Source organism: Pseudomonas sp. B6(2017) (assembly GCF_002112765.1).
In the GTDB taxonomy this organism is placed as follows: domain Bacteria; phylum Pseudomonadota; class Gammaproteobacteria; order Pseudomonadales; family Pseudomonadaceae; genus Aquipseudomonas; species Aquipseudomonas piscis.
On record NZ_NEIQ01000008.1, the window covers coordinates 224,824 to 324,524 of the forward strand.

92 protein-coding genes, 4 tRNA genes and 1 pseudogene (1 of these 97 running past the window's edge) are annotated in these 99,701 nt (G+C 61.8%); 52 read left to right on the plus strand and 45 right to left on the minus strand.

What is annotated here, in order from left to right; all coding sequences use genetic code 11:
* The 3 genes in view from CAG11_RS15805 to CAG11_RS15815 are tightly spaced (each overlapping or abutting the next) and all read left to right on the plus strand, a layout consistent with a single transcriptional unit that may run on beyond the window.
* On the plus strand, nt 1-946 hold the 3' portion of the coding sequence (locus CAG11_RS15805) for a type I secretion system permease/ATPase (RefSeq protein WP_085597012.1). 839 nt of this gene lie to the left of the window's left edge; the window shows 946 of its 1,785 coding nt (coding positions 840-1,785); the start codon falls outside the window, past its left edge; the stop codon is at nt 944-946.
* On the plus strand, nt 943-2,283 hold the full coding sequence (locus tag CAG11_RS15810) for an HlyD family type I secretion periplasmic adaptor subunit (RefSeq protein WP_085597013.1): 1,341 nt from the start codon (nt 943-945) through the stop codon (nt 2,281-2,283). The genes CAG11_RS15805 and CAG11_RS15810 overlap by 4 nt, the downstream gene beginning before the upstream one ends.
* Nucleotides 2,280-3,614: a TolC family outer membrane protein gene (locus tag CAG11_RS15815; RefSeq protein ID WP_085597014.1), complete on the plus strand. Its 1,335-nt coding sequence runs from the start codon at nt 2,280-2,282 to the stop codon at nt 3,612-3,614. Before CAG11_RS15810 ends, CAG11_RS15815 begins: the two co-directional genes overlap by 4 nt.
* Before the next feature lie 141 nt (nt 3,615-3,755).
* Here CAG11_RS15815 and CAG11_RS15820 read toward each other — a convergent pair whose 3' ends face one another.
* From CAG11_RS15820 to CAG11_RS15860, 9 genes are all read right to left on the minus strand, one after another.
* Nucleotides 3,756-5,735, minus strand: a complete 1,980-nt coding sequence (locus CAG11_RS15820; RefSeq protein ID WP_085597015.1) for a hypothetical protein — start codon at nt 5,733-5,735, stop codon at nt 3,756-3,758.
* Nucleotides 5,732-6,562, minus strand: coding sequence for a glycosyltransferase family 2 protein (locus CAG11_RS15825; protein WP_085597016.1), 831 nt, complete (start codon nt 6,560-6,562; stop codon nt 5,732-5,734). Before CAG11_RS15825 ends, CAG11_RS15820 begins: the two co-directional genes overlap by 4 nt.
* Before the next feature lie 5 nt (nt 6,563-6,567).
* Entirely contained in the window at nt 6,568-6,924 is a 357-nt protein-coding gene (locus CAG11_RS15830; protein ID WP_085597017.1) for a multidrug efflux SMR transporter, read from the minus strand.
* Complete coding sequence (locus CAG11_RS15835; protein ID WP_085597018.1) at nt 6,921-7,754, minus strand: sugar phosphate isomerase/epimerase; 834 nt, start codon at nt 7,752-7,754, stop codon at nt 6,921-6,923. Before CAG11_RS15835 ends, CAG11_RS15830 begins: the two co-directional genes overlap by 4 nt.
* Entirely contained in the window at nt 7,751-8,545 is a 795-nt protein-coding gene (locus CAG11_RS15840) for an NAD(P)-dependent oxidoreductase (RefSeq protein ID WP_085597019.1), read from the minus strand. Before CAG11_RS15840 ends, CAG11_RS15835 begins: the two co-directional genes overlap by 4 nt.
* A gap of 2 nt (nt 8,546-8,547) precedes the next feature.
* Nucleotides 8,548-9,687, minus strand: coding sequence for an FAD-binding oxidoreductase (locus CAG11_RS15845; protein WP_085597020.1), 1,140 nt, complete (start codon nt 9,685-9,687; stop codon nt 8,548-8,550).
* A complete protein-coding gene (locus CAG11_RS15850) occupies nt 9,684-10,709 on the minus strand; it encodes a glycosyltransferase (protein WP_085597021.1) in 1,026 nt (341 codons plus the stop codon). Before CAG11_RS15850 ends, CAG11_RS15845 begins: the two co-directional genes overlap by 4 nt.
* 358 nt (nt 10,710-11,067) lie before the next feature.
* On the minus strand, nt 11,068-12,147 hold the full coding sequence (gene trmA / locus CAG11_RS15855; RefSeq protein WP_085597022.1) for a tRNA (uridine(54)-C5)-methyltransferase TrmA: 1,080 nt from the start codon (nt 12,145-12,147) through the stop codon (nt 11,068-11,070).
* Nucleotides 12,144-13,436 carry an NCS2 family permease gene (locus tag CAG11_RS15860; RefSeq protein ID WP_085597023.1) on the minus strand — a complete coding sequence of 431 codons (1,293 nt, stop codon included), beginning with the start codon at nt 13,434-13,436 and terminating at the stop codon, nt 12,144-12,146. The genes trmA and CAG11_RS15860 overlap by 4 nt, the downstream gene beginning before the upstream one ends.
* Before the next feature lie 207 nt (nt 13,437-13,643).
* Here CAG11_RS15860 and CAG11_RS15865 point away from each other — a divergent pair, with 207 nt between their 5' ends.
* The gene (locus CAG11_RS15865) at nt 13,644-14,093 is read left to right on the plus strand and encodes a DUF4879 domain-containing protein (RefSeq protein WP_085597024.1); all 450 of its coding nucleotides are present in this window, start codon (nt 13,644-13,646) and stop codon (nt 14,091-14,093) included.
* Nucleotides 14,094-14,119: 26 nt separating this feature from the next.
* Here the strand turns inward: CAG11_RS15865 and CAG11_RS15870 are convergent, their stop codons facing one another.
* On the minus strand, nt 14,120-15,364 hold the full coding sequence (locus CAG11_RS15870) for an MFS transporter (protein ID WP_085597025.1): 1,245 nt from the start codon (nt 15,362-15,364) through the stop codon (nt 14,120-14,122).
* 513 nt (nt 15,365-15,877) lie between these two features.
* On the opposite strand from CAG11_RS15870, the gene CAG11_RS15875 reads away from it, so the two are divergent.
* The 3 genes from CAG11_RS15875 (at nt 15,878) to CAG11_RS15885 (ending at nt 18,579) form a co-directional block, all read left to right on the plus strand.
* Nucleotides 15,878-17,308, plus strand: coding sequence for a cytochrome ubiquinol oxidase subunit I (locus CAG11_RS15875; protein ID WP_085597026.1), 1,431 nt, complete (start codon nt 15,878-15,880; stop codon nt 17,306-17,308).
* Between the two features lie 3 nt (nt 17,309-17,311).
* Nucleotides 17,312-18,319 (plus strand): cytochrome d ubiquinol oxidase subunit II, encoded by a 1,008-nt coding sequence (cydB, locus tag CAG11_RS15880; RefSeq protein WP_022641127.1) that lies wholly within the window; start codon nt 17,312-17,314, stop codon nt 18,317-18,319.
* Between the two features lie 92 nt (nt 18,320-18,411).
* Nucleotides 18,412-18,579: a DUF2474 domain-containing protein gene (locus CAG11_RS15885; protein ID WP_083456947.1), complete on the plus strand. Its 168-nt coding sequence runs from the start codon at nt 18,412-18,414 to the stop codon at nt 18,577-18,579.
* Between the two features lie 199 nt (nt 18,580-18,778).
* On the opposite strand, the gene CAG11_RS15890 is transcribed toward CAG11_RS15885, so the two are convergent.
* Entirely contained in the window at nt 18,779-19,903 is a 1,125-nt protein-coding gene (locus tag CAG11_RS15890) for a methyltransferase (RefSeq protein WP_085597027.1), read from the minus strand.
* A 219-nt stretch (nt 19,904-20,122) separates the two neighbouring features.
* Between CAG11_RS15890 and CAG11_RS15895 the strand changes: the two genes are divergently transcribed.
* The gene (locus CAG11_RS15895) at nt 20,123-20,899 is read left to right on the plus strand and encodes a ferredoxin--NADP reductase (RefSeq protein WP_085597028.1); all 777 of its coding nucleotides are present in this window, start codon (nt 20,123-20,125) and stop codon (nt 20,897-20,899) included.
* 54 nt (nt 20,900-20,953) lie between these two features.
* Here CAG11_RS15895 and mscL read toward each other — a convergent pair whose 3' ends face one another.
* Nucleotides 20,954-21,367 (minus strand): large-conductance mechanosensitive channel protein MscL, encoded by a 414-nt coding sequence (gene mscL, locus CAG11_RS15900; protein ID WP_022641123.1) that lies wholly within the window; start codon nt 21,365-21,367, stop codon nt 20,954-20,956.
* A gap of 288 nt (nt 21,368-21,655) precedes the next feature.
* On the opposite strand from mscL, the gene katB reads away from it, so the two are divergent.
* From katB to CAG11_RS33195, 4 genes are all read left to right on the plus strand, one after another.
* Entirely contained in the window at nt 21,656-23,197 is a 1,542-nt protein-coding gene (gene katB, locus CAG11_RS15905; protein ID WP_085597029.1) for a catalase KatB, read from the plus strand.
* Between the two features lie 182 nt (nt 23,198-23,379).
* The gene (locus tag CAG11_RS15910; protein WP_085597030.1) at nt 23,380-23,928 is read left to right on the plus strand and encodes an ankyrin repeat domain-containing protein; all 549 of its coding nucleotides are present in this window, start codon (nt 23,380-23,382) and stop codon (nt 23,926-23,928) included.
* 45 nt (nt 23,929-23,973) lie between these two features.
* A complete protein-coding gene (gene radA / locus CAG11_RS15915) occupies nt 23,974-25,341 on the plus strand; it encodes a DNA repair protein RadA (RefSeq protein ID WP_022641120.1) in 1,368 nt (455 codons plus the stop codon).
* A gap of 31 nt (nt 25,342-25,372) precedes the next feature.
* Nucleotides 25,373-26,101, plus strand: a complete 729-nt coding sequence (locus tag CAG11_RS33195) for a hypothetical protein (RefSeq protein WP_143494608.1) — start codon at nt 25,373-25,375, stop codon at nt 26,099-26,101.
* Nucleotides 26,102-26,115: 14 nt separating this feature from the next.
* Here the strand turns inward: CAG11_RS33195 and CAG11_RS15920 are convergent, their stop codons facing one another.
* Entirely contained in the window at nt 26,116-26,484 is a 369-nt protein-coding gene (locus tag CAG11_RS15920; protein ID WP_022641118.1) for a PilZ domain-containing protein, read from the minus strand.
* Nucleotides 26,485-26,736: 252 nt separating this feature from the next.
* Here CAG11_RS15920 and CAG11_RS15925 point away from each other — a divergent pair, with 252 nt between their 5' ends.
* The 3 genes from CAG11_RS15925 to yjiA all read left to right on the plus strand — a co-directional run bounded on the left by CAG11_RS15925 (nt 26,737) and on the right by yjiA (nt 30,105).
* A complete protein-coding gene (locus tag CAG11_RS15925; RefSeq protein WP_053134681.1) occupies nt 26,737-28,803 on the plus strand; it encodes a carbon starvation CstA family protein in 2,067 nt (688 codons plus the stop codon).
* A 16-nt stretch (nt 28,804-28,819) separates the two neighbouring features.
* Nucleotides 28,820-29,017, plus strand: coding sequence for a YbdD/YjiX family protein (locus tag CAG11_RS15930; RefSeq protein WP_007937254.1), 198 nt, complete (start codon nt 28,820-28,822; stop codon nt 29,015-29,017).
* 101 nt (nt 29,018-29,118) lie between these two features.
* Nucleotides 29,119-30,105 (plus strand): GTPase, encoded by a 987-nt coding sequence (yjiA, locus tag CAG11_RS15935; protein ID WP_371857901.1) that lies wholly within the window; start codon nt 29,119-29,121, stop codon nt 30,103-30,105.
* On the opposite strand, the gene CAG11_RS15940 is transcribed toward yjiA, so the two are convergent.
* From CAG11_RS15940 to CAG11_RS15970, 7 genes are all read right to left on the minus strand, one after another.
* Nucleotides 30,041-30,817, minus strand: a complete 777-nt coding sequence (locus CAG11_RS15940; protein ID WP_085597032.1) for a GntR family transcriptional regulator — start codon at nt 30,815-30,817, stop codon at nt 30,041-30,043. The genes yjiA and CAG11_RS15940 overlap by 65 nt on opposite strands.
* A 36-nt stretch (nt 30,818-30,853) precedes the next feature.
* Complete coding sequence (locus CAG11_RS15945; protein ID WP_085597033.1) at nt 30,854-31,567, minus strand: FadR/GntR family transcriptional regulator; 714 nt, start codon at nt 31,565-31,567, stop codon at nt 30,854-30,856.
* Between the two features lie 75 nt (nt 31,568-31,642).
* Nucleotides 31,643-32,953, minus strand: coding sequence for a C4-dicarboxylate transporter DctA (locus CAG11_RS15950; protein WP_022641113.1), 1,311 nt, complete (start codon nt 32,951-32,953; stop codon nt 31,643-31,645).
* Nucleotides 32,954-33,307: 354 nt separating this feature from the next.
* A complete protein-coding gene (gene glyA / locus CAG11_RS15955; RefSeq protein WP_022641112.1) occupies nt 33,308-34,561 on the minus strand; it encodes a serine hydroxymethyltransferase in 1,254 nt (417 codons plus the stop codon).
* A gap of 172 nt (nt 34,562-34,733) precedes the next feature.
* Nucleotides 34,734-38,582: an EAL domain-containing protein gene (locus tag CAG11_RS15960; protein ID WP_085597034.1), complete on the minus strand. Its 3,849-nt coding sequence runs from the start codon at nt 38,580-38,582 to the stop codon at nt 34,734-34,736.
* A gap of 112 nt (nt 38,583-38,694) precedes the next feature.
* Nucleotides 38,695-39,306, minus strand: coding sequence for a LysE family translocator (locus CAG11_RS15965; RefSeq protein WP_085597035.1), 612 nt, complete (start codon nt 39,304-39,306; stop codon nt 38,695-38,697).
* A 48-nt stretch (nt 39,307-39,354) separates the two neighbouring features.
* Entirely contained in the window at nt 39,355-39,993 is a 639-nt protein-coding gene (locus CAG11_RS15970; RefSeq protein WP_085597036.1) for an alanyl-tRNA editing protein, read from the minus strand.
* 328 nt (nt 39,994-40,321) lie between these two features.
* Between CAG11_RS15970 and ettA the strand changes: the two genes are divergently transcribed.
* On the plus strand, nt 40,322-41,986 hold the full coding sequence (ettA, locus tag CAG11_RS15980) for an energy-dependent translational throttle protein EttA (protein ID WP_031320563.1): 1,665 nt from the start codon (nt 40,322-40,324) through the stop codon (nt 41,984-41,986).
* A gap of 291 nt (nt 41,987-42,277) precedes the next feature.
* Complete coding sequence (gene gdhA, locus CAG11_RS15985; protein WP_085597038.1) at nt 42,278-43,615, plus strand: NADP-specific glutamate dehydrogenase; 1,338 nt, start codon at nt 42,278-42,280, stop codon at nt 43,613-43,615.
* Between the two features lie 6 nt (nt 43,616-43,621).
* On the opposite strand, the gene CAG11_RS15990 is transcribed toward gdhA, so the two are convergent.
* From CAG11_RS15990 to CAG11_RS16005, 4 genes are all read right to left on the minus strand, one after another.
* Complete coding sequence (locus CAG11_RS15990) at nt 43,622-44,104, minus strand: GreA/GreB family elongation factor (RefSeq protein WP_085597039.1); 483 nt, start codon at nt 44,102-44,104, stop codon at nt 43,622-43,624.
* 69 nt (nt 44,105-44,173) lie between these two features.
* Complete coding sequence (locus tag CAG11_RS15995; RefSeq protein WP_085597040.1) at nt 44,174-44,530, minus strand: hypothetical protein; 357 nt, start codon at nt 44,528-44,530, stop codon at nt 44,174-44,176.
* 99 nt (nt 44,531-44,629) lie between these two features.
* Nucleotides 44,630-46,483: a DUF4105 domain-containing protein gene (locus tag CAG11_RS16000; protein ID WP_085597041.1), complete on the minus strand. Its 1,854-nt coding sequence runs from the start codon at nt 46,481-46,483 to the stop codon at nt 44,630-44,632.
* A gap of 92 nt (nt 46,484-46,575) precedes the next feature.
* Nucleotides 46,576-47,064 (minus strand): DUF3015 domain-containing protein, encoded by a 489-nt coding sequence (locus tag CAG11_RS16005; RefSeq protein WP_022641102.1) that lies wholly within the window; start codon nt 47,062-47,064, stop codon nt 46,576-46,578.
* A 278-nt stretch (nt 47,065-47,342) separates the two neighbouring features.
* On the opposite strand from CAG11_RS16005, the gene CAG11_RS16010 reads away from it, so the two are divergent.
* Together CAG11_RS16010 and CAG11_RS16015 are read left to right on the plus strand one after the other, a co-directional pair.
* Nucleotides 47,343-49,781, plus strand: coding sequence for a Lon protease family protein (locus tag CAG11_RS16010; protein WP_053134664.1), 2,439 nt, complete (start codon nt 47,343-47,345; stop codon nt 49,779-49,781).
* Between the two features lie 214 nt (nt 49,782-49,995).
* The gene (locus tag CAG11_RS16015; protein WP_031320562.1) at nt 49,996-50,337 is read left to right on the plus strand and encodes a hypothetical protein; all 342 of its coding nucleotides are present in this window, start codon (nt 49,996-49,998) and stop codon (nt 50,335-50,337) included.
* A gap of 21 nt (nt 50,338-50,358) precedes the next feature.
* Here the strand turns inward: CAG11_RS16015 and CAG11_RS16020 are convergent, their stop codons facing one another.
* Nucleotides 50,359-52,191, minus strand: coding sequence for a hypothetical protein (locus CAG11_RS16020; protein ID WP_085597042.1), 1,833 nt, complete (start codon nt 52,189-52,191; stop codon nt 50,359-50,361).
* Nucleotides 52,192-52,343: 152 nt separating this feature from the next.
* Between CAG11_RS16020 and CAG11_RS16025 the strand changes: the two genes are divergently transcribed.
* The 3 genes from CAG11_RS16025 to CAG11_RS16035 all read left to right on the plus strand — a co-directional run bounded on the left by CAG11_RS16025 (nt 52,344) and on the right by CAG11_RS16035 (nt 54,014).
* Nucleotides 52,344-52,832, plus strand: a complete 489-nt coding sequence (locus tag CAG11_RS16025) for a TIGR00645 family protein (RefSeq protein WP_031320561.1) — start codon at nt 52,344-52,346, stop codon at nt 52,830-52,832.
* A 132-nt stretch (nt 52,833-52,964) separates the two neighbouring features.
* Nucleotides 52,965-53,270: a DUF6482 family protein gene (locus CAG11_RS16030; RefSeq protein ID WP_022641097.1), complete on the plus strand. Its 306-nt coding sequence runs from the start codon at nt 52,965-52,967 to the stop codon at nt 53,268-53,270.
* Between the two features lie 126 nt (nt 53,271-53,396).
* Nucleotides 53,397-54,014, plus strand: a complete 618-nt coding sequence (locus CAG11_RS16035) for an FKBP-type peptidyl-prolyl cis-trans isomerase (RefSeq protein ID WP_022641096.1) — start codon at nt 53,397-53,399, stop codon at nt 54,012-54,014.
* 87 nt (nt 54,015-54,101) lie between these two features.
* On the opposite strand, the gene CAG11_RS16040 is transcribed toward CAG11_RS16035, so the two are convergent.
* From CAG11_RS16040 to CAG11_RS16050, 3 genes are all read right to left on the minus strand, one after another.
* Nucleotides 54,102-54,371 carry a hypothetical protein gene (locus CAG11_RS16040; protein WP_022641095.1) on the minus strand — a complete coding sequence of 90 codons (270 nt, stop codon included), beginning with the start codon at nt 54,369-54,371 and terminating at the stop codon, nt 54,102-54,104.
* Between the two features lie 194 nt (nt 54,372-54,565).
* Nucleotides 54,566-54,907, minus strand: a complete 342-nt coding sequence (locus CAG11_RS16045) for a zinc ribbon domain-containing protein YjdM (protein WP_022641094.1) — start codon at nt 54,905-54,907, stop codon at nt 54,566-54,568.
* 120 nt (nt 54,908-55,027) lie between these two features.
* Nucleotides 55,028-55,996, minus strand: coding sequence for a polyprenyl synthetase family protein (locus CAG11_RS16050; protein ID WP_053134658.1), 969 nt, complete (start codon nt 55,994-55,996; stop codon nt 55,028-55,030).
* A 380-nt stretch (nt 55,997-56,376) separates the two neighbouring features.
* On the opposite strand from CAG11_RS16050, the gene rplU reads away from it, so the two are divergent.
* The 5 genes from rplU (at nt 56,377) to CAG11_RS16075 (ending at nt 60,184) form a co-directional block, all read left to right on the plus strand.
* The gene (gene rplU / locus CAG11_RS16055) at nt 56,377-56,688 is read left to right on the plus strand and encodes a 50S ribosomal protein L21 (RefSeq protein ID WP_003228361.1); all 312 of its coding nucleotides are present in this window, start codon (nt 56,377-56,379) and stop codon (nt 56,686-56,688) included.
* Nucleotides 56,689-56,723: 35 nt separating this feature from the next.
* Entirely contained in the window at nt 56,724-56,981 is a 258-nt protein-coding gene (rpmA, locus tag CAG11_RS16060) for a 50S ribosomal protein L27 (RefSeq protein ID WP_003228360.1), read from the plus strand.
* A gap of 193 nt (nt 56,982-57,174) precedes the next feature.
* Complete coding sequence (cgtA, locus tag CAG11_RS16065) at nt 57,175-58,398, plus strand: Obg family GTPase CgtA (protein WP_031320559.1); 1,224 nt, start codon at nt 57,175-57,177, stop codon at nt 58,396-58,398.
* A 185-nt stretch (nt 58,399-58,583) separates the two neighbouring features.
* A complete protein-coding gene (gene proB / locus CAG11_RS16070; RefSeq protein WP_085597043.1) occupies nt 58,584-59,702 on the plus strand; it encodes a glutamate 5-kinase in 1,119 nt (372 codons plus the stop codon).
* A 20-nt stretch (nt 59,703-59,722) separates the two neighbouring features.
* Entirely contained in the window at nt 59,723-60,184 is a 462-nt protein-coding gene (locus CAG11_RS16075; RefSeq protein ID WP_022641089.1) for a CreA family protein, read from the plus strand.
* A 111-nt stretch (nt 60,185-60,295) separates the two neighbouring features.
* Here the strand turns inward: CAG11_RS16075 and rpsT are convergent, their stop codons facing one another.
* Nucleotides 60,296-60,574, minus strand: coding sequence for a 30S ribosomal protein S20 (gene rpsT / locus CAG11_RS16080; RefSeq protein WP_009050949.1), 279 nt, complete (start codon nt 60,572-60,574; stop codon nt 60,296-60,298).
* A 251-nt stretch (nt 60,575-60,825) separates the two neighbouring features.
* Between rpsT and murJ the strand changes: the two genes are divergently transcribed.
* The 6 genes from murJ (at nt 60,826) to ispH (ending at nt 68,304) form a co-directional block, all read left to right on the plus strand.
* Nucleotides 60,826-62,364, plus strand: a complete 1,539-nt coding sequence (murJ, locus tag CAG11_RS16090; RefSeq protein ID WP_085597044.1) for a murein biosynthesis integral membrane protein MurJ — start codon at nt 60,826-60,828, stop codon at nt 62,362-62,364.
* A 129-nt stretch (nt 62,365-62,493) separates the two neighbouring features.
* A complete protein-coding gene (gene ribF / locus CAG11_RS16095; RefSeq protein ID WP_022641088.1) occupies nt 62,494-63,438 on the plus strand; it encodes a bifunctional riboflavin kinase/FAD synthetase in 945 nt (314 codons plus the stop codon).
* Nucleotides 63,439-63,451: 13 nt separating this feature from the next.
* Entirely contained in the window at nt 63,452-66,283 is a 2,832-nt protein-coding gene (gene ileS, locus CAG11_RS16100) for an isoleucine--tRNA ligase (protein WP_085597045.1), read from the plus strand.
* Entirely contained in the window at nt 66,276-66,788 is a 513-nt protein-coding gene (gene lspA / locus CAG11_RS16105) for a signal peptidase II (protein WP_053134643.1), read from the plus strand. The genes ileS and lspA overlap by 8 nt, the downstream gene beginning before the upstream one ends.
* Complete coding sequence (gene fkpB, locus CAG11_RS16110) at nt 66,781-67,233, plus strand: FKBP-type peptidyl-prolyl cis-trans isomerase (protein WP_053134640.1); 453 nt, start codon at nt 66,781-66,783, stop codon at nt 67,231-67,233. The genes lspA and fkpB overlap by 8 nt, the downstream gene beginning before the upstream one ends.
* A 123-nt stretch (nt 67,234-67,356) precedes the next feature.
* Nucleotides 67,357-68,304 carry a 4-hydroxy-3-methylbut-2-enyl diphosphate reductase gene (gene ispH / locus CAG11_RS16115; protein WP_085597046.1) on the plus strand — a complete coding sequence of 316 codons (948 nt, stop codon included), beginning with the start codon at nt 67,357-67,359 and terminating at the stop codon, nt 68,302-68,304.
* On the opposite strand, the gene CAG11_RS16120 is transcribed toward ispH, so the two are convergent.
* Complete coding sequence (locus CAG11_RS16120; protein WP_022641083.1) at nt 68,305-68,829, minus strand: GspH/FimT family protein; 525 nt, start codon at nt 68,827-68,829, stop codon at nt 68,305-68,307.
* 276 nt (nt 68,830-69,105) lie between these two features.
* Here CAG11_RS16120 and pilV point away from each other — a divergent pair, with 276 nt between their 5' ends.
* The 6 genes from pilV to thiO are packed head-to-tail and all read left to right on the plus strand — an operon-like array spanning nt 69,106 to nt 72,649.
* The gene (gene pilV, locus CAG11_RS16125; protein WP_085597047.1) at nt 69,106-69,549 is read left to right on the plus strand and encodes a type IV pilus modification protein PilV; all 444 of its coding nucleotides are present in this window, start codon (nt 69,106-69,108) and stop codon (nt 69,547-69,549) included.
* Complete coding sequence (locus tag CAG11_RS16130) at nt 69,546-70,256, plus strand: PilW family protein (RefSeq protein WP_085597048.1); 711 nt, start codon at nt 69,546-69,548, stop codon at nt 70,254-70,256. Before pilV ends, CAG11_RS16130 begins: the two co-directional genes overlap by 4 nt.
* Complete coding sequence (locus tag CAG11_RS16135) at nt 70,256-70,729, plus strand: PilX N-terminal domain-containing pilus assembly protein (protein ID WP_256578621.1); 474 nt, start codon at nt 70,256-70,258, stop codon at nt 70,727-70,729. The genes CAG11_RS16130 and CAG11_RS16135 overlap by 1 nt, the downstream gene beginning before the upstream one ends.
* Complete coding sequence (locus CAG11_RS16140; RefSeq protein ID WP_085597049.1) at nt 70,716-71,063, plus strand: hypothetical protein; 348 nt, start codon at nt 70,716-70,718, stop codon at nt 71,061-71,063. Before CAG11_RS16135 ends, CAG11_RS16140 begins: the two co-directional genes overlap by 14 nt.
* A 15-nt stretch (nt 71,064-71,078) precedes the next feature.
* Complete coding sequence (locus tag CAG11_RS16145; RefSeq protein WP_085597050.1) at nt 71,079-71,480, plus strand: type IV pilin protein; 402 nt, start codon at nt 71,079-71,081, stop codon at nt 71,478-71,480.
* 56 nt (nt 71,481-71,536) lie between these two features.
* Nucleotides 71,537-72,649 carry a glycine oxidase ThiO gene (gene thiO, locus CAG11_RS16150; protein ID WP_085597051.1) on the plus strand — a complete coding sequence of 371 codons (1,113 nt, stop codon included), beginning with the start codon at nt 71,537-71,539 and terminating at the stop codon, nt 72,647-72,649.
* Here the strand turns inward: thiO and CAG11_RS16155 are convergent.
* From CAG11_RS16155 to CAG11_RS16165, 3 genes are all read right to left on the minus strand, one after another.
* A complete protein-coding gene (locus tag CAG11_RS16155; RefSeq protein WP_085597052.1) occupies nt 72,646-73,977 on the minus strand; it encodes a sigma-54 dependent transcriptional regulator in 1,332 nt (443 codons plus the stop codon). The genes thiO and CAG11_RS16155 overlap by 4 nt on opposite strands.
* Nucleotides 73,978-74,246: 269 nt before the next feature.
* Nucleotides 74,247-74,480, minus strand: a complete 234-nt coding sequence (locus CAG11_RS16160; protein WP_085597053.1) for a PP0621 family protein — start codon at nt 74,478-74,480, stop codon at nt 74,247-74,249.
* A 125-nt stretch (nt 74,481-74,605) separates the two neighbouring features.
* Nucleotides 74,606-75,628: an outer membrane protein assembly factor BamD gene (locus CAG11_RS16165; RefSeq protein WP_085597054.1), complete on the minus strand. Its 1,023-nt coding sequence runs from the start codon at nt 75,626-75,628 to the stop codon at nt 74,606-74,608.
* A 150-nt stretch (nt 75,629-75,778) separates the two neighbouring features.
* Here CAG11_RS16165 and rluD point away from each other — a divergent pair, with 150 nt between their 5' ends.
* The 7 genes from rluD (at nt 75,779) to CAG11_RS16200 (ending at nt 80,866) form a co-directional block, all read left to right on the plus strand.
* Nucleotides 75,779-76,741, plus strand: a complete 963-nt coding sequence (rluD, locus tag CAG11_RS16170) for a 23S rRNA pseudouridine(1911/1915/1917) synthase RluD (protein ID WP_031320555.1) — start codon at nt 75,779-75,781, stop codon at nt 76,739-76,741.
* Nucleotides 76,738-77,463 (plus strand): peptidoglycan editing factor PgeF, encoded by a 726-nt coding sequence (pgeF, locus tag CAG11_RS16175; protein WP_085597055.1) that lies wholly within the window; start codon nt 76,738-76,740, stop codon nt 77,461-77,463. The genes rluD and pgeF overlap by 4 nt, the downstream gene beginning before the upstream one ends.
* A gap of 130 nt (nt 77,464-77,593) precedes the next feature.
* On the plus strand, nt 77,594-80,158 hold the full coding sequence (clpB, locus tag CAG11_RS16180) for an ATP-dependent chaperone ClpB (RefSeq protein ID WP_053134614.1): 2,565 nt from the start codon (nt 77,594-77,596) through the stop codon (nt 80,156-80,158).
* Nucleotides 80,159-80,453: 295 nt separating this feature from the next.
* Nucleotides 80,454-80,529: transfer RNA gene (locus CAG11_RS16185), tRNA-Asn, on the plus strand.
* Nucleotides 80,530-80,538: 9 nt separating this feature from the next.
* Nucleotides 80,539-80,615: transfer RNA gene (locus CAG11_RS16190), tRNA-Pro, on the plus strand.
* 5 nt (nt 80,616-80,620) lie between these two features.
* Nucleotides 80,621-80,696 (plus strand) — tRNA-Lys (locus CAG11_RS16195).
* Nucleotides 80,697-80,789: 93 nt separating this feature from the next.
* Nucleotides 80,790-80,866, plus strand: a tRNA-Pro gene (locus tag CAG11_RS16200).
* 108 nt (nt 80,867-80,974) lie between these two features.
* On the opposite strand, the gene CAG11_RS16205 is transcribed toward CAG11_RS16200, so the two are convergent.
* The gene (locus tag CAG11_RS16205; protein ID WP_085597056.1) at nt 80,975-84,607 is read right to left on the minus strand and encodes an ATP-binding protein; all 3,633 of its coding nucleotides are present in this window, start codon (nt 84,605-84,607) and stop codon (nt 80,975-80,977) included.
* A 105-nt stretch (nt 84,608-84,712) separates the two neighbouring features.
* Nucleotides 84,713-85,903 carry an EAL domain-containing protein gene (locus tag CAG11_RS16210; protein ID WP_085597057.1) on the minus strand — a complete coding sequence of 397 codons (1,191 nt, stop codon included), beginning with the start codon at nt 85,901-85,903 and terminating at the stop codon, nt 84,713-84,715.
* Nucleotides 85,904-86,228: 325 nt separating this feature from the next.
* Between CAG11_RS16210 and CAG11_RS16215 the strand changes: the two genes are divergently transcribed.
* Nucleotides 86,229-86,858: a response regulator transcription factor gene (locus tag CAG11_RS16215; RefSeq protein WP_085597058.1), complete on the plus strand. Its 630-nt coding sequence runs from the start codon at nt 86,229-86,231 to the stop codon at nt 86,856-86,858.
* A 99-nt stretch (nt 86,859-86,957) separates the two neighbouring features.
* Here CAG11_RS16215 and CAG11_RS16220 read toward each other — a convergent pair whose 3' ends face one another.
* The 3 genes from CAG11_RS16220 to CAG11_RS16230 all read right to left on the minus strand — a co-directional run bounded on the left by CAG11_RS16220 (nt 86,958) and on the right by CAG11_RS16230 (nt 89,309).
* Nucleotides 86,958-88,256 carry an NAD(P)/FAD-dependent oxidoreductase gene (locus CAG11_RS16220; RefSeq protein WP_085597059.1) on the minus strand — a complete coding sequence of 433 codons (1,299 nt, stop codon included), beginning with the start codon at nt 88,254-88,256 and terminating at the stop codon, nt 86,958-86,960.
* Between the two features lie 60 nt (nt 88,257-88,316).
* Nucleotides 88,317-88,490 (minus strand): DUF3094 family protein, encoded by a 174-nt coding sequence (locus tag CAG11_RS16225; protein WP_022641066.1) that lies wholly within the window; start codon nt 88,488-88,490, stop codon nt 88,317-88,319.
* Nucleotides 88,491-88,679: 189 nt separating this feature from the next.
* Entirely contained in the window at nt 88,680-89,309 is a 630-nt protein-coding gene (locus CAG11_RS16230; protein ID WP_085597060.1) for a DUF1780 domain-containing protein, read from the minus strand.
* A 150-nt stretch (nt 89,310-89,459) separates the two neighbouring features.
* On the opposite strand from CAG11_RS16230, the gene CAG11_RS16235 reads away from it, so the two are divergent.
* From CAG11_RS16235 to CAG11_RS16245, 3 genes are all read left to right on the plus strand, one after another.
* The gene (locus CAG11_RS16235; RefSeq protein WP_031320553.1) at nt 89,460-89,927 is read left to right on the plus strand and encodes a hypothetical protein; all 468 of its coding nucleotides are present in this window, start codon (nt 89,460-89,462) and stop codon (nt 89,925-89,927) included.
* Nucleotides 89,924-90,613: an energy-coupling factor ABC transporter permease gene (locus CAG11_RS16240; RefSeq protein WP_085597061.1), complete on the plus strand. Its 690-nt coding sequence runs from the start codon at nt 89,924-89,926 to the stop codon at nt 90,611-90,613. The genes CAG11_RS16235 and CAG11_RS16240 overlap by 4 nt, the downstream gene beginning before the upstream one ends.
* A 63-nt stretch (nt 90,614-90,676) precedes the next feature.
* Nucleotides 90,677-90,892: a hypothetical protein gene (locus tag CAG11_RS16245; RefSeq protein ID WP_022641062.1), complete on the plus strand. Its 216-nt coding sequence runs from the start codon at nt 90,677-90,679 to the stop codon at nt 90,890-90,892.
* A 19-nt stretch (nt 90,893-90,911) separates the two neighbouring features.
* Here the strand turns inward: CAG11_RS16245 and yacG are convergent, their stop codons facing one another.
* Genes yacG through CAG11_RS16265 form a run of 4 tightly spaced genes read right to left on the minus strand, consistent with a single transcriptional unit; the run spans nt 90,912 to nt 93,824 of the window.
* A complete protein-coding gene (yacG, locus tag CAG11_RS16250) occupies nt 90,912-91,115 on the minus strand; it encodes a DNA gyrase inhibitor YacG (protein WP_085597062.1) in 204 nt (67 codons plus the stop codon).
* Nucleotides 91,112-91,735: a dephospho-CoA kinase gene (gene coaE, locus CAG11_RS16255; RefSeq protein ID WP_085597063.1), complete on the minus strand. Its 624-nt coding sequence runs from the start codon at nt 91,733-91,735 to the stop codon at nt 91,112-91,114. The genes yacG and coaE overlap by 4 nt, the downstream gene beginning before the upstream one ends.
* Nucleotides 91,732-92,604, minus strand: coding sequence for an A24 family peptidase (locus tag CAG11_RS16260; protein WP_085597064.1), 873 nt, complete (start codon nt 92,602-92,604; stop codon nt 91,732-91,734). The genes coaE and CAG11_RS16260 overlap by 4 nt, the downstream gene beginning before the upstream one ends.
* Before the next feature lie 2 nt (nt 92,605-92,606).
* Entirely contained in the window at nt 92,607-93,824 is a 1,218-nt protein-coding gene (locus CAG11_RS16265) for a type II secretion system F family protein (protein WP_085597065.1), read from the minus strand.
* Between the two features lie 287 nt (nt 93,825-94,111).
* On the opposite strand from CAG11_RS16265, the gene CAG11_RS16270 reads away from it, so the two are divergent.
* The gene (locus CAG11_RS16270) at nt 94,112-94,528 is read left to right on the plus strand and encodes a pilin (RefSeq protein ID WP_085597066.1); all 417 of its coding nucleotides are present in this window, start codon (nt 94,112-94,114) and stop codon (nt 94,526-94,528) included.
* 215 nt (nt 94,529-94,743) lie between these two features.
* A complete protein-coding gene (locus CAG11_RS16275; protein ID WP_022641055.1) occupies nt 94,744-95,100 on the plus strand; it encodes a BON domain-containing protein in 357 nt (118 codons plus the stop codon).
* A 199-nt stretch (nt 95,101-95,299) separates the two neighbouring features.
* On the opposite strand, the gene CAG11_RS16280 is transcribed toward CAG11_RS16275, so the two are convergent.
* The 3 genes and pseudogenes from CAG11_RS16280 to CAG11_RS16290 form a co-directional block, all read right to left on the minus strand.
* Nucleotides 95,300-98,218: a DUF748 domain-containing protein gene (locus CAG11_RS16280; protein ID WP_085597067.1), complete on the minus strand. Its 2,919-nt coding sequence runs from the start codon at nt 98,216-98,218 to the stop codon at nt 95,300-95,302.
* A gap of 104 nt (nt 98,219-98,322) precedes the next feature.
* Nucleotides 98,323-99,339 carry a class I SAM-dependent rRNA methyltransferase gene (locus tag CAG11_RS16285; protein WP_085597068.1) on the minus strand — a complete coding sequence of 339 codons (1,017 nt, stop codon included), beginning with the start codon at nt 99,337-99,339 and terminating at the stop codon, nt 98,323-98,325.
* Nucleotides 99,340-99,534: 195 nt separating this feature from the next.
* Nucleotides 99,535-99,701: pseudogene (locus CAG11_RS16290) on the minus strand (acetyl-CoA C-acetyltransferase); the annotation flags it as partial.

A 99,701-nucleotide genomic window follows, 5' to 3' on the forward strand; every position in this document is an offset into this window, starting at 1 on the left:
CCTGATGGGGCGGGTGCTCAGTCCCATCGACCAACTGATCGCAGTCTGGAAGCAGTGGAGCTCGGCGCGCCTGGCCTATGAGCGCTTGTCGGAACTGTTGCAGGCCCACCCTTCGCGGCCGCTGCGCATGAGCTTGCCCACGCCCAAGGGCGAGTTGAGCGTCGAGCAACTGAGCGCCTGCGCTCCTGGAAGCCGCCGGCCGGCCCTGGCCAATCTTGGTTTCAGCCTGGCGGCTGGCCAGGTCCTGGGGGTGATCGGGCCGTCCGGTTGTGGCAAGTCGACCCTGGCGCGGCTGCTGGTGGGGGCCTGGACCCCGCTGGCGGGCAAGGTGCGCCTCGATGGCGCGGACCTCGCCCAGTGGGACAAGCAGCAGCTGGGTCCGCATATCGGCTACCTGCCCCAGGACATCCAACTGTTCGCCGGCAGCATCGCCGAGAACATCGCGCGCTTCGGCCAGGTGGATTCGGACCTGGTGCTGCAAGCCGCGCAACTGGCCGGGGTGCATGGGTTGATCCTGCAATTGCCCCAGGGCTACGACACCCGGCTCGGGGAGGGCGGGGCCGGGCTGTCCGGCGGCCAGCGCCAGCGCATCGGCCTGGCCCGGGCCCTGTATGGCTTGCCGGCGCTGATCGTGCTCGACGAACCCAACTCCAACCTGGATGAGGCCGGCGAGCAGGCGTTGCTGCAGGCCATTGCCCAGCTCAAGCAGTTGCAGCGGACGCTGGTGCTGATCACTCACAAACCCAACGTGCTGAGCCTGACCGACCAACTGATGATCCTGCGTGAGGGCCAGTTGCAAGCCTTCGGGCCGACGGCGCGGGTGCTGGAGGCCAGCACCAAGGTCAAGGCCGCGCCACCGCCGGCGGCGCCGGCGAGCAACCCGGTGGCCAGCTTGAACATGAATTACCGCCTGGGCGTGGCCGGGGCAGAAGGTAAAAAGGCATGAAGGCATCTTTATCCACAGGCGCCACCGAGGGGACCGCGGCCCGCAATGTGCTGGTCCTGGATGACCGGCGCTATTCCCGGCTCGGGTGGTTCCTGGTGCTGGCGGGGTTCGCCGGTTTTCTCGGCTGGGCCGCCTTGGCCCCGCTGGACAAGGGCGTGGCGGTATCGGGCAAGGTCATGGTCTCGGGGCATCGCAAGACGGTGCAGCACCAGGGCGGGGGGATCATCGAGCGGATCGAGGTCAAGGAGGGTCAACGGGTCAGCGCCGGGCAGGTGCTGCTGCGGCTCAACGAAACCCCGCTGCGCACCCAGGTACAGTCGCTGCGCAGCCAGTACCTCGGGTCCCTGGCCAGTGAGGCGCGACTCGACGCCGAACGCAACGGCGCACACGAAATTCTCTTCGATCCGCAGTTGCAGGCCCTGGCGCAAGAGCCGGACGTGGCAGCCAGCCTGGCGCTGCAACGGCAGCTGTTCGAGAGCCGGCGCCAGGCCTTGGCCATGGAGCAGCAGGGGATGGCCGAGAGCATCGCCGGCTCCGAGGCGCAGTTGCGCGGGACCCGGGATTTCCAGGCCAGCAAGATCCAGCAGCGCCAGGCGCTGAACCAGCAACTGCAGGGGCTGCGGGAGTTGGCCCGGGACGGCTACATCCCGCGTAACCGCCTGCTGGACAGCGAACGTTTATACGCCCAGGTCGAGGGCTCGATCGCCGAGGACTTCGGTCGCATCGGCCAGTTGCAGCGCCAGGTTCTCGAACTGCGCCTGCGCATCCGCCAGTCAGCCGAGGATTTCCAGAAAGACCTGCGCAGCCAGCTGGCCGAGACCCGTATCCGTACCGACGATTTGCGCAACCGCCTGGCTGCCGCCGAGTTCGAACTGGCCAACAGCCAGGTGCGGGCCCCGGCCGCCGGGGTGGTGGTGGGCCTTGAGGTGTACACCGAGGGTGGGGTGATCAAGCCCGGCCAGCCGCTGATGGATATCGTGCCCCAGGACGAGCCCTTGCTGGTGGAAGCCCGGGTGCCGGTGCAACTGGTCGACAAGGTCCACCCGGGCCTGGCAGTGGAGTTGATGTTCCCGGCATTCAACCAGAGCACCACGCCGAGGGTGGCAGGGGAGGTGACTTTGGTCTCCGCCGATCGCCAGGTCGATGAGCGTACCGATGAGCCCTACTACAGCCTGCGGGCGGTGGTCAGCCCCCAGGGCATGCAGCAGTTGCAAGGCTTGCAGATTCGCCCGGGCATGCCGGTGGAAGCCTTTGTCCGCACCGGTGAGCGCTCGATGCTCAACTACCTGTTCAAGCCGCTGCTGGACCGGACCCACATGGCGTTGGTGGAAGAATGATCCGGTGCCGCTACCTGTTGCTGCTGTGCCTGCTGTTCGCTCCCGGTGCCCGGGCCTTGGGCCTGCTGGCAGCCTACGACCTGGCCTTGCGCAACGACCCGACCTTCCAGGCGGCGATCAAGGAGCGTGACGCCGGGGAGGAGAACCGCGCCATCGGGCGTGCCGGGCTGCTACCGAACCTGTCCTGGAGCTACAACAATTCGCGTAATCGCTCGCAGGTGACCCAGGAAACCCTGCGTGGCGATCTCACCAGCAATCGCGATTACCGCAGCTACGCCTCGACCCTGACCTTGCAGCAACCCTTGCTGGATTACGAAGCCTACGCACGGTTTCGCCAGGGCGCGGCCCAGGCGCTGTTCGCCGACGAGCGTTTTCGTAGCAAGAGCCAAGAACTGGCGGTGCGCCTGTTGGAGGCCTACAGCCAGGCCTTGCTGGCCCAGGAGCGCATCGAGCTGAGCCAGGCGCAGAAGCGGGCCTATGCCGAGCGCCTGCAACTCAACCAGCGGTTGCTCAAGGATGGCGAAGGCACTCGCACCGATGTGCTGGAGACCCAGGCCCGGCTGAGCCTGGCCCTGGCCGAAGAGATCGAGGCCCAGGACCAGCAGGATGCCGCCCTGCGTGAGTTGCAGGCGATAGTCGGGGAGCCGGTGCAGATCGACGAACTGGACCCGCTGACCCGGCAATTCACGATCCAGCCATTGCAACCCAATCGCTTCGATAGCTGGCGGGACTTGGCCATGGCCAACAATCCGCTGCTGGCGTCCCAGCAGCAGGCCCTGCGAGCCGCCGAATACGAGGTGGAGCGCAAGCGCGCCGGGCATCTGCCCAAGGTCAGCCTGTACGCCAGCAGCCGCCAGACCAGCTCCGACTCGGAGAGCTCCTACAACCAGAAATACGACACCAATACCATCGGCATCCAGGTCAGCCTGCCGCTGTTCGCCGGTGGTTCGGTGACGGCCTCGACTCGTCAGGCGGCCAGCCAGTTGTCCCAGGCGCAGTACGAATTGGACGCCCAGACCGCCACTACCCTCAACGAGTTGCGCAAGCAGTTCAACCTCAATATCAGCGCCGCAGCCAGGGTCCGGGCCTACGAGATGGCGGTGGACTCGGCCCAGGCACTGGTGGCCGCGACCCAGAAAAGCGTGCATGGCGGCGAGCGGGTCAACCTCGATGTGCTGGATGCCGAGCAGCAGCTGTTCGGCGCCCGCCGTGACCTGGCCGATGCCCGGCACGCCTATCTGCTGGCGCGTATCCAGCTCAAGTACCAGTCCGGACTGCTCAACGAGCAGGACCTTGCGCAACTGGCCGGCTACTTCCACCCCCTGGGCTGACCAGGGCCTTCAACAATCGCACCGCCCTACCCTCACTGCGGCCATGCGCAGCCTTCGGCAGCGGCACGGAAGCTTGGCCAAAATGACAACGGCCGTCATGAGGACGGCCGTTGGCGGTTTACTGCCTTATGATGCCAGCTCTCACTGGCATGCAGGTTTCATGACGCTGATTGGTTTTGGATAACCTACGGACTCTGCGTTCAGAGGGGTGCCATTCATGCGAATGTTCAGAAAACCGTTGGCGGCTAGTTGCTCTGTCAGCAGGCGGTAGCTGCCATCTGCAAACTTCAGTGTACTCCCGGGAACCAGCAGAAGCCTGTTTGCTTGCGTGTCATCGAGGAAGAAGCCAGGCCAGTTCCTGGCAATACCGTTTTGCCATGTGTTGTCTGTCAGATTGTGGGAGGTGACGAGAGCCAGACTGTCGTTACCCACATAAGCATCCCCGGGTGGTCCCATGAAAATCTGGGCTGGCGCTTGGGCACCGGAGATCAAGATATAACCCTGGAGTTGCGAATCATCAGTTCTTTGTTGTGGCTTGATCAGGACGGCAAACCCAATGACTTTGTTTCCTTCGTCAAGAAGACTGATGATCTTGCTTCTGGAAAACTGTCTGCGTGCGGGTGCCGGTAGCACTCCAGAAAATTGATAAATCTCACTCGTACAGGATAGTGGTACCTTCGACAAACTGATGGTGTTTATTTTTTTTGGTTTTTTCTTGCCCATGTATATCTCGTGCAGAGATGGGATTTTTGACCACGGGCCAAGTTTCTCCTCTCTGAGATAGTTTACTGTCTGGGGGAGAGAGTTTACCCAGTACCAATCCTCTTTGGCCGAGGGCCAGATAGCGTCAGCGGGCTGGACGAGAGGAGATATTCCAACAGATATGGCTGCTACAGCCTTGTTGAGTTCAATGTCAAATGAGTAGCTGTTCTTAAAGGTCAAAGCAGGATAGAGACCTACTGCGCCAATTAATGTCACACCTGCCAGTTTAAAAATATTTCCAAGTTTTTTATCTCTTAGAGAGTAAATCAGCAGGCAGATGATCAGTGCATAGGACAGTAATGAATAGGCGATATAGCGAGAACTAGACAGGGTTGCTTTGTACGAGTCGGGTCCTACTCGTACTGTCATGAGGATGGCTGCGGCCACTCCCGAAAGCAGGATGAAAACGCTCAAGATTCCGGCAAACAGTTTCTCGTCATCGGTAGTGCGGACTTCAGAGATTTTGAAACGAGCGACTATCAACCCGATCATGCAGTAGCAAGCAAGGCAGGCTGTGAAAACGAAAACCATAGCTCCGATTGCCAGAGCGGCTTTTTCGCCGATAATCCCCAAGAAGGGAAACAATATAGACGCAAAGTAGCCAAATAGAGCTTTTGAAACGCTAGCCAGCCCATCTATCGAGATTAACGATGCAAGGTTATCCAACTCCCCTCCAGGTTTGTAGAAGTAAGAGTGGATCATAGTCGCGGCCAGTGGCATCAATCCGGTGATGAACCGTATGGAGCCTTTGTACATCATCAAGTGTATGAGAATGAACAGAAGGGAGAATATTGGCCCAGATCCGTGAAAGGTAACGGCAATGCAGGAAATGGCCGTCACGATAGACAAATTGCAAGTCGAACTCTCTCGTAAGGACCGGATCAATGCCCATAGCAATACGATGTAACTGAGCCTGGATATTGCCAGCACTGCCTGAAAGGGAATCGTCAGGACCTGCTGGTCAGCAAGAGTCGTTGCCAATAGGGCAATAGCCCCTCCACCCAGGATAATGCCGTAGCTCGGAGCATGGACCTTTTTTGCCCAGATCAGAAAGCGCTGGGTGCAGAACAGAGCAAACGCTGCGATTGCAGCAAATGATACTATAGAAAGAATTACCTGATTGGCGCTACCGACATGATAGTCGATCCAGGCAAGAAGCATGACAACCGAGTGCGGATGGGCACCAAAGAAATTCAGTAAGTAATCAATGAACGACAGTTCATTGAAGTTGAGCAGCATGACACGATTCCAGACCGCCCATCCATCGACCAGAGGTGAGATTGACGTGTACTGAGCAGCAATGAAGATGTTTGTTGCTATAATCAGTAAAATAATCAAGTAATAGGGTTTATCCTTCATTTCAGTTGCTTCTCTTCAGGGTTGTATTTTTTCAGGCAACTGGAAAACAGGGTTTTCAAAACATCAAGGTTTCCCCTGAAAGCGGTAATTTTTGTCGGTACCTCGTCAACGGGGTACTTCCTGATGGCAGGAAGCTCTACGCATTTATATCCTAGTTTTGGTGCGCGATAGGACAAGTAGGCGAGCAGTTCGTATTTTGAAAAAATATCTCGGAAAATAGAAATTTCTGGATCTAGCAACATCTTTCTGCTGTAGGCCCGGAATCCTTGGGTGGTATCTGTCCACTTGAACCCAGAGGCCAGACTCAGGCAGGGCGCGTGAATGAAGCGAATCGCGAAGTCTCTAGATTTCGGTGTGTTTTCTGCAATGCCTCCGCTGATGAACCGAGAGGCTTGAACAAAATCCACTCCATCTTTCAGAGCGGAAATGAACCTGGGTATTGCTTCAGGATCGTCCTTGTTATTTCCATCGATGGTAACGATACCTTCATATCCCTGTTCCAGTGCGAAAGCGTAGGCGCAGCGAAGCTGGGCACTGAGCTTCCCAGGGCCTTTCTTCTCGATCAAGCCGCTGACACCGATTTGCTTCAAGGCCTCGAGTTCCAGCGATCCGTCCTTACTTCCGCCATCTACGATGATGATGTCAGCTATTTCTGAGATTTTCTGATCCTGCATTTTGCTCAAAAGATCTTTAATTCGTTGGCCTTCGTTAATAACAGGAATAACTACACACCAAGGATGTTGCCGGCCCTGCCACAGCAGAACCTCCATTGCAGGAACTTGCCAGGCTTCACGGCCTTCGATTGAAGTAACGGATGTCGTGTTCATAAAATTCAAACTACTCGATAAGTAATGAGTACAACCCCAGCGATTACCAGCAAGATGCCTGCGCCCGTACTCCAATGAAAAGGTTCTCGAAAGATCAAAACTGAAAAAAGGGCAACAGTAGCAACTGCTCCGGCAGTCAATACAGGATGGGCTACATTCAACGGTAAGCGGCTCAATGCGGCCGCATACAATAGGAACGCACCGCCGTAAAGTCCAAGTCCCAGCCAGAAGGGCCAGTTGGTCAGTGCAGACAAAGGGTCGGATATGGAGGGGAATTTGCGAGGGGGCATCATCGCCATTTTTACCAAAACACTTGCAGAGGCGTTAGCGGCGATACCTAGCAGTAATATCAGCCACTTCATTTCAGGTCCCCTTCAATCGAACGGTAGTATTGAGCCGCGCAGGAAAGCGCACGTTCGATGGATATGAGGTGAGGTTCCTCTTTGGTGGCTACCATCTCAATGGAAACCAGATGACCGGGCAGGTGCTTTGCTATCGCAGAAGCTATTGACTGGTGGTCGGAACCGCAATCGCCGAGGGGCAACAGCTCAGGTTCGCTTGCATGAACATGTCCGATCAGATGAGCGTATTCACCGAGTATGGCCTCGGCGTTTTCACCATTGATGAGCACCGCCCCGGTATCGAGTTGCATTTTTATAGAAGGGTGAGCAACGCCTTGTACTACCCGTGCCGTTTCTGCGCTGGTAGTCATGAAGTTGGCACCGTAGCAAGTCGGATTGGGTTCCAGGCAAATAAAAACACCGTGTTTTTGAGCGATGTCTCCCAGGCGCCTGAAAAAAACTACAGCAATGCTCATGGCCTGTTCATCGTCCAGTCCTGAGCGGTCCCGGTTTTTGGGCGAGCCAAACACAAGGCGTGTGGCTCCGAGACCTGCCGCGATGCGGCAAACTGCATCAAGATGATTGAGTAGAGCATCCTGAGAACTGCTTGTTCCAAACACATTCAGGCCTGTTGTACCGAACAGCAGTGCCTGCATGCCGGTGATGGCTATTCCGCGTTCAAGCCACCATTGCTTGACCTTTGCTATGTCTTGCGGAGTAGCAGAGGCAGGGTCGGGGAAATATTTACCAGGGGCAATGTCGATAGCGTCGATGCTGTACTGTGTCAGCTGATTTGCAATGACATGGTCTTCAGAAACATCCCAGGCGATATTTGAAATGGCGAGTCTCATGATGTCACTCCTGACTCGCTCTTTTGGGCCATCGTTTCCGACTGGGCATACGCGCGAATTGCCTGGATAGTTTCGCGTTTGCTGTACTGATGTCGACCTTGCACCCCGAATACGGAAGCATGGCAGGTTTGCATGTCGTAACGAGCAGGCGAGTTGGCCAACTCCTGATCAAATATTTTTCCAAATCCATCAAGAGCAACATCGGCCACACTGATTGGAGCCGCGGTAAGGTGAACCAGTTTAAGGCCTGCCTGCAAGGCAGTCTGGATGTCATACCAGAGGTTTACCATTGGATAGAATTGAAAGACACCACGGCTTTCAATTGCACTCAGGTTATTCTCGTTCAGGAAGTCAAATATCACGTTCTTGCGTAGCCCAGGGCCGACCAATCCGGGCAGACGGATGATCAAGTGTTTGGAAAAATTCTCTTCCACGAATTTTTCTAGAAGTCGGCGATGCAGGCCGTAAGCATGCAATCCCTCTTCATCGACAGTTGTGGACTCGTCCACCTCGATTGGACTCTTGAAGACATCGACGGTACTGATCAGGATGAAGGTCTTGCATTTGATCGTGCGCAGATGATCTATCAATGCATCAATTTTTTTTCGATCTTCCTCAGGTTCGCGGTTGGCAATCCACTTCTGAGCCGGAGCACCCGCACAAACCACGAGATCGAAATCATTACCTTCGATATCTTGAATGTTGATTGAGCGATAAAGAGCGTCAAAGTCTGTCTGCTTGAGGAGAGTACTTCCCACATAACCGGAAAATCCAATTAATGCCTTTGTCATCGTTACTCCTTCGAACCCTTGAAGTCTTCTGTATCGAGTTTCTCGAGTACGTCATAAATGTTGTCGATCTTGCCTCCCAGGACTGAGTAGCAGCCTGGCAGTTCAGAATGCTGTTCGAAAAGGATCGGACGCCCATCATCCCCTTCGTTTTTCACCAGAATGGTTTTAACTTCAAATAGCGAGTCGATGTATTTTGAGTTAAGAATAGACGGAAGATACCGACCAACATCTCTCAACATGCGATCTACTCGAGTTTCGCGAGCATAGCTGTTCAATTTTTGGTATGGGTCAACCCCAGGTTCGTCCTGCCAACTGAAGTGAGGAGTGTATCGGACATGGGAGAGAGTATGCAGGCCGCGGGCGGGGAACGGCATCATGGAAAAAAATGGCCCGTCCATGACAGTCACGGCAATATTTTCCAATGCCTCTGGAACCTTGATGAGGGCCATTTCGGTAAGTTCCTGCTTAAGTCCGCTCCGTGTGCCCGGATAATCTCCTAGGAACTGATTAAGGCCACTGTAGGTACAGTTGAAAATATAACGACACTCGAATGCATCCAGATGCCCGTCGTCTTTTTTTACCGCGACGCTCATATGGCCCCCAGGGGTTTTGGAGATGGCTGTCGCACGAGATTTGAAGTGTACCTCGACTCCGCTCTGCAGGAGTTCCTGCTTGGACCATTGCGAAAGTATTGTGGTGTCGAAGGCATATTCCTTGGTAACAAAAACTTCTTCAATAAGCCGAGGTTCGAATAAAGATTTCAGTTCAGTATTCGCTGGAGTTATTTCCGCACCTATTTCATTGCAGAAACGCTCGAACTGCTTTCCGGTAACCTTGGAATTTCGCCGGGCAATGGCGTACAGCTTGGTGAAATCCTGCTTGATGGCTTGAGGCCAATCACGCACGAATCTGGGTAAGTTGACACGGCTGCGAAACGCCGTTGTGAAACTCCTCGGGTAATGGTATCCGTTATGTACGCGCGCCTGATTGTTGTATGAGGCGCGGACCAGCAGGTCCGCTTCTCTTTCAAGTAGGACTACCCGGCGTAGACCTCGTTGTTTTGCGAGATAGATTGCTATTGCGGTTCCGTAGAAACCACCGCCAATCACCACAGCATCTATTATGGTTTTCCCCTGCGTCATATGCTGATCCGCTCGGAGACTCCAGAGCCGTTACTAGGGGGAAAGGCGACTTCTTCAATATTCAGTTTTTCACGGCGAGTCATGCGAGCACTCGTGAACTCTTGAGCCACGTGATAGGTCGGTCCTTCATTGGTAAGGCTTGCCATGTGTAGTATGTATTCGCCCAGAACCAGCAGGACCAGAGAAATAAGAAAAAACATGCCGGAATGTTGTAGCGACATACTGACCCAGCCTGGTGCTACATCGCTCTTGAAAAGCCCGATCGCTACGACGTATAGCGAGTAGATCAAGTTTGAGGCAGCACCGAAGAGAGACAGTGAAGTCACTAACCTCATAGGCGCTTGTGTTGTCGAGACAAGCAGGCGCATGCCTCTGTCAATGCTTTCCCCCAACCGTTTTGTATTCTCTGCAAGCGGCTTTGAGCTATATTCCATATTGACGCGTGAGAAGCCACCTGTGGCAGGAAGGTGTCGATAGGCGATGGCGGGTTGAGGGTGTTGAAGAATGAAGTTTATTACTCGCTTGCTGAGTAATCTGTATTGAGGCGCTTCGTTGGCCAGGTGGATGCCGTTAAAAGACTTATATAGGTGATTGAAAATTCCGCATGCCGCCCGATAAGCAAAGCTTTGCCGTGCTTTTTGCTTGTTTTTGGCAAATACTACATCTGCCCCGTCGAGTGCCTTGTCAAGCATTTCAGGAAGAAAACCGATATCTTCTACAAGAGGATCGATTACCGCCACAAAGTCACCCAGCGCATTCTCAAGTCCGACCCAGGATGCAGTATCGGTATTAACTTCCTTGGTCAGTGCATAGATTTGAAGGTTTGGCAGGCCCGCCTGGGCAGTTAAATCCTTCAAGACTCCGATGCTATCATCGTCAGAGGCATTATCGACGATAATCAACTCATAATCACTGACAAGCGAGGTCAGTTGCAACTCTGCATTTCGGAGAATGCTTTCAAGTCGGCTACCTTGATTACGGACGATATATACGACCGACAAGAAAGTAGGAAACAATGCCATTTGTGGTTTTCCTCCCGGCCCCGCGCGTCATGGCGAGAGTTGGCTTCATAGGTAAAGGGCAGATATTAAGCTGCTTAGAGAAACTAGTCATCATTAAGGGGCGGATTTCCCCCGACCCTAGGAATTTTCAGGTCCCTGGAAACTGCCGTCCGCTATCGTTCCAGTGTTCAGGGGCTGCCTTTTTAGGCCCGTGGCACCTTAGGGCATCGCCATGGGGCGAGGGAGACTTCAAGGGAGCGCTATACAGGGTGCTAGTACGTCAACTCTTGACGGGATGATGAAGCCGCAGGACTGCGATAAGCCGATAGCCAGAAATGAAAACGGCCGTCACGAGGACGGCCGTTGGTTGGGCAGCGGATCAGCGCCGGGTCAGCAGGACCCCGGATTCCATGTGGTGGGTCCAGGGGAACTGGTCGAACAGGGCGCAGCGCTCGATGCGGTGGGTGTCGTGCAACTGGGCGATGTTGGCCGCCAGGGTTTCCGGATTGCAGGAGATGTACAGGATGTTGTCGAAGCGTCGGGTCAGTTCGCAGGTGTCCGGGTCCATGCCGGCCCGTGGCGGGTCGACGAACACGCTGCCGAACTCGTAGCTCTTCAGGTCCACGCCTTGCAGGCGACGGAACGGCCGTACTTCATTGAGCGCTTCGGTCAACTCCTCGGCGGACAGGCGCACCAGGGTGACGTTGTCCACGGCGTTTTCGCTGAGGTTGCTCAGGGCGGCGTTGACCGAGGTCTTGCTGATCTCGGTGGCCAGCACCTTGCGCACCCGGGTGGCCAGGGGCAGGGTGAAGTTGCCGTTGCCGCAGTACAGCTCCAGCAGGTCATCCTGGCGTTCGCCCAGGGCGGCATAGGCCCAGTCGAGCATCTTCTGGTTCACCGTGCCGTTGGGCTGGGTGAAGGCGCCTTCGGGCTGGCGGTAGCTGAAGCTGCGACCGCCCACTTCCAGGCGTTCCACCACGTAGTCCTGGCCGATGACTTCACGCTTGCCCTTGGAGCGGCCGATCACGCTGACTTTCAGCTCGGCGGCCAATTGGCTCGCGGCCTGGTGCCAGTGCTCGTCCAGCGGGCGGTGGTAGCACAGGGTGATCATCGCATCGCCGGCCAGGGTGGTGAGGAACTCCACCTGGAACAGCTTGTGGCTCAGGGCGTGGCTGGCTTGCCAGGCGGCCTTGAGCTGCGGCATCAACTGGTTGATGCGCTGGCTGGCGATGGGGAACTGCTCGATCAGGATCGGCGTACGCTTGTCCTCCTGGGAGAACATCGCGTAGTGGCGCTCGCCGGCTTCGCGCCACAGGCGGAACTCGGCGCGCAGGCGGAAGTTCTGCAGCGGCGAATCGAAGACCTGGGGCTCGGGTGCGTCGAAGGGCGCCAGCAGGCCACGCAAGCGCGTGACCTTTTCCTGCAACTGGGTGTTGTAGCTTGCGGCGTCGAAAGTCATGCGGGGTAACCCAGCTTGATCACGAACAGGATCGACAGGATCACCAGGGGCGCGTTCAGCTCACGGGCACGGCCCGACAGCAGCTTGATCACGGTCCAGGCAATGAAACCGAAGGCGATGCCATTGGCGATGGAATAGGTGAACGGCATGGCCAGGGCGGTGATCACTACGGGAGCGGCGACGGTGATGTCTTCCCAGTCGATTTCCGCCAGGCCCGAGGTCATCAGCACGGCGACGAACAGCAGTGCCGGTGCGGTGGCGAAGGCTGGAACGCTGGCCGCCAGTGGCGAGAAGAACAGTGCCAGCAGGAACATGATCGCCACCACGATGGCGGTCAGGCCGGTGCGGCCGCCAGCGCTCACGCCTGCTGCGGATTCGATGTAGCTGGTGGTGGTCGAGGTGCCCAGCAGGGAACCGGCCATGGCCGCGGTGCTGTCGGCGATCAGGGCCCGGCCCATCTTCGGCATGTGGCCGTCCTTGCCCATCAGGCCGGCGCGCTTGGCCACGCCGATCAGGGTGCCGGAGTTGTCGAACAGGTCGACGAACAGGAAGGCGAAAATCACGCTTACCAGGCCGATGTCCAGGGCGCCCTTGATGTCCAGTTGCAGGAAGGTCGGGGCCAGGGACGGAGGCATCGAGGTCACGCCGCCGAACGGAGTAACGCCCAATAGGATGGACACCACGGTCACCGCGAGGATGCCGATCAGCACCGCGCCACGCACTTTCAGGGCTTCCAGGGCGACGATCAGGGCAAAACCCAGGGCCGCGAGGATAGGGGCCGGTTTGCTCAGGTCGCCCAGGTCGACCAGGGTCGACTCGTTGCCCACAACGATCTGCGCGTTATGCAGGGCGATCAGCGCCAGGAACAGGCCGATACCGGCGGCAATCGCCGAGCGCAGGGGCAGGGGGATGCTGTTGATGATCCATTCGCGGATGCGGAAGATCGACAGCAGGAAGAACAGCACCGCCGAGATGAACACCGCACCCAGCGCCACTTGCCAGGTATGGCCCATGTGCAGGACCACGGTGTAGGTGAAGAAGGCGTTCAGGCCCATGCCGGGTGCCAGGGCGATCGGGTAGTTGGCGATCACGCCCATGACGGTGGAGCCGATGGCCGCCGCCAGGCAGGTGGCAACGAACACCGCGCCTTTGTCCATGCCGGTCTCGCCGAGGATGCTCGGGTTGACGAAAAGAATGTAGGCCATGGCCAGGAAGGTGGTAACGCCCGCAAGTATCTCGGTGCGCACGTTGGTGTTGTGTGCCTTGAGTTGAAACAGCCTTTCCAGCATGTCTGCTCCCCGTGGCGCCGCCGGGCGCCGTGAATGTATCGACTCCAACAGCAAAGCACAGACTGCCTGATGCGCCTGTGGATTTGCCTTGGGTCGGGAAAAGCCGCGCATCATACCAGCAGCGTGGGCCAATGGCTGCGATCGTCGTCGATGTTTTGCCGGGCGGGCAAGTAGCGCATACTGCGCCCTGATTTCGAGGGGGGATTTATGCGCAGTACAGTGAAAATGACCGCCTTGGCGCTGCTGGGAACTGCGGCCTGCTGGTTCGCCGCCTCGGCCCCGGCCGGTTCCGCCGCGCCCTTGAGCCAGGTGGAAATCCTCAAGGTGCTGTCGTCGTCCTGCGGGCTGGAGGATGTCTCCGACGGTCGTGAGCGGACCCAGTGCGACCACAGCGGGCCGGGCATCAAGGTCTATGTGCTGGAGATCGGCTACGGCCGCGAGCCCTACGTGACCCTGGACGGCTTCGAGGTCGATGGCACCCGGACCCCGGTATGCGAAGACGGCTCCAGCTACGAACCCTGCGCCCCTGGCGGGATCACCGCCGGCTACCTCTATATCTTCGACCTGGCCGACAAGAAGGAAGGCACCTTCCGCTTCAGCAACACTTCGATCAATGCGCCGGGCAACAGCATGAGCGCAGAAATCTACATCAAGTAGGCCGCCGGCGGTCCCGGTTCGGCCAGCTAGCCAGCCCGGGTTTGCTCCATTTGTGGTTCGTGCATCCGGTCACGCTGGGCCAGGGTCGGGAACAGCTTGATCCAGGTCCCGGTCACCAGCAGCGTGCCGACTCCGCCCAGCACCACCGCCGGCACCGTGCCGAACCAGTGGGCAGTGAGCCCGGATTCGAACTCCCCCAGTTGGTTCGAGGCGCCGATGAACAGGCCGTTCACCGCGCTGACCCGGCCGCGCATCTCATCCGGGGTTTCCAGCTGCACGAAGGAGGCGCGGATCACCATGCTGATCATGTCCGCCGCCCCCAGTACCACCAGCACGGCCAGGGAGAACCAGAACGAGGTGGACAGGCCGAAGGCGATGGTCGCCACGCCGAACACCCCGACGGCGGTGAACATCACCCGCCCGACCTTGCGCTCGACGCTGAAGCGCGCCAGCCACAGCGACATCAGCAGGGCGCCCACTGCTGGCGCCGAGCGCAGCAGGCCCAGGCCCCAGGGGCCGGTGAGCAGGATGTCCTTGGCGAATACCGGCAACAGCGCGGTGGCGCCGCCGAGCAGTACGGCGAACAGGTCCAGGGAGATGGCGCCGAGGATGTCCGGCCGGCTGCGGATGAAGCGGATGCCCGCCAGCAGCGAGTCCAGGGTGGCCTTGCCCTTGTTCAGGGCGGCCTGGCGGGCTGGCAGGTTGAGCATCAGCAGGCAGGCGATCAGGTACAGCACCACGGTCGGACCGTAGACCCAGACACTGCCGAAGGCGTAGAGCAAGCCGCCCAGGGCCGGGGCGACGATGGTCGCCGATTGCTGGGCCGACTGGGCCGCGGCCACCGCCCGGGGAAACAGTGCGGCGGGCACGATGCTCGGCAGCAGGGCCTGGGTGGTGGGCATCTCGAAGGAGCGCGCGGCCCCGAGCAGGAACGCCAGGATGAAGATCAGCTCCCGGCTGACGCTGTCGGTCAGGCTGCCGATGGCCAGGGACAGGGCGATCGAGGCTTGCAGCGACTGGCAGATGGCGGCCACGCGGCGTCGGTCGTAGCGGTCGGCCACATGTCCGGTATGCAGCATGAACAGCACCCGTGGGGCGAACTCCACCAGCCCCACCAGGCCCAGGTCCAGGACGTTGCCGGTCAGTTGATAGAGGTTCCAGCCGATGGCCACCGTGAGCATCTGGAAACCGCTGGCGGTGAAGATCCGGGCTATCCAGAAAGCGATGAACGGGCGGTGGTGGCGGAGCAGCAAGGGTTCTGGGCTGGGCATCGGCAGGTAGATCTGAGCGGGGAGGGGGACGAGGTTATCACCAAGATGTAACCAATGGTTGCAGTCCAGGAAAAATCGTTAGCCGCGCATCTATCTCGTTTCTGGCTCCTTTTTTCGATGCGAGGCCCTGTCGCCGCGACCGCAGGTTCCCGGCTGACCGGGCGGACGCCGAAGGCCCAGGGGGCCTTGTCGCAGCTTCGCAGGCTCAGCAGCGGCTACAGGTTCGATGTGTGCTGGAGAAGTGCTGGGAAACCCCGGTTTTGACAAGGTGAGGCAAGCTGTCACGCGGCAAATAACCACAGAGTTGCCCGGCAAAATTAGGACTACTCTTTTAACGTTGATTGATCCAGATCAAGGCCTTTTTCGAGGGTTGGTGTGGTGGCCGCAAGGCCAGGATCCCTGCGTAGCGATGGTTTAAAAGAACGAATCCGAATTCGCCGCACTCCATATCCGTGGGGGCAGTGGGTGCAGGCCTCTGGCCGGCAGCCGGTATTACCTGACAGAGGAAAGCTTATGTTCGGTTTAGAGGCTCTTGATCTCGCCCGAATCCAGTTCGCATTCACCATCTCGTTCCACATCCTGTTCCCGGCGATCACCATCGGCCTGGCGAGCTACCTGGCGGTACTCGAGGGCCTGTGGCTCAAGACCCACGACGATACCTACCGCGATCTCTACCACTTCTGGTCGAAGATCTTCGCCGTCAATTTCGGCATGGGCGTGGTGTCCGGCCTGGTGATGGCCTATCAGTTCGGCACCAACTGGAGCCGGTTCTCCGACTTCGCCGGTTCGGTCACCGGTCCGTTGCTGACCTACGAGGTGCTCACCGCATTCTTCCTGGAGGCCGGTTTCCTCGGGGTGATGCTGTTCGGCTGGAACAAGGTCGGGCGCAAGCTGCACTTCTTCTCCACGGTGATGGTGGCCATCGGTACCCTGATCTCGACCTTCTGGATCCTCTCGTCCAACAGCTGGATGCAGACTCCTCAGGGCTATGAAATCGTCAACGGCCAGGTGATCCCGGTGGATTGGCTGGCAGTGATCTTCAACCCGTCCTTCCCCTATCGCCTGGCGCACATGGCGGTCGCCGCGTTCGTGGCCACGGCGTTCTTCGTCGGCTCGTCGGCGGCCTGGCACCTGCTGCGCGGGCGGGACAACCCGGCGATCCGGCGCATGCTTTCCATGGCCATGTGGATGGCCCTGATCGTGGCCCCGGTACAGGCAGTGATCGGTGACTTCCACGGTCTCAACACCCTCAAGCACCAGCCGGCGAAGATCGCCGCCATCGAAGGTCACTGGGAGAACGTCGGTAACGAGCCGACTCCGCTGATCCTCTTCGGCTGGCCGGACATGAAGGCCGAGAAAACCAAGTTCGCCGTGGAAATCCCCTACCTGGGCAGCCTGATCCTCACCCACTCCCTGGACAAGCAGGTGCCGGCGCTCAAGGAGTTCCCGCCCGAGGACCGGCCCAACTCGACCATCGTCTTCTGGTCGTTCCGGATCATGGTCGGCCTGGGCATACTGATGATCTTCACCGGGCTGTGGAGCCTCTGGCTGCGCAAGCGGGACAGCCTCTACACCTCGCGGCCGTTCCTGTACCTGGCGTTGTGGATGGGGCCGTCCGGGCTGATCGCGATCCTCGCGGGCTGGTTCACCACCGAGATCGGTCGCCAGCCGTGGGTGGTCTACGGGCTGATGCGCACCGCCGATGCTTCTTCCGGGCATAGCCTGGTGCAGATGAGCATCACCCTGGCGTTGTTCGTGGTGGTGTACTTCGCGCTGTTCGGCGTGGGCATCGGCTACATGATGCGCCTGGTGCGCAAGGGACCGGTGACCAACGAAGGCGCCGAGACCAGCCATGGTGGCCCCGGCCGCAAACGCACGCCGGCCCGTCCGCTTTCCGCGGCCGACGATGACGACCACAGCACCAGCCTGAACAAGGGGAATTGAGTCATGGGTATCGATCTTCCGCTGCTCTGGGCCGTGATTATCATCTTCGGCATCATGATGTACGTGGTCATGGACGGGTTCGACCTGGGGATCGGGATTCTCTTCCCGTTCGTCAAGGACAGCCGCGACCGTGACGTAATGATGAACACCGTCGCCCCGGTCTGGGACGGCAACGAGACCTGGCTGGTACTGGGCGGGGCGGCGCTGTTCGGCGCCTTCCCGCTGGCCTACTCGGTGGTGCTTTCGGCACTCTACATGCCGCTGATCCTGATGCTGGTGGGGCTGATCTTCCGTGGCGTGGCCTTCGAGTTCCGCTTCAAGGCCAAGGAAGCCAAGCGCCATATCTGGGACAAGGCCTTCATCGGCGGTTCCGCGGCGGCCACCTTCTTCCAGGGCGTGGCCCTGGGGGCCTTCATCGATGGCCTGCCGGTGGTCAACCGCCAGTTCGCCGGCGGCTCGATGGACTGGCTGACGCCTTTCACCTTGTTCTGCGGCCTGGCGCTGGTGGTGGCCTATGCCTTGCTCGGTTGCACCTGGCTGATCATGAAGACCGAAGGCAAGTTGCAGTTGCAGATGCATGACCTGGCGCGGCCCCTGGCCTTCGTCCTGCTGGCGGTGATCGGCGTGGTCAGTATCTGGACGCCCCTGGCCCATGCCGAGATCGCCGCGCGCTGGTTCACCCTGCCGAACCTGTTCTGGTTCCTGCCGGTGCCGATCCTGGTGCTGGTGACCCTGTACGGGCTGCTCCGGGCCGTGGCGCGCAACGCTCACTACACGCCGTTCCTTTTGACCCTGGTACTGATCTTCCTCGGCTACAGCGGCCTGGGCATCAGCCTGTGGCCGAACATCGTGCCGCCGTCGATCTCCATCTGGGACGCCGCCGCACCGCCGCAGAGCCAGGGCTTCATGTTGGTGGGCACCTTGTTCATCATTCCGTTCATCCTGGGATACACCTTCTGGAGCTACTACGTGTTCCGCGGCAAGGTCACCCATGAGGACGGCTACCACTAGTCAGGCCTCGCTCCTCCAGAGGAGCGCAGCCTGCTCGCGACGGCGCCCTTGCAGGCGCCATCGCCCCCCCCTTGCGAAAGGAGCATTCGATGATGGCTGGTAAACATTCATTGCAGGAAATCGAACAGGCGGAAAAGAAGCCGCTCTGGCAGCGCCTGGGCTGGCTGGCCATGATCTGGGGCGGTAGCGTCCTGGCCCTGTTCCTGGTGGCCAGCCTGATGCGCATGTTCATGAACGCCGCGGGCCTGACCACGCACTGATCTTCATTACCGCTCATCCCATCCCGTGTCGTGCGGCGCGGTTTATAACCCTCCATTGGAGGGTTTTTTTTGACCTGGGCTTGCTACGTCTTTTCTTTGCAGGTGCAGCCGTTGGGCTCGTGATGAGCGACAACGCGGTACTTGGCATTTCGCGGGGGACTCACCGCGAGCAAGCTTGCGCCTACGGGGCAGGGTGGGGTTACTTGCGGGCCTTGAGGATGACGAACTTGGGCGTCGCCGCCACCTGCTCAACACCGCGGAACAGGCGGGCCAGCTTGCTGTGATATCCCAGGTGGCGGTTGCCGACGATATACAGCGCACCGCCCACCACCAGGGCTTCCCGGGCCTGCTGGAACATGCGCCAGGCGAGGAAGTCGCCCACCACCTGCTGCTGGTGGAACGGTGGGTTGCACAGCACCACGTCCAGGGATTGCGGCTCCTGGCCGGCCAGGCCGTCGCCGGGGCGGATCACGGCTTCGCGCTCGCCAAGCAGCGCCTGCCAGTTTTCCCGGGCCGACTGCACCGCCATGAACGACTCGTCAACCAGGGTGTAGCGGGCCTGTGGATTGTCCAGGGCGCTGGCGATGGCCAGGATACCGTTGCCGCAGCCCAGATCCGCGACCCGGGCATTGCCGAGGTTCTGCGGCAGGTGCGGGAGGAAGGCGCGGGTACCGATATCCAGGCCTTCGCGGCAGAACACGTTGGCGTGGTTGAGCAGCTCGACAGCAGGCTTGTCCAGGCGATAGCGGGTCGGGTAGGGCGAGGCCAACGGCGGCCTGGCCTCGGCGGTGGCGATCAGCAGGCGGGCTTTCTTCACCGCCAGCGACGCCTGGACCGGGCCGATGTAGCGCTCCAGCAGGTCGCCGGCGGCCCGGGGCAGATGCTTGACCATGGCCGCAGCCACCACTTGGGCCCCGGGAGCCAGCTGGCCTTGCAGGCGGATCAGTTGCTCCTCCAGCAGGGCCAGGGTTTTGGGGACACGGACCAGCACTCGGTCGAAGGGGCCCTCCAGTGGTTCGCTGGCCGGCAGCACCTGCACGGCATCGAAGGGCAGGCCATTGCGTGCCAGGTTTTTTTCCAGGGCCAGGGCGCCGAGGTAGGAGTCGCCGCTGCTGGTGACCTGGACCTTGCCCAGCAGGCTCGCGGCCAGGGCCCCGAAGCTGTCGTTGAGCACCAGGACCCGGGTCTCGCTGCTCGGTTGCTGTTCGGCCAGGTGGCTGAGCAGGTACTCGTCCGCGGCGTCGAAGGCTTGCAGCGGCTCGTTCTGCTGTTCGGGCTGGCGGATCAGGTCGAGCTGGGCGAAGGGGCTGGCAAGCAGGGGCATGGGCGGACTCTAGGTAATAGGTGGGCCTGTCGGCGCGGGACCGTGGCGGACAGGAGCCTTGGGGCAGCGCTGTTGCAATGCGCGGGTGGGCTTGTACAAATGCGGCGATTTTACGTTTTTTCGCCGGGGATTGCCCGCCGTCTATGCCACTACAAACCACCGGTGTTTGTGCACGACGCTTTGCGGGACACTAGGAACATCGGTTTTGTGGAGTTCGTCATGACTGCCAGTGAAGAAAAGTACACCCGCCAGACCCTGCTCGATGTCCAGCCGCTGACCCCCAGCCTGTTCACCCTGCGCACCACCCGGGACCCGGGCTTTCGCTTCCGTTCCGGCCAGTTCGCCCGCCTCGGGGTGACCCGGGCCGACGGCAGTACGGTGTGGCGTGCCTATTCCATGGTGTCTTCGCCGTTCGACGAGTTCCTCGAGTTCTTTTCCATCGTCGTGCCCGACGGCGAGTTCACCAGCGAGTTGAGCCGCCTGCGTGAAGGCGACAGCCTGCTGGTGGATCGCCAGGCCTTCGGTTACCTGACCCTGGACCGTTTCGTCGATGGGCGCGACCTCTGGTTGTTATCCACAGGTACCGGCATTGCGCCATTTCTGTCGATCCTCCAGGACTTCGAGGTGTGGGAGAGATTCCAGCGCATCATCCTGGTCTACAGCGTGCGCGAAGCCAGGGAACTGGCCTACCAGCAATTGCTCGCCGAATTGCCCCAGCGTGAATACCTGGCCGAAGTTGCCCACAAGCTGCAGTTCATCAGCACCGTTACCCGCGAACAGCATCCGGGCAGCCTCAACGGGCGCATTACCCAGCTGATCGAGAACGGTGAGTTGGAGCGTGCGGCGGGCCTGGAACTGAGTCCTGAACACTCGCGGGTGATGCTCTGCGGCAACCCGCAGATGATCGACGACACCCGGGCCCTGCTCAAGCAGCGGGGCCTGAACCTGAGCCTGAGCCGACGCCCGGGACAGGTGGCAGTGGAAACCTATTGGTAGGGGAAAAGCCCCGTGGCCGCTGCTTCGCGCGGCCACGGGTCGCTACGGCGTGCCTCAGGACTTGTCGTTCTGGGCCTTGAGCAGGTCGCGGATCTCGGTCAGCAGCACTTCTTCCTTGGTCGGAACCGGCGGCTCCGCTGGTGCCACGGCTTCTTCGCGCTTGAGGCGGTTGATCACCTTCACGCCCATGAAGATGGCGAAGGCGATGATGATGAAGTCGATGATGCTCTGGATGAACTTGCCATAGGCCAGGACCACCGCTGGCGTGTCGCCCACGGCCGCCTTGAGGGTGATGGCCAGGTCGGCGAAATCCACGCCGCCGATCAGCATGCCGATTGGCGGCATGACCACGTCACCGACGAAAGACGAGACGATCTTGCCGAATGCGGCGCCGATGATGATACCGACGGCCATGTCGACCACATTACCTTTGACCGCGAAGGCCTTGAACTCACTTAACACGCCCATAGGTTATTTCCTTGTTGCAGATGAGGTTGGTTAAAGCAGTGTAAGTCAGCAAAAAGCATTTTGCCGACTCAACTTTCTACAGCTCGCGGCGTATGACCGATATATCGGCGAAGAGTTTAATCAAAGTGCCATCATTTTTCGCGCGCGATATACCTCGTCATTGCCGCTATAACCACAACATTCTGTCAATCAAGCGCTTGCGGGCTTTCTATTTAGCTTTCAAATGTTTAGCCACTAGCCTCTAGCAGGCGTATCGAGATACGCCTTATATAACTAGAGGAATCCGACATGACTGTTTCCATTGGCCTGGGGAATCTTTCCCCGCGCGGCGTACTGGGCGTGCTCGCCGCCAGTATGCTGTCCCTTTCCGTACAGGCCGCCACACTGACCCGCGACAACGGCGCGGCGGTAGGCGACAACCAGAACTCGCAGACCGCAGGCGCCACTGGACCGGTGTTGCTGCAGGATGTGCAACTGATCCAGAAGCTCCAGCGTTTCGACCGCGAGCGTATTCCCGAGCGGGTGGTGCATGCCCGCGGCACCGGCGCCCACGGCACCTTCACCGTCACCGACAACCTCACCGACCTGACCCGGGCCAAGGTGTTCGCCGCTGGCGAGGTGACCCCGGTATTCGTGCGTTTCTCGGCGGTGGTGCATGGCAACCATTCCCCGGAAACCCTGCGCGATCCACGGGGTTTCGCCACCAAGTTCTACACCGCGGACGGCAATTGGGACCTGGTGGGCAACAACTTCCCGACCTTTTTCATCCGTGACGCCATCAAGTTCCCGGACATGGTCCATGCCTTCAAGCCCGACCCGCGTACCAACCTGGACGATGATTCGCGGCGTTTCGATTTCTTCTCCCATGTTCCCGAAGCCACCCGCACTTTGACCGAGCTGTATTCCAACTCCGGGACCCCGGCCAGTTATCGGGAAATGGACGGGAATGGCGTGCACGCCTACAAGTTGATCAACGCCAAGGGCGAAGTGCACTACGTGAAGTTCCACTGGAAGAGTTTGCAGGGTGTGAAGAATCTCGATCCGCAACAAGTGGTCGAGGTCCAGGGGCGCGATTACAGCCATATGACCCATGACTTGGTATCCCACATTAATAAAGGGGACTTTCCCAAGTGGGACTTGTATGTCCAGGTATTGAAGCCCGAAGACCTGGCCAAGTTCGAGTTCGATCCGCTGGACGCCACCAAGATCTGGCCCGGCATTCCCGAGCGCAAGGTCGGGCAGATGGTGTTGAACCGCAATCCGGGCAATGTCTTCCAGGAAACCGAGCAGGTGGCCATGGCTCCGGCCAACCTGGTGCCGGGTATCGAGCCCTCCGAGGACCGCCTGCTGCAAGGCCGGGTGTTCTCCTATGCCGACACCCAGATGTACCGCCTGGGGGCCAACGCCCTGCAACTGCCGATCAATGCGCCGAAAGTTGCGGTGAACAATGGCAACCAGGATGGCGCCATGAACCCGGGGCACACCCAGAGCGGGGTCAACTACCAGCCGAGCCGGCTTGAGCCACGCGAAGAGCCCGCGGCGGCGCGCTACAGCCAGCAGGCGTTGGCGGGCAGCACCCAGCAGGCGAAGATCCAGCGTGAGCAGAACTTCAAGCAGGCCGGCGACCTGTACCGCTCCTACAGCAAGAAGGAGCGCCAGGACCTGATCGAGAGCTTCGGCCAGTCCCTGGCCGACACTGACGACCAGAGCAAGCACATCATGCTGTCGTTCCTCTACAAGGCCGACCCCGAGTACGGCGCTGGCGTGGCCAAGGTGGCCAAGGGCGACCTGGCCCGGGTCAAGGCCCTGGCCGCCAAACTGGCAGATTGACTTCGACCCGCGTCACGCTCTCGGGCGTGACGCACCTTTTCCTTGTAGGAGCGAGGCTTGTCCGCGATGGGCCGCACAGCGGCCCCAATACCGATTCTGCCTGGAGCCCTGTTTCCCGGGCTGGAGGCATCGGTGGCAAGCCTCGCGCTTACGGAGTTTCTTGAAACAAAGGGAGTCGCACCATGCGCCTGTTCATTTCACTGCTGCTGGCCGCCTGCTCCCTGGGGGCTCATGCGGAGCAAGCGGGCGTTGCCGACCCGGTTGCGGTCAAGGCCCAGCTGGCCAACTACTATTTCGATGCCGCCCGCCGCGGCGATATCCAGATCCTCGACACCTTCATCGAGGCCGGCTACGCCCTCGATACCCGCGACGAAAAGGGCTATACCGCGCTGATCCTGGCCGCCTATCACGGCCACGGGACGGCGGTGGAGCACCTGCTGGCCGCCGGCGCCAATGCTTGCGCCCAGGATGAGCGCGGTAATACCGCGTTGATGGGGGCGATCTTCAAGGGCGAGGTACGGATAGCCCGGCGCCTGATGGCGGCCGATTGCAGCCCTGACCAGCGCAATGCCGCTGGCCAGGCGGCGGCCATGTACGCCGGCCTGTTCAAGCGTACCGAGTTGCTCCAGGCCCTGGCGGCCAAGGGCGCCGATCTTGAGGCCGAGGACCCGCTGGGCAATAGCGCCACGCGCCTGGCCAGCGGGCAGATCCGCACCGCCGCGCCGCGCTGATCGGCGCCAGCTGAGCTATCATCGCGGTTTTTGCCGGGGGTTCAGATGGCCAAGGCCAAGCGCATGTACGGCTGCACCGAGTGCGGCTCCACCTTTCCCAAATGGGCCGGGCAATGCGGTGAATGCGGCGCCTGGAACACCCTGGTCGAGACCATGATCGAAAGCGGCGGTGCCGCGGCGCCCGCCGGGCGTACCGGCTGGGCCGGGCAGCAGGCGCAGATCAAGACCCTGGCCGAGGTCAGCGTCGAGGAGATCCCGCGTTTCTCCACCGCTTCCGGCGAGCTCGACCGGGTGCTCGGCGGCGGCCTGGTGGATGGCTCGGTGGTGCTGATCGGCGGTGATCCGGGGATCGGCAAGTCGACCATCCTGCTGCAGACCTTGTGCAACATCGCCACGCGCATGCCGGCGTTGTACGTCACCGGCGAGGAGTCCCAGCAGCAGGTAGCGATGCGCGCCCGTCGCCTGGGCCTGCCCCAGGACCAACTGCGGGTAATGACCGAGACCTGCATCGAGACCATCATCGCCACGGCCCGGGTAGAGAAGCCCAAGGTGATGGTGATCGACTCCATCCAGACCATCTTCACCGAACAACTGCAATCGGCCCCAGGCGGTGTGTCCCAGGTTCGCGAGAGCGCCGCCTTGCTGGTGCGCTACGCCAAGCAGAGCGGCACGGCGATCTTCCTGGTCGGCCACGTGACCAAGGAAGGCGCCCTGGCCGGCCCGCGGGTACTGGAGCACATGGTAGACACCGTGCTGTATTTCGAGGGTGAGTCCGATGGTCGCCTGCGCCTGCTACGGGCGGTGAAGAATCGCTTCGGCGCGGTCAACGAGCTTGGCGTGTTCGGCATGACCGACCGTGGGCTGAAGGAGGTCTCCAACCCGTCGGCGATCTTCCTCACCCGGGCCCAGGAGGAAGTGCCGGGCAGCGTGGTCATGGCCACCTGGGAAGGCACCCGGCCGATGCTGGTGGAGGTCCAGGCGCTGGTGGATGACAGCCACCTGGCCAACCCGCGCCGGGTCACCCTGGGCCTGGATCAGAACCGCTTGTCCATGCTGCTGGCGGTCCTGCACCGCCACGGCGGCATCCCGACCCACGACCAGGATGTGTTCCTCAACGTGGTGGGTGGGGTCAAGGTGCTGGAGACCGCCTCCGACCTGGCGTTGATGGCGGCGGTGATGTCGAGCCTGCGCAACCGGCCGTTGCCCCATGACCTGCTGGTGTTCGGCGAGGTGGGCCTGTCCGGCGAGGTGCGCCCGGTGCCCAGTGGCCAGGAACGCTTGAAGGAAGCGGCCAAGCATGGCTTCAAGCGGGCCATCGTGCCCAAGGGCAACGCGCCGAAGGAGCCGCCGGCAGGGCTGAAGATCATCGCCGTGACCCGCCTGGAGCAGGCACTGGATGCACTTTTCGAATAACTCGGGCTGTTACTGAAGGGACGCACACGACATGGGCATGACAAACATGAAGGACTGGTTGCTGGGGTTCGGCTTGCTCTGCGGCTGCAGCCTGGCCCTGGCCCAGCAGGCCGAGGCGCCGCCGGGCTACTGGATCGCGCAACAACTTCCGGTGGGGGATGGCACGACGCTGCAGGTGCTGGAAGACCAACGCATCACCCAGGAGGTCCATGACGAAAACTGGGGCAGCGGCATGGACGCGGACAATCTCCCAGAGGCCGCGGACGGCCAGCCGGCGGAGCCGTTGGAAGCCCAGGCGCGCCTGGTCTCGGACAGTGGCCAGGTGCTGGCGCAGCGGGCCCTGGGTTATCCCCTGGCCAATGTGAAGAAGGCCCCGCTCAGCGGCCTGCCATCGCCGACCTTCTTTTTGTCCATCGACCAGACCGCCCCCCTGGGCAGCTACAGCGGTCCGCTCACCGAGGTGCTGGTGCCGGCGCAGAACCGCCTGGACCCGGTGCCATGCCAGGACGAGAGCGGCGAGAAACGGCCACTGATGTTCAGCCATACCGGCAAGGCGGCCTGGCAGATAGTGCCCGCCAGCGGGGGCGGGACCGAAACCATCCAGCAGGTGTCGTCGGCCTCGACCATGGTGGACGATGAGTTCATCACGACCTATCGCACCTTCCGCTATGTCGATGGACAGTGGACGGCGGTTTCCCGACAACAGCCGGGCTACTGGGACATGGAGCACGATTTCCCCGAGCCCGCGCTGTTTCCCTGACTCCCTGCGGCAGGTCAGATATCGATCAGCGCGCCCAGTTCCCGCTCCAGCTCCTCGGGGTCGCCCAGGTTCAGCTCGATCAGGCGCCGCAGGTGCTCGATGGACTCCAGGCCGATATGCAGGCAGACGAAACCCAGCTGGCCGTTGTTGTCATGGGCCAATTGCACATCCATGCGCACGTCGGCGTCCTGGCCCAGGTGGATATCGGCTTCGAAGGGGCGCTTGGGATCTCCCAGCCAGGGGGCGGGGCGCTCGATCAGCAAGCCCTTGAGGGACAGGTCCAGCAGTTGCACCGGCCAGCGGTGGGTGCCCTGGCTGAGTTCGGTCTTGGCATCGAAGGCGATACGTTTGAAGCGTCGGCGGTCGTCGTGTTGCTCGCTCATGGACTGGCCCTCTGCGTGGTGCACTGACTATAGACCCCGGCACCGGCCCGCCGCTACAACCCATGTCGCGCCTTGCGAAGCAGTCGCCGTAAGCGCTGCCCGGGAGACATTCGCCGCCAGTGCGAAGCAGGCCCGCGAAGCTGCCACGGTGCGGGAAAGAATGCTCTAGACCAACGTGGGGGCTGGCCTTTGGGTGGAGTAGCGCTACACTCGCAAGCGCTATCTTTCTGTCCACCTGGCTGGAATATAAAAATGAAAAACAATAATAGCCCGCTACGCCACCTGCCCTGGCTGGTGCTGGCAATCGTAGGAGCATGCGCCCTTGGCGTAGTTGCATTGCGTCGAGGGGAGGCGATCAACGCCTTGTGGATCGTGGTCGCGGCAGTGGCCATCTACCTGGTGGCGTACCGGTACTACAGCCTGTTCATCGCCAACAACGTGATGCAGCTGGATTCGACCCGCGCCACCCCCGCCGTACTCAACAATGACGGTCTGGACTATGTGCCGACCAACAAGCACATCCTGTTCGGCCACCACTTCGCGGCCATCGCTGGCGCAGGTCCCCTGGTGGGCCCGGTCCTGGCGGCGCAGATGGGCTACCTGCCCGGTACCCTGTGGCTGATCGCCGGCGTGGTCCTGGCCGGCGCGGTACAGGACTTCATGGTGCTGTTCCTGTCCACCCGGCGTAACGGCCGCTCCCTGGGCGACATGGTCCGCGAGGAGATGGGGCGCATTCCCGGGACCATCGCCCTGTTCGGCTGCTTCCTGATCATGATCATCATCCTCGCGGTGCTGGCGCTGATCGTGGTCAAGGCCCTGGCCGAGAGCCCATGGGGCATCTTCACGGTGATGGCGACCATCCCGATCGCGGTGTTCATGGGCGTGTACATGCGCTACATCCGCCCGGGCCGCATCGGCGAGATCTCGCTGATCGGCGTGATCCTGCTGCTCGCTTCCATCTGGCTGGGTGGCCAGGTGGCGGCCGATCCAGTCTGGAGCAAGATGTTCACCTTCACCGGCGTGCAGATCACCTGGATGCTGATCGGCTACGGTTTCGTCGCTGCGGTGCTGCCGGTCTGGCTGATCCTGGCGCCACGGGACTACCTGTCGACCTTCCTCAAGATCGGCACCATCATCGCCCTGGCGATCGGCATCCTGATCACCATGCCCGAACTGAAGATGCCGGCCCTGACCCAGTTCACCGACGGCACCGGCCCGGTGTGGAAAGGCGGCCTGTTCCCGTTCCTGTTCATCACCATCGCCTGTGGCGCGGTATCCGGCTTCCATGCGCTGATCTCCTCGGGGACCACGCCCAAGCTGCTGGATAACGAAACCAACGCTCGCTACATCGGCTACGGCGGCATGCTCATGGAGTCCTTCGTGGCGATCATGGCCATGGTCGCGGCCTCGGTGATCGAGCCTGGCGTGTACTTCGCCATGAACAGCCCGGCCGCCATCGTCGGTGGTGACGTGGTCGCGGTCGCCCAGACCGTCAGCAGCTGGGGCTTCGTCATCAGCCCCGAGCAACTGCAGGCAGTGGCCAAGGACATCGGCGAGAACACTATCCTGGCCCGTGCCGGTGGTGCCCCGACCCTGGCGGTGGGGATCGCGCAGATCCTCCATCACGTGCTGCCGGGCGAGAACACCATGGCGTTCTGGTACCACTTTGCGATCCTGTTCGAAGCGCTGTTCATCCTTACCGCAGTGGATGCCGGTACCCGGGCCGGGCGCTTCATGCTCCAGGACCTGCTGGGCTCCTTCGTCCCCGCGCTCAAGCGCACCGAATCCTGGGGCGCCAACCTGATCGCCACCGCCGGTTGCGTGGCCCTCTGGGGCTACCTGCTGTACCAGGGCGTGATCGATCCGCTGGGTGGTATCAACACCCTGTGGCCGCTGTTCGGCATCTCCAACCAGATGCTGGCCGGTATCGCCCTGATGCTCGGCACCGTGATCCTGATCAAGATGAAGCGCCAGCGCTACATCTGGGTCACCCTGCTGCCGGCTGTGTGGCTGCTGATCTGCACCACCACCGCGGGCTTCATCAAGCTGTTCGACGCCAACCCGGCGATCGGCTTCCTGTCCCTGGCCAAGAAGTACAGCGATGCCCTGGCCAACGGCCAGATCCTCGCCCCGGCCAAGGACATCACGCAGATGCAGCACGTGATCTTCAACGCCTATACCAACGCGGCCCTGACCGGCCTGTTCCTGCTGGTGGTATTCAGTGTCCTGTTCTACGCGCTCAAGGTCGGTGTCGCCGCCTGGGGCAGCAAGGAGCGCACGGACAAGGAATCGCCATACCAAGCGGTACCGGACGCCTGACCCGAGGATTGCAACGATGTTCAATGACCTGAGTCGCCTCGGTAAATACCTCGGTCAGGCCGCGCGCCTGATGGTCGGCATGCCCGACTACGACAACTATGTCGAACACATGCAAACCAAGCACCCGGACAAGCCGGTGATGTCGTACGAGGCGTTCTTCCGGGAACGCCAGGAGGCACGCTACGGCGGCAAGGGCGGTCCGAAGTGCTGTTGAGGCACTGCGTTTAGGCAATACCCCGGCAGGAGCCGGCGGGCCCGACGATGGCGTTCCAAGGAGCGCTCTCGCCAGGTTCGCCGGCTCCTGCGTTTTCAGGCATGGGAGACCCTGTTTTGCACAATCCTGTTCCCGTCACCGTTCTCAGCGGTTTTCTCGGCGCCGGCAAGACCACCTTGTTGCGCCATCTGCTCAAGGCCGAGCACGGTTTGAAGATCGCCGTGATCGAAAACGAATTCAGCGACGCCGGTATCGACAGCCAGTTGCTGGGCACCGAGCCGGTTCAAGTCATGACCCTGTCCAATGGTTGTGTCTGCTGCACCATCCACACCGACCTGAGCAAGGCCCTGTACTTGCTGTTGGAGCGCCTGGACAGCGGCGAGATCGCCTTCGACCGGCTGGTGATCGAGTGCACTGGCCTGGCGGATCCGGCGCCGGTGGCGCAGACCTTCTTCATCGATGAAGAGCTGCGCGAGCGCTATATCCTCGATGGCATCATCACCCTGGTGGATGCCAAACACGCCGAGTTCCACCTGAGCCAGACCATCGCCCAGGCGCAGATCGGCTTTGCCGACCGCTTGCTGGTGAGCAAGCGCGACCTGGTGGACCAGGACAGCTTCGAGGCCCTCTGCCAGCGCCTGACACGGATCAACCGCCGGGCGCCGATCCATGTGGTTGATCACGGCAGTATCGAGCTGGCGCAACTGCTGGATGTGCGCGGCTTCAATCTCAATGCCGACCTGGGTGGGGGCATCAGCCTGCGTCCGGTGAGCAAGGCGCCATCGGTGGATCGCATCGCCAGCCTGGTGTTGCGCACCGAGCAGGCGCTGGACCTTGCGCGCCTGAGCGAATTCATGAATGAGCTGCTGGAAGAGCACGGCCAGCAGTTGCTGCGCTACAAGGGCGTGCTGAACGTCATCGACGAACCCCGGCGCATGGTGTTCCAGGGGGTGCTCAAGCTCTACGGCTTCGACTGGGACAGCGAGTGGGCTGCAGACGAAGTTCGCGAGAGTGTGATGGTGTTCATCGCCGATGACCTGCCGGAAGAGAAGATTCGCCAGGGCTTCGCGCGGATGCTGGCCGGCTGACACGGCGCTGCGCAGCCTGCTCCTCCAGGCCCCTGAGCAAGCGCAGTTGCAGGTGTTCCAGGTGCTGTTGCATCAACGCCTCGGCCACCGTGGTGTCGGCTTCCTGCAACGCCTCGACGATGGCGGCGTGTTCCTGCCAGGCGCAATGCTGCAAGGCCTGGCCCGCCAGTTGGGCGATGGCCAGGGAGGTCAGGGGCACCAGGCTGCCGAGGAAGTTGGCCAGGGGCGCATTGCCGGCCAGTTGTGCCAGTTGCAGGTGGAACTCCCCTGACAGGCGGATGGCCGGGCCATGCCAGCCGCGTTCGATGGCCTCGCGCTCGCGGGAAACCAGTTGGTGCAAGGGCTGCAAGCGCTTGCGTGGCTGCTGGCAGGCCAGGCGCACCAGGGCGATTTCCGCCAGGCGCCGGGCGTGGAGGATCTGCCGGGTCTGCTCCAGGTCCGGTGCCGCCACCTGGGGCCGGTGGTTGGGTCGCAGGATCACTACCTGCTGGTGGAACAGGCGCGCCAGTACCTGACGCACGATACTGCGGCTGACGCCAAAGGCCTGGCCCAGGCTGTCCTCGGTGAAGCGGCTGCCGGGGGCGATGCGCTGCTCGAGGATGGCATCGAAGATCTGCGGGTAGACATCGTCCACCAACAGCTTCTTCGCACCACGTCGACGCAGGTTGGCTACCGGGGTGAAGCGAGGGTTTTCCAAGGCGTGGCTGACCATGGCCGGTCTCCGGTCCAGTTGCTGATACGGGATGGGTTACCGGGCGTCCGGGCCCAGGTGGTCGTCCGGGATGTTCAGTTCGATGCCCATGCGCTGGCCCTCCTGGAGGATGTGCCGGCGCATCTCGGCGCTGGCCTGGGCGCTGTTGCGATTGCGGATCGCCCGGACCACCGCTTCGTTTTCCTCCAGGCGTTCGGCCAGGTGCTCGGGAGACTCGCGCAGGATCCGCGCGCTCTGCCTGAGGGCGTTGCTGGTCTGCTGCACCACGTTCTGGAAGATCGGGTTGCTGGTCAGGGTGAACAGTTCTTCATGGAAAGCGATGTAGGCATTGGCCCCGGCTTCGGCGTCGCTGGCTTCCAGGGCTTCGCGCATGTCCATCAGGGTCAGGCGTAGCTGGCCGATCTCCCGGCTGCTGATGGATTGCGCCACCAGGCCGACGATGAAGGGCTCCAGGGTATAGCGCAGCTGCAATACATCCTCCAGGCTGGCGCCGGCCAGCGTGGCTTCCGGGCCCTGGAGCTCGTCCAGGGGAGCATCGAGCACCAGCACGCCCTTGCCGGGCATGGAACGCACCAGGCCCAGGGTTTCCAGGACGATCACCGCTTCACGCAGGCTGGGCCGGCTGATCCCCAGCTGTTCGGCCAGTTCACGCTGTCCGGGCAGCATATCGCCGGAGCGCCACTGGCCGCGGGCCAGGGCGGCCCGCAGCTTCTCTACCACTGAGTTCACAACCGTTGACGAGCTGATCACTGTCGACTCCATGTAAGGGGCGCGCGTTGTCGCGCGCTGATTGCTGTGCCTGGCGCGGGCCGGCACAAGGATGGATCAGAATTCCTGCTGGCTCCCGCTCGCAGCCTTGCGGGCCTGGAAACCATAGCCTTGCTGGCCGCTGAGCACCTTGTCGGCTCGCTGGAGATCGATGTCCTGTTCCCAGCGGGCGATGGCGACCGTGGCCACGCAATTGCCGATCAGGTTGGTCAGGGCCCGGCCGATGCCCATGAACCAGTCCACCGCCAGCACCAGTACCAGGCCCACCACCGGGATCGCCGGGATCGCGGTCAGGGTCGCCGCCAGGATCACCAGGGCCGAGCCGGGAATGCCATGGGCGCCCTTGGAGGTGATCAGCGATACCAGCAGGATGGTCAGCAGGTCCGCCATGGACAGCGGCGTGCCGGTGGCGTTGGCGATGAAGACGATGGCCAGGGTCAGGTAGATGGAGAAACCGTCGAGGTTGAACGAGTAACCGGTAGGAATCACCAGGCCCACGGTGGAACTGCCGATCCCCAAGTGTTCCAGCTTACGCATGATCTGTGGCAGTACCGCGTCCGATGACGCAGTGCCAAGGACGATCAGCAGCTCCTCGCGCAGGTACTTGAGGAAAGGCAGCATGCGCAGGCCCGACAGGCGCATCACCAGGCCCAGGATCAGCGCGACGAAAGCGCTGCAGGTCAGGTAGAACAAGCCCACCAGGCTGCCCAGGTGCTGTAGCGAGTCCAGGCCGTACTTGCTGGTGGTGAAGGCAATGGCGCCGAACACGCCGATGGGTGCCAGGCGGACGATCATGCCCATGATGCGGAAGATCACGTGGCTCAGTTCGTTGATCAGGCGCGAGATCCCCGAGGCGGCTTCGCCCACCAGGTTCAGCGCGCTGCCGAACAGCACCGAGAACAGCAGCACCTGGAGGATGTTGTTCTCGGCGAAGGCACCGAGCACCGAGGAGGGGATCAGGTCCATGAGGAACTGGGTGGTGGTGTGCATATGCTCGCTGCGCTGGGCGATATCGCCCATGTCGGCGGGAGACAGCTGCTCCAGGTGGATGTTGGCGCCGCTGCCGATGCCGGTGCTGAAGGCCATGACCAGGCCTATCACCAGGGCCAGGGTGGTGAGTATTTCGAAGTAGATCACTGATTTCAGGCCGATGCGGCCGACCTTCTTCAGGTCGCCGGCGCCGGAGATACCGCTGACCACCACGCAGAACACGATGAGGCCGATGAGCATCTTGATCAGCTTGATGAAGGCATCGCCCAGGGGTTTGAGTTGCGAGGAGTATTCGGGGAGGGTGAGGCCGCACACGATGCCGAGCAACAGCCCGAGCACCACTTGGAGGAAGATCGAACGCGAGCACCATTTGAGCATGGGAGGAGTCCTGGTCGGTGTCCGGCCTGCCGTGCATTCGAGACGCAGCGGGTGGCGGACTTAATTATTGTGGTCTTACCGGTTTGTCCAGTGCAGGCGCAGTCTACGCTCGGTTTTTTTGGGTTTACAAGAGGGATCGGGAAAGTTGGCTTTACCGGTCTGACCAGTGGCCTTGCACCGTCTACCCGGACTTTCGGCCTGGTGGCTTTCAGGAGCCATGCAAGGTCCATTGCAGAGCCTTGGAGGTTTTTTGCGGGGCGCGTCGCCGCCTGCATTAGCCGCTAGAGGGAGTTTTCTGCGGGCATGAAAAAGCCCGGCGCCAGGCCGGGCTTTTCTGTTGCGGTGCGGTGCTGATTAAGCGCCGTACACCGGCAGCTTCTTGCAGATGGCCTTGACCTTCTCACGTACGGCGTCGATCACCGCTTCGTTGTTCAGGTCAGCCAGGATGTCGCAGATCCAGCCGGCCAGTTCGCGGCACTCGGCTTCCTTGAAGCCACGGGTGGTCACGGCTGGAGTACCGAAGCGCAGGCCGGAGGTGACGAACGGCGAGCGTGGGTCGTTTGGCACGGAGTTCTTGTTCACGGTGATGAAGGCCTTGCCCAGGGCGGCGTCGGCATCTTTACCGGAGATGTCCTGCTTGATCAGCGACAGCAGGAACAGGTGGTTTTCAGTACCGCCGGAAACCACGTCGAAACCGCGCTCGATGAACACGCTGGCCATGGCCTGGGCGTTCTTCACCACTTGCTGCTGGTAGGTCTTGAACTCAGGCTGCAGGGCTTCCTTGAAGCAGATGGCCTTGGCGGCGATCACGTGCTCCAGCGGGCCACCCTGGGCGCCAGGGAATACGGCGGAGTTCAGCTTCTTCTCGATGTCGGCGTTGGCGCGAGCCAGGATCAGGCCGCCACGTGGACCGCGCAGGGTCTTGTGGGTAGTGGTGGTCACCACGTCGGCGAACGGCACTGGGTTCGGGTACACGCCAGCGGCTACCAGGCCGGCCACGTGGGCCATGTCGACGAACAGGTAGGCACCGACCTTGTCGGCGATTTCGCGAAAGCGTGGGAAGTCCAGGATCTGCGAGTAGGCGGAGAAGCCGGCGACGATCATCTTCGGCTTGTGCTCGACCGCCAGGCGCTCGACTTCGTCGTAGTCGATCAGGCCGTTGGCGTCGATGCCGTACTGCACGGCGTTGTACAGCTTGCCGGAGGAAGAAACCGCAGCACCGTGGGTCAGGTGGCCGCCGTGGGCCAGGCTCATGCCCAGGATGGTGTCGCCGCCTTGCAGCAGGGCCAGGTAGACCGCGGCGTTGGCCTGGGAACCGGCGTGTGGCTGGACGTTGGCGTAGTCGGCACCGAACAGCTCCTTGGCTCTGTCGATCGCAAGCTGCTCGACCACGTCGACGTACTCGCAACCACCGTAGTAGCGCTTGCCTGGGTAGCCTTCGGCGTATTTGTTGGTCAGTACCGAGCCTTGAGCTTCCATCACCGCTGGGCTGGTGTAGTTTTCCGAAGCGATCAGCTCAATGTGCTCTTCCTGGCGCTGAGCTTCTTGCTCCATGGCGGCAAAGAGATCTGCGTCGTACTTGGCAATAGTCAAATCACGGCTGAACATGGCGGTCCTCAAGGATCGGGGGGCAGAAAAGGCAGGCATTCTAACCCAATGGGTTTTGGATGGCATATGAAAGGACATCATGTCGCACAGAAGCCGCATTCAAGTGACGAGCTGCAAGCTGCAAGCGGATCGCTTTCCCTTGCGATTGGCTGCTTGTAGCTTGCCGCTGCCGCTAGTCGAACATGAACAAGGCGTCGTTGCTGAATTGCGCTTCGAAGCGGTTGGCCGGCATCGGCCGTCCGAACAGGTAGCCCTGGACTTCGTCGCAGCCGTGCTCGCGCAGGAAGTCCAGCTGTTCGTGGGTCTCTACCCCTTCGGCGATCACCGCCAGGTTCAGGCTGTGGGCCATGGCGATGATGGCGCGGGCGATCTGCGCGTCCTGTTCGCCGGACGGCAGGCCGTCGACGAAGGTGCGGTCGATCTTCAGTACGTCGATGGGGAACTGCTTGAGGTAGTTCAGCGATGAATAGCCTGTGCCGAAGTCGTCTACCGCGATACTCAGGCCCAGGTTCTTCAGGCCGTCGAGGATCTGCATCGCCTCGCTGACCTCGCGCATCAGGATGCTCTCGGTCAGTTCCAGCTCCAGGCACGCCGGCGGCAGGCCGGTGTCCCGGAGAATGGTGGCAATGCGCATGCCCAACTGGCCGTCGGAGAATTGCCGGGCCGAAATGTTCACCGAAACCTTCGGTACCCGTACCTTGGCCACATGCCAGGCCTTGAGCTGGCGACAGGCTTCGCTGATCACCCAGTCGCCGACGTCCACCACCAGCCCCAGCTCCTCCAGCACCGGAATGAAGTCGCCCGGTGGCACCAGGCCACGGCGTGGATGGCGCCAGCGCAGCAGGGCCTCGGCACCGGTCAGGCGCTTGCCGTCGCCGCTGAACTGCGGTTGGTAGTAGAGCACGAACTCCTGCTGCTCCAGGGCATGGCGCAGGTCGCTTTCCAGTTCCAGGCGTTCCAGGGCGCTGGCGTTCATGTCCGCCTGGTAGAACTGGAAGTTGTTCTTGCCGCGTTCCTTGGCGTGGTACATCGCGGTGTCGGCGTTCTTCATCAGCTGGCTCAGTTCGTTACCGTCCTGGGGGCTCAGGGCGATGCCGATGCTGGCGGTGACGAAGAACTCCCGGCCTTCGAGGACGAAGGGTTTGACCAGGCTGGCGAGGATCTGCTCGGCGACGTGGATCGCCCGGTTCAGGGCGATTTCCCGGCTGGCGCGCGGTTGCAGCAGCAGGGTGAACTCGTCGCCGCCCATGCGCGCCACGGTGTCGTCATCGTCGACGCAACCCAGCAGGCGGACGGCCATCTCCTTGAGCATGCGGTCGCCGGCGGCGTGGCCCAGGGAGTCGTTGATCGGCTTGAAGCGATCGAGGTCGAGGAACATCAGCACCACCCAGGACTTCTGCCGCTCCGCCGATTGCAGCGCGGTATGCAGGCGGTCCTGGAACAGCGTGCGGTTGGGCAGGTGGGTCAGGGCATCGTAGTAGGCCAGGCGGTGGATCCGCTGTTCGCTGGCCTTGCGTTCGCTGATGTCGCTGAAGAAGCACACGTAGCTGGCCAGGTCGCCTTCGTCGTCGAGCACGGCGGTGATCCCGACCCAGGCCGGATAGTGCTCGCCATCACGGCGCTTGAGCCAGACTTCGCCTTCCCAGGTGCTGTGCTGGTTCAGCTGCTTGATCACGTAGCGCAGGTGGGCTTCTTGCTGTTCGTCCACGGTGAGCATGTTCGGCAGTTGGTCCAGCACCTGGGATACGGCGTAGCCGCTGACCCGGCTGAAAGCCTCGTTGGCCTGGACGATGTAGCCCGCCGGGTCGGTGATGAGAATCGCCGAGGTCGAGTGCTCGAATACCGTGGCCGCCATGCGCAGGTCTTTTTCCGCCCGGCGTTGCTGGCTGATATCGCGGCCGACCCCGAGCACGCCTTCGAAGGCGCCGTGTTCGTCCCAGACCAGCACCAGGCGCAGTTCGATGGGGATCTTGCGGCCATCGGCCCGCAGGCAGTCGAACAGGAACAGCTGGGTCTGCACCTGGCTGCGCAGTTGTGCCAGTTGCTCGGGTTTGTCCAGGGCCTTGCTGACCCGGTCCATCAGCACGTAGATGCCGGTCAGCTGCTGCGGGTTGGCGATGGTCGACTGCCAGCCGTTCTGGAACACCCATTCCACGTCGTAGCCGAGCACCGACTGCACCGATGGGCTGACGTAGTTCAGCGAGAGCTTGTTGTCGGTGGAGAAGATCACGTCGCTGATGCTCTCGGCGAGCATGCGGTAGCGCTGTTCGCTGTCGCGCAGGGATTCGCTCGCCTCGATCTGGTCGGTGATGTCCTTGGCCACGCCGATGATGCGTGTCACCTGGTCATAACGGTCCCGGGCCAGGGCCTGTTCGCGGATCTCGAAGCGCCGCCATTGGCCGCTGCGATGGCGGAACCGCAACTGGCACTGCAGCAGCTGGGCATAACCGGAATGTCGCTGGTCCTGGCGCAGTTGGTGATAGAGGTCGGCATCCTCGGGGTTGAGCAGGATCTCCCAGAAGTACTCGCCCATCTGTTGCAGTTCGGTCCTGTTGTAGCCCAGGGTCTGTCCCAGATGGTGGTTGCTGAAGATCATTCGCTGGCTGATCACGTCCTGCACGTACAGGTGATCGGGCACGGTCCGCACCACGTCCGACCAGAAGCCCTCGCGCTCCAGCAACGACAGTTCGATCAGCTTGCGGCTGGTGATGTCGCTGATGCTGAGGATCACCGCCCTGAAGTCGTCGGGCTGTTCCGGCAGGCGCATCACCAGCCACAGGTGCTGATCGTTGCCTTGGGCGTCGCTGAGCTTGATCTCCAGTTCCAGCTGCTTGTGCTGGTTGACCAGGGCCTCGAGCAACTGGCCGCCGATGGCGCTGCCGGGATTCGGGCTGCCTTCGATCAGCAATTGCCAGGCCTCGTCGCCGGAGTGGACGTTGAGCAGGCTCAGGGCGACCTGGTTGACTTCGGTGATGCGCAGTTCCTGGAGCAATTGGCGGTATTGCTCCGCATGACCGTCCTGCCAGCGCTTGAGCTGGTTGAGCGAATGCAGGTGGTGTTTCTCCAACAGGCCTGGCAGGCCGGAGATGTCCAGCACGCAGAGGGCCACGCCGGTGCCCTCGAAAATGTCCTGGTAGCGGCGCCGGCCCTCGTGCAGTTGGCGCTGGCGCCGACGGATGTTGAGCAGGGCGATCACCGGCAGCAAGGAGAAGGCCAGCCCCAGCAGGCACTTGCCGATGAAGGCCGGCAGCAGTTCCTCGAGTACCGCACGCTGGTCGAACAAACCGCGCAATTGCCAGTCGCTGTTGCCCAGGGGCAACAGCAGCACGCTGCTGGCCATTTCGTCGGGGTCGAGCATGCCGGGGGTCGGGGTGCTGCGCTCGTCACGCTTGATCACCTGGCGGCTCAGGCGGTTCTCGATCACCCAGCTCGGCTTGAAGCCGTCTTCGCTCTGGCGCACCAGGCTCTGCAGGAAGCTTGGCGCCATGCGCAGGATCCAGTAGCCACGGGTCGAGCCACTGGCCTGGTGCAGCAGCACGTGCACCACCGAGCCGTCGGCGGGGTTGCTGTAATAGAAGCGCTGCGAGCGGCTGCGCTGCACCAGTTCGGCGAGCCAGACGGCATCCTGGCTGCCCTCGGCGGTATCGCTGATGATTTCGCCCTGGGCATCGAGCAGCGCGAAGCTGCGCACATCCGGCAGGGAACGCTGGAGTTTCTCCAGCAGTTGCTGTTGTTGCTGGTTGTTCTGGGGGGCTTCGACGATCGGCAGCAGGTTGAGGGCGATCTGCGCATTGAGCGCCAGGTTCAGGCTCAGGTGGTCGGCGAGGTCGGCGCTGTAGTCGATGGCATGCTGGCGTTGGTCTTGGCGAGCCTGTTGCAGTTGGTCGAGCAACTGCCAGAACAGCAGGGCCAGGAGCAGCAGCACCAGGGTCGCCAGTGCGCCTTTGAGAGTGCCGCGCAAAGGAGGGGCCGACACAGGGGCTTTAGCGCGCGCTGGCTGTGGCGAAGTAACGTTGGACAAGCTGTGATCCTGCGGTTTGGCTGGGCTGGCGCGACGTGCACTATAAGCCGGACGCCCGAAGGGCGGCTAGCATGCCTTGAGTTGTGGCAAAGTGCCAGACCCACCTGGCCGACTATAGAGTCAGCCTGCTATCGAGCTGCAAATCCGCCAGTCGCCAGAGAATGGCTAGCGCGAAGCAGCAGATCACCACCGAGGCCGTGCGGTTGATGGCGTGGGGCGTCAACCAGGCGTGGCCGCTGCGCTTGATCCGGGCGCCGAACAGCACCCAGGCGCAACCCACCGGGATCACCACCGCGGTGAACTGTGCGACGAAATGCAGGTACAGCTCGAAATCGGCGAAGGTCTGCAGCGGGACAATGAACGACACCACCAGCAAGCCCTTGGGATTGATCAGGGTCAGCAGGAAAAAATGCCCTCGGGACACCAGGCTCTCCGGTGAACCTGGCAGGCCGCCGCCGGGCCTGCGCCAGAGCAGGTACGAGGTCCTGGCCAGGTAGCCGACCGAGACCAGTTGCATCAACTGCAGGCACCAGGGGGCGCCATTGCCGATATGACCCAGCAGGTAACCCCAGAAGGATATCTGCAACAGGTAGGCCAGGCATTCCAGCAGGCTCAAGGGCCAGGCGCGCCTGAAGCCGTTGAGTGCCCCCGAGCGCAACAACAGGGTGTTGGTCGGCCCCGGCATCAGCAGCAACAGTCCGAGTGCGGACATGATGTTCAGCATGCAAGCGGTTTCCTCAGAGTCCACCGGGCCACGAACGACTGGCGGCGGCTAATCCACCAGGTAGATCTCGACGCGCTCCTTGTGCGCCCCGATGTTGTTGCGCTTGAGGCGAATCCGCCCGACTTCGCCAGTCCTGCGCAGGTGCGTACCGCCGCAGGGCACCTGGGAAAAGCCCTCGATGAGCCAGCAACGGCGCAGATGCTCGGTATCGGTAAAGCGACTTTCGATCGGCAGGTCGGCCGCCACCAGCCGTTCGACCTCGGCGAGGATCTCGGGAAAGTACTGGCTGATGTTGCCGTCCATGGTGAAGTCGATACGTGCCTTGGCCTGGCCTATATGGGCGCCGATCTTATCCAGCCCGGGGAATTTCTTGTAGAACAGCTCTAGGACGATTTCGGCGGCGAAGTGCAGCCGCATCAGGGCATAGCGCCGTGGCCAGTCGATTTGCACATTGACCAGGTCGCCCACGGCGAAGTCCGGCGCCAAGGCCAGCCGATAGACGATGCGCTCGCCGACGACCGTGGCCTGGGTGACCTGGATGCGATCGATGGTGCCCTGGTCCGACTCCTGGCCGCCGGACTCGGCGAAGAAGATCGTTGGGCTGATCATGACGTCGGATCCTTCGACACTCAGCACGCGAGCATCCAGGGAGGTGAGGTAGGGAGTACTCCAGAAGGCACGTTCCATAGGGCTTGCCTGTCTTGTTCCATGGAGAGGGGCGAAAGGTAGCCTAGAAGCATTGGAGAGCGCTTTCGAGGAAAACTGACCACCGGCCGGGCAGTGGCTCGATGGCAGGCTCATGCCCGAGCTTGCCCATGGCCTTGTTTCTATAAGCTCTTGGGCTATTGGCAGGGGCCTTGTGCCACAGGGGCTGCATCAAGAAAAAGCGCGGCTGAAGCTCCCGGCGGTCTGCCCGCCGTCGCTCAGTTAGGTTAACCTTGAAGGTTGGGAGTGCTGTGTATCGCACCACGAGGCTTAGCAGGCCTGTTTTCACCTTTTTCACGAGGTCCATATTTTGGCTCAATACGTTTTCACCATGCATCGGCTGGGCAAGGTCGTTCCGCCGAAGCGGGAAATCCTGAAAAACATCTCCCTGTCCTTCTTCCCCGGAGCCAAGATCGGCGTACTGGGCCTCAACGGTTCGGGTAAGTCCACGCTGCTGAAGATCATGGCTGGCGTCGATACCGAATTCGAAGGTGAAGCACGGCCGATGCCGGAGCTGAACATCGGCTACCTGCCCCAGGAGCCACAGCTGGACCCGTCCAAGACCGTGCGTGAAGTGGTCGAGGAAGCGGTCAGCGTGATCAAGGACGCCCAGGCCCGCCTGGACGAGGTCTACGCTGCCTACGCCGACCCTGATGCCGACTTCGACAAGCTGGCCGCCGAACAGGCCAAGCTGGAGGCCATCCTGCAGGCCAGCGACGGCCACAACCTGGAACGCCAGCTGGAAGTCGCCGCCGATGCCCTGCGCCTGCCAGCCTGGGACGCCCGCGTCGAGCACCTGTCCGGGGGTGAAAAACGCCGCGTGGCCCTGTGCCGCCTGCTGCTGTCGGCCCCCGACATGCTGCTGCTCGACGAACCGACCAACCACCTGGATGCCGACTCGGTGGCCTGGCTGGAGCACTTCCTGCACGACTTCCCGGGCACCGTGGTAGCCATTACCCACGACCGTTACTTCCTCGACAACGTCGCTGGCTGGATCCTGGAACTGGACCGTGGCGCGGGCATCCCGTACGAAGGCAACTACTCCGGCTGGCTGGAGGCCAAGTCGGCGCGCCTGGCCCAGGAATCCAAGCAGCAGTCGGCCCACGAGAAGGCCATGAAGGAAGAGCTGGAGTGGGTGCGCAAAGGCGCCAAGGCCCGCCAGTCCAAGTCCAAGGCCCGTCTGCAGCGTTTCGAGGAAATGCAGTCCCAGGAATTCCAGAAGCGCAGCGAGACCAACGAGATCTACATCCCGGCCGGTCCGCGCCTGGGCGACAAGGTCATCGAGTTCAAGAACGTCACCAAGGGTTATGGCGATCGCGTGCTGATCGACAACCTGTCGTTCTCCATGCCCAAGGGCGCCATCGTCGGCGTGATCGGCGGCAACGGCGCCGGTAAGTCGACCCTGTTCCGCATGCTGATGGGCAAGGAGACTCCGGACTCGGGCAGCATCGAGATCGGCGAAACCGTGCAGCTGGCCTGCGTGGACCAGAGCCGTGAGGACCTGGATGGCAGCAAGACCGTGTTCCAGCAGATCTCCGACGGTTCCGACCAGATCCGCATCGGCAACTACGAGATCCCGTCGCGCACCTATGTCGGCCGTTTCAACTTCAAGGGCGGCGACCAGCAGAAGTTCGTCAAGGACCTCTCCGGTGGTGAACGTGGCCGCCTGCACCTGGCCCTGACCCTGAAGGAGGGCGGCAACGTCCTGCTGCTCGACGAACCGTCCAACGACCTCGACGTCGAGACCCTGCGTTCCCTGGAGGAAGCCCTGCTGGACTTCCCTGGCGCCGCCATCGTGATTTCCCACGATCGCTGGTTCCTGGACCGCGTGGCCACCCACATCCTGGCCTACGAGGACGATTCCCAGGCAGTATTCTTCGAAGGCAACTACACCGAGTACGAAGCCGACCGCAAGAAGCGCCTGGGCGAAGCCGCGGCGCAACCGCACCGTGTACGGCACAAGAAGCTGGCCTGATCGGCTCGCTGCTGGAGAAAAACGGAGCCCACTGGGCTCCGTTTTTTTATGCCTGGAGAATGTATCGGCGGGGTAATTTCCCGGCTGTGGAGCACGTTCAAAGTGAGTGCAAAGCTGCGGCGTTTTGTCACCAATCCAGTGCGTACGAAGCCCGCAGATCGGGTCGATTTATATTTTTTGCACCATTTAAATTCATAACTGCGACATTTTGCTCTGTCCCAGTGCAGATTGAATTGCTAAAGTCCCTGGCAAATCTCCCCCTTAACGACAATAAATCCGCCGAGACTTTCCATGATCGAATCCGTCGAAGACTTCCTCGCCCGCCTGAAAAAGCGCGATCCGGACCAGCCAGAATTCCACCAGGCGGTGGAGGAGGTACTGCGTAGCCTATGGCCGTTTCTCGAAGCCAACCCGCATTACCTGGAGTCCGGGATTCTGGAGCGGATTTGCGAGCCGGAACGTGCCGTGGTGTTTCGTGTGTCCTGGGTCGACGACCAGGGCAAGGTTCGGGTCAACCGTGGTTTCCGCATCCAGATGAACAGCGCCATAGGTCCCTACAAGGGCGGCCTGCGCTTCCATCCGTCGGTGAACATGGGCGTGCTGAAGTTCCTGGCTTTCGAGCAGACCTTCAAGAACTCCCTCACTTCCCTGCCCATGGGCGGCGGCAAGGGCGGCTCGGACTTCAACCCCAAGGGCAAGAGCGATGCCGAAGTCATGCGCTTCTGCCAGGCCTTCATGAGCGAGCTGTACCGGCACATCGGTGCGGACGTGGACGTGCCGGCCGGGGATATCGGTGTCGGTGCCCGGGAAATCGGCTTCCTGTTCGGCCAGTACAAACGCCTGAGCAACCAGTTCACCTCGGTGCTCACCGGCAAGGGCATGAGTTACGGCGGTAGCCTGATTCGCCCGGAAGCCACGGGCTTTGGCTGCGTGTACTTCGCCGAGGAAATGCTCAAGCGGCGTGACGACCGGGTCGAAGGCAAGCGCGTGGCGATCTCCGGCTCCGGCAACGTGGCGCAATACGCCGCCCGCAAGGTAATGGACCTGGGCGGCAAGGTGATCTCGTTGTCGGACTCCGAAGGCACCCTGTACTGCGAGCCCGGCTTGAGCGAAGAACAATGGCAAGCGGTGCTGGAGCTCAAGAACGTCCAGCGTGGGCGCATCAGCGAACTGGCCAGCCGCTTCGGCCTGGAGTTCCGTGCCGGCAAGACGCCATGGGACCTGCCTTGCGATATCGCATTGCCTTGCGCCACCCAGAACGAGCTGGACGCCGAGGCGGCCCGCACGCTGCTGCGCAATGGCTGCATCTGTGTCGCCGAGGGCGCCAACATGCCCACTACCCTGGAGGCTGTGGATATCTTCATCGACGCTGGCATCCTGTTCGCCCCGGGCAAGGCCTCCAACGCCGGTGGGGTGGCGGTGAGCGGGCTGGAAATGTCGCAGAACGCCATGCGCCTGCTGTGGACCGCCGGCGAAGTGGACAGCAAGCTGCACGCCATCATGCAGTCGATCCACCATGCCTGCGTGCATTACGGCGAAGAAAACGGCCGGATCAACTACGTCAAGGGCGCCAACATCGCCGGGTTCGTCAAGGTGGCCGATGCCATGCTGGCCCAGGGCGTTGTCTGAATCGGTTCAGGCCGGTTCGATGCCGATGACCTCGATCAAGCGGTCGCCCGCCGGCCGCTGCCACCAGACCTCGTCCCCGAGACGCGCGCCCAGCAAGGCGCGACCCAGGGGCGAGGCCCAGTTCACCAGGCCCCTGGCGACATCGGCCTGGTCCTCGCCGACCAGTTGCACACTCTTTTGGTCGCCTGTTTCATCCACATAAGTCACCCGGCTGCCAATCTGTACCCGGTCGGTGGCGCTCGCCTGTACCACCTGGGCGCTGTGCAGGCGCTGGGTGAAGTAGCGCAGGTCCCGTTCCAGCTCCGCCAGGCGCTGGGGATCGCCGGCATCTTGCAGCCCGCGCTGCTGGTGCTGTAGCTGCGCAACCTTGTCCTGGAGCTCCACCAGCCCCTGTGGCGTAACGTAGTTGGGCTGGCTGCTGACCTGGCGCTCCACCGGTTGTGCGGCTTGGGCGGCGGCCTGGTCTTCGTTGACGAAAGCACGACTCATGGCGGTTCTCCCTGGTTGGGGTTGGCCATGGTGGCAGGTCCCAGGCCTGGAGCGTTGCCTGAAAGCGACCTATTGCGAACGATAGGCCCGGGCGGCATCGCGATCCTTCTCCTGCTGCCAGGCCCGCTCACGCTCATCCCAGTGGCGCTGGCGATACTGTTCGCGGTCCTGGTTCTCCAGCATGGCCTGGCACTGGCGAAAGCCGTCGCTCCAGCCCTCGGCGTATTGCGCATCCTTGAGATAGCGGGGGACGTCCTTGCGAAACTCTCCACTGATGGAGCCGGCTGCCTGTCGGCCGCTGACACAGCCGTCGTCGAATCCATCGGCAAAGGCCGGCGGATAGCCTTGCTTGAGCAAATACTCGTGGTTCGACTCACAACCACCGATCAGGGCCAGTGCCAGCAATGCCCAAGCGTAACGCCACATCGAGGAGCTCCCAGACTTCACATGAGTGAAGTCTAGAAGGGCATTTGTCGGCGACGCGTGAAAACCTTGTCGCTAGGAGCTTGACGCTAGCAGCTGCCGTTAATAGTGGTACCACTTGAGTTCGAGCATGACTTCATTGACCGGGCTGGCCAGCTGGCTGAACTCGCGCTGGGCGCTCAGGCGCAGGCCCAGGTTGCGTGACAATTCCCATTGCTGGTTGAGGCTCAGGCTGCGGCGGACTTCGCCGTTGGTGAAGTAGTCGCCCTTGGCTTCGAGGCTGAAGTTACCCAGGGGGTTTTTCCAGAGGATGCCGGAATCGAAGCCGGCTGCCGGAGCGATGAAGCCGGCGAAGTCGGCATTGTGTTCCACCCGTACCGTGCCCAGGACAAAGCCCAGGGTGTTTTCGCCCAATTGCCAGGTACCACCGGCACCACCGTTGACGTGGCTGACCAGGGTTTCATCGTCGTGCTTGCCAGGTACCCGTTCCAGGCCACCGGTGACTTGCCAGGACCATGGCTGCAGCAACTCGTTGCGTGGGGTCAGGGAGCGGATGGTCGCCAGGTCCAGCTGTTGCAGCTGCCAGTGATTGCCTTCGTACTGGCGCAGTTTCATCTGCAGGATCTCGATCTGCGCTCCGAGGGGGAAACCTTCGGCGTTGTCGTTGAGATCGTGATAAGCCATGCGCAGGCCGTATTCGGCGAAAGCCTTGTCGTCCCGCGTGCCGACGCCGAGCTGCCAGGTGCGGGACTGGTGGCCGTCCTCAGGCAGACCCGGACGCTGGATCTGCAACTCCGGCGCCGGGTTCTGGTTGATGGCCTTGAGCAGCTCGAAGCTGCGCTGCGAACGTTCGGTGTCGCGCTCCTGGCCGTTGGCCCGATAGCGTTCCAGGCGGTAGGCCGCGTCGACGATCAGGGCCTGGCGGTCCCGGGGCATGGCCTTGAAGCCGGGGTCTTGCAGTTGTTTCTGGTCGGCGCTGACCTTGAGTACCCACTGCTGTTCTTCATGGCTCAAGGGCTGGGCGCGGCTGAGCAGCTCGCGCTCGCGGGACGGACGGTAGTCGATGCGCTCCACCAGCCCGGCGTCCTTGACAGCCTTGACCGTGTCGGTGGGGATCGCGGTGAGCGGGAACTGGCCGGTCAGGCGCAGGCTCGGGCGGGCGACCTGGAGCAGTTCCAGCAAGCGGTAGGAGCAGTTCTCGTCGAAGAAGAAGTAGTCGAACTTGATCTGCTTCAGTTCCCAGACATGCTCCACCATGCGCTCGGTTTCTTCCTGGGTCAGGTTCAGTCGGTACTCCCACAGGTCGCGATTTTCCAGGCTGCGGTATTCCGCCAGCTTCTCCTGGTAGGGGACCAGGGCGAACAGCCCGGGATAACCGCCCATCAGGCCTTTCCAGGCATAGAGGATGCTGTTGTCCGAACCTTCGATATAGGCGCCGAAGTTGATCGCGTAGCTGAGCAGGGCCGTGTGGTTGCTCTGCACGTCTGCCTGGTCGATACGCAGCAGGGTGTGGCCGAACATCGACGAAGGGCTGTTGAGGTAGGCCGCCGGGAAGATCATCACCGTGCTGTGGGGGGCGACGTCCTTGAACCATTGGCTGAACTCGTTGCACTGGACCGCAGGCAGGTCGTTGAGCCCCAGCTGCGCCTTGAGCCAGCGGGTGCGGGCCGGGTAGACGCACTGGGCATGGCGTTCGCCGGTGCTGGCTGGAGCATAGAGAGCATCGAGGGTCGCACTCAGCTCGGCATCGGGATGATGGGCGCCGTCGGCGGCGAGGAAGAAGCGCGGATCGCTGACATAGCTGCGCCAGCCGCCGAGCTTGGCGGTCTCGTAGTGGCCGATGGAGATCCAGAAGGGGTCGTTGGCCAGTTGCTGCAAACGTTGTGAGTCAATGTGGGGCGCGGCGTACAGCGGGGCGCAGGCACAGAGCGCCAGGTAGGCAAGGCGTTTGAGCATGGTGGGCAACTTGAGTCGGAAATACAAAAGCCCGGAAGGGGCAGGATCAGAAAGAAAAACCCGCTCCCCGAAAGGAGCGGGCGGGGGCCGGCTTAGGCTGGAGTGGCGTACTTGGCCAGGCGAGCATCGCCTTTGAGTACGGCCAGGGTGTTGGTATGCACGTCTTCGGCGGTCACGTCGGCCTTGCTGAAGATCTGCTGGAAGTGTTCATGGGTAACCGCGGCGAAGTGCGCACGGTCTTCTGGAGCTACACCCAGGACCACGGCGTAGGTGGTCAGGGCTTCGCCCTGGCCCTTGGCCATGTCTTCGGACAGCTCGTTCATCATGCCGTTCATGGCGAACCAGGATTTGCCGCCGTAGGTCAGGGCGGCGTTGGTGGAGCAGCCGTTGGTGCCGGAGGTCATGCCGAAGGTGGCGTTGCCGGAGGTACCGTTAGTGGTGGAAGCCAGGAAGTGGGCAGGAGTGCCGCGCTGGCCTTTGAACAGCATGTTGCCCCAACCGCAGTCCGGGCCACCTGGCGCTTGGGCCATGGCGTTCAGGGAGACGGCGGTGAAGAGAGTACCGAGAAGAATCCGTTTCATAGCGTTGTTCTCTTTGTGCATACCAATAATGGACAGGGAGGTTGGTCCGTGCCGGCACCAGGGGACCGGTTATTTATCCGGTCGCGCAGTTTGGAGTTTAGGCAGATTCCATCGGTTCCGTAAGTATTTGCAACGCAATACCGGAAATGCCGGGTGGCCCCTGGCATGGGGGGACAGGCTGCGGTCCGTCCCTGTTCGGCCATCAGGCGCGCCTTGCCAGCCGGGCCTGGCCAGCGCCAGAATGCCGCCATCCGCCCCGCCTGATGTAAGGAAGTCCGATGCCTGATCCTGTTGCCGCCAGCCTGCGTCTCGCGCCTGAGGCCTTGACCCGTCCGTTCTCCGCTGAGCAGTTCAGCTTCTCGACCACCAATGATCTGGAGCCCTTTCGCGGTGTGCTTGGCCAGGAACGCGCAGTCGAGGCCCTGCAATTCGGCGTGGCCATGCCCCGCCCCGGTTACAACGTATTCGTCATGGGCGAGCCGGGCACCGGGCGCTTTTCCTTCGTCAAGCGCTACCTGAAGGCCGAGGGCAAGCGCCTGCAGACGCCATCGGACTGGGTCTACGTCAATAATTTCGACGAGCCGCGCGAGCCGCGGGCACTGGAACTGGCAGCAGGGGCCGCGGGCAGCTTCATCGCCGATATCAACGGTTTGATCGACAACCTGCTGGCAACCTTTCCAGCGGTCTTCGAACACCCGTCCTACCAGCAGAGGAAGAGCGCCATCGACCGCGCCTTCAACCAGCGCTATGACCGTGCCCTGGATGTGATCGAGCGCCTGGCCCTGGAGAAGGACGTGGCGCTGTATCGCGATAGCAGCAATATCGCCTTCACCCCGATGTACGAAGGCAAGGCGTTGGACGAGGCCGAGTTCGCCCAGTTGCCGGAGGCCGATCGCGAACGTTTCCACGAGGACATTTCTGCCCTTGAAGAGCGCCTCAACGAAGAGTTGGCGAGCCTGCCGCAGTGGAAGCGCGAGTCGAGCAACCAGCTGCGCCAGCTCAACGAGGAAACCATCACCCTGGCCCTGCAGCCGTTGCTGGCGCCATTGTCTGAGAAGTACGCGGAGAACGCCGGGGTCTGTGGCTACCTGCAGGCCATGCAGGTCTACCTGCTGAAAACAGTGGTCGAGCAACTGGTGGATGACAGCAAGACCGACGCCGTGGCGCGCAAGCTGCTGGAGGAGCAGTACTGCCCGAGCCTGGTGGTCGGCCATCCCGCCAGCGGCGGTGCCCCGGTGGTGTTCGAGCCCCATCCGACCTACGACAACCTGTTCGGGCGGATCGAGTACAGCACCGACCAGGGCGCGCTCTACACCACCTACCGGCAATTGCGCCCCGGCGCCCTGCACCGGGCCAATGGCGGCTTCCTGATCCTGGAAGCCGAGAAGATGCTCAGCGAGCCCTTCGTCTGGGACGCGCTCAAGCGCGCCTTGCAGTCGCGCAAGCTGAAGATGGAGTCGCCGCTGGGGGAAATGGGCCGCCTGGCCACCGTGACCCTGACGCCGCAGATGATCCCGCTGCAGGTCAAGGTGATCATCATCGGTGCTCGCCAGCTGTACTACACGCTGCAGGACCTGGATCCGGACTTCCAGGAAATGTTCCGCGTGCTGGTGGACTTCGACGAAGACATCCCGATGGTGGACGAGAGCCTCGAGCAGTTCGCCCAGTTGCTCAAGACCCGTACCTCGGAGGAGGGCATGGCGCCTCTGACCGCGGATGCGGTGGCGCGCCTGGCTACCTACAGCGCGCGCCTGGCCGAGCACCAGGGGCGCTTGTCGGCGCGGATCGGCGACCTGTTCCAGCTGGTCAGCGAGGCCGATTTCATCCGCCACCTGGCCTCGGACGAAATGACCGATGCGGGGCATATCGAGCGGGCGCTCAAGGCCAAGGCCACCCGTACCGGCCGGGTCTCGGCGCGGATTCTCGACGACATGCTGGCCGGCATCATCCTCATCGACACCGATGGCGCGGCCGTGGGCAAGTGCAACGGCCTGACCGTACTGGAGGTGGGTGATTCGGCTTTCGGCGTGCCGGCGCGGATTTCCGCCACGGTCTACCCCGGCGGCAGCGGCATCGTCGACATCGAGCGCGAGGTCAACCTCGGGCAGCCGATCCACTCCAAGGGGGTGATGATCCTGACCGGCTACCTGGGCAGCCGGTATGCCCAGGAATTCCCCCTGGCGATTTCGGCAAGCATCGCCCTGGAGCAGTCCTACGGTTATGTGGATGGCGATAGTGCTTCGCTGGGCGAGGCCTGCACGCTGATCTCGGCGTTGTCGAGGACGCCGCTCAAGCAGTGCTTCGCCATCACCGGTTCGATCAACCAGTTCGGGGAAGTGCAGGCGGTCGGCGGGGTCAACGAGAAGATCGAAGGCTTCTTCCGCCTGTGCGAAGCCCGTGGGCTGACCGGTGAGCAGGGCGCGATCATTCCCCAGGCCAACGTCGCCACCCTGATGCTCGACGAGAAGGTCCTGCAGGCAGTGCGTGATGGGATGTTCCATGTGTATGCAGTGCGCCAGGCCGACGAGGCCCTGAGCCTGCTGGTGGGCGAACCTGCCGGCGAACCGGATGCCGATGGCCAGTTTCCGGAGGGCAGCGTGAACGCCCGGGTGGTTGAGCGCTTGCGGGTGATCGCCGAGATGATCAGCGAGGAAGACCTGAAGGAGGCGGAGAAGGAGTCGGCGCAGGAGGCGTTGGCAGAAGCCAAGCCGGCCTGATGACGGACGATGGCGAGGGCATTGGCTCTCGCCATCGGCGTCGATGCGCTGACGCCAATTTTTCAAAGTAGACCATTCGGCGCCTGTTGGATCGGTCAACTTTGTTTATCGGGCTTTTCTTCTATTCTCAGGGCAAGGAGAACGACAACCGTCGCTGGATCGAAACAGCCTTCGACCGAAGGCTGAATAGTGGATCTACCCGAGGGTCGCCGCCATGTCGCGCAACCTTTGCCTCACTCGCCAATGCCTTGGCCTCGTCACCCGTATCGAATGCTGCGTCCGCCCACTGGCGGGAGACAACGGTATGTGGACCCTGCTCTTCGCCGCCGGAATGGCCGGTGAACAACCTTCGGCAATCAAGTCCCAGGGACCGTTCTGCGGTCCGGTGGTGGCCGAGTCCATCCTCGATTCCATCGTTGAAAGCCTGACTACTCATGGCTACCAGTTGGCGGACGATCCGCAGATCTGGTGCCTGCACCTGCAGGCCCAGTTGCGTCAGATCAACGGGGAACGGGGGCGCAACAGTGGCGACTTCCAGTTCCATCCCGAGCACTGAAAGCCGGGCCTCGATGCCCGGCTATGGCGCGGCAGGCGCGGATTCGACCTTGTCGAGCTTGACCTCGAAGCCGTATTCCACGGTGTTCAGCTCCGTGCGGTTGTAGCTTTCCAGCTGGCTCGGTTGGCCGTAGAAGTAATGCACGTCATATAACGCCGGGCCGCCATGCGGCGCGCTGTGGGAGACGGCGAGGATCTCCTTGAGGTACTGGCCGCTCGCATCCTTGGCATAGAAGCGCCAGGCATCCGAGGCAAAGAGCTGCTGGTCGACGATCAATGCATTGCCCTTGAGCTCCAAGCCCTTGGGCAACTGCTGCGCAGTGAGGGTCTGCTTCTCGATATTGGCCAGGAACAATGGGATCGAGCCGACCGCATAGGCGGGGGTTTCCGGGAACAGGTTCAGGTCATAGGTAATCAAGCCGCGCAAGGCGTCGATCTCGAATGCTTCGTCCGGCAACTCGATGGGCTCGCCACGCTGCCCCTGGGCGTTCTGGGTAAAGAAAGTCAGTGGTGTGTCGCCTGTACTGAACTGCCCGCCCAGCAGCTCGTCGTTGAAGGTCCGCGGATGGCTGAACTCGATGCGTGCATCACTGGCGTCCTCCACCGACTGGCTGATGGTCACTGACTTCTTCAGCGACTCCTCGTCGATCTGCGCTCCCTTGAGGTAGCTGGCCGCCTGGTCGTCATAGACCACCACCGGTATTGGTAGTGCCTGGATGGTCTTGTCGGTGGTGTTGCGTTCGAAACTCAATACCGGCAGGTCAAGATCCTTGCGTGTGACCTGTGCCTTGGAGAAATCCAGTACCGCGACCTCCAGCTTGTCCACCATGCCGTTGAAGTAGACCTTGGCGTAGCGTCGGGTGTGCTTGCGGTCGAAGGCTTGCTGTTCATCTTCCAGTTGCTTTTCGAAGGCATCGCTCCATGTGCTCTGCTTTTGCATTGCGGCCAGTTGGCGCCGGTAGAAGGCGATCTGCTCGGCGTCCTCGTTGATCGATCCGGAACGCGAGAGGACCTGGCCGCTGCTGTCCCGAGCCTGCACCATCAGGGTATTGACCGAAACGTCACTGGCCTCCTCGAGTACTGGAGCGTTGTTGTTCATCTCGATCTCGGCGACGTTTTTCTCCAGGGCCAGCAGGGTCAGGCTGATGTTGCCGTCCTTGCGAGGCTTGCCGATGTCGGCCTTGGCCAGCTCGAAAGTCAGCACTCGCTGGGGCGCCATGACCTCGAGCTTGCCTTGCAGGGAGACCGGTTGCGGCTGGCTCTTGTTGTCGATTTCCAGGCCTTCGACGAAGGGGTAGGCGACGGTCAGGTCATCCGGGTTGGTCATGTTCGAGCTGGAAGGACTCAGCTGGATACCTGGGTCGGTTTCCGACCATTCAGGCTGGAAGTCCACGACTTTCTTGTTGCTCAGGGTGACCGATTGCCATTCCAGGCCATGGGGAAAAGGGAAGTGCCCGGGGATGCTGAAGTTGAAGGGAAAGATCGGTTGCAGGTCGGTCAGGTAGTCCGAGTTCGAACGCTTGCGCAGCACGAACAGGCCGTTGACATAGGTATCCACCAGGGCCTGCGGGGTTGGGTAATGCTTGAGCACGGCGAGACTGTCATCGCCGTACTCGGTCTCGATGGGCTTGGTGGCGAGCTTGAGCTGGGCTCGCTCCAGCAACAGCAGCGAACCGCCAAGGTCGGCGAAGGCATCCTTGAGCTTGGGGTCCTGGATGGCCGCAAGGGACTTTTCCAGTTGCGCGGCTTCGTCCTTGAGGTTGGCCTCTTGCTTTTCATCGCTGGGCGAACAGCCGCCGCTACTCAGCAGGGCCAGACCAAGGCCGAGGCTCGCCAAAGGCAATCGCAAATCCATTTTCCAGTTTTCCTGTCCAGGGTCGGTGGGCGGTTGGAGTGGCTTCGACACTAGCAGAAAAAACGCCCGGAAAAACCCGTGGACCTGTGGTTTATGGGGTTTTGGGGCGCTGATATACTCGCCGCCGTTTTCACACCGGCTGCGAGATTCCAATGGAACGTTTTATCGAAAATACAATGTATGCATCACGCTGGCTGCTGGCGCCGATCTACTTCGGTCTGTCACTGGGCCTGCTGGCGCTGGCATTGAAGTTCTTCCAGGAAGTTTTCCACGTCATTCCCAACGTGTTCGCCATGGCTGAGTCCGAGCTGATCCTGGTCCTGTTGTCGTTGATCGACATGGCACTGGTGGGCGGCTTGCTGGTGATGGTGATGATCTCTGGCTACGAGAACTTCGTATCGCAACTGGATATCGACGAAAACAAGGAAAAGCTCAGCTGGCTGGGCAAGATGGATTCCTCGTCGCTGAAGATGAAAGTGGCGGCATCCATCGTGGCGATTTCCTCGATCCACCTGCTGCGGGTGTTCATGGATGCCAAGAACACTCCTACGGAGTACCTGCTGTGGTACGTGGTAATCCACATGACCTTCGTGGTCTCGGCGTTTGCCATGGGCTACCTGGACAAGCTGACCAAGCACTGAAGAACTCTTGATTGCCTGTAAGCCGCCCGGCCGTTGTGAAACGGACGGGCGGTGTCGTTTGTGGCTTGTGCTTTTCCTGGTCGCGGCATATCCCTTTAGGTGTCACGGGCCTGGAATGCATGAGGTGCGCTCATGAACCTGCAGGAAATGAATGCCTATGCCATCGCCGGAAAACTCGACGAACTGAACCTGATCTCCCTGGAAGGCGGGATCTACCTGCTCGAGGCGCGCATGCGCGGGACGGCCTATCCACTGAGCGATGCCCACGGGCAGACGTTCCACCTGCGCTCGGTGGAGCATGCTCGCGAGGTGCTGCAAGCTTTTCCCGACTTGCCATTCAACCTGATCCATACCTCGGTGCATGATGAGATGTGCGGCTTGTCCGGTACTGTCGAGGACAATCTGAAAGTTCCCATCGTCCTGCACTCCGGTGGTTGAGTCCGGGCGGCGATGATCCGCGCCGGCCTTCTGTGCTAGTCTGCTCGCCCTTTTGGTTCCGGGCGCTCCGGAATGCGCTGTGTCTGCACGGCCTTTCCCGAGCCGTCCGCACAGCGGAGCAGCGTCATGTCCGAAGTAAACCTGTCTACCGACGAAACCCGCGTCAGCTACGGCATTGGCCGTCAGCTGGGCGACCAACTGCGTGACAACCCACCACCAGGTGTGAGCCTGGAAGCGATCCTGGCTGGCCTGACCGATGCGTTTTCCGGCAAGCCAAGCCGTGTGGGCCAGGAAGAAATGTCCGCCAGTTTCAAGGTCATCCGCGAAATCATGCAGGCTGAAGCCGCTGCCAAGGCTGAAGCCGCAGCAGGCGCTGGCCTGGCTTTCCTGGCTGAAAATGCCAAGCGCGAAGGCATCACCACCCTGGCCTCCGGCCTGCAATTCGAAGTGCTGACCCAGGGTGAAGGCGCCAAGCCGAGCCGTGAAGACAGCGTGCGTACCCATTACCACGGCACCCTGATCGACGGTACCGTATTCGACAGCTCCTACGAGCGTGGCCAACCTGCCGAGTTCCCGGTGGGTGGTGTGATCGCGGGCTGGACTGAAGCGCTGCAGCTGATGAACGCCGGTAGCAAATGGCGTCTGTACGTGCCGAGCGAACTGGCTTACGGCGCACAAGGCGTAGGTAGCATCCCGCCGCATAGCGTTCTGGTGTTCGACGTCGAGCTGCTGGACGTTCTGTAATTCCCCGAGGAGCCGACCTGCGAGCGATGGCGGCTTGGCCGCGGATGGTTCATCGCCAGCAGGCAGGCTCCTTTATCGGCTTGGGTTTCATACGCGGATTCTTGCACTCAGGCCTTGGCTTTCGGCGCCGGTCGGCCGCAAGGCTCTGGCGTAGCAGAACAAAAACAGGTTACGCACCAACTCCTTGAGTACCAGCGGCTCGCTGGAGCTCAAACCATTGAGGTCCAGGTCTCCCTGGTCCTGCAGCTCGTTCAGGGCTTCCTCTTCCAGTACTGCACAGACTTCCCCGGTTTCCCGATGCAGGATTCGCAGGTAGGGATGTGGACGGTCCAGCCAGGCATCGATCAAATAAGTCATGGTTCTCATCTCCTTGAATTGGGGGTTCAATGAGAATAATTCTTATTCAATGAATAGCAAGTACCTATTGGCGGTTTCTGCTTTTTTCTGCCCAAGAGTTGCTGTCGCGCAAAGACCATGGCCTTTCGCTTGCTACGTCACGGGGGAGGAGGCGGGGCGGGGCCCTCTCGCGCCGGGCGCGAGAGGGAAGGGATTCAGACTTTACGGACGAACTCGGACTTGAGTTTCATCGGACCGATACCGTCGATCTTGCAGTCGATGTCATGGTCGCCATCGCACAGGCGGATGTTCTTGACCTTGGTGCCGACCTTGACTACCAGCGAGGTGCCCTTGACCTTGAGGTCCTTGATCACGGTGATGGTGTCGCCGTCTTGCAACACGTTGCCCACCGAATCCTTCTTCACAGTTTCAGCGGATACGGTTTCGGCTTCGCCGCCGGCGGACCACTCATGGGCGCACTCGGGGCAGATCAGCTGGATGCCGTCCTCATAGGTGTATTCGGAATTGCATTTTGGGCAGGGTGGCAAAGTGCTCACTTAAGCTCCTCAAGGTCAGGATGGCTAAAGGCGCACATTGTACAGGGTTTTGCCGGGCAGGGGGCGAGCAGGGCTGTGGCGCGGAGCCGGCCCCTGCTGCAGGCAGGGGCCGGGAGCCTGTCAGTGGGTACGGGCGACGGCGAACTCGCTCAGTTCCACCAGGGCGTCGCGATACTCGCTTGCCGGCAGGGCTTCCAGGCAGGCGATGGCGCGAGCGACGTAGTCGCGAGCCAGTTGCGCGGTGTAGTCCAGGGAGCCCGAGGCTTCGACGGCATTGCGGATGCTTTCCAAGTCCTCGATCCCGCCTTTCTGGATCGCCTGGCGAACCAGGGCGGCCTGTTCCGGGGTGCCTTCGCGCATGGTGTAGATCAGCGGCAGCGTAGGCTTGCCTTCCGCCAGGTCGTCGCCCACGTTCTTGCCCAGGGTCTCGGCGTCACCGCGATAGTCCAGCAGGTCGTCGACCAGTTGGAAGGCCACGCCCAGGTGGTCACCGAAGGTTCGCAAGGCCTCGGCCTGTTCCGGTGTGGCACCGGCCAGGGCCGCGGCACTGTGGGTCGAGGCTTCGAAGAGCATCGCAGTCTTGCCGCGGATGACTTCCATGTAGGTTTCTTCGGTGGTGCTGGCATCGCGCACCTTGGACAGCTGCAGGACTTCGCCTTCGGCGATGACCCGGGTAGCCTGGGACAGGATGCGCATGACCGGCATCGAACCCAGTTCGACCATCATCTCGAAGGAGCGCGAATACAGGAAGTCACCCACCAATACGCTGGGCGCATTGCCCCACATGGCATTGGCGGTGGAGCGGCCACGGCGCATGCCGGACATGTCGACCACATCGTCATGCAGCAGGGTAGCGGTGTGCAGGAACTCGATGGTGGCGGCCAGCAGGCGCAGCTCTTCGCCTTCGCGGCCCAGGGCCTTGCCGCACAGCAGCACCAGCAAGGGGCGCAGGCGCTTGCCGCCGGCTGACGTAATGTAGTCACCGATTTTCGAGACCAGCGGTACGCGGGACGTCAGTTGCTTCTTGATGATGCCGTCGACGGCGTTAAAATCTTCCGCCACCGCGCGGTAGAAAGCTTGGGGTTGCATCAGTGACAGGTGCTCCAGAAGGGATGCGCGGCATGCTAGGACCCGCGTCCCCAGGTGTCAAGGCGCCTTCCCGGGTAGCCAAAGCCCCGGCGGGCGTTAATTTGTCAGGGTAGAACACTAGGTTAATGGTCATGGTTTGCCATGAAAACCTGACCACAGGCAGTTGTTCCTCCCGTCCGCGGGGCCCCGTGATTCCGCCTCGCGCCGCCTCAGCGGCACTTGCAAGGCAATTGTGCCTTGCGTACAATCGCGCACCCTGAACTTCCTGGGCAGCACCTGCCTTACGCAATTGCACAGGGCCGTTCCAGCCCCAAGCAGCCATGCCAGCCAATACCTCTTCCTATTAAGAGCTGGGTGAGCAGGATTATCGGAGAAATACCATGTACGCAGTAATCGTTACCGGCGGTAAGCAATACAAGGTCGCTGAAGGTGAATACCTGAAGATCGAAAAACTGGAAGTCGCCACTGGCGAATCCGTGACTTTTGACCGCGTTCTGTTGGTCGCCAATGGCGACGACGTGAACATCGGCGCACCTGTTGTTGCTGGCGCAACCGTCAAGGCTGAAGTGATCTCCCAAGGTCGTCACGATAAAGTCCGCATCATCAAGTTCCGTCGCCGTAAGCACCACATGAAGCGTATGGGCCACCGCCAGTGGTTCACCGAGATCAAAATCACCGGTATTCAGGCTTAATTTCAGCCTAATTCCTCACTAGGAGAATTGAACTCATGGCACACAAAAAAGCTGGTGGTAGTACCCGTAACGGTCGCGACTCAGAAGCCAAACGCCTTGGCGTGAAGATGTATGGCGGCCAGGTCATCAAGGCCGGCAACATCATCGTGCGTCAGCGCGGCACCCAATTCCACGCTGGCTACGGCGTTGGCATGGGTAAAGATCACACCCTGTTCGCGAAAATCGAAGGCGTGATCAAGTTTGAAGTAAAAGGCGCCTTCGGTCGTCGTTACGTGAGCGTCGTCGCAGCTTAATTGCGCGATCGCTGGAAAAGCCCTGTCTCGCGACGGGGCTTTTTCGTTTGTGGGATGAGTCTCTTGCAAAGCTGTTTGTACGGGCTGCCAGCGTTGGAATTTCGGTCGTTGATTGAGGCCGCTGCGCTCATTTTTGCAAGAGTCTTATGTCTTGGTTTTTTCAGCTCGCCCATGCGGCGAGAGGCGTTTGATCATGAAGTTTGTTGATGAAGTTTCGATCCGAGTAAAGGCTGGCGACGGCGGCAATGGTTGCATGAGTTTCCGTCGCGAAAAGTTCATCGAGAACGGTGGTCCCAACGGTGGTGATGGTGGTGATGGCGGCTCGATCTTCATGGTCGCCGACGAGAACCTCAATACCCTGGTGGACTATCGCTACACCCGTCATTTCGATGCCGAGCGTGGCTCCAATGGCGGCAGCACCGATTGCACTGGCAAGAAAGGTGAGGACCTGGAGTTGCGGGTTCCGGTTGGTACCACTGTGATTGATGCTGGCACCCAGGAGGTCATTGGCGACCTGACCAAGGCGGGCCAGCGCCTGATGGTGGTGCAGGGTGGTTGGCACGGCCTGGGTAACACTCGCTTCAAGTCCAGTACCAACCGTGCGCCGCGCCAGACTACGCCGGGCAAGCCGGGCGAGCAGCGTGACCTCAAGTTGGAGTTGAAGGTGCTGGCGGACGTTGGCCTGCTGGGCTTGCCGAATGCCGGCAAGAGCACCTTCATCCGTTCGGTTTCCGCAGCCAAGCCGAAAGTCGCCGACTATCCGTTCACGACCCTGGTGCCGAACCTGGGCGTGGTCAGCGTCGATCGCTGGAAGAGCTTCGTGATCGCCGACATTCCTGGTCTGATCGAAGGGGCTTCCGATGGTGCCGGCCTGGGGATTCGCTTCCTCAAGCACTTGGCGCGTACGCGGATCCTGCTGCATCTGGTGGACATGGCGCCTCTGGATGAGAGCAGCCCTGCAGATGCTGCTGAGGTGATCGTCAACGAGCTGATGAAGTTCAGTCCGTCCCTGGCTGAGCGCGAGCGCTGGCTGGTGCTGAACAAGAGCGACATGCTTCTCGAGGAGGAGCAGGAGGAGCGGGTCAAGGAGGTTGTCGAGCGTCTGGAGTGGACCGGTCCTGTGTATGTGATCTCGGCCATCTCCAAAGAGGGTACCGAGCGCCTGAGCCGCGACATCATGCGGTACCTGGAGGATCGTGCCGATCGCCTGGCGGCTGACCCGGCCTTTGCCGATGAGCTGGCCGAGCTGGATCAGCGCATCGAAGATGAGGCGCGTGCCCAGCTGCAGGCCCTGGATGACCAGCGGGCCCTGCGCCGCACTGGCGTGAAGAGCGTCCACGACATCGGCGACGATGACTGGGACGAGGAAGATGTGGATGACGAGGATGGCCCGGAAATCATCTACGTTCGCGACTGATTCATCGTTGGCGGGCTTGCCCGCGAAGACGGTTTATCTGGCTTGGTGCGGTGTTATCATCGCTGCCGGGCCAGCTTTCAATGCGCCGCTCACCTGAGCGGCGTTTTGGTGTCTGCACGGCGTAAATACGAATAACCCCATGAGTGGCGCTCGGTCGCGCCGCTCGCTGGCAAAGGTTGAATGAGATGCGGAGCAAGGTGACGGGTGCACAGCGCTGGGTCGTGAAGATCGGTAGCGCGTTGCTGACGGCGGACGGCAAAGGGCTGGATCGTGCGGCAATGGGAATATGGGTCGAGCAGATGGTGGCCTTGCATGAGGCTGGTGTCGAATTGGTGCTGGTATCTTCCGGTGCTGTTGCTGCTGGCATGAGCCGCCTGGGCTGGACCGCACGACCGAGTGCGATGCATGAGCTGCAGGCGGCGGCGGCCATTGGCCAGATGGGGCTGGTGCAGGCCTGGGAGTCGAGCTTCGCCGAGCATGGCCGGCATACCGCGCAAATCCTCCTGACCCATGACGACCTGTCGGACCGCAAGCGTTACCTCAATGCGCGCAGTACCCTGCGGGCATTGGTCGAGCTCAAGGTGATCCCGGTGATCAACGAGAACGACACCGTGGTCACCGATGAAATCCGTTTTGGCGATAACGATACCCTGGCGGCGCTGGTGGCCAATCTGGTGGAGGCTGACCTGCTGGTGATCCTGACCGATCGCGATGGCATGTTCGATGCCGACCCGCGCAGCAATCCAGACGCCCAGCTGATCTACGAGGCGCGAGCCGATGATCCGGCCCTGGATGCGGTGGCTGGCGGTACTGGCGGTGCCCTGGGGCGTGGCGGTATGCAGACCAAGCTGCGTGCGGCGCGTCTGGCGGCGCGTTCCGGGGCGCACACCATCATCGTCGGTGGGCGCCTGGAACGGGTGCTGGATCGGCTGAAGGCGGGCGAGCGCATTGGTACCTTGCTGTCTCCGGAGCGCGGCATGTTGGCTGCGCGCAAGCAGTGGCTGGCCGGTCATTTGCAAACCCGTGGCACCCTGGTGCTGGACGAGGGCGCAGTGTCCGCTCTGTCCGAAGGGCGCAAGAGCTTGTTGCCGGTGGGGGTCAAGCAGGTCCAGGGCGGCTTCCGGCGCGGCGAGATGGTGGTCTGCGTGGCGCCTGACGGGCGCGAGATCGCCCGCGGCTTGGCCAACTACAGCGCCTTGGAGGCGCAGAAGATCATCGGCCAGCCTTCCGATGCGATTGTCGGTGTGCTGGGCTACATGGCTGAGCCGGAGCTGGTTCATCGTGACAATCTGATTCTGGTTTGAGTGGCATAAGGAAAAAACGCATGCGCATGGCAAAGGGATTGTTGGGTTTGTTCTTGGTGATGCCGTTCATGGTGTCGGCCGAGGAAATTGGCCAGGTGTCCACGGTTTTCAAGTTCGTCGGGCCGAATGATCGGATCGTGGTCGAGGCGTTCGATGATCCCAAGGTCGATGGCGTCACTTGTTATCTGTCGCGAGCCAAGACGGGTGGTCTCAAGGGTGGCCTGGGTTTGGCCGAGGATCGGGCCGAGGCCTCGATTGCCTGCCGCCAGGTCGGGCCGATCGCCTTCAAGGGTGATCTGAAGGATGGCGAGGAAGTATTCAAGGAGCGCACCTCGCTGGTGTTCAAGACCATGCAGGTGGTGCGATTTCTCGACAAGAAGCGCAATACCCTGGTGTACCTGGTCTATAGCGACCGGTTGATCGAGGGTAGTCCGCAGAATGCGGTGACGGCGATTCCGATCCTGCCGTGGTCGCATCAGTGATCTGATCGCTGGTGGGTCGGCCCGGTGAATGCTGGGTTGGCTCGCTGGGCGGGGTAAATCGCAGGCAATAAAAAACCGACCCTTGGGTCGGTTTTTCAACAAGCGTGTCGCTTAGGCTGCAGCAGCGAGCTTCAGAGCCTTGATGTGGCCATTCAGGCGGCCTTTATGGCGAGCAGCTTTGTTCTTGTGGATGATGCCTTTATCGGCCATGCGGTCGATAACTGGCACGGCCAGAACGTAAGCGGCTTGCGCTTTTTCGGCGTCTTTTGCGTCGATGGCTTTAACTACATTCTTGATGTAGGTACGAACCATGGAACGCAGGCTGGCGTTGTGGCTGCGACGCTTCTCAGCCTGTTTTGCACGTTTTTTGGCGGAAGGTGAGTTGGCCACCGTCGAGCTCCTCGAAAGACTTTTTGGGAAATAGCAAACAAAATAGGCCGCGAATCATGCCGATGAGTTGGTGTGTTGTCAAGGGCAGCTGATGCGTTCCGCTGAGTGGTCGATCTGTAGAGGCGGGATATTTATTTCCGGCGCTTGACCTGTAAACTCGCGAGCTTTGGCTCTGTGCTGTTGCGGCGCGGAGTATCGCACAAGTGGGCGCCTTTTCGCCCACTGTTTATCTACAAGGCACAAACCTTTTCATGAATCTGCTCAAGTCGTTGGCCGCCGTCAGCTCTATCACGATGCTTTCCCGCGTGCTGGGCTTCGTGCGCGACACCATCATCGCGCGCACCTTCGGTGCCGGCATGGCCACGGACGCCTTCTTCATCGCCTTCAAGCTGCCCAACCTGCTGCGACGGATCTTCGCCGAGGGAGCGTTCTCCCAGGCTTTCGTACCGATCCTGGCGGAATACAAGACCCAGCAGGGCGAAGAGGCGACGCGCACCTTCATCGCCTACGTATCCGGCTTGCTGACCCTGGTGCTGGCTTTGGTCACGGCCCTGGGAATGATCGCTGCGCCCTGGGTCATCTGGGCCACGGCGCCGGGGTTCGTCGATTCCCCGGAAAAGTTCGCCCTGACTGCGGACCTGTTGCGGGTGACCTTTCCTTATATATTGCTGATCTCCCTCTCATCCCTGGCCGGAGCCATCCTCAATACCTGGAACCGCTTCTCGGTACCGGCCTTCGTGCCGACCCTGCTCAATGTCAGCATGATCATCTTCGCGGTGTTCCTCACGCCGTATTTCGATCCGCCGGTGATGGCCCTGGGCTGGGCGGTACTGGCCGGTGGCCTGGCACAGTTGTTGTACCAGCTGCCGCACCTGAAGAAGATCGGCATGCTCGTGCTGCCACGCCTCAACCTGCGCGATACCGGGGTCTGGCGAGTGTTGAAGCAGATGCTGCCGGCGATCCTCGGGGTGTCCGTGAGCCAGATCTCGCTGATCATCAACACGATCTTCGCCTCGTTCCTGGTGGCTGGCTCGGTCTCCTGGATGTACTACGCCGACCGGCTCATGGAGCTGCCGTCCGGAGTGCTGGGCGTGGCGCTGGGGACCATCCTGTTGCCGACCCTGGCCAAGACCTACGCCAGCAAGGATCGTCATGAGTATTCGCGAATTCTCGATTGGGGGCTGCGCCTGTGCTTCATCCTGGTGCTGCCTTGCTCCCTGGCGCTGGGGATCCTGGCCGAGCCGTTGACGGTATCGTTGTTCCAGTACGGTGAGTTCAGCGCCTTCGACGCATCCATGACCCAGCGGGCGCTGGTGGCTTACGCAATCGGTTTGCTGGGCATCATCATGATCAAGGTGCTGGCTCCGGGCTTCTATGCCCAGCAGAACATCCGGACCCCGGTGAAAATCGCCATCTTCACCCTGGTGGTCACCCAGTTGTTGAACCTGGCGCTGATCGGCCCCCTGAAGCATGCCGGGCTGGCCCTGGCCATCAGTGGCGGGGCTTGCATCAACGCCGGCCTGCTGTTCTACCAGCTGCGCAAGCAGCGGATGTTCCAGCCGCAGCCAGGGTGGGGGATGTTCATCCTCAAGTTGCTGGTTGCCGTGGTGGTCATGTCGGCGGTGCTGCTGGGTGCGATGCACTACATGCCAGCCTGGGACGAGGGGCATATGCTCCAGCGTTTCCTGCGCCTGGGGGCACTGGTGGTAGCCGGCGTGGTGGCCTATTTCGGCATGCTGGCCCTGCAGGGCTTCCGCCTGCGGGATTTCAATCGCAAGGCCCTGGGCTGACGAGGATCCGATCGTCGCAGCAGGGTGGACACAGGTTTTGTCGGTTCGATCACTTTGGGTTGCGGTGCTGCCTGTCGTCAGCCGCCCGGTGTGGTTATAATCGGCCACTTTATGAGCAAGAAGCGCGTTATGCAGCTGGTTCGAGGCCTTCACAATCTGCGCCCCCAGCATCGGGGCTGCGTCGCCACTATTGGCAACTTTGACGGTGTTCACCGTGGTCACCAGGCTATCCTGGACCGGCTGCGTGAGCGTGCGCTCGAGTTGGGCGTACCCAGCTGCGTGGTGATTTTCGAACCGCAGCCGCGTGAGTTCTTTTCTCCCGAAACCGCTCCAGCGCGCCTGACCCGCCTGCGGGACAAGCTGCAATTGCTGGCGCAAGCCGGGGTCGACCGGGTTTTGTGCCTGGCGTTCAACCAGCGCCTGAGCAAGCTCAGCGCCAGCGAGTTCGTCGAGCGAATACTGGTGGATGGCCTGGGTGTGCGGCACCTGGAGGTCGGTGACGACTTCCGCTTCGGTTGCGACCGGGTCGGCGACTTCGAGTTCCTGCAGCAGGCCGGTGCGACCCACGGATTCACCGTAGAAGCGGCCCGCACTGTGGAAATGGATGGGTTGCGCATCAGCAGCACCCAGGTCCGCAATGCCCTGGCCGCTGCCGATTTCGATCTTGCCGAGCGTCTGCTCGGTCGCCCCTTCCGGATTGCCGGTCGGGTCCTGCATGGGCAGAAGCTGGCGCGCCAGCTGGGCACCCCTACTGCCAACGTGCAGTTGAAACGTCGTCGCGTACCGCTTTCCGGGGTTTACCTGGTCAGTGTCGATATCGATGGCCAGGCCTGGCCCGGAGTCGCCAACATCGGCGTCCGGCCCACGGTCGCAGGTGATGGCAAGGCCCACCTGGAGATTCACCTTCTAGATTTTGCCGGTGACCTGTACGACCGGCGTTTGACGGTGGTTTTCCACCAAAAGCTGCGTGAAGAGCAGCGTTTCGCCTCCCTGGAGGCGTTGAAGACGGCGATCAATGCGGATGTTGCCGCCGCCCGTGCCCAAGTTGCACGTATCCATAGCGCCAATCGCTAATGAAGAGCCTTAAATGACCGACTATAAAGCCACGTTAAACCTTCCGGACACCGCCTTCCCAATGAAGGCCGGCCTGCCTCAGCGCGAACCACAGATTCTGCAGCGTTGGGACAGCATTGGCCTGTACGGAAAGTTGCGCGAGATTGGCAAGGATCGTCCCAAGTTCGTTCTGCACGACGGTCCTCCCTATGCCAATGGCAAGATCCACATCGGTCACGCGCTGAACAAGATTCTCAAGGACATGATCGTTCGTTCCAAGACCCTGTCCGGCTTCGACGCGCCCTACGTACCGGGCTGGGACTGCCACGGCCTGCCGATCGAGCACAAGATCGAGGTGACCCACGGCAAGAACCTGACCTCGGACCAGACTCGCGAGCTGTGCCGTGCCTACGCTTCCGAGCAGATCGAAGGCCAGAAGACCGAGTTCATTCGCCTGGGCGTGCTGGGTGACTGGGACAATCCCTACAAGACCATGAACTTTGCCAACGAGGCCGGAGAAATCCGTGCCCTGGCGGAGATGGTCAAGGGTGGCTTCGTGTTCAAGGGCCTCAAGCCGGTTAACTGGTGCTTCGATTGCGGTTCGGCCCTGGCCGAGGCGGAAGTCGAGTACCAGGACAAGAAGTCCGCCACCATCGACGTGGCCTTCCCGGTCGCCGACGAGGACAAGCTGGCTGCCGCCTTTGGCCTGGCCAAGCTGGCCAAACCCGCAGCCATCGTGATCTGGACCACCACCCCGTGGACCATCCCGGCCAACCAGGCCCTGAACATCCATCCGGAGTTCAACTACGCTCTGGTGGATACCGGCGAGCGCCTGTTGGTCCTGGCCGAGGAGCTGGTGGAGTCCTGCCTGGCCCGTTACGGCCTGGAAGGTTCGGTGATCGCCACGGCCCCCGGTTCCGCCCTGGAGCTGATCAATTTCCGCCATCCGTTCTACGATCGCCTGTCGCCGGTATACCTGGCCGACTACGTGGAACTGGGCGCCGGTACCGGCGTGGTTCACTCCGCGCCGGCCTACGGTGAAGACGACTTCGTGACCTGCAAGCGCTACGGCATGGTCAACGACGACATCCTCAACCCGGTCCAGAGCAATGGTGTGTACGCGCCTTCCCTGGAGTTCTTCGGTGGCCAGTTCATCTGGAAGGCCAACCCGGCCATCGTCGATAAGCTGAGCGAAGTCGGTGCGCTGCTGCACACCGAAACCATCAGCCACAGCTACATGCATTGCTGGCGTCACAAGACTCCGCTGATCTATCGCGCCACCGCGCAATGGTTCGTCGGCATGGACAAGCAGCCGGTGGCCGGCGACACCCTGCGCCAGCGTGCCCTGCAGGCTATCGAGAACACCCAGTTCGTGCCGGCCTGGGGCCAGGCGCGCCTGCATTCGATGATCGCCAACCGTCCGGACTGGTGCATCTCCCGCCAGCGCAACTGGGGCGTGCCGATCCCGTTTTTCCTGCACAAGGAAAGCGGCGAGTTGCACCCGCGCACCGTCGAGCTGATGGAAGAAGTGGCCAAGCGCGTCGAGCAGGAAGGCATCGAGGCCTGGTTCAAGCTGGATGCCGCCGAGCTGCTCGGCGATGAAGCCGGCCAGTACGACAAGATCGCCGACACCCTGGACGTCTGGTTCGATTCCGGCACCACTCACTGGCATGTGCTGCGTGGCTCCCACGATATCGGCCACGCCACTGGCCCGCGTGCCGATCTGTACCTGGAAGGTTCCGACCAGCACCGTGGCTGGTTCCACTCTTCCCTGCTCACAGGTTGCGCCATCGACGGCCACGCGCCGTACCGCGAACTGCTGACCCACGGTTTCACCGTGGACGAGAGCGGGCGCAAGATGTCCAAGTCGCTGGGCAATACCATCGAGCCGGAGAAGGTCAACAACACCCTGGGTGCCGACATCATGCGCCTGTGGGTCTCGGCCACTGATTATTCCGGCGAGATGGCGGTGTCCGACCAGATCCTGCAGCGTAGTGCCGACGCCTACCGGCGGATCCGCAATACCGCGCGTTTCCTGCTCTCCAACCTGAGCGGCTTCAACCCCGCCACCGATCTGCTGCCGGCCGAAGACATGCTGGCCCTGGATCGATGGGCCGTGGATCGCACCTTGCTGCTGCAGCGCGAGCTGGAGCTGCACTACGGCGAATACCGCTTCTGGAACGTCTACTCCAAGGTGCACAACTTCTGCGTGCAGGAGCTGGGCGGTTTCTACCTGGACATCATCAAGGACCGCCAGTACACCACCGGCGCCGACAGCAAGGCCCGTCGTTCCTGCCAGACCGCGCTGTTCCACATCAGCGAGGCGCTGGTGCGCTGGATCGCGCCGATCCTGGCCTTCACCGCCGACGAGCTGTGGCAGTACCTACCGGGCGAGCGCAACGAGTCGGTGATGCTCAACACCTGGTACGAGGGGCTGAGCGAGCTGCCAGAAGGCTTCGAGCTGGATCGCGCCTACTGGGAGCGGATCATGGCGGTCAAGGTCGCGGTCAACAAGGAACTGGAGAACCAGCGTGCCGCCAAGGCGGTGGGCGGCAACCTGCAGGCCGAAGTGACGCTGTACGCCGAGGACGCGCTGTCGGCCGACCTGGCCAAGCTGAGCAATGAGCTGCGCTTCGTGCTGATCACCTCCACCGCCAGTGTTGCGCCCCTGGCGCAGGCTCCGGCGGACGCGGTAGCCACCGAGGTCAGCGGTCTCAAGCTGAAAGTGGTCAAGTCGAGCTTCGCCAAGTGCGCCCGTTGCTGGCACTGCCGCGAAGACGTCGGCGTCCACCCTGAGCATCCGGAGATCTGCGGTCGCTGCGTAGATAACATCAGCGGTGAAGGCGAGGTCCGTCACTATGCCTAATGCCGCAGGCCGTTTCGGTCGTCTGGGCTGGCTGTTGCTGAGCGTGCTGGTCCTGGTCATCGACCAGGTCAGCAAGCTGCACTTCGAAAACTCGCTGACCATGTACCAGCAGATCGTGGTGATTCCCGACTACTTCAGCTGGACCCTGGCCTACAACACCGGTGCCGCCTTCAGTTTCCTGGCCGATGGTTCGGGCTGGCAGCGCTGGCTGTTCGCCCTGATCGCCATCGTGGTCAGCGCGGTGCTGGTGGTCTGGCTCAAGCGCCTGGGGCGTAACGAAACCTGGCTGGCCATCGCCCTGGCCCTGGTGCTCGGCGGTGCCCTGGGCAACCTGTATGACCGCATCGTCCTGGGTCATGTGATCGATTTCATCCTGGTGCACTGGCAGAACCGCTGGTACTTCCCGGCATTCAACTTCGCCGACAGCGCTATTACCGTCGGTGCCGTGATGCTGGCCCTGGATATGTTCAAGAGTAAGAAAACCGGAGAAACCGTTCATGACTGAACAGGTATTGGCTGGACAACGTATCGGCCAGAACACCGAAGTCACCTTGCATTTCGCATTGCGCCTGGAGAACGGTGACACGGTGGACAGTACTTTCGACAAGGCCCCGGCGACCTTCAAGGTTGGCGATGGCAACCTGCTCCCAGGGTTCGAGGCGGCGCTGTTCGGCTTCAAGGCAGGGGACAAGCGTAACCTGACCATCGAGCCGGAAAACGCCTTTGGCCAGCCAAACCCGCAGAACGTGCAGGTGATTCCCCGTTCGCAGTTCCAGGACATGGAGCTGTCGGAGGGGTTGCTGGTGATTTTCAACGATGCGGCGAACACCGAATTGCCCGGCGTGGTCAAAAGCTTCGATGACGCCCAGGTCACCGTTGATTTCAACCATCCGCTGGCCGGCAAGACCCTGACCTTCGATGTCGAGATCATCGACGTCAAGGCGCTTTAACCGCATCACGGGCGAGCTCGCCCCCGCAAGAACCTCGGTGTTCTTGGGGGGGCGGGCTTGCTTGCGATCAACCGCGAAGCGGTTGCCATGATTATTCCTTGCGCGCAAGACACGAGGCACAGCATGCAAATCAAACTCGCCAACCCCCGTGGCTTCTGCGCCGGTGTGGACCGGGCGATCGAAATCGTCAATCGCGCCCTGGAGGTCTTCGGGCCCCCGATCTATGTCCGGCACGAAGTGGTGCATAACAAGTTCGTCGTCGAGGACCTGCGTAATCGCGGGGCGATCTTCGTCGAGGAGCTAGAGCAGGTGCCGGACGATGTCATCGTCATCTTCAGTGCCCACGGCGTATCCCAGGCTGTACGCAGCGAAGCGGCCGGTCGCGGCCTCAAGGTATTCGACGCCACCTGCCCGTTGGTGACCAAGGTGCATATCGAAGTCGCGCGCTATAGCCGTGATGGTCGGGAATGCATCCTCATCGGCCACGCTGGTCATCCGGAGGTCGAAGGCACCATGGGCCAGTACGACGCCAGCAACGGCGGCGCCATCTATTTGGTGGAAGATGAGGACGACGTCGCCAGGCTGCAGGTACAGAACCCCGAGCGACTGGCCTTCGTGACCCAGACCACCTTGTCCATGGACGACACCAGCCGGGTGATCGACGCCTTGCGTGCTCGTTTCCCGGCCATTGGCGGGCCACGCAAGGACGATATCTGCTACGCCACGCAAAATCGCCAGGACGCCGTCAAGCAACTGGCCGACGAGTGCGACGTGGTGTTGGTAGTGGGTAGCCCCAACAGCTCCAACTCCAATCGCCTGCGTGAGCTGGCCGAGCGCATGTCCACCCCGGCCTATCTCATCGATGGCGCCGAGGACCTGCAACGCAACTGGTTCGATGGCGTCGAGCGCATCGGTATCACCGCCGGCGCCTCGGCTCCGGAAGTCCTGGTCCGTGGCGTGATCCAGCAGTTGCAAGCCTGGGGCGCCACCGGTGCCGACGAGTTGGCCGGCCGTGAAGAGAACATCACCTTCTCCATGCCCAAGGAGCTGCGGGTCCGTTCCCTGCTCTGATCATCCTGCACTCATGCACAGGGCCTGCTCGGCGATGTCGCTGCGCAGGCTGATTCTCCCGCTACGCGACAGCACCACTTGGTGGCGGCTGTCTCCTCGACCCTTCTGGCAGATGTGCAGCGTGCCGGCCTGGAAGGCGCCCGTGGGCAGCAGTGGGTTGCCCAGAACGCCAAAGCGCACGAACTGCTGCACCGGGCGATTGCCTATTATCTGCACGTGCCCGGCATGCCGACGCTCTATCAGCAGGGGATTCTCCGGATCGTCCGGCCCCTTGCCGCTGGCATCCAGGATGATTCGCCAACCCTTGCTCCAGTCACCGTCCAGCCCGTGTACCAGGGCCGTATGACGTTGCAGGATGGCTGCCGCCCGGGCGTTGCGCAGGTCGCTGGCGAGGGTTCGAGCAGCATCCAATTGTCGATTCGATTGCAGCAATTGGCCGAGCCCGGTGCCGGACAGAGGCAGCAGGATCGCCAGCAAGGCCAGGGTGACCAGGAGTTCTAGCAAGCTGAAACCTTTCTGTTGCATGGCGTCTCCCTCCTTGGAAACACAACTTCACGCTATCCGTGCGCGGCCCTTGGTGATTCAAGGACTCGTTTGTTATAGCCCGGGCGTTCCCAGGTTAGATGGTCAATTTGCATACAAGGAATTGCCGACCATTGGCACCTGGCCCCGGGCCGATCCCGGCAATGTGTTGCCGGGTGTACCAGATACCAAACCGCGCTCCATTGCCGGCTAACCTAAAGAGGCGGCGAGGCTGATCGAGCCTGGTATGTCGCTCTCCACGGATCGGAGGAACTTCGGATGAAAGGAGCAGGAAGCGAGTCCGGCATGACCCTGATCGAGGTCCTGGTGGCGTTGTTGGTCCTCGCCTTGGGCTTGCTGGGGGCTGCGGCGGTGCAGCTCAAGGCGTTGCAGTACACCGATAGCGCACGGATGAGTACCCAGGCGAGCTTCATCGCCCACGGCATGCTCGAGCGGATTCGAACCAGTACCTCGTCGGATGTTCTCCAGGCCAAGCCGGGGGAGGCGGCTTCAGGCGGCCTGCGAGCCCAGGACCTGGCGGATTTCGCCAGTGATGTTGCGGATTTCGCTGGTGTCGATGCCCGGGGGCGCGTCGATGTCGGCCAGGGCCTCTACATCGTTCACATCACTTGGGATGACTCGCGTGCCTCGGGTTCCGGCGGACAGCCGCGTGAGTTGATGCTTGGCAGCCGGGTGGCAATAGCCTCGGATGGTACGCCGTGAACCGTTGGAGCCGGGGTTTCGGCTTGGTGGAAGTAATGATGGTGCTGTTGCTGAGCCTGGTGTTGGTTCTCGGGGCGAGTCGGGTATTCGTGGCGGCCAAGCAGACCTATCTCAGCCAGGGCGCCTCGGCCTACCAGCAAGAAGAGGCGCGTTTCGTCCTGAGCAAGATGCTCCGGGAAATCCGCATGGTTGGATTCTCTGGTTGCCTGAAGAGGATTCGCGATGCCAGTGAGGGTGGGAGTTTTTCTCGCTTGGCGGCGACGCCAATTCACTGGAGTGACACGGAGCAGAAACTGAGCCTGGTGACGGTCGATGCAGGAGAGGTCGATGGCGCGCCGACCTGGAGCCTGGTCACCGACTGCCGTAAGGAGGCAGTGGTCTATTCGGGAGCTCGAAAAGCCGGTGAGGGGCAGCAGGTATTCGCCTTGCGCCGGGTGTCCTACCGCTTCAGGAACCAGCAGTTGCTGTTCGGTACTGGCCTCGAGCAACAACAGATGGTGTTGCTGGACAACGTCCAGTCCTTCGACATCGGTTTTGGCCTGGCCCGCTCGGCTACAGACAACGTCCTGGCAGGCTATAGCCGCCAGCCTGGTGACCCCGCATTGATCCTCAGCGTACGGCTGCGCCTGACCTTGAGCGACCCAAGTGATGCCGTCCGGCCCCAGGGGTTTACCCTCGTGGCGGCCTTGCGCAACAGGTTGTCCTGATGCAGTCGCTGCCCGGTTTGCGCTTCGAACGAGGCATGGCCTTGCTGGCCAGCCTGTTGTTCCTGTCGTTGTTGACGATGATCGGTGTTTCAGCCATGCAGAACGCCACCTTGCAGGAGCGGATGGCCGCCAGCCTGGCCCAGCAGCATCGTGCCTTCCAGGCCGCCGAGACGGCATTGCGCCTGGGCGAGGCGCAAGTGCGCAAGGGGAGCACCTGGCCGGTATGTGCGACGCCAGTGCTGTGCGCTCCCCCTGGCGAGTCGTCATTGGTGGTCGATGCTGGCTGGAACGTAAATTCCGGAGTGCGCTGGGTGGCAACGGTCGATGGTTATTACGCAGTGCAGAACCTGGGGCTCGTCAAGGGGGCGGTCCGATTGCCCGAGGAGGTCACGGCCACCTTGTATCGAGTGACGGCCATCGGCCTGGCTGGCCAGGCACGCAGCGTGCTGGAAAGCATCTATGCCAAATACTGACGGGGATCGCGGACGTTGGCGCAGCAGCCTGCTGGTCCTGGGCGGCCTGCTGTGGGGGCTGTGCCCAGCGGCTACTACCCAGGTGCTGGCTGATGATCTGGCGACGACGCAAGGGATGACGCTGTTGTCGCCACAGGAATCGGAGACTTGCTGCGGCAATATCGATGGCGGGAATTTGCCCGATGTACCTGTGTTCGGCGGTAAGATGCTCGGCGCCCCGATGCCGGGCCAGTCTGACAATGTCTCCCGGGAGCCTGGAGGCGGCGCTATCGAGCCCCCCTTGCAGCGCCCCGATGCCGCTGGCCGGCGCATCCTGTGGCGACAAATCCAGTAAGCGAGATTCTTGACCATGCGCAGATCCAACCAAGGTCTTACCCTGATCGAAATCATGATCGTGATTGCGATCATCGGTCTGGTCCTCACCTTGAGCCTTCCCAGCATCACTGAGTACATGAGGAAGCCTCACCGCAGTGAAGTCACGGTGCTGCTCACCGAGCAGGCACAGTTACTCGAGCGCCATCACGCCTCGGCCGGGGTCTATAGCAATGCACCCGGCCTGAGCACGGGCAATGACTACTACAGCCTCAGTGCAACCCTGACCGATAGCGGATTCTCGCTGACGGCAGTGCCGAAGGCCGATGGCCTGATGGCGGCCGACAAGTGCGGCAGCTTCACCCTCGACCAGGCCGGGGCGATCGGCCTGGCAGGCCAGGCCGATGGGGTGACGACCAAGGACTGCTGGGGCCGTTGAGTACCTGCTTCGGGAGCCCAGGCGCCCACTGTCTTTCTCATTGATTGGAACCATCCATGGCTAAGCAACAGCAAGTGCTGGTGATCGGAGGCGGGGTAATCGGCCTGCTCACCGCCTACAACCTGGCTTCCAAGGGGCAGCAAGTGCGGCTCCTGGAGCGCTCTGACCTGGGGCGTGAGTCTTCCTGGGCCGGTGGCGGGATCGTTTCCCCGCTCTATCCCTGGCGGTACAGCCCGGCCGTCACCGCACTGGCCCACTGGTCGCAGGATTTTTATCCGCAGCTTGCAGTGCAGCTGTTCGGTGATACCGGGATCGATCCCGAGGTGCATACAACCGGCCTCTACTGGTTGGACCTGGAAGACCAGGCCCCGGCCCTGGAGTGGGCGCGGCGTGAAGGGCGGCCGCTGAGCCAGGTGGACATCAACGCCGTGCATGATGCGGTGCCGGTACTCGGGAGCGGCTATCAGCAGGCGATCTACATGGCCAATGTGGCCAATGTGCGTAATCCGCGCCTGGTGAAGTCCCTCAAGGCGGCGTTGCAGGCCCTGCCCAATGTGCATATCGATGAGCAATGCCAGGTCACGGGGTTCATCCGGGACGCGCAGCGAGTGGTGGGTGTGAACAGCGCCCTGGGCGAGTTGAGGGCGGACCAAGTGGTGCTTTGTGCCGGGGCCTGGAGCGGTGAGTTGCTGTCCAGCCTGGGGCTGGCGTTGCCGGTGGAGCCGGTCAAGGGACAGATGATCCTGTACAAGTGCGCCGCCGACTTCTTGTCTTGCATGGTCCTGGCCAAGGGACGCTATGCGATTCCCCGGCGCGATGGGCATATCCTGGTGGGCAGCACCCTGGAGCATGCAGGTTTCGACAAGACTCCGACCGCCTCTGCCCTGGATAGCCTCAAGACGTCGGCCGTCGAGCTGATCCCGGCCCTGGCGGACGCAGAGGTGGTTGGGCATTGGGCGGGCTTGCGTCCGGGCTCTCCTGAAGGCATTCCCTACATCGGACAGGTTCCCGGATTCGACGGTTTGTGGCTCAACTGTGGGCATTACCGTAACGGCCTGGTGTTGGCGCCGGCTTCCTGCCAATTGTTCTGCGACCTGTTGTTGGGCAACCAGCCGATCATCGACCCCCAGCCATATGCTCCTGCGGGACGCATCGAGGCGTGCGTCTAGTCCAGTCCCAGTTTCTTCAAGCGATAACGCATCGAGCGAAACGACAGACCCAGCCGGCGAGCCGCCTCCGTGCGGTTCCAGCGGCATGCGTCCAGCGCCTGGAGCAGCAACTGGCGCTCCACCTGTTGCAGGTGTAGCACCAGATCGAATGCGGTCGCGGTTGGATGCGGGGGACTTTCCGCTCGGCTGGCGCAGGGCAGGCCGAGGTCCGCCACTTCTATCCATTGTCCTTCGCGGAAAATCTGTGCCCGTTCCAGCAGGTTTTCCAGTTCTCGCACATTGCCGGGAAAGTCGTGGGCCTCCAGCGCCTGCAGTGCTTCCGGGCTCAGCTGGGCTACCGTCTGGCCGCTGTCGATGGCCAGGCGCTGCAGGATATGCCGGGCCAACAGGTTGATATCGGCATGGCGCTCGCGCAGGGGTGGAACCCGTAGTTCGATGACATTCAGGCGATAGTACAGATCCTGGCGGAAGCGTCCGGCTTCCACCTGCTGCTTCAGGTCCTGATGGGTGGCACATAGAATCCTGAGGTCCACCGCTTCCTCTGTCTGGCTACCCACTGCCCGCACGGACCTTTCCTGCAAGGCACGCAGGAGTTTCACCTGCATGGCCAGCGGCAGTTCGGCTACTTCGTCGAGGAACAGGGTGCCGCCCCGTGCGGCCAGGAACAGCCCGGGCTGGTCCGCCAGGGCCCCACTGAAGCTGCCTTTGCGGTGACCGAAGAATTCGCTCTCCATCAACTCCGAAGGGATGGCTCCACAGTTGACCGCAATGAACGGTCGCCGGGCCCTGGGGCTCAGGTCGTGGATCAAGCGGGCGACCCGTTCCTTGCCGCTACCGGATTCGCCGCTGATGTAGACCGCTGCCTGGCTGGGCGCCAGCTTGGTGATCTGGCGGCGCAGGTCGGCCATGGCCGGTGAGTTGCCCAGCAGTTGCTTGCTTGCCGGGGTTTCCCGGGGCGCAGGCGGCTTGAGGCGGTTGCCGACCAGCTCTCGTAGATGCTTGAGATCCAGGGGTTTGTGCAGCAGATCGCAGGCTCCGGCCTGCAAGGCACTGGCAGCGGTTTGCTGGCTGGTATCGTCGCTGAGTACGGCCACCGGAACACGGGAGTGGTCCTGGCGGATGTGTCTCAGTAGTTCCAGGCCGCAGCCGTCCGGCAGGTGCAGGTCGGTCAGGCATAGGTCGAAACGATTTTGCCTCAAGTGATCGCGGGCTTCTTGCAGGGTGCGGGCGCTGCGGGTGTGCAGGTGCATCCGGCCGAGAGTGATTTCCACAAGGGCGCGTACTTCCTTGGCCCCATCGACCACCAGGACCGTTTGCCGTGGATTCATGACAGTGCGCCTTCATCCATGAAGAACGGGCAGCCGGCGTATCGCCAGGCCGAGAGTTGAAGTCTAGGCCCGCTAGGCAAGGGCGGCAGAGCAGCGGCGGCGGTGGTGGCGCCGACCAAGGGGGCGGACCAGTTCGAGGGGCAGCAGAGCCACTGAATCCGGGGGCTGGAGGGGTGCTCCGCCGGCTTGGAGGACGGAGGTTATTTTGTCGCCAATTATTCTGGCGATGGGGCGATTGCCCCGTGCCGCCAGGTGCAGGGCGGGTGCGATCAGCGGTTCTGGCTACCGGGGCCTTGTTCCAGGTGGGCCTGGCTGCAATACCATTGCTGCGACAGGCTCAGGGCCCGGTCCTGGGGCAGGTGTACGCCGCAGTGGGCACAACGCACCATGGGCGTGCTACCTGGCTCAGCGGGGGTATGGGGAGCCGAGGCGGGGCGCTTGAATTTACGCCAGAACCATACCGCAGCGGCAATCAGGGCGATCCAGAACAGTAGACGAACCATGGCATCCAGTTTCTTGAGGAAAGATGCGGCAGTTTAGCCAAGCGCTTGCCGGTCGCACAGGCCCGCAGGATTGCAGGCATCAAAAAGGGAGACTTGAAGTCTCCCTTTATTGAACAGGCTGCTGCTCAGTCGAATACGCCGAAGGTCATGTAGCTGAACCAGGAGCGGTCTTCGTTGTTGCCAGCGGCTTGATGATTTTCTTCCTCGATCACTTCGCCGTTGCTGTCCTTGGGCTTGAGCTCCTCGGGGATCGCTTCCTTGGCATCCTGATACTGCTTCATGATGTCCTGGTTGGCGCGGGTTTCTCCCGGCGGCAGCGGCGGGCGGGAATCGATCAGGCCCAGGGTGGCCTTGCTCAGCCAGGAGCGGTTGTCGGCCTCGGCTACCCGCGGCACGAACTGGCCATCCACCAGGCTTGGGTGGTCTGGGTAGTTGAGCTTGAGGGTTTCCAGGCTGGTGGCTGCCAGCTCATCCAGGTGCAGGCGCTGATAGGCCTCGGTCATGACCGCCAGGCCATCGCCTACCGATGGGGTTTCCTGGAAGTTCTCCACCACGTAGCGGCCACGGTTGGCGGCGGCGACATAGGCCTGGCGGGTGAGGTAGTAGTCGGCTACGTGGATTTCATAGGAAGCCAGCAGGTTGCGCAGGTAGATCATGCGCTGCTTGGCATCCGGGGCGTAGCGGCTGTTCGGGTAGCGGCTGGTGAGCTGGGCGAATTCGTTGTACGAATCGCGAGCGGCACCTGGGTCGCGCTTGGTCATGTCCAGCGGCAGGAAGCGCGCCAGCAGGCCGACGTCCTGGTCGAACGAGGTCAGGCCCTTGAGGTAATAGGCGTAGTCGACGTTCGGATGCTGCGGGTGCAGGCGAATGAAGCGCTCGGCAGCCGATTTGGCGGCTTCCGGCTCGGCATTCTTGTAGTTGGCATAGATCAGCTCGAGCTGTGCCTGGTCGGCGTAGCGACCGAAGGGATAGCGCGATTCCAGGGCCTTGAGCTTGGAAGTGGCGCTGGTATAGCTGTGGTTGTCCAGGTCGGTCTGCGCCTGCTGGTACAGCTCGACTTCGCTCAGGTTTTCGTCAACGACTTCCTTCGATGAGCAAGCAGCGGTCAGTGCGAGGATGGCGATCAGCAGCAGGTGTTTCACTTGCATAGCGGCTTGCGTCCCTATGACGGCCGCTGTCTTGGGCGGGGCCGTCCTGTTATGATGAGCGCCCCGTTGAAAGCCTCGGGGCAAAAGACGCCGTATTTAACCACAAGCGCGCAGCCGAAACCAAAGGCTGTGCCGACCCCCAGTCCGAGCATGTCCGATAAAATAGAACTTCGCGCAGAGGTGCCGTCCGAACTGGGCGGTCAACGCCTCGATCAAGTCGCCGCCCAATTATTCGCCGAGCATTCGCGCTCGCGCCTTTCCGCCTGGATCAAGGACGGTCGCCTGACCGTGGACGGGGCGGTACTTCGTCCCCGTGACATCGTCCACGGCGGCTCCGTCCTCGAGCTGACTGCCGAGCAGGAAGCCCAGGGTGAATGGGTTGCCCAGGACATCGAGCTGGACATCGTCTACGAAGACGACGACATCCTGGTGATCAACAAGCCGGCGGGACTGGTGGTGCACCCGGCTGCCGGCCATGCTGACGGCACCTTGCTCAATGCGCTGCTGCATCATATTCCCGACATCATCAACGTGCCGCGGGCCGGCATCGTCCACCGCCTGGACAAGGACACCACCGGCCTGATGGTGGTGGCCAAGACCATCCAGGCGCAGACGCAACTGGTGGCCCAGCTGCAGAGCCGCACCGTCAGCCGCATATATGAATGCATCGTGATCGGCGTGGTGACCGCAGGCGGCAAGATCAATGCCCCCATCGGTCGCCATGGCCAGCAGCGCCAGCGCATGGCGGTGATGGAAGGTGGCAAGCCGGCAGTCAGCCACTATCGGGTACTGGAGCGTTTCCGTTCCCATACCCATGTGCGGGTCAAGCTGGAAACCGGGCGTACCCACCAGATTCGGGTCCACATGGCCCACATCAACTTCCCGTTGGTGGGCGATCCGGCGTACGGCGGCCGCTTCCGCATCCCTCCGGCCGCCAGCCCGACCATGGTCGATTCGCTGAAGAACTTCCCGCGCCAGGCTCTGCATGCGCGCTTTCTCGAGCTGGACCACCCGACCACCGGCAAGCGCATGAGCTGGGAGTCGCCGTTGCCGGAAGACTTCGTCTGGCTGCTGTCGCTGCTCAAGCAAGACCGTGAGGCGTTCATCGGATGAATGACTGGCTGATTCCTGACTGGCCCGTGCCGGCCGGGGTCAAGTCCTGTGTCACCACCCGCAGTGGCGGCGTTAGCCTGGCGCCGTTCGACAGCCTCAACCTGGGCGATCACGTCGACGACCAACCCGAAGCAGTGGCCGAGAACCGGCGTCGCCTCACCGAGCAGTTCTCCATCGCTCCGGCCTGGTTGCAGCAGGTGCATGGGGTCGCGGTGGCCCACGCCGATCCCGCCGTGGTTGCAACCGCTGATGCCAACTGGTCCGCCACGCCGGGCGTTGCCTGCGCGGTGATGACCGCCGACTGCCTGCCGGCGCTGTTCTGTAACCGTGCCGGGACCCGGGTCGCGGCCGCCCATGCTGGTTGGCGTGGGCTGGCTGCCGGAGTGCTGGAAGCCACGCTCGACCACCTCGACGTGCCCGCCGACCAGGTCCTGGTATGGCTAGGGCCGGCGATAGGTCCAAAGCGTTTCGAAGTGGGCGCCGAAGTGCGCGAGGCGTTCGTCACCCAGTTGGCCGAGGCCGAGCAGGCCTTTGTCCCGAGCATCAATGCCGGGCGTTTCATGGCCGATATCTACCAGTTGGCACGCCTGCGCCTGGCGGCCCGTGGTGTCGCCGCTGTTTATGGCGGTGGTTACTGCACTGTCAGCGACTCGCGTTTTTTCTCCTATAGGCGTAATCCGCGTACCGGGCGTTTCGCCTCCCTCGTCTGGCTCGAGCGCTAGACTAATCTGACCTGCGTCAAGCAACTGACGCTTGAATCTCCCAGAATCGACCGCATCTAGGGAATCATCTGGCAGGTTTCTCTATTTAGGTGTGTCCATCGCTCCGGCCTGCTCAAAAGGAAGGTGACTAATGCGTATAGACCGATTGACCAGCAAGCTTCAGCTGGCTTTATCCGATTCCCAATCCCTGGCGGTAGGCCTCGACCACCCGGCCATCGAACCGGCGCACCTGATGCAGGCCCTGCTTGAACAGCAAGGTGGCTCCATCAAGCCCCTGCTGATGCAAGTGGGCTTTGACGTCAACAGCCTGCGCAAGGAACTGAGCAAAGAGCTCGACCAACTGCCGAAGATCCAGAACCCCACTGGCGACGTGAACATGTCCCAGGACCTGGCGCGCCTGCTCAACCAGGCCGATCGCCTGGCCCAGCAGAAAGGCGACCAGTTCATTTCCAGTGAGCTGGTGCTGCTGGCGGCCATGGATGAAAACAGCAAGCTCGGCAAACTGCTGCTGGGCCAGGGCGTGAGCAAGAAGGCCCTGGAAAACGCCATCAATAACCTGCGCGGCGGCGAGGCGGTGAATGACGCCAACGTCGAGGAGTCGCGCCAGGCACTGGATAAGTACACCGTCGACCTGACCAAGCGTGCCGAGGACGGCAAGCTCGATCCGGTGATCGGCCGTGACGACGAGATTCGCCGCACCATCCAGGTGCTGCAGCGCCGGACCAAGAATAACCCGGTGCTGATCGGCGAGCCTGGCGTGGGCAAGACCGCCATTGCCGAGGGCCTGGCCCAGCGGATCATCAATGGCGAGGTGCCCGACGGCCTGAAGGGCAAGCGCCTGCTGGCGCTGGACATGGGCGCGCTGATTGCTGGCGCCAAGTACCGCGGTGAATTCGAGGAGCGGCTCAAGTCGTTGCTCAACGAACTGTCGAAGCAGGAAGGGCAGATCATCCTGTTCATCGACGAACTGCACACCATGGTCGGTGCCGGCAAGGGCGAGGGCGCCATGGACGCCGGCAACATGCTCAAGCCGGCCCTGGCCCGTGGCGAGTTGCACTGCGTTGGCGCCACCACGCTCAACGAATACCGCCAGTTCATCGAAAAAGATGCTGCCCTGGAGCGTCGCTTCCAGAAGGTGCTGGTGGAAGAGCCGAGCGAGGAAGACACCATCGCTATCCTGCGTGGCTTGAAAGAGCGCTATGAGGTGCACCACAAGGTGGCGATCACCGACGGCGCGATCATTGCCGCGGCCAAGCTCAGCCATCGCTATATCACCGATCGCCAGCTGCCGGACAAGGCCATCGACCTGATCGACGAAGCGGCCAGCCGTATCCGCATGGAGATCGATTCCAAGCCCGAAGTGCTCGATCGCCTCGACCGCCGCCTGATCCAGTTGAAGGTGGAGTCCCAGGCGCTGAAGAAAGAAGAAGACGAAGCAGCGAAGAAGCGCCTGGAAAAACTGACCGAGGAAATCGAGCGCCTGGAGCGCGAGTACTCCGACCTCGAAGAAATCTGGGCCTCTGAAAAGGCCGAGGTGCAGGGCTCGGCGCAGATCCAGCAAAAGATCGAGCAAGCTCGCCAGGAGCTGGAAGCGGCGCGGCGCAAGGGTGATCTCAGCCGCATGGCCGAGCTGCAGTACGGGGTGATCCCGGACCTGGAGCGCAGCCTGCAGATGGTCGACCAGCACGGCAAGACCGAGAACCAGTTGCTGCGTAACAAGGTGACCGAGGAAGAAATTGCCGAGGTGGTGTCCAAGTGGACCGGCATTCCTGTGTCGAAGATGCTCGAGGGCGAGCGCGACAAGCTGTTGAGGATGGAAAGCCTGCTGCATCAGCGGGTCATTGGCCAGAATGAAGCGGTGGTGGCGGTATCCAATGCTGTGCGACGCTCTCGCGCTGGCCTGGCGGACCCGAACCGGCCAAGCGGTTCGTTCATGTTCCTCGGCCCGACTGGGGTGGGCAAGACCGAGCTGTGCAAGGCGCTGGCGGAGTTTCTCTTCGATACCGAAGAGGCTATGGTACGGATCGACATGTCCGAGTTCATGGAGAAACACTCCGTGGCTCGCCTGATCGGTGCGCCTCCGGGTTATGTCGGTTACGAGGAAGGTGGCTACCTGACTGAAGCTGTACGCCGCAAGCCGTACTCGGTGATCTTGCTGGACGAGGTGGAGAAAGCGCACCCGGATGTGTTCAACATCTTGCTGCAGGTCCTGGAAGACGGACGGTTGACGGACAGCCACGGGCGTACGGTGGATTTCCGCAATACCGTGATCGTCATGACTTCCAACCTGGGCTCGGCGCAGATCCAGGAGCTGGTGGGCGACCGCGAGGCCCAGCGCGCTGCGGTAATGGATGCGGTATCCAGCCACTTCCGGCCGGAATTCATCAACCGGGTCGATGAAGTGGTGATCTTCGAGCCGTTGGCCCGGGATCAGATCGCTGGTATCACCCAGATCCAGCTGGGGCGTCTGCGTAGTCGTCTGGCGGAGCGTGAGTTGCGCCTGGAGCTGAGTGATGAGGCCTTGGACAAGCTGATCGCCGTGGGTTATGACCCAGTGTACGGTGCTCGGCCGCTGAAACGGGCGATCCAGCGCTGGATCGAGAACCCGTTGGCCCAATTGATCCTGTCCGGCGGTTTCCTGCCTGGCAGCACCATCACGGCGGTGGTGCAGGACGACGAGATCGTCTTCAACTGATCTCCGGTTGCCTGGAAATGAAGAGGCCTCGCATTGCGAGGCCTTTTTTTTCACTAGGGCGTTGAACTGTAAGGAAAAGGCTTGTAAAGTGCGCCCCGCAGTCAGTCACCCCTCAGGTTTTTTCTGCTGAAGAAGAAACCGGCAATGAAGTCGCAAATCATTGTCTTAAAAGCAATTTAGGGGGTTGACAGAGGTTTAAAAGATTGTAAAATGGCGCGCCTCAGAGACATGAACGTAGCGATACGCAGAGAGTCGAAGAGGATGAAGCAACACGTTGTAGCTTGAAGTAATCAGTTCCGTGATAGCTCAGTCGGTAGAGCAAATGACTGTTAATCATTGGGTCCCAGGTTCGAGTCCTGGTCACGGAGCCAACTTCAAACCGGGGTATAGCGCAGTCCGGTAGCGCGCCTGCTTTGGGAGCAGGATGTCAGGAGTTCGAATCCCCTTACCCCGACCATATTTGGGTCGTTAGCTCAGTTGGTAGAGCAGTTGGCTTTTAACCAATTGGTCGTAGGTTCGAATCCTACACGACCCACCATTTTTGAAACCAGTTCGCTGGAATCGAATCTTAAGAGCAGAAGCCAAAAGCGCTGCTCGCGGAAGGCGCCTCTCGAAGGTGCCTTTTTTTTACCGGGGTATAGCGCAGTCCGGTAGCGCGCCTGCTTTGGGAGCAGGATGTCAGGAGTTCGAATCCCCTTACCCCGACCATATTCACGAAGAAGGGCACCTCAATGAGGTGCCCTTTTTCGTTTGTTCCTGAAAATATCCCCAGGTTTGTTGGAGTTGGGCAAGCGGCGGCCCTTGAGCCGCCATTTGTCACGGCTCTTGCGCGCCGTCCCAGATACCTGGCTGGGCCAGCAAGTCCTGCTCCAGGGCCGTCATGGCCAGTTGCACCTGTTCCACATGCTCAGCGATGTCCTCCAGTGACACATGATTGAGGCATGCCTGCTCCAGTTGGCGGCAACGCTCCACCAACAACTCTCCCTTGACCACTCGTGCTGCCCCCTTGATGCGATGAGCCAGCTCTGCAAGTTCGACTGTCGCCTGTTTGCGCAGGCAGGTCGTGAGCGCTTGTTGGTCGGTGCGATTGTTGACGATCAGCTCGCTCAATATATGACGGAGCATTTTCGGCTCACTGCCCACCAGGCTTTGCAGGGATTCCAGGTCGAAGCTGCTTGGTGCAGGCGCATCGCCCTGGGCAGGAAGCAGTTCTATCTCACTATCATCAGTGTCGCCGATGGATAGCAAGCGCAGCTCCAGTTCGTCCAGGCCGATAGGCTTGACCAGGCAATCGTTCATTCCGGCCTGGACACAACGTTCCACTTCCTCAGGCTGGGCGTCGGCGGTCAAGCCGATGATCATTACCGGCGGGCTGATGTTGTCCCGCTCATAGCGGCGAATGGCGCGGGCCAGCTCAGCGCCATTCATGATGGGCATGTGGTAGTCGGTGATGATCATGTCGAATCCTCGCTCGCGCCAGATATTCAACGCATCCAGGCCATTTTCCGCTTCCACCACGTCGTGTCCGAGGAAGCTCAACTGCTGCTGCAGGACCTGGCGGTTCACCGCGTGGTCGTCCACGATCAGGATCTGCAAGCGGTACATCGGGCGCGTCTTGGGCTGCGGCGGGCGCTCCGGGGCTTCCACGCGCTCCAGCGCTTGCAGGAGCAGTTCCACGTCCACCCGGGTACCTTGCCCTAGCGCGCTGCTCAGCGAGATGTGCCCGCCCATCATTTCGCATAGGCTCCGGCAGATCACCAGGCCCAGCCCCGTGCCCTCGGTATGCTGCACATTGCGCTCCACCTGGGAAAACGGCTGGAACAGGCGTTGCTGATTGGCTGGAGAGATACCGATCCCGGTATCTTCCACGCTGAGCTTGACCTTCAGTGCCGAGTTTTCCAGGAAGTCGCCGCCGATGGTCACTTTGATGAAGCCGGACTCGGTGAACTTGATGGCATTGCTCACCAGGTTGGACAGGACCTGCTTGAAGCGCATGCCGTCCACCAGCACGTCGCCGTTGATGCTGGAGTCGATTTCCAGTACCAGGTTCAGGCATTTTTGCCGGGCCAGCCCTTCGAATACCCGGGCGACGGATTCCACCAACTCCCGCAGGTTGGCGCGTTTGGGCGAAAGGCTCAGGCGTCCGGACTCGATCCGGGCGATGTCGAGAATGTCGCCGATCAGCTCCAGCAAGCTCTTGGCCGAGCTGTAGGCGATTTCGATGCTGGAGCGTTCGATCTGGTCGTTGTCGGCTCGCTTGAGCTCCAGCTCAAGGATGCTGATGACGGCGTTCATCGGCGTGCGGATTTCATGGCTCATGGTCGCCAGGAAGGTGGTCTTGGCCCGACTGGCCTCGTCGGCGAGGTTCTTGGCCTCTTTCAGCTCCTGGACCAGATGGCGATGCTTGGTGATATCCAGCCAACCGCAGATCACGCCCTTGGTGACGCCATGGCTGTCCTGGAACGGCTGGATCCAGTGCTCGATCCAGACCTCCTTGCCCTGCAAGCGAACGGTCTCCACCGAGGTGAGGGTCTGGCCAGCGGTGATCGCCTGCAAGTATCGCTGGTGCAGGCCCGGCTCCGCGGAGAAGTGGGCCTCGGGCAGCTCCCGCACGGTCTTGTTCAGCACCTGTTCGGCGTTCAGGCCGACGCTGCGCAGGTAGCTGCGGTTGCAGGACAGCATGGCGCCGTCGAGGTCTCGTATGTAGAGCACTGGCGGCATGTTCTCGGTCAGGGTTTCGATGAAGCGCAACTGGTCGTTGAGGGTTTTCTCGACCCTGACCCGGCGCTGCAGGTAGAAGCCCCAGATCAACGACAGCAATAGCAGCAGCGAGGCCCCGGTGACGATTTCGGCGATGACGATGGTGTAGTCGCGCCAGGTTTCGCCGCTCATGCCCGGTGGTGAGCGCCAATGGTTGGCCATGGCGTTGAGATCGTCCGCCGGAAGGCTGAGCAGGGCCTTGTCGAGGATCGACTGCAACTCCGAATCTTCCCGGCGCAAGGCGAAGTTCGCGGTCTTCTGGCTGGTATGGATCAGGTCGGCGATGGCCAGGCGGTTCTGGAACAGGCGGACGATGTAGTAGCGCGAGGTAGGCAGCGACATCACGGTGGCGTCGGCATCGCCTGAATAGACTTTGTTCAGGCTGTCCAGGGCGGTCTGCGTTTCTATCAGCTCGGTGTCCGGGTAGCGCTCGCGTACTTGCTGCAGCATGACATGCCCGGTGGGAATGGCCAGGCGCTTGCCTGCCAGGTTGCCAGGCGACTTGGCTTTGCCGGTCTTGTCAGCCTGGGTAATCAGCACGAAGGGGCTGGCCAGGAATGGACGGGTGAAACGCAGTTGTTCCTCGCGCTGTGCACTGGCGGTCATGATGGCCAGGTCCGCCTCGGACTGGCGCAAGGTTTCGATCTGCTCCGGATACCCACCATTGCGTGCCATCACCTGGAATTGCAAGCCCGTGCGTTGGGAAATCACTTCCAGCAGTTCTGCGGCCACCCCGGAGAACACGCCGTTGGCATCGAAGAAGGCCACCGGTGCCAAGTCATCGTTGATCACCAGGCGCAGCACCGGATTACGCTCGATCCAGCGGGCTTCCTGGGCTGTCAGGGGGATGCGTTCGTCCGTTGGCAAGAAGCCGCTACCTACCCAGCGCCGGCTCAGCACGGTGAGCTTTTCCTGGCCGAGGGCCTCGATGCTCTGGTCCAGGATCCGTTGCAGGCGTTCGTTGTTGCCCTTGAGTGCGAAGCCGTAGTCGCCCTTGGGATGGTCGGCGAAGCGCTCGAACCTGAGAAAGCCGTAGTAGGAGCGGTTGATCTGGAAGTAGGCGCTGAGCACGTCGTCGACATAGACGTCGGCCTGGCCGAAGGCGGTCGCCGCGATGGCGTTCTCATGGCTGGGCTGCACCACCAACCGGGCAAGGGGGAAGTGGGCGCGTAGCTCGGCGGCGTGTTGCTCGGGCACGGCAACCCTCAGGCCGGCGAGATCGCGAGGCGGGGTGCGCAGTTCATCGCTGCGCTTGAACAGGGCCAGGCGCCCTTCGGCGAACGGCCGGGTGTGCCTGATACTGGCATCGGGATGCCCGGAGTTGTAGCTGCCCATGAAGTCGATGGTCCCGGCTTGCAGCGCCTGCAGGGCCTCTTCGTGGGTCTGGAAGGGAAGGAGCTTGATGCGCACCCCCAGCAACTGCCCCAGCAGGACACTGATATCGGCGGTGATGCCTTCGTAGCGACCATCGTTGTAGCTGACGCTGAAAGGCGCCGATTCTTGTGCGACCGCTCCGATCTTCAATTCCAGCTTGTGTCGTAGCCAGTGCCAATCCTCGTCCTCGAGAGCGAGCTCGTGGTGATCGAGGCGGGCCGTGCTGTACAGCGTATGGGGGAGTACCTGGGCCAAGGCCGGTTGGGGGCCGATGATCGCCAAACAGAGGAAAAGCGAGAAAAGTCGGGAATGCATGATTGCTTCAGAAAAATAGGGAGCCAGGGAGTGGTCGATGGACCGGAGGGGGCAGCATCGGCATGTAGAACAGGGGCGTGGGAGGCTGGTGAACGATCGATGGACTCATTCTGGCGGCGGATCTGCGCGGCAATAGGCTATGAAATGGTGTTCGGGCATCGGTCGCGCGAACAGGAATCCCTGGGCCGCTTGGCATCCGAGGTCCCGCAGGCGTTCTTGCTGTTCGATATTCTCGACACCCTCAATGATCAGCGACATGCCCAGTGAGCGGGCAAGGGCCACTGTGTAACTGATGATTGCGCAGCTCCTGGGTTGGTACTTCATCTTGCGAACGAAGGCACCGTCGAGCTTGATCTGGCTGAAGGGCAGTTCGCATAAGCGCTGTAGTGACGAGTGGCCGGCACCGAAGTCATCCATGGCCAGGCCGCAACCCATCAAGCGCAAGCGCACCAGGTTCTCCAGGCTGCAAGCCGGTGCGGTGATCAGGCTGGTCTCGGTGATTTCGAAGATGATACTGGCCGGTGGCACCTGGAATCGCGCGAGCCAGGTGCCGATAGCACCGCTCAAGGCCTGGGAGGCCAGTTGCGCCGGATGGAGGTTGAAAGAAAACTCCAGGGAGCGGCCCTGGTTGGCGAGACTCCTGCGTAGTGCCAGTCCTTGTTCGAGCAATTGCCAGAACAGGCGGTCCAGGAGCTTGTGCTGTTCCATGAGGGGCAGGAAGTGCGATGGCGGGAGTACGCCAAGTCTTGGGTGATTCCAGCGTGCCAGGGACTCCACGCCAAGCAGAGAGGCGTCCTCGAGCGCCACCCTGGGCTGGTAGTAGGGTTCGAATTCGCCGTTATCCAGGCCACGAACCACTTCGGCCAGGGTCGGCAGGCCGGACCTGGCCAGGGGCAGGGGCTGGCCGTGGCGCCAGCTCTGGTGGCGCGCCAGCATGGCGGCCAGCCGTTCCAGGCGAAATGGCTTGCCCAGGTCACCGAGAAAATGCAGGCCCAGGCGCTTGATCATGGCGATGGTGGTTTGCCGCAGGATCGGGTCGGCCTGGCTGCACAGGATCACCGAGCGCAGCTTGCCGCTCTGACTGGCATGGCGCAAGAAAGCCAGGCCGTCCATGCCGGGCATCCTCAGGTCGCAGATGGCGATGTCGATTTTTTCGCAACGGGCCAGCAGGGCCAGGGCTTCGTCGCCATTACCTGCTTCGTGCACCCGCCCGGGCATCGCCTTGTTCAAGGCGGTGATGGTGATCAGTCGTTGGAGTGGTTCGTCATCCAGAACCAGGACGTTCAAATGTTGCATTGCCGGCTCGAGTCATTGATCGCCGAGCATCTTGCTTAAGATTCCAGAGCAGGGTCCATTGGTCGTATCTCTATGGTTTGTAGGAATTTTCCTCAAGGATAATCGAATTATCTGATTCCATAGGACCTGCTCCTTAACCCCTTGTATCGCCGGTTATTTGTCTGGAACCTGAATTTTCCGCTGGACTAGCAAGAGGATTCTCAACGCGAAGCCAAGGCTCAAGGTTTCGCATGGCAGTGAATGGCGCCTGAGCAAGGTGCGATGGCGTAATTTTTCCAGTGGTCATGGTTGACCGACGTTCGAGTTCTTAAGGTGAAATGACAATATGCACAGCGTATTGATAGTGGATGATCATCCTGTCGTGCGGCTTGCCGTCAAGGTGTTGTTGGAAAAGCACAACATGCGTGTGGTGGCCGAGACAGACAACGGACTGGACGCGTTGGAACTGGTTCGTGAGCATGTACCCGACGCAGTGATCCTCGATATCGGGATTCCCAAGCTCGATGGTCTCAAGGTGTTGTCGCGTATCAAGGCCCTGGGCCTGCCCACCGAAGTATTGGTGCTCACCTCGCAATCGGTGGAGGGCTTCTGCCGGCGTTGCATCCAGTTGGGGGCCCGGGGGTTCGTCAACAAGGAAGAGGATCTGGGCAACCTGGTGGTGGCCCTGAACGCCGTGCTGGCCGGCTACACTTTTTACCCGTCGCTGGCCCTGGATGTGTCCGCGTCGGCGGTGGAACAGCGTTCCGAGGCCGAGCAGATCGGCTCGCTGACCGATCGGGAAATGATCGTCCTGCAGCACCTGGCCCAGGGACATTCGAACAAGGCCATCGGGGAAAAACTGTTCTTGAGCAACAAGACGGTAAGTACCTACAAGACCCGCCTGTTGCAGAAGCTGGGGTTGGGTTCCCAGGTCAGCCTGGCGGAGTTCGCCAAGCGCAATGCGCTGATTCCCTGACCAGGAAGGCGCCGGCCCATTGCGGGCCGGCTTTCCAGACGCATTTGCGCCACCTCTATGACTTGGCCCCCGCTACAGGGCGTAGCGGGGGCCGAGTGTTCAGTGCAGCTTCAGGCGTGGGTCCGTACCGCGTCCGATCCGACTCCCAAGCATCATCATCGACGTGCGGAACATTCCGTACAGGGCCATCTGGTGCATGCGATACAACGAAATGTAGAACATCCGCGCCAACCAGCCCTCGAGCATCACGCTGCCCGTGAGGTTGCCCATAAGGTTGCCCACCGCGGAGAAGCGCGAGAGCGAGATCAGCGAACCGTAGTCGGTGTACTTGTAGGTCGGCAATTCCTTGCTTTCCAGGCGCAGCTTCAACGACTTGGCCAGCAATGACGCTTGCTGGTGCGCGGCCTGGGCCCGTGGTGGAACGTTGCGATCGCTGCCAGGTTGCGGGCAGGCGGCGCAATCGCCGAAGGCGAAGATGTCCGGATCGCGGGTGGTCTGCAGGGTCGGCAATACCTGGAGCTGGTTGATGCGGTTGGTCTCCAGGCCGTCGATATCCTTGAGGAAGCCCGGGGCGCGGATCCCTGCGGCCCACACCTTGAGGCTGGCAGGAATGACCTGGCCGTCGGCGGTGAGCAGGCTTTCTGCGGTCACTTCGCTGACCGAGGCGTTGGTCATGACCCGCACCCCGAGTTTCTCCAGGGTCTTGTGCACCGGCCCGCTGATGCGTTCGGGCAGGGCCGGCAGTACTCTCGGACCGGCTTCGATCAAAGTGATGTGCATGTTCTCCGGGCGGATCCGGTCCAGGCCGTAGGCTGCCAGCTCGTGGGCGGCGTTGTGCAGCTCGGCCGCCAACTCGACGCCCGTGGCGCCGGCGCCGACGATCGCCACGCTGATCTGCTCCAGTTCCTCGGTCTGCCCGGCGTGGGCTCGCAAGTAGTGGTTGAGCAGTTGCTGGTGGAAGCGCTCGGCCTGTTTGCGCGTGTCGAGGAACAGGCAATGCTGGGCGGCGCCCTGGGTGCCGAAGTCGTTGGTGGTGCTACCCACCGCGAGCACCAGGGTGTCGTAGCCGAGCTCACGGGCAGGCAGCAGTTCGGCTCCTTCTTCGTCATAGGTGGCCGCCAGCTGGATTTTTTTCTGCTGGCGGTCGAGCCCACTCATGCGGCCCAGCTGGAACTCGAAGTGGTTCCATTTTGCTTGGGCAACGTAGTTGAGTTCGTCCGCGGAGGAGTTCAGCGATCCGGCAGCCACTTCGTGCAGCAAGGGTTTCCAGATATGGGTCAGGTTGGCGTCGACCAGCGTTATGCTGGCCGTACCGCGTTTGCCCAGGGTCTTACCCAGGCGGGTCGCCAACTCCAGGCCGCCGGCGCCGCCGCCGACGATGACAATACGATGGTTCATGGGGATATCTCGCAAGGCTAAAAGAAATCGGGGCAGTCGACCGAGCGAGCGCGATACGGCTCATAGCGTCAGGTAACTGATAAGACGGCTCAACAGGCCGAGAGCCACGGTCACCACGACCACCACCACGAGGAGCATCCACGGCCTGAAGGGCCGGCGCTCGACTCGGTGCTGGGGCAGGTGCAGGTATTCTTCGACATGGCGTTGGTCGTCGGGGTTCAGGCGGCTGCTCATAAAAGGCCTCGTCGGGTAGACGTCGCAACATGGAGGAATGTTACAGCGCAGTGTAACCCGGCATGAAAAGGAGCATCACCGCTGCCATGTGGAGATCCATGGCAAGCCCCCCGGGGCCGGCAGGCATGAGCGCTTTTTACCATTGCGGGGAGGATTGCGCCATGCCCACCGATGGCGGATTGACGAGCCTTACAAACTGATACCGACATCGAAGACGATGCTGCGCCCCAGGTTGCTGCGCAGGAACTCCGGGGCATCCGGGTGGGCGAACAGCACCCGGGCGAAGGTTGGCCCGACCAGGGACAACGAGCGCCAGCCCTGGCGCAGGTATTCGGTAGGCGGCGGGAAATGGCTGTTGAGGTCCAGCACTTCGCGCTTGAGGGCGGCAAAGGCGATGATGTCCAGCTCCCCCAGGTTCATTCCGCGCTCCTGATAATTGCGAGCCTTCTTGCGCAAGGTCGGCGCCAACCGCAGCAGCAGTTCGCTGGCCGGGATGCGCTTGGGCTTGGCTTCGCGCCGCACCAACTGGCTCAGGGAAAACGCGCTGCGCCGGCGTTGCAGTTCGTCGCGCCATTCATCGTTGAGCCGACGCCCCTCGTCGAGGACGAAGAACACCTCGAAGCTGGCCTCGCGAAACAGTACATCCGGCGGCTCTTGCGCGGGAGCGGTGAATTCGTCATTGCGGTAGGGAATATTCAAGCCTTGCAGCAGGCGCTGGCAGACCCAACGCTCGCGCTCCCATTTGCGGGCATTGGACAGGAACGCATTGGCTTGCTCGGCCTGGATGGTTAGCAGGCGCAAGAAATCTGAGTCATCCATACCCTCAAGCTTAGCGCCCAAATGTGACCTTAAGAACCCGCCGCACGGAAAAAGCACCTCGGCCCTGGCCGTTGCCGGGCGCGCCCACTGGAGCCTGCCCAGGGGCGGTGTAGACTGTTGCGCGTCCCATCGAACGATAAGGAGTGTGCCGTGAAGCGCTGGTCAATGCTGTTGCTGGTCCTGTTGCCGTTGTGGGCCCAGGCCCTCGAGATCGGGGAGCGCCTGGCGCCCTGGACCCTGTTGGACCAGTTCGACGAGGCCTATAGCCTCGACGGCCAGGCCCGGATCCTGTTGGTGGCACGCAGCATGGACGCGGCCAAGCTGGTGAATGCGGCGCTCAAGGACCAGCCCAAGGGCTATCTGCAGGAGCGGGGTGGCGTCTTTGTCGCCGATATCCAGCGCATGCCCGCGCTGATCGCCAAGATGTTCGCCGTACCGGCCATGCGCGACTATCCCTACCGGGTGATGCTCGATCGTGAGGGGCGAGTGGCGCCGCGCTACCCGGCAACCGAGGACAAGGTGCTGTGGCTGCAACTGCGGGATGGACAACTCGTCGAGCGCCATGAGTACGCCAGTGCCGAGCAGCTAGCTGCGGCCCTGGAGCAAGCCAGGCCATGATCAGCGCGGCACTGCTGGCGCCGCAGACGCTGGTCCTGGGCTGGCTGCTGTATGTGCCGCTGCTGCTCTGGGCCATATGGCGAGCGCCCTGGGTCGAGCTGTTCACCGACAGTCGCCGCCAGCACCTGCTGTTCGGCACGGTCTTCGCCCTGTTCCTGTTGTGGCTGGTCCGACGGGATTTCGATACCGGCGTGTCCTATCACTTCATCGGCATGACTGCGGTGACCTTGTTGCTGGATTGGCCCCTGGCCATGGTCGGGGGCCTGGTCGCGCAGTTGGGTCTACTGGCGTTGGGACGCCAGGACCTGGCGGCCCTGGGCATCAACGGGATGTTGCTGGTGCTGCTGCCGGTGGCGGTGACCGAGGCCTGCGCCTGGTTGGTGGAGCGGGCCCAGCCGCGCAACCTGTTCGTCTATATCTTCTGTTCGGGGTTTTTTGCCGCTGCGCTCTCGGCATTGTTGTGCCTGCTGTGCGGATTGGGCCTCTTGTGGTTGGACGAGCGTTTCGCCATGCCCGAATGGCTGGAGGACTTCATCGGCTACCTGTGGCTGATCATCTTTCCCGAGGCCTTCATCAACGGCATGGTGGTCAGTGCGCTGGTGGTGTTCTGCCCTGAGTGGCTGGAGACCTTCAACCGCACCCGTTACCTCTCGGCGCCCTGGAAGGACGAGGATCCGCGCCCTTGATCCATATCAATTGCGCACGCCTGGCCGCGCTGCATGCTCGGCAAAAATTCCAGGAGTGCGGTCATGAGTGTCTATCAGTGGGCCCGGCAGGAAGTGCGCGACAGTCTGCAAAACGCCCTGCAGGAGGGCTTTGAGCCCGGGCTGAGCTTGCGGGCGCTGCTCAGCGCGGTGGTACAGCAGAGCAAGAATGTGCGCAGCATCGAGGACCTGGCGGATGAGTTACAGTTCCTCGCGGAAAACCTCGACGACGATCAGGACTACAGCTTCATGCGGCCCTGATCGGCCTTCAAGAGAATCTTCAGTGGGCGCGGGGCGGCAGTTCTTCGGAGAACAGGTCGTCCTCGGCGTCCGGGCTCACCGGGATCTTGTGCTCCTCTGCGGCCCAGGCTCCAAGGTCGATCAGTTTGCAACGATCGGAGCAGAACGGCCGGTTGACGTTGGCCGGGGTCCATTCCACTGGGGCGCCACAGGTCGGGCATTCGACGGTCAAGGGTTGGCTCATGGCTGGCCTCCACGCAAGGTTAGATAAAAGTGATGCAGGCGTTCGACTTCGCTGTGCAACCAGGCACGGTCGCGGTCGTTGACCAGTACGTCGTCGGCATTTCGTAGGCGCTCCTCGCGGCTGGCCTGGGCCTGGAGAATTGCCTGGACCTGCTGTTCGCTGACCTGGTCGCGCAACAGGGTGCGTTCGATCTGCAACTGTTGGGGCGCATCGATCACCAGGATGCGCTGGGTCATCCGGGCCTGCCCCGATTCCACCAGCAACGGCGAAACCAGGATGGCATAGGGCGATTGCGCCCGGGCCAGGTGGCTGGCGATTTCCTCGGCGATCAGCGGATGCAGCAGGGCCTCCAGCCAGCGTCGCTGCTGTGGGTCCTCGAAGATCAGCTTGCGCAGGGCGGCACGGTCCAGTTGGCCGTCGGCCTGCAGCACGCCCTCGCCAAAATGCCGGGCGATCTGTTCCAGGGCCGGGCGTCCGGGCTCTACCACCCAGCGGGCGGCATGATCGGCATCGATCACATGGATACCCAGGTCGATGAAGTGCTGGGCAGCGGCGCTCTTGCCGCTACCGATCCCGCCGGTGAGGCCGAGGATCCAGGGGGTGTTAACGGAGCGAGTCATTGGAAACCGACAAACTGCAAATAGAAGTCGGTTATTTGACCACCCCAGAGCAAGGCAATCCAGCCGGCAATGGCCAGAAAGGGGCCGAAGGGGATCGGAGTCGAGCCCTTGGCCTGGCGCAGGCGCAACAATAGGCTGCCAATCAGTGCCCCGGCCAGGGAGGCCAGCAGCAAGGTCAGCGGCAGGACCTGCCAGCCGCCCCAGGCCCCTAGCATCGCCAGCAGCTTGAAATCGCCATGGCCCATGCCGTCCTTGCCAGTCAGCAGCTTGAACAGCCAGAACACCGACCACAGCAGCAGGTAACCCACCACCGCGCCCCAGAGGGCGTCCTCCAGGCTCGCCAGCAGGCCGAAGCTGTTGACGATCAAGCCCAGCCATAACAGGGGCAGTACCAGCACATCCGGCAGCAATTGGTGCTCGGCATCGATCATGCTCATGCCCAGCAGGCCCCAGCTCAATAGCAACAGCAGGCCGGCCGTCCAGCCGAAGCCGAAATGCCAGGCCACGAATGCCGAAAGCAGTCCACACGCCAGCTCGACCAGTGGGTAGCGCACGCTGATCCGGGTCTTGCAGTGGGCGCAGCGACCGCCCAGCCACAGGTAGCCGAGCAGGGGGACGTTATGCCAGGGGCGCACGGGCTGTGCGCAATGCGGGCAGTGAGAGTGGGGGAGCAACAGGTTGTAGGGAGCTGTCACGGGCTCCGCGGGCAGCCCCAGGATTTCATGGGCCTGGGCGCGCCAATCGCGCTCGAGCATGCGCGGCAGGCGCCAGGCCAGCACGTTGAGGAAGCTGCCGACGATCAGCCCCAGTACCAGGGATGCCAGCACGAACGCCAGGGGGTAAAGGCTCAGGACTTCAGTCAAGGACATGTTCAGATCGCTGTACCGAGTTGAAAGATGGGCAGGTACATGGCTAGCACCAGGGCTCCGACGATACTGCCCAGCAGCACCATGATCAAAGGCTCCATGAGGCTGGTCAGGCTGTCCACCAGGTCGTCCACCTCGCTCTCATAGTGCATGGCGATTTTTTCCAGCAGATGATCGAGGGTGCCGGACTCTTCGCCAATGGCGGTCATCTGGATCGCCATTTCCGGGAAGACGCCGCTGGCGCGCATGGCGAAGTTCAATTGCATGCCGCTGGCGACTTGTACCTGGATCCGCTCCACTGCCCGGCGATGCACGCTGTTGCCGCTGGCCCCCGCCACCGATTCCAGGGCTTGTACCAGCGGCACGCCGGCGGCGAAGGTGGTGGCCAGGGTCCGGGCCAGGCGGGCCACGGCGGCCTTGTTCAACAAGGTGCCGGTCAGGGGGAGGCGCAGCAGGACGATATCCACGGCATCGCGCAGACGGGGCGAGCGGCGATAGGCCAGGCGCGCGCCGAAACCCAGCCCCAGGCTGGCAGCCAGCAGGCTCGCGCCATGATCTTGGAGAAAGTGCGAGAGGCCGATGACCCAACGGGTCAGCAGGGGGAGTTCGGCATTGAAGCCGGCGAACAGGCTCTGGAACTGCGGGACGACCTTGAGCAGCAGGATGCTGCTGACGATGATCGCCACTCCGATCACCGCCAGGGGATAGACCATGGCCTTGTACAACCGGGCCTTGAGGCGCTCGCTCTGTTCCTGGTAGCTGGCGACCCGCTCCAGCAGGGTATCCAGGGCCCCGGCCTGCTCCCCGGCTTCTACCAGGTTGCAGTACAGCGGGTCAAAATGGCGCGGGTGCCGGCGCAATGCGCTGGCCAGGCTGGAGCCAGCCTCGATATCGCGCTTGAGGCTGGCCAGCAGTTGGCGCATGGATGGCTGTCCGAAGCTTTCGGCGATTATTTCCAGGGATTGCAGCAGGGGTACGCCGGCCTGGAACAAGGTCGCCAGTTGCCGGGCGAACAGGGCGATGTCCCGGGGCCTGATCCGTTGTCCCAGGCGCGGCAGGCCGGGGGACTTGCGCCGGATCCGGCTCGGGACTATGCCCTGTCGGCGCAGGCGGGCCCTGGCCAATGCCCGGCTGGCGGCAACCAATTCGCCTTGCAGGGCATGGCCCTGGTTATCGGTGCCCTGCCAGACATAGGTGCTGGTGGCGGGTGGTTGTACCGTCATGGTTCGGTCCTTGAGCAGACGGAGGTCGAGGCGGACGTCGCCTTGCTGCAGAACCAGCGGCAGGACGTGTCCACGCCTAGCCAAGCCTAGCCGTGGCGAGCTGCCGGGTAGCGTCAGGTGCTGACCAGATTTGTCAGTTGATGCGACTTCTGCTTCTCGAGAGCTGGACCACCTAGCGCGCAGGCCATGTATTTCATGGGTTTTGTTCCCTGGCACGGGGCGTGCTTCGAAGCTGATGGCCCTTGTGGCCTTTCTTGTAACTTTCGTTCAAGCCAGGAGGCGACCCAATGAAACGACAGTCTGGTTTCACCCTGATCGAATTGCTGGTGGTGGTAGCGATCATCGGCGTACTCGCCATGGTGGCAATGCCGCTGTATGCCAAGTATCAAGCGCGAGCCAAGGTCATCGCCGCGCTGGCGGAGGTCTCGGCGCTCAAGGCTGGTGTCGAGGACCTGCTGGGCCAGGGCACCGATCCGACCCTGGCGCTGGTCGGAGGCACGGCCCAGACAGCCAACTGCCGGATGACCGCCAGCGGCACGGCCGCCACCGGAGAGGGCAGTATCGGCTGCACCATCCTCAACGCCCCGGGCCCGGTGCTGGACAAGAGCCTGACCCTGATTCGCTCGGCAACCACCGGTTGGAGCTGCACCACCACGGTGGACGCCGACTATGCTCCCAAAGGCTGCGAGACCGAGGAGGCGTGAGCCTGGGCCAGTTCCCCGGTAAAACTCGCAACTTGCATGCAGGGAGAGGGGAAATCATGCATTTTGCATGGTCCTGATTTTTTCATACTTATGTAACTAATTGATTTTTATGGTTATTTTTGCGGTTATGAATTTGGCACAGCCCCTGCAATATCTCTGATAACCCTGTGGCCAGGACACGGCGCAGGCTTTCCAGAAAAACAGGAGTTACTCGTATGAAGAAGTTCGCTATCGCTGCTGCAACCGCTACCGCTCTGACCCTGACCATGGCCAACGCAGCCTTTGCGCAGCCCACCCAAGGCACTCAGTCGCCGATGGTCGTGGCCGCTGGTGAAGTGACCAAGGCCAAAGAGGCCACCTCCGACACCTGGATCACCACCAAAGTGAAAAGCGATCTGGTCACCGAGAAAGGCATTCCTGGTACCGATATCAAGGTCGAAACCAACAAGGGCGTAGTTTCGCTGTCGTCCACCGTGGCCATTACCGAGGCACAGAAAGCCACCGCAGTGGCAATTACCAAGAAGATCAAGGGCGTGAAGGCAGTCTCCGCTGATGGCCTGAAGGCCGAGTAAGACCCAGCCTCCTGCCTGGACAGGTGGAGGACGCGGCGGGTACTTGAGCTGCCTCTTCCAAGGGTTCATGCGGAAGATCACAAGGACGTGATCATTACAGGCCCCGGCACTAGTGTCGGGGCCTGTTCTATTGGGCGGGATTCAAAGTTGCTGGCTGGCTTAGGCGAAGGACGCCGGGCGTGGCCCGGCGCAAACCTGATTACTCGCTGTCCAGGTGCATCGGGGTGATGACGTTGCCGTTGCTTTCGGCTTCGCCCAGGTTGGCATCGATGAAGTAGACCCGGTCATCGGCCAGCTGGGCCTTGTCCACCAGGAAGTCCTTGATGCTGCTGGCCCGCTCCTGGCCCAGTTGACGCAGCAATACTTCGCTGCCGCTCCAGAACTGGATCAGGCCCTCGCGCAGCTTGGCGCTGCGTTCGTCGCGGCTGAGCTGGCTCCATTCTGCTGGCGGCTGCTGCTTCAGGCGGGTGCGGTAGATACCCTCCAGCAGTGGCGCCTTCTCATCTTCCGGGACCTTCAACAAGGATGCCTGTGCCGGGACCTTGTCGCCGCGACGCTGGAGGATCTTGTAGTAGTTGTACTGATATTCGCGCTCCAGTCGCTGGTCGGCGATCAGCGGACCATCGCTGCTCTTGGCGCTGGTGCCCTCGATCTCCAGGCGCAGGGTCGGGCGTTCCTGGAGGGCCTTGGCCAAAGTGGTCAGGGCCGATTCGGATTCCTTGCTCAATTCGCTGGAACCAGGGGCGAAGCTGACGCTGCCCAGATCCTCCGAGCCGCCACCGGTGATCAGGCCGCCGATGAACTTGAACGGCGCCTGGGCCGCACGCAGCACCAGGTTGCGCAGGGTTTGCCAGACGATCGGCATGACGCTGAATTGCGGGTTGTTCAGATCACCGGAAATGGGCAGTTCGATGGAAATCTTGCCGTCGGTGTCCTTGAGCAGGGCCACCGCGAGGCGGATCGGCAGATCCACGGCGTCCGGGCTGTCTACTTTTTCCCCCAGTTGCAATTGCTCGACCACCAGTTTGTTCTCGGCCTTGAGCTGGCCCTTGGTGATCATGTAGTGCAGGTCGAGGTTGAGCCGGCCCTTGCGAATGCGAAAACCCGCGAACTTGCCGGAGTAGGGGGTGAGGGTGGTCAGCTCGACCCGCTTGAAGCTGGTGGCGATGTCCAGGGCCGCCATCGGGTCGAAAGGATTGACGCTGCCCTTGATGGTCACCGGCGCATAGCGGTCGACCTTGCCCTTGACGTCGACGTCCGCCGGCTTGGCCTGGCGGCTGTCGATGGTACCGATCCTGCCGTTGAGTTGCTGCACAGCGGTGGCGAAGTTGGGGGTCAGGGTCAGGTCGGCGAAGTTGGCCGAGCCGTCGTTGATGGCGATTTCGCCGATGCGGATGCCCAGTGGCTTGCCCGAGCTGGCGGCCGGCTTGGCCGTGGACTTGCCGGAGCTGCTCGCCGGTTGCGGGATCAGCAGATCGTCGACGTTGGTGGTGCGGTCATCGTTGATGATGAAGCGGGCATAGGGCTGCATCAGGTTGATGCGGCTGATGTTCAAGCTGTCGCCGTGCTGGTAGTTCAGGCCTTCGACCACCACCTGCTTCCACTTAACGAAGTCGCGGGTCTTGAGGGTATCCAGGGTATGCAGTTGATCCACGTTGGCCCGGCCGGTGATGCTGAAGGCCAGTGGTTCGACCTTCTTCAGGTCTACCGCCAGGTCGCTGCCGAGCATGCCGCTACGCAGTTCCAGGCGGATGAAGGGGCTGATGTAGGACTGGGCGACTCGCAGGTCGATGTCCTTGGTCTGGACCTTGAGCTTGGCGGTGATCGGGTTGAGATTGACTTCGCCGCTGGCATTGATCCGGCCTTGCTTGCCCAGTCCGCTATCGAGCTTGAGGGTGAAGGGCGACTGGTTGAGGCTGTCGAAGTTCTTCAGGTCCAGGTTCAGCGGCCCCACTTCCAGGGCCACTGCCGGCTTGACCTGGCGATCTGCCAGGTGCACCTGGTAGTTGCGCAACTCGATGTCCTTGAGCAGTACCTGCCAGGGCTTGCTCGGGGCCGCGGGCTCCTTGGGGGCTTCGGCGGTGGCCGGTTCATGCTTGGGGGCCGGCTTGGGCGGTTGGCTGGCGAACAGCTTCTGCCAGTCCAGCTGGCCATCGGCCTCGCGGGCGGCCCAGGTCTCGAGCTTCTGGCTGCGGATCTTGCCGACCACCACTTGCTGCTTGGCCAGGTCCACCGTGGTCTCGCTGACATCCAGGCGCTCCAGGCGCGCCAGCGGTCGGCCATCCGGGGCCTTGATGGCGAATGGAGCGACGCTGAGCGAGGCGTTGTCCAGTAGCAGTTCGGTGCCCTTGGCCAGGCTGAACTTGTAGTGGGTATCGAGGTTCAGCAGGCCGTCTTCCAGCACCAGCGGCACCGCATCGCGGACGTAGGGCCACCAGGCCTTCATCTTGCCGCCGGTGACCTTCAGGGTGCCTTCGGAGGTCAGCGGGGTCACGCTGAAGTTACCGCTCCAGTCGATCTGTCCACCTTCGGGGCCGGTGGCCACCAGGGTCATGTCGGCGCTGTCGTCGGGCAGGGTGCTGAGGTTCTTCAGTTCGAACTCGAGCTTGTCGTAGAGGAACTCGATGGGCTCGCTGGGGCGCAGGTCCTGGAAGTGCACGTAGCCGCCGGCCAGCTTGATGCGCTCGATGCGTACCGGAAACGGCTTGGCCTCGGGGTCGCTGGGGGTCGGCTCGCTGGCGGGCAGCTTGAACAGGCCCAACAGGTTGAGCTGGCCATTCTTGTCGAACAGGATCTCGGTCTTGGGCCGGTCCAGCTCCACATCCGCCAGGTGCAGCGCCCGGGTCCACAGGCTGTCCAGTTGCAGGTTGGCGTAGAGGCGGTCGAAGGCGATCTGTTCCTTGCCCGGCTCGCCGATGTTCAGGCCCCAGACGGTGAGCTCCAGGCTGAAGGGGGTGAGTTCGATGCGCTGGATATGGGCCGGCGTGGTGGAGTAGTTGGCCAACTGCTGGTTGGCCACGCGCAGGGCGATGCCTGGCAGGATCAGGAAACCCAGCAGACTGTAAAGGGCCAGGGCGGTCAACAAGGCGCCGATAGCGCGAATCAATCCTTTGGTCATGCGAGGCTTCATCTTTTGAATCAAATGTGCCTTGGAGTATGGCACGCGTTTACGGTTCCGAGACCAGCCCTGTTTTCAGGATTGTTCAGATTTTGTAGCTGTCCTTAAAGTTGCAGGACCAGGGTTTTCAGTGGTGGCTGGCCGTCCTGGGAGGGAAAATCCGCAGCCGGTTTCAGCACCTGGCAGTCGCGTACCGGGCGCCCGGCTTTCTCGGCGCAACGCAGCACCTGGTCGCGCCAGTCCTGCAGCGAGACCTTGGCCAGGTTGTTGCAGCAGATCAGCACTCCACCCTTGGCGGTGGCCAGCAGGGCGGGCTTGAGCAGGCTCTGGTAGTCGCGCAGCAGGTCGACGGTGCCGAAGGCGCTCTTGGCCCAGGCTGGTGGGTCCAGGAGTACCAGGTCGTACTGGCGCTGTTCCAGGCGCGGATAGCTGGGCAGTTTCTGGCCTCGCCGCTGGCTGATCGGCAGGCCCGCCAGCTGGCGGATCGCCGGGAAGTAGTCCGACTGCACGAATTGCATCGGCGGCAGTTGCGGGTTGAGCTGGCCGTTCTCCCGGCCGACCGCCAGGTTGCCTTCGGCGAAGTCCAGGTTGCAGACCTCCCGGGCGCCGCCGGCCGCGGCGCAAAGGCCCACACCGCAGGTGTAGGCGAAGAGGTTGAGCACACTCTTGCCGGCGCTGTGGTGCTTGACCCAGCCCCGGGCATTGCGCAGGTCCAGGAACAGCAGCGGGTCCTGCCCGGCGTGGCGTCCACGGACCCGGTAGTTCAGGCCCCATTCATGCCCGACCAGGTCTTGCAGGGCAGCGTCTTCGGCGCGGTATACCGAATCCTCGCGGGCGATGCGCGAGTTGCCCTGGGAGCGATCGTTGTAGACCAGCAGGGTGGACAGTTGCAGTCGCTGGTCGACGATTTCCTGCAGTTGCAGCAAGGCATCGCGCTCCAGCGGTTGGTGAAAGCTCTGTACCAGCAGCTGCGGGCCGTAGCGGTCGACGGTCAGGCCACCGGCGCCTTCCTGGCTGCCATGGAACAGGCGATAGCAATCGGTGCCTTGCTGGTGGAGGTCGGCGAGCAGGTCCTGGCGATGATCGAGGGCGGCGCGCAGCGCCTGGTTCAAGGAAGACATGCGGGCGCCTTGCGAATGATTGGGCGGGGCAGTTTACCAGCTTCGTCCAGTGCTTGTAGGCGAGGCGCGCTTGGCTGTAGGAGCGAGGCTTGCCTGCGATCGAGCGTCCACGAAGACGCGCTGTACCTGATGCACTGCGCTGTAACGACGTGTGTTTCGCGGGCAAGCCTCCTACAAATGTACGGGATGTACGGGTTAGCGCTCGATCGCCAGGGCCACGCCCTGGCCGCCGCCGATGCACAGGGTCGCCAGGCCCTTGTGCACATCGCGCTTGATCATTTCATGCAGCAGGGTCACCAGCACCCGGCAGCCCGACGCGCCGATGGGGTGGCCGATGGCGATGGCGCCGCCGTTGACGTTGA

What these genes read in the sequence shown, in the direction of transcription:
- mscL (WP_022641123.1), bottom strand. Translation starts at nt 21,367, where the DNA reads ATGGGCGTGTTAAGTGAGTTCAAGGCCTTCGCGGTCAAAGGTAATGTG.
- CAG11_RS16245 (WP_022641062.1), top strand. Translation starts at nt 90,677, where the DNA reads ATGAGTGTCTATCAGTGGGCCCGGCAGGAAGTGCGCGACAGTCTGCAA.
- ribF (WP_022641088.1), top strand. Translation starts at nt 62,494, where the DNA reads ATGCAGCTGGTTCGAGGCCTTCACAATCTGCGCCCCCAGCATCGGGGC.
- CAG11_RS15990 (WP_085597039.1), bottom strand. Translation starts at nt 44,104, where the DNA reads ATGAGTCGTGCTTTCGTCAACGAAGACCAGGCCGCCGCCCAAGCCGCA.
- katB (WP_085597029.1), top strand. Translation starts at nt 21,656, where the DNA reads ATGACTGTTTCCATTGGCCTGGGGAATCTTTCCCCGCGCGGCGTACTG.
- radA (WP_022641120.1), top strand. Translation starts at nt 23,974, where the DNA reads ATGGCCAAGGCCAAGCGCATGTACGGCTGCACCGAGTGCGGCTCCACC.
- CAG11_RS15845 (WP_085597020.1), bottom strand. Translation starts at nt 9,687, where the DNA reads ATGACGCAGGGGAAAACCATAATAGATGCTGTGGTGATTGGCGGTGGT.
- murJ (WP_085597044.1), top strand. Translation starts at nt 60,826, where the DNA reads ATGAATCTGCTCAAGTCGTTGGCCGCCGTCAGCTCTATCACGATGCTT.
- CAG11_RS16135 (WP_256578621.1), top strand. Translation starts at nt 70,256, where the DNA reads ATGCAGTCGCTGCCCGGTTTGCGCTTCGAACGAGGCATGGCCTTGCTG.
- trmA (WP_085597022.1), bottom strand. Translation starts at nt 12,147, where the DNA reads ATGACTTTCGACGCCGCAAGCTACAACACCCAGTTGCAGGAAAAGGTC.
- CAG11_RS16120 (WP_022641083.1), bottom strand. Translation starts at nt 68,829, where the DNA reads ATGCAACAGAAAGGTTTCAGCTTGCTAGAACTCCTGGTCACCCTGGCC.
- CAG11_RS16225 (WP_022641066.1), bottom strand. Translation starts at nt 88,490, where the DNA reads ATGAGCAGCCGCCTGAACCCCGACGACCAACGCCATGTCGAAGAATAC.
- CAG11_RS15825 (WP_085597016.1), bottom strand. Translation starts at nt 6,562, where the DNA reads ATGAACACGACATCCGTTACTTCAATCGAAGGCCGTGAAGCCTGGCAA.
- CAG11_RS16285 (WP_085597068.1), bottom strand. Translation starts at nt 99,339, where the DNA reads ATGTCTTCCTTGAACCAGGCGCTGCGCGCCGCCCTCGATCATCGCCAG.
- CAG11_RS15965 (WP_085597035.1), bottom strand. Translation starts at nt 39,306, where the DNA reads ATGCTGAACATCATGTCCGCACTCGGACTGTTGCTGCTGATGCCGGGG.
- CAG11_RS15865 (WP_085597024.1), top strand. Translation starts at nt 13,644, where the DNA reads ATGCGCAGTACAGTGAAAATGACCGCCTTGGCGCTGCTGGGAACTGCG.
- CAG11_RS16015 (WP_031320562.1), top strand. Translation starts at nt 49,996, where the DNA reads ATGTCGCGCAACCTTTGCCTCACTCGCCAATGCCTTGGCCTCGTCACC.
- CAG11_RS16140 (WP_085597049.1), top strand. Translation starts at nt 70,716, where the DNA reads ATGCCAAATACTGACGGGGATCGCGGACGTTGGCGCAGCAGCCTGCTG.
- CAG11_RS16280 (WP_085597067.1), bottom strand. Translation starts at nt 98,218, where the DNA reads ATGACCAAAGGATTGATTCGCGCTATCGGCGCCTTGTTGACCGCCCTG.
- CAG11_RS15830 (WP_085597017.1), bottom strand. Translation starts at nt 6,924, where the DNA reads ATGAAGTGGCTGATATTACTGCTAGGTATCGCCGCTAACGCCTCTGCA.
- CAG11_RS16050 (WP_053134658.1), bottom strand. Translation starts at nt 55,996, where the DNA reads ATGCAACCCCAAGCTTTCTACCGCGCGGTGGCGGAAGATTTTAACGCC.
- yacG (WP_085597062.1), bottom strand. Translation starts at nt 91,115, where the DNA reads ATGAGCCAACCCTTGACCGTCGAATGCCCGACCTGTGGCGCCCCAGTG.
- CAG11_RS16265 (WP_085597065.1), bottom strand. Translation starts at nt 93,824, where the DNA reads ATGACGGTACAACCACCCGCCACCAGCACCTATGTCTGGCAGGGCACC.
- yjiA (WP_371857901.1), top strand. Translation starts at nt 29,119, where the DNA reads ATGGGAGACCCTGTTTTGCACAATCCTGTTCCCGTCACCGTTCTCAGC.
- CAG11_RS16210 (WP_085597057.1), bottom strand. Translation starts at nt 85,903, where the DNA reads ATGCAACATTTGAACGTCCTGGTTCTGGATGACGAACCACTCCAACGA.
- cydB (WP_022641127.1), top strand. Translation starts at nt 17,312, where the DNA reads ATGGGTATCGATCTTCCGCTGCTCTGGGCCGTGATTATCATCTTCGGC.
- CAG11_RS16035 (WP_022641096.1), top strand. Translation starts at nt 53,397, where the DNA reads ATGTCCGAAGTAAACCTGTCTACCGACGAAACCCGCGTCAGCTACGGC.
- CAG11_RS16040 (WP_022641095.1), bottom strand. Translation starts at nt 54,371, where the DNA reads ATGACTTATTTGATCGATGCCTGGCTGGACCGTCCACATCCCTACCTG.
- proB (WP_085597043.1), top strand. Translation starts at nt 58,584, where the DNA reads ATGCGGAGCAAGGTGACGGGTGCACAGCGCTGGGTCGTGAAGATCGGT.
- CAG11_RS16010 (WP_053134664.1), top strand. Translation starts at nt 47,343, where the DNA reads ATGCCTGATCCTGTTGCCGCCAGCCTGCGTCTCGCGCCTGAGGCCTTG.
- CAG11_RS15840 (WP_085597019.1), bottom strand. Translation starts at nt 8,545, where the DNA reads ATGACAAAGGCATTAATTGGATTTTCCGGTTATGTGGGAAGTACTCTC.
- pgeF (WP_085597055.1), top strand. Translation starts at nt 76,738, where the DNA reads ATGAATGACTGGCTGATTCCTGACTGGCCCGTGCCGGCCGGGGTCAAG.
- CAG11_RS16020 (WP_085597042.1), bottom strand. Translation starts at nt 52,191, where the DNA reads ATGGATTTGCGATTGCCTTTGGCGAGCCTCGGCCTTGGTCTGGCCCTG.
- CAG11_RS33195 (WP_143494608.1), top strand. Translation starts at nt 25,373, where the DNA reads ATGGGCATGACAAACATGAAGGACTGGTTGCTGGGGTTCGGCTTGCTC.
- CAG11_RS15895 (WP_085597028.1), top strand. Translation starts at nt 20,123, where the DNA reads ATGACTGCCAGTGAAGAAAAGTACACCCGCCAGACCCTGCTCGATGTC.
- CAG11_RS16075 (WP_022641089.1), top strand. Translation starts at nt 59,723, where the DNA reads ATGCGCATGGCAAAGGGATTGTTGGGTTTGTTCTTGGTGATGCCGTTC.
- ileS (WP_085597045.1), top strand. Translation starts at nt 63,452, where the DNA reads ATGACCGACTATAAAGCCACGTTAAACCTTCCGGACACCGCCTTCCCA.
- CAG11_RS16165 (WP_085597054.1), bottom strand. Translation starts at nt 75,628, where the DNA reads ATGCAAGTGAAACACCTGCTGCTGATCGCCATCCTCGCACTGACCGCT.
- CAG11_RS15890 (WP_085597027.1), bottom strand. Translation starts at nt 19,903, where the DNA reads ATGCCCCTGCTTGCCAGCCCCTTCGCCCAGCTCGACCTGATCCGCCAG.
- CAG11_RS16030 (WP_022641097.1), top strand. Translation starts at nt 52,965, where the DNA reads ATGAACCTGCAGGAAATGAATGCCTATGCCATCGCCGGAAAACTCGAC.
- clpB (WP_053134614.1), top strand. Translation starts at nt 77,594, where the DNA reads ATGCGTATAGACCGATTGACCAGCAAGCTTCAGCTGGCTTTATCCGAT.
- CAG11_RS15815 (WP_085597014.1), top strand. Translation starts at nt 2,280, where the DNA reads ATGATCCGGTGCCGCTACCTGTTGCTGCTGTGCCTGCTGTTCGCTCCC.
- CAG11_RS16025 (WP_031320561.1), top strand. Translation starts at nt 52,344, where the DNA reads ATGGAACGTTTTATCGAAAATACAATGTATGCATCACGCTGGCTGCTG.
- CAG11_RS15870 (WP_085597025.1), bottom strand. Translation starts at nt 15,364, where the DNA reads ATGCCCAGCCCAGAACCCTTGCTGCTCCGCCACCACCGCCCGTTCATC.
- CAG11_RS16275 (WP_022641055.1), top strand. Translation starts at nt 94,744, where the DNA reads ATGAAGAAGTTCGCTATCGCTGCTGCAACCGCTACCGCTCTGACCCTG.
- CAG11_RS16145 (WP_085597050.1), top strand. Translation starts at nt 71,079, where the DNA reads ATGCGCAGATCCAACCAAGGTCTTACCCTGATCGAAATCATGATCGTG.
- CAG11_RS16000 (WP_085597041.1), bottom strand. Translation starts at nt 46,483, where the DNA reads ATGCTCAAACGCCTTGCCTACCTGGCGCTCTGTGCCTGCGCCCCGCTG.
- CAG11_RS16205 (WP_085597056.1), bottom strand. Translation starts at nt 84,607, where the DNA reads ATGCATTCCCGACTTTTCTCGCTTTTCCTCTGTTTGGCGATCATCGGC.
- CAG11_RS15925 (WP_053134681.1), top strand. Translation starts at nt 26,737, where the DNA reads ATGAAAAACAATAATAGCCCGCTACGCCACCTGCCCTGGCTGGTGCTG.
- CAG11_RS15860 (WP_085597023.1), bottom strand. Translation starts at nt 13,436, where the DNA reads ATGCTGGAAAGGCTGTTTCAACTCAAGGCACACAACACCAACGTGCGC.
- CAG11_RS15970 (WP_085597036.1), bottom strand. Translation starts at nt 39,993, where the DNA reads ATGGAACGTGCCTTCTGGAGTACTCCCTACCTCACCTCCCTGGATGCT.
- CAG11_RS15940 (WP_085597032.1), bottom strand. Translation starts at nt 30,817, where the DNA reads ATGGTCAGCCACGCCTTGGAAAACCCTCGCTTCACCCCGGTAGCCAAC.
- rluD (WP_031320555.1), top strand. Translation starts at nt 75,779, where the DNA reads ATGTCCGATAAAATAGAACTTCGCGCAGAGGTGCCGTCCGAACTGGGC.
- CAG11_RS16260 (WP_085597064.1), bottom strand. Translation starts at nt 92,604, where the DNA reads ATGTCCTTGACTGAAGTCCTGAGCCTTTACCCCCTGGCGTTCGTGCTG.
- gdhA (WP_085597038.1), top strand. Translation starts at nt 42,278, where the DNA reads ATGATCGAATCCGTCGAAGACTTCCTCGCCCGCCTGAAAAAGCGCGAT.
- CAG11_RS15850 (WP_085597021.1), bottom strand. Translation starts at nt 10,709, where the DNA reads ATGGCATTGTTTCCTACTTTCTTGTCGGTCGTATATATCGTCCGTAAT.
- lspA (WP_053134643.1), top strand. Translation starts at nt 66,276, where the DNA reads ATGCCTAATGCCGCAGGCCGTTTCGGTCGTCTGGGCTGGCTGTTGCTG.
- CAG11_RS15820 (WP_085597015.1), bottom strand. Translation starts at nt 5,735, where the DNA reads ATGAAGGATAAACCCTATTACTTGATTATTTTACTGATTATAGCAACA.
- CAG11_RS15835 (WP_085597018.1), bottom strand. Translation starts at nt 7,754, where the DNA reads ATGAGACTCGCCATTTCAAATATCGCCTGGGATGTTTCTGAAGACCAT.
- fkpB (WP_053134640.1), top strand. Translation starts at nt 66,781, where the DNA reads ATGACTGAACAGGTATTGGCTGGACAACGTATCGGCCAGAACACCGAA.
- coaE (WP_085597063.1), bottom strand. Translation starts at nt 91,735, where the DNA reads ATGACTCGCTCCGTTAACACCCCCTGGATCCTCGGCCTCACCGGCGGG.
- CAG11_RS15950 (WP_022641113.1), bottom strand. Translation starts at nt 32,953, where the DNA reads ATGCTCAAATGGTGCTCGCGTTCGATCTTCCTCCAAGTGGTGCTCGGG.
- CAG11_RS16215 (WP_085597058.1), top strand. Translation starts at nt 86,229, where the DNA reads ATGCACAGCGTATTGATAGTGGATGATCATCCTGTCGTGCGGCTTGCC.
- ispH (WP_085597046.1), top strand. Translation starts at nt 67,357, where the DNA reads ATGCAAATCAAACTCGCCAACCCCCGTGGCTTCTGCGCCGGTGTGGAC.
- CAG11_RS16270 (WP_085597066.1), top strand. Translation starts at nt 94,112, where the DNA reads ATGAAACGACAGTCTGGTTTCACCCTGATCGAATTGCTGGTGGTGGTA.
- CAG11_RS16230 (WP_085597060.1), bottom strand. Translation starts at nt 89,309, where the DNA reads ATGGATGACTCAGATTTCTTGCGCCTGCTAACCATCCAGGCCGAGCAA.
- CAG11_RS16155 (WP_085597052.1), bottom strand. Translation starts at nt 73,977, where the DNA reads ATGAATCCACGGCAAACGGTCCTGGTGGTCGATGGGGCCAAGGAAGTA.
- cgtA (WP_031320559.1), top strand. Translation starts at nt 57,175, where the DNA reads ATGAAGTTTGTTGATGAAGTTTCGATCCGAGTAAAGGCTGGCGACGGC.
- CAG11_RS15910 (WP_085597030.1), top strand. Translation starts at nt 23,380, where the DNA reads ATGCGCCTGTTCATTTCACTGCTGCTGGCCGCCTGCTCCCTGGGGGCT.
- CAG11_RS15885 (WP_083456947.1), top strand. Translation starts at nt 18,412, where the DNA reads ATGGCTGGTAAACATTCATTGCAGGAAATCGAACAGGCGGAAAAGAAG.
- CAG11_RS16240 (WP_085597061.1), top strand. Translation starts at nt 89,924, where the DNA reads ATGATCAGCGCGGCACTGCTGGCGCCGCAGACGCTGGTCCTGGGCTGG.
- CAG11_RS16220 (WP_085597059.1), bottom strand. Translation starts at nt 88,256, where the DNA reads ATGAACCATCGTATTGTCATCGTCGGCGGCGGCGCCGGCGGCCTGGAG.
- pilV (WP_085597047.1), top strand. Translation starts at nt 69,106, where the DNA reads ATGAAAGGAGCAGGAAGCGAGTCCGGCATGACCCTGATCGAGGTCCTG.
- CAG11_RS16160 (WP_085597053.1), bottom strand. Translation starts at nt 74,480, where the DNA reads ATGGTTCGTCTACTGTTCTGGATCGCCCTGATTGCCGCTGCGGTATGG.
- rplU (WP_003228361.1), top strand. Translation starts at nt 56,377, where the DNA reads ATGTACGCAGTAATCGTTACCGGCGGTAAGCAATACAAGGTCGCTGAA.
- CAG11_RS15810 (WP_085597013.1), top strand. Translation starts at nt 943, where the DNA reads ATGAAGGCATCTTTATCCACAGGCGCCACCGAGGGGACCGCGGCCCGC.
- CAG11_RS16005 (WP_022641102.1), bottom strand. Translation starts at nt 47,064, where the DNA reads ATGAAACGGATTCTTCTCGGTACTCTCTTCACCGCCGTCTCCCTGAAC.
- rpmA (WP_003228360.1), top strand. Translation starts at nt 56,724, where the DNA reads ATGGCACACAAAAAAGCTGGTGGTAGTACCCGTAACGGTCGCGACTCA.
- thiO (WP_085597051.1), top strand. Translation starts at nt 71,537, where the DNA reads ATGGCTAAGCAACAGCAAGTGCTGGTGATCGGAGGCGGGGTAATCGGC.
- CAG11_RS15920 (WP_022641118.1), bottom strand. Translation starts at nt 26,484, where the DNA reads ATGAGCGAGCAACACGACGACCGCCGACGCTTCAAACGTATCGCCTTC.
- CAG11_RS15875 (WP_085597026.1), top strand. Translation starts at nt 15,878, where the DNA reads ATGTTCGGTTTAGAGGCTCTTGATCTCGCCCGAATCCAGTTCGCATTC.
- glyA (WP_022641112.1), bottom strand. Translation starts at nt 34,561, where the DNA reads ATGTTCAGCCGTGATTTGACTATTGCCAAGTACGACGCAGATCTCTTT.
- CAG11_RS15995 (WP_085597040.1), bottom strand. Translation starts at nt 44,530, where the DNA reads ATGTGGCGTTACGCTTGGGCATTGCTGGCACTGGCCCTGATCGGTGGT.
- CAG11_RS15930 (WP_007937254.1), top strand. Translation starts at nt 28,820, where the DNA reads ATGTTCAATGACCTGAGTCGCCTCGGTAAATACCTCGGTCAGGCCGCG.